106 protein-coding genes, 1 tRNA gene, 1 pseudogene and 1 riboswitch (2 of these 109 running past the window's edge) are annotated in these 115,101 nt (G+C 73.3%); of the genes and pseudogenes, 62 read left to right on the top strand and 46 right to left on the bottom strand.

The genetic code is table 11. The features are described 5' to 3' along the window. The 7 genes from RM445_RS14470 to purM all read left to right on the top strand — a co-directional run. A protein-coding gene (locus RM445_RS14470) for a sensor histidine kinase (protein ID WP_311556763.1) crosses the window boundary here: on the top strand, positions 1 to 479 show its 3' end. 1,183 nt of this gene lie to the left of the window's left edge; 479 of the gene's 1,662 nt are visible here — the last part of the coding sequence; its start codon lies off the left edge, out of view; the stop codon is at positions 477 to 479. Then, complete coding sequence (locus RM445_RS14475) at positions 476 to 925, top strand: response regulator (RefSeq protein ID WP_311556764.1); 450 nt, start codon at positions 476 to 478, stop codon at positions 923 to 925. Before RM445_RS14470 ends, RM445_RS14475 begins: the two co-directional genes overlap by 4 nt. Positions 926 to 989: 64 nt before the next feature. Then, positions 990 to 3,299: a phosphoribosylformylglycinamidine synthase subunit PurL gene (purL, locus tag RM445_RS14480; protein ID WP_311556765.1), complete on the top strand. Its 2,310-nt coding sequence runs from the start codon at positions 990 to 992 to the stop codon at positions 3,297 to 3,299. Next, a complete protein-coding gene (locus RM445_RS14485) occupies positions 3,292 to 3,639 on the top strand; it encodes a sterol carrier family protein (RefSeq protein WP_311556766.1) in 348 nt (115 codons plus the stop codon). The genes purL and RM445_RS14485 overlap by 8 nt, the downstream gene beginning before the upstream one ends. Before the next feature lie 150 nt (positions 3,640 to 3,789). Further along, the gene (locus tag RM445_RS14490; protein WP_311556767.1) at positions 3,790 to 5,607 is read left to right on the top strand and encodes a putative bifunctional diguanylate cyclase/phosphodiesterase; all 1,818 of its coding nucleotides are present in this window, start codon (positions 3,790 to 3,792) and stop codon (positions 5,605 to 5,607) included. 81 nt (positions 5,608 to 5,688) lie between these two features. Next, the gene (gene purF / locus RM445_RS14495; protein ID WP_311556899.1) at positions 5,689 to 7,281 is read left to right on the top strand and encodes an amidophosphoribosyltransferase; all 1,593 of its coding nucleotides are present in this window, start codon (positions 5,689 to 5,691) and stop codon (positions 7,279 to 7,281) included. Further along, positions 7,281 to 8,378, top strand: coding sequence for a phosphoribosylformylglycinamidine cyclo-ligase (gene purM, locus RM445_RS14500; protein WP_311556768.1), 1,098 nt, complete (start codon positions 7,281 to 7,283; stop codon positions 8,376 to 8,378). The genes purF and purM overlap by 1 nt, the downstream gene beginning before the upstream one ends. Here the strand turns inward: purM and RM445_RS14505 are convergent. Both RM445_RS14505 and RM445_RS14510 read right to left on the bottom strand, forming a co-directional pair. Beyond that, positions 8,375 to 9,073, bottom strand: a complete 699-nt coding sequence (locus tag RM445_RS14505; protein ID WP_311556769.1) for an NUDIX hydrolase — start codon at positions 9,071 to 9,073, stop codon at positions 8,375 to 8,377. The genes purM and RM445_RS14505 overlap by 4 nt on opposite strands. 135 nt (positions 9,074 to 9,208) lie before the next feature. After that, entirely contained in the window at positions 9,209 to 9,418 is a 210-nt protein-coding gene (locus tag RM445_RS14510) for a DUF3073 domain-containing protein (RefSeq protein ID WP_311556770.1), read from the bottom strand. 186 nt (positions 9,419 to 9,604) lie between these two features. Between RM445_RS14510 and RM445_RS14515 the strand changes: the two genes are divergently transcribed. After that, a complete protein-coding gene (locus tag RM445_RS14515; protein WP_311556771.1) occupies positions 9,605 to 10,429 on the top strand; it encodes a hypothetical protein in 825 nt (274 codons plus the stop codon). Between the two features lie 4 nt (positions 10,430 to 10,433). On the opposite strand, the gene ygfZ is transcribed toward RM445_RS14515, so the two are convergent. Further along, positions 10,434 to 11,525 (bottom strand): CAF17-like 4Fe-4S cluster assembly/insertion protein YgfZ, encoded by a 1,092-nt coding sequence (gene ygfZ, locus RM445_RS14520; protein ID WP_311556772.1) that lies wholly within the window; start codon positions 11,523 to 11,525, stop codon positions 10,434 to 10,436. Next, a complete protein-coding gene (locus RM445_RS14525; protein ID WP_311556773.1) occupies positions 11,522 to 12,013 on the bottom strand; it encodes a Fur family transcriptional regulator in 492 nt (163 codons plus the stop codon). The genes ygfZ and RM445_RS14525 overlap by 4 nt, the downstream gene beginning before the upstream one ends. 188 nt (positions 12,014 to 12,201) lie before the next feature. Between RM445_RS14525 and RM445_RS14530 the strand changes: the two genes are divergently transcribed. Next, the gene (locus tag RM445_RS14530) at positions 12,202 to 13,200 is read left to right on the top strand and encodes a hypothetical protein (protein ID WP_311556774.1); all 999 of its coding nucleotides are present in this window, start codon (positions 12,202 to 12,204) and stop codon (positions 13,198 to 13,200) included. 16 nt (positions 13,201 to 13,216) lie between these two features. Here RM445_RS14530 and RM445_RS14535 read toward each other — a convergent pair whose 3' ends face one another. The 6 genes from RM445_RS14535 to RM445_RS14555 form a co-directional block, all read right to left on the bottom strand. Continuing rightward, positions 13,217 to 13,846, bottom strand: a complete 630-nt coding sequence (locus RM445_RS14535) for an FABP family protein (RefSeq protein ID WP_311556775.1) — start codon at positions 13,844 to 13,846, stop codon at positions 13,217 to 13,219. Further along, positions 13,843 to 13,980 (bottom strand): hypothetical protein, encoded by a 138-nt coding sequence (locus RM445_RS14540; RefSeq protein ID WP_311556776.1) that lies wholly within the window; start codon positions 13,978 to 13,980, stop codon positions 13,843 to 13,845. Before RM445_RS14540 ends, RM445_RS14535 begins: the two co-directional genes overlap by 4 nt. A 133-nt stretch (positions 13,981 to 14,113) precedes the next feature. After that, positions 14,114 to 14,413 (bottom strand): DUF1416 domain-containing protein, encoded by a 300-nt coding sequence (locus RM445_RS14545; RefSeq protein WP_311556777.1) that lies wholly within the window; start codon positions 14,411 to 14,413, stop codon positions 14,114 to 14,116. Further along, positions 14,413 to 15,279, bottom strand: coding sequence for a sulfurtransferase (locus RM445_RS14550; RefSeq protein WP_311556778.1), 867 nt, complete (start codon positions 15,277 to 15,279; stop codon positions 14,413 to 14,415). Before RM445_RS14550 ends, RM445_RS14545 begins: the two co-directional genes overlap by 1 nt. Positions 15,280 to 15,412: 133 nt before the next feature. Then, the gene (locus RM445_RS32385) at positions 15,413 to 15,487 is read right to left on the bottom strand and encodes a putative leader peptide (RefSeq protein WP_397469307.1); all 75 of its coding nucleotides are present in this window, start codon (positions 15,485 to 15,487) and stop codon (positions 15,413 to 15,415) included. A 54-nt stretch (positions 15,488 to 15,541) separates the two neighbouring features. After that, positions 15,542 to 16,399 carry an LmeA family phospholipid-binding protein gene (locus tag RM445_RS14555; RefSeq protein ID WP_311556779.1) on the bottom strand — a complete coding sequence of 286 codons (858 nt, stop codon included), beginning with the start codon at positions 16,397 to 16,399 and terminating at the stop codon, positions 15,542 to 15,544. Positions 16,400 to 16,642: 243 nt separating this feature from the next. Here RM445_RS14555 and RM445_RS14560 point away from each other — a divergent pair, with 243 nt between their 5' ends. The 10 genes from RM445_RS14560 (at position 16,643) to RM445_RS14605 (ending at position 26,492) form a co-directional block, all read left to right on the top strand. After that, entirely contained in the window at positions 16,643 to 17,440 is a 798-nt protein-coding gene (locus RM445_RS14560) for a winged helix-turn-helix transcriptional regulator (protein WP_397469300.1), read from the top strand. Between the two features lie 78 nt (positions 17,441 to 17,518). Then, positions 17,519 to 18,454 carry a mycothiol synthase gene (gene mshD / locus RM445_RS14565; protein WP_397469309.1) on the top strand — a complete coding sequence of 312 codons (936 nt, stop codon included), beginning with the start codon at positions 17,519 to 17,521 and terminating at the stop codon, positions 18,452 to 18,454. Between the two features lie 182 nt (positions 18,455 to 18,636). Further along, positions 18,637 to 19,752, top strand: a complete 1,116-nt coding sequence (gene pstS / locus RM445_RS14570; RefSeq protein WP_311556782.1) for a phosphate ABC transporter substrate-binding protein PstS — start codon at positions 18,637 to 18,639, stop codon at positions 19,750 to 19,752. 74 nt (positions 19,753 to 19,826) lie between these two features. Beyond that, positions 19,827 to 20,780, top strand: a complete 954-nt coding sequence (gene pstC, locus RM445_RS14575) for a phosphate ABC transporter permease subunit PstC (protein ID WP_311556783.1) — start codon at positions 19,827 to 19,829, stop codon at positions 20,778 to 20,780. Positions 20,781 to 20,812: 32 nt separating this feature from the next. Then, the gene (gene pstA, locus RM445_RS14580) at positions 20,813 to 21,886 is read left to right on the top strand and encodes a phosphate ABC transporter permease PstA (protein ID WP_311556900.1); all 1,074 of its coding nucleotides are present in this window, start codon (positions 20,813 to 20,815) and stop codon (positions 21,884 to 21,886) included. A gap of 20 nt (positions 21,887 to 21,906) precedes the next feature. Continuing rightward, complete coding sequence (gene pstB, locus RM445_RS14585) at positions 21,907 to 22,686, top strand: phosphate ABC transporter ATP-binding protein PstB (RefSeq protein ID WP_311556784.1); 780 nt, start codon at positions 21,907 to 21,909, stop codon at positions 22,684 to 22,686. A gap of 42 nt (positions 22,687 to 22,728) precedes the next feature. After that, the gene (locus RM445_RS14590) at positions 22,729 to 23,145 is read left to right on the top strand and encodes a hypothetical protein (RefSeq protein ID WP_311556785.1); all 417 of its coding nucleotides are present in this window, start codon (positions 22,729 to 22,731) and stop codon (positions 23,143 to 23,145) included. A gap of 27 nt (positions 23,146 to 23,172) precedes the next feature. Continuing rightward, positions 23,173 to 25,155 (top strand): CehA/McbA family metallohydrolase, encoded by a 1,983-nt coding sequence (locus RM445_RS14595; RefSeq protein ID WP_311556786.1) that lies wholly within the window; start codon positions 23,173 to 23,175, stop codon positions 25,153 to 25,155. A gap of 68 nt (positions 25,156 to 25,223) precedes the next feature. Further along, complete coding sequence (locus RM445_RS14600) at positions 25,224 to 25,412, top strand: hypothetical protein (RefSeq protein WP_311556787.1); 189 nt, start codon at positions 25,224 to 25,226, stop codon at positions 25,410 to 25,412. 9 nt (positions 25,413 to 25,421) lie between these two features. Continuing rightward, positions 25,422 to 26,492, top strand: coding sequence for a LacI family DNA-binding transcriptional regulator (locus RM445_RS14605; protein WP_311556788.1), 1,071 nt, complete (start codon positions 25,422 to 25,424; stop codon positions 26,490 to 26,492). Between the two features lie 43 nt (positions 26,493 to 26,535). On the opposite strand, the gene RM445_RS14610 is transcribed toward RM445_RS14605, so the two are convergent. Then, positions 26,536 to 26,793, bottom strand: coding sequence for a hypothetical protein (locus RM445_RS14610; protein ID WP_311556789.1), 258 nt, complete (start codon positions 26,791 to 26,793; stop codon positions 26,536 to 26,538). A gap of 348 nt (positions 26,794 to 27,141) precedes the next feature. Between RM445_RS14610 and RM445_RS14615 the strand changes: the two genes are divergently transcribed. From RM445_RS14615 to RM445_RS14635, 5 genes are all read left to right on the top strand, one after another. Further along, positions 27,142 to 27,882, top strand: coding sequence for a hypothetical protein (locus RM445_RS14615; protein WP_311556790.1), 741 nt, complete (start codon positions 27,142 to 27,144; stop codon positions 27,880 to 27,882). Between the two features lie 141 nt (positions 27,883 to 28,023). Beyond that, positions 28,024 to 28,437: a hypothetical protein gene (locus RM445_RS14620; RefSeq protein WP_311556791.1), complete on the top strand. Its 414-nt coding sequence runs from the start codon at positions 28,024 to 28,026 to the stop codon at positions 28,435 to 28,437. 155 nt (positions 28,438 to 28,592) lie between these two features. Beyond that, positions 28,593 to 30,236, top strand: coding sequence for a PEP-utilizing enzyme (locus RM445_RS14625; RefSeq protein WP_311556792.1), 1,644 nt, complete (start codon positions 28,593 to 28,595; stop codon positions 30,234 to 30,236). Then, the gene (locus tag RM445_RS14630; protein WP_311556901.1) at positions 30,236 to 31,033 is read left to right on the top strand and encodes a PEP/pyruvate-binding domain-containing protein; all 798 of its coding nucleotides are present in this window, start codon (positions 30,236 to 30,238) and stop codon (positions 31,031 to 31,033) included. Before RM445_RS14625 ends, RM445_RS14630 begins: the two co-directional genes overlap by 1 nt. After that, positions 31,026 to 32,417 (top strand): MFS transporter, encoded by a 1,392-nt coding sequence (locus RM445_RS14635; RefSeq protein ID WP_311556793.1) that lies wholly within the window; start codon positions 31,026 to 31,028, stop codon positions 32,415 to 32,417. The genes RM445_RS14630 and RM445_RS14635 overlap by 8 nt, the downstream gene beginning before the upstream one ends. Positions 32,418 to 32,457: 40 nt before the next feature. Here the strand turns inward: RM445_RS14635 and nrfD are convergent, their stop codons facing one another. From nrfD to fdh, 3 genes are all read right to left on the bottom strand, one after another. Next, complete coding sequence (gene nrfD / locus RM445_RS14640) at positions 32,458 to 33,483, bottom strand: NrfD/PsrC family molybdoenzyme membrane anchor subunit (RefSeq protein WP_397469310.1); 1,026 nt, start codon at positions 33,481 to 33,483, stop codon at positions 32,458 to 32,460. A gap of 74 nt (positions 33,484 to 33,557) precedes the next feature. Continuing rightward, positions 33,558 to 34,631, bottom strand: a complete 1,074-nt coding sequence (locus RM445_RS14645; protein ID WP_311556794.1) for a 4Fe-4S dicluster domain-containing protein — start codon at positions 34,629 to 34,631, stop codon at positions 33,558 to 33,560. Next, positions 34,628 to 37,984: a formate dehydrogenase gene (gene fdh / locus RM445_RS14650; RefSeq protein WP_311556795.1), complete on the bottom strand. Its 3,357-nt coding sequence runs from the start codon at positions 37,982 to 37,984 to the stop codon at positions 34,628 to 34,630. Before fdh ends, RM445_RS14645 begins: the two co-directional genes overlap by 4 nt. A 157-nt stretch (positions 37,985 to 38,141) precedes the next feature. Here fdh and mobA point away from each other — a divergent pair, with 157 nt between their 5' ends. Then, positions 38,142 to 38,996 carry a molybdenum cofactor guanylyltransferase gene (gene mobA / locus RM445_RS14655; RefSeq protein ID WP_311556796.1) on the top strand — a complete coding sequence of 285 codons (855 nt, stop codon included), beginning with the start codon at positions 38,142 to 38,144 and terminating at the stop codon, positions 38,994 to 38,996. 21 nt (positions 38,997 to 39,017) lie between these two features. Beyond that, positions 39,018 to 40,814, top strand: coding sequence for an aldehyde ferredoxin oxidoreductase family protein (locus RM445_RS14660; RefSeq protein WP_311556797.1), 1,797 nt, complete (start codon positions 39,018 to 39,020; stop codon positions 40,812 to 40,814). Positions 40,815 to 41,233: 419 nt separating this feature from the next. On the opposite strand, the gene RM445_RS14665 is transcribed toward RM445_RS14660, so the two are convergent. Together RM445_RS14665 and RM445_RS14670 are read right to left on the bottom strand one after the other, a co-directional pair. Next, positions 41,234 to 42,283 (bottom strand): hypothetical protein, encoded by a 1,050-nt coding sequence (locus tag RM445_RS14665; RefSeq protein WP_311556798.1) that lies wholly within the window; start codon positions 42,281 to 42,283, stop codon positions 41,234 to 41,236. A 61-nt stretch (positions 42,284 to 42,344) separates the two neighbouring features. Next, complete coding sequence (locus RM445_RS14670; RefSeq protein ID WP_311556799.1) at positions 42,345 to 43,274, bottom strand: substrate-binding domain-containing protein; 930 nt, start codon at positions 43,272 to 43,274, stop codon at positions 42,345 to 42,347. A gap of 54 nt (positions 43,275 to 43,328) precedes the next feature. Between RM445_RS14670 and RM445_RS14675 the strand changes: the two genes are divergently transcribed. From RM445_RS14675 to RM445_RS14705, 8 genes and pseudogenes are all read left to right on the top strand, one after another. Continuing rightward, positions 43,329 to 44,195, top strand: coding sequence for a substrate-binding domain-containing protein (locus RM445_RS14675; protein ID WP_311556800.1), 867 nt, complete (start codon positions 43,329 to 43,331; stop codon positions 44,193 to 44,195). Positions 44,196 to 44,213: 18 nt separating this feature from the next. Beyond that, positions 44,214 to 44,918 (top strand): ABC transporter permease, encoded by a 705-nt coding sequence (locus RM445_RS14680; RefSeq protein ID WP_311556801.1) that lies wholly within the window; start codon positions 44,214 to 44,216, stop codon positions 44,916 to 44,918. Between the two features lie 47 nt (positions 44,919 to 44,965). After that, positions 44,966 to 45,382, top strand: a pseudogene (locus RM445_RS32740) (ATP-binding cassette domain-containing protein); the annotation flags it as partial. Between the two features lie 270 nt (positions 45,383 to 45,652). Further along, positions 45,653 to 45,937: a TOBE domain-containing protein gene (locus tag RM445_RS32745; protein WP_449619182.1), complete on the top strand. Its 285-nt coding sequence runs from the start codon at positions 45,653 to 45,655 to the stop codon at positions 45,935 to 45,937. 39 nt (positions 45,938 to 45,976) lie between these two features. Then, positions 45,977 to 48,898, top strand: coding sequence for a formate dehydrogenase subunit alpha (fdhF, locus tag RM445_RS14690; protein ID WP_311556803.1), 2,922 nt, complete (start codon positions 45,977 to 45,979; stop codon positions 48,896 to 48,898). Then, the gene (locus tag RM445_RS14695; protein WP_311556804.1) at positions 48,895 to 50,649 is read left to right on the top strand and encodes an NAD(P)H-dependent oxidoreductase subunit E; all 1,755 of its coding nucleotides are present in this window, start codon (positions 48,895 to 48,897) and stop codon (positions 50,647 to 50,649) included. The genes fdhF and RM445_RS14695 overlap by 4 nt, the downstream gene beginning before the upstream one ends. Next, entirely contained in the window at positions 50,646 to 51,881 is a 1,236-nt protein-coding gene (locus tag RM445_RS14700) for a molybdopterin molybdotransferase MoeA (protein WP_311556805.1), read from the top strand. The genes RM445_RS14695 and RM445_RS14700 overlap by 4 nt, the downstream gene beginning before the upstream one ends. Continuing rightward, positions 51,878 to 53,818, top strand: coding sequence for a molybdopterin biosynthesis protein (locus RM445_RS14705; RefSeq protein WP_311556806.1), 1,941 nt, complete (start codon positions 51,878 to 51,880; stop codon positions 53,816 to 53,818). Before RM445_RS14700 ends, RM445_RS14705 begins: the two co-directional genes overlap by 4 nt. Here the strand turns inward: RM445_RS14705 and fdhD are convergent. Then, entirely contained in the window at positions 53,782 to 54,672 is an 891-nt protein-coding gene (gene fdhD / locus RM445_RS14710) for a formate dehydrogenase accessory sulfurtransferase FdhD (protein WP_311556807.1), read from the bottom strand. The genes RM445_RS14705 and fdhD overlap by 37 nt on opposite strands. Before the next feature lie 203 nt (positions 54,673 to 54,875). Here fdhD and RM445_RS14715 point away from each other — a divergent pair, with 203 nt between their 5' ends. The 3 genes from RM445_RS14715 to RM445_RS14725 all read left to right on the top strand — a co-directional run bounded on the left by RM445_RS14715 (position 54,876) and on the right by RM445_RS14725 (position 57,140). After that, a complete protein-coding gene (locus RM445_RS14715) occupies positions 54,876 to 55,394 on the top strand; it encodes a hypothetical protein (RefSeq protein ID WP_311556808.1) in 519 nt (172 codons plus the stop codon). A 30-nt stretch (positions 55,395 to 55,424) separates the two neighbouring features. Further along, positions 55,425 to 55,520, top strand: a tRNA-Sec gene (locus RM445_RS14720). Between the two features lie 87 nt (positions 55,521 to 55,607). After that, on the top strand, positions 55,608 to 57,140 hold the full coding sequence (locus tag RM445_RS14725; RefSeq protein WP_311556809.1) for a cation:proton antiporter: 1,533 nt from the start codon (positions 55,608 to 55,610) through the stop codon (positions 57,138 to 57,140). A gap of 5 nt (positions 57,141 to 57,145) precedes the next feature. Here RM445_RS14725 and RM445_RS14730 read toward each other — a convergent pair whose 3' ends face one another. Beyond that, positions 57,146 to 57,706 (bottom strand): DUF1697 domain-containing protein, encoded by a 561-nt coding sequence (locus RM445_RS14730; RefSeq protein ID WP_311556810.1) that lies wholly within the window; start codon positions 57,704 to 57,706, stop codon positions 57,146 to 57,148. A 171-nt stretch (positions 57,707 to 57,877) separates the two neighbouring features. Here RM445_RS14730 and glgX point away from each other — a divergent pair, with 171 nt between their 5' ends. After that, entirely contained in the window at positions 57,878 to 59,995 is a 2,118-nt protein-coding gene (gene glgX / locus RM445_RS14735) for a glycogen debranching protein GlgX (protein WP_311556904.1), read from the top strand. A gap of 15 nt (positions 59,996 to 60,010) precedes the next feature. Here glgX and RM445_RS14740 read toward each other — a convergent pair whose 3' ends face one another. Continuing rightward, positions 60,011 to 61,579 carry an FAD-dependent monooxygenase gene (locus tag RM445_RS14740; protein WP_311556811.1) on the bottom strand — a complete coding sequence of 523 codons (1,569 nt, stop codon included), beginning with the start codon at positions 61,577 to 61,579 and terminating at the stop codon, positions 60,011 to 60,013. A 44-nt stretch (positions 61,580 to 61,623) separates the two neighbouring features. Next, on the bottom strand, positions 61,624 to 64,476 hold the full coding sequence (locus RM445_RS14745) for an ATP-binding protein (RefSeq protein WP_311556812.1): 2,853 nt from the start codon (positions 64,474 to 64,476) through the stop codon (positions 61,624 to 61,626). 158 nt (positions 64,477 to 64,634) lie between these two features. On the opposite strand from RM445_RS14745, the gene RM445_RS14750 reads away from it, so the two are divergent. Both RM445_RS14750 and RM445_RS14755 read left to right on the top strand, forming a co-directional pair. Then, positions 64,635 to 65,354, top strand: a complete 720-nt coding sequence (locus RM445_RS14750; protein ID WP_311556813.1) for a DUF3159 domain-containing protein — start codon at positions 64,635 to 64,637, stop codon at positions 65,352 to 65,354. 79 nt (positions 65,355 to 65,433) lie between these two features. After that, entirely contained in the window at positions 65,434 to 66,663 is a 1,230-nt protein-coding gene (locus RM445_RS14755) for a hypothetical protein (protein WP_311556814.1), read from the top strand. Positions 66,664 to 66,742: 79 nt separating this feature from the next. Here RM445_RS14755 and thiE read toward each other — a convergent pair whose 3' ends face one another. After that, positions 66,743 to 67,411, bottom strand: coding sequence for a thiamine phosphate synthase (gene thiE, locus RM445_RS14760; protein ID WP_311556815.1), 669 nt, complete (start codon positions 67,409 to 67,411; stop codon positions 66,743 to 66,745). Positions 67,412 to 67,573: 162 nt separating this feature from the next. Then, positions 67,574 to 67,681: riboswitch (TPP riboswitch) on the top strand. Here thiE and thiO point away from each other — a divergent pair. From thiO to thiG, 3 genes are all read left to right on the top strand, one after another. Beyond that, a complete protein-coding gene (thiO, locus tag RM445_RS14765) occupies positions 67,670 to 68,812 on the top strand; it encodes a glycine oxidase ThiO (RefSeq protein ID WP_311556816.1) in 1,143 nt (380 codons plus the stop codon). (Overlaps the previous riboswitch by 12 nt.) A gap of 3 nt (positions 68,813 to 68,815) precedes the next feature. After that, on the top strand, positions 68,816 to 69,016 hold the full coding sequence (thiS, locus tag RM445_RS14770; RefSeq protein WP_311556817.1) for a sulfur carrier protein ThiS: 201 nt from the start codon (positions 68,816 to 68,818) through the stop codon (positions 69,014 to 69,016). Positions 69,017 to 69,036: 20 nt separating this feature from the next. Beyond that, positions 69,037 to 69,876: a thiazole synthase gene (gene thiG / locus RM445_RS14775; RefSeq protein ID WP_311556818.1), complete on the top strand. Its 840-nt coding sequence runs from the start codon at positions 69,037 to 69,039 to the stop codon at positions 69,874 to 69,876. A gap of 122 nt (positions 69,877 to 69,998) precedes the next feature. On the opposite strand, the gene RM445_RS14780 is transcribed toward thiG, so the two are convergent. Beyond that, positions 69,999 to 71,894 carry an MDR family MFS transporter gene (locus RM445_RS14780; protein WP_311556819.1) on the bottom strand — a complete coding sequence of 632 codons (1,896 nt, stop codon included), beginning with the start codon at positions 71,892 to 71,894 and terminating at the stop codon, positions 69,999 to 70,001. Further along, positions 71,891 to 72,370: a MarR family winged helix-turn-helix transcriptional regulator gene (locus tag RM445_RS14785; RefSeq protein ID WP_311556820.1), complete on the bottom strand. Its 480-nt coding sequence runs from the start codon at positions 72,368 to 72,370 to the stop codon at positions 71,891 to 71,893. The genes RM445_RS14780 and RM445_RS14785 overlap by 4 nt, the downstream gene beginning before the upstream one ends. Positions 72,371 to 72,536: 166 nt before the next feature. Between RM445_RS14785 and RM445_RS14790 the strand changes: the two genes are divergently transcribed. Beyond that, complete coding sequence (locus RM445_RS14790; protein ID WP_311556821.1) at positions 72,537 to 73,448, top strand: Gmad2 immunoglobulin-like domain-containing protein; 912 nt, start codon at positions 72,537 to 72,539, stop codon at positions 73,446 to 73,448. Here the strand turns inward: RM445_RS14790 and RM445_RS14795 are convergent. The 7 genes from RM445_RS14795 to RM445_RS14825 all read right to left on the bottom strand — a co-directional run bounded on the left by RM445_RS14795 (position 73,438) and on the right by RM445_RS14825 (position 80,882). Then, complete coding sequence (locus tag RM445_RS14795; protein ID WP_311556822.1) at positions 73,438 to 74,046, bottom strand: hypothetical protein; 609 nt, start codon at positions 74,044 to 74,046, stop codon at positions 73,438 to 73,440. The two genes, RM445_RS14790 and RM445_RS14795, sit on opposite strands and share 11 nt — an antisense overlap. A 36-nt stretch (positions 74,047 to 74,082) precedes the next feature. Beyond that, positions 74,083 to 74,802 (bottom strand): MadR family response regulator transcription factor, encoded by a 720-nt coding sequence (locus RM445_RS14800; protein WP_311556823.1) that lies wholly within the window; start codon positions 74,800 to 74,802, stop codon positions 74,083 to 74,085. Beyond that, entirely contained in the window at positions 74,799 to 76,172 is a 1,374-nt protein-coding gene (locus RM445_RS14805) for a MadS family sensor histidine kinase (RefSeq protein WP_311556824.1), read from the bottom strand. Before RM445_RS14805 ends, RM445_RS14800 begins: the two co-directional genes overlap by 4 nt. Then, positions 76,172 to 77,527, bottom strand: coding sequence for an iron-containing alcohol dehydrogenase (locus RM445_RS14810; RefSeq protein WP_449619180.1), 1,356 nt, complete (start codon positions 77,525 to 77,527; stop codon positions 76,172 to 76,174). The genes RM445_RS14805 and RM445_RS14810 overlap by 1 nt, the downstream gene beginning before the upstream one ends. 196 nt (positions 77,528 to 77,723) lie before the next feature. Beyond that, positions 77,724 to 78,839, bottom strand: a complete 1,116-nt coding sequence (locus tag RM445_RS14815) for an XdhC/CoxI family protein (RefSeq protein WP_311556825.1) — start codon at positions 78,837 to 78,839, stop codon at positions 77,724 to 77,726. Then, entirely contained in the window at positions 78,832 to 79,911 is a 1,080-nt protein-coding gene (locus RM445_RS14820; protein ID WP_311556906.1) for a vWA domain-containing protein, read from the bottom strand. Before RM445_RS14820 ends, RM445_RS14815 begins: the two co-directional genes overlap by 8 nt. Positions 79,912 to 80,003: 92 nt before the next feature. Beyond that, positions 80,004 to 80,882 carry an AAA family ATPase gene (locus tag RM445_RS14825; protein WP_311556826.1) on the bottom strand — a complete coding sequence of 293 codons (879 nt, stop codon included), beginning with the start codon at positions 80,880 to 80,882 and terminating at the stop codon, positions 80,004 to 80,006. Positions 80,883 to 81,291: 409 nt separating this feature from the next. Between RM445_RS14825 and RM445_RS14830 the strand changes: the two genes are divergently transcribed. After that, entirely contained in the window at positions 81,292 to 81,873 is a 582-nt protein-coding gene (locus RM445_RS14830) for a LysM peptidoglycan-binding domain-containing protein (protein ID WP_311556827.1), read from the top strand. A gap of 21 nt (positions 81,874 to 81,894) precedes the next feature. Here RM445_RS14830 and RM445_RS14835 read toward each other — a convergent pair whose 3' ends face one another. The 3 genes from RM445_RS14835 to moaC are packed head-to-tail and all read right to left on the bottom strand — an operon-like array spanning position 81,895 to position 83,290. Further along, positions 81,895 to 82,338, bottom strand: a complete 444-nt coding sequence (locus tag RM445_RS14835; protein WP_311556828.1) for a molybdenum cofactor biosynthesis protein MoaE — start codon at positions 82,336 to 82,338, stop codon at positions 81,895 to 81,897. Beyond that, positions 82,335 to 82,814, bottom strand: coding sequence for a MogA/MoaB family molybdenum cofactor biosynthesis protein (locus RM445_RS14840; protein ID WP_311556829.1), 480 nt, complete (start codon positions 82,812 to 82,814; stop codon positions 82,335 to 82,337). The genes RM445_RS14835 and RM445_RS14840 overlap by 4 nt, the downstream gene beginning before the upstream one ends. Beyond that, positions 82,811 to 83,290, bottom strand: coding sequence for a cyclic pyranopterin monophosphate synthase MoaC (gene moaC, locus RM445_RS14845; protein WP_311556830.1), 480 nt, complete (start codon positions 83,288 to 83,290; stop codon positions 82,811 to 82,813). Before moaC ends, RM445_RS14840 begins: the two co-directional genes overlap by 4 nt. A gap of 396 nt (positions 83,291 to 83,686) precedes the next feature. Here moaC and RM445_RS14850 point away from each other — a divergent pair, with 396 nt between their 5' ends. After that, positions 83,687 to 84,316 carry a LysM peptidoglycan-binding domain-containing protein gene (locus tag RM445_RS14850; protein ID WP_311556831.1) on the top strand — a complete coding sequence of 210 codons (630 nt, stop codon included), beginning with the start codon at positions 83,687 to 83,689 and terminating at the stop codon, positions 84,314 to 84,316. A 22-nt stretch (positions 84,317 to 84,338) separates the two neighbouring features. On the opposite strand, the gene RM445_RS14855 is transcribed toward RM445_RS14850, so the two are convergent. Beyond that, positions 84,339 to 84,926 (bottom strand): nucleotidyltransferase family protein, encoded by a 588-nt coding sequence (locus RM445_RS14855; protein ID WP_311556907.1) that lies wholly within the window; start codon positions 84,924 to 84,926, stop codon positions 84,339 to 84,341. Between the two features lie 11 nt (positions 84,927 to 84,937). Next, positions 84,938 to 85,117 (bottom strand): hypothetical protein, encoded by a 180-nt coding sequence (locus RM445_RS14860; protein ID WP_311556832.1) that lies wholly within the window; start codon positions 85,115 to 85,117, stop codon positions 84,938 to 84,940. 93 nt (positions 85,118 to 85,210) lie between these two features. Between RM445_RS14860 and RM445_RS14865 the strand changes: the two genes are divergently transcribed. Next, positions 85,211 to 87,448 (top strand): helicase-associated domain-containing protein, encoded by a 2,238-nt coding sequence (locus RM445_RS14865; protein WP_311556833.1) that lies wholly within the window; start codon positions 85,211 to 85,213, stop codon positions 87,446 to 87,448. A 28-nt stretch (positions 87,449 to 87,476) separates the two neighbouring features. Here RM445_RS14865 and RM445_RS14870 read toward each other — a convergent pair whose 3' ends face one another. The 4 genes from RM445_RS14870 to RM445_RS14885 form a co-directional block, all read right to left on the bottom strand. Then, entirely contained in the window at positions 87,477 to 88,028 is a 552-nt protein-coding gene (locus RM445_RS14870) for a GTP-binding protein (protein WP_311556908.1), read from the bottom strand. A gap of 88 nt (positions 88,029 to 88,116) precedes the next feature. After that, complete coding sequence (locus RM445_RS14875; protein ID WP_311556834.1) at positions 88,117 to 88,746, bottom strand: DUF742 domain-containing protein; 630 nt, start codon at positions 88,744 to 88,746, stop codon at positions 88,117 to 88,119. A 45-nt stretch (positions 88,747 to 88,791) separates the two neighbouring features. After that, on the bottom strand, positions 88,792 to 89,214 hold the full coding sequence (locus RM445_RS14880) for a roadblock/LC7 domain-containing protein (RefSeq protein WP_311556835.1): 423 nt from the start codon (positions 89,212 to 89,214) through the stop codon (positions 88,792 to 88,794). A gap of 70 nt (positions 89,215 to 89,284) precedes the next feature. After that, a complete protein-coding gene (locus RM445_RS14885; RefSeq protein WP_311556836.1) occupies positions 89,285 to 93,157 on the bottom strand; it encodes a sensor histidine kinase in 3,873 nt (1,290 codons plus the stop codon). Between the two features lie 401 nt (positions 93,158 to 93,558). Here RM445_RS14885 and RM445_RS14890 point away from each other — a divergent pair, with 401 nt between their 5' ends. Together RM445_RS14890 and RM445_RS14895 are read left to right on the top strand one after the other, a co-directional pair. Continuing rightward, positions 93,559 to 95,220 (top strand): DNA repair helicase XPB, encoded by a 1,662-nt coding sequence (locus RM445_RS14890; RefSeq protein WP_311556837.1) that lies wholly within the window; start codon positions 93,559 to 93,561, stop codon positions 95,218 to 95,220. A gap of 82 nt (positions 95,221 to 95,302) precedes the next feature. Next, a complete protein-coding gene (locus tag RM445_RS14895) occupies positions 95,303 to 95,491 on the top strand; it encodes a hypothetical protein (protein ID WP_311556838.1) in 189 nt (62 codons plus the stop codon). 21 nt (positions 95,492 to 95,512) lie between these two features. On the opposite strand, the gene RM445_RS14900 is transcribed toward RM445_RS14895, so the two are convergent. Then, positions 95,513 to 96,124, bottom strand: coding sequence for a TIGR03086 family metal-binding protein (locus tag RM445_RS14900; RefSeq protein ID WP_311556839.1), 612 nt, complete (start codon positions 96,122 to 96,124; stop codon positions 95,513 to 95,515). 62 nt (positions 96,125 to 96,186) lie between these two features. On the opposite strand from RM445_RS14900, the gene RM445_RS14905 reads away from it, so the two are divergent. The 3 genes from RM445_RS14905 (at position 96,187) to RM445_RS14915 (ending at position 99,565) form a co-directional block, all read left to right on the top strand. Beyond that, complete coding sequence (locus RM445_RS14905; RefSeq protein WP_311556840.1) at positions 96,187 to 97,134, top strand: helix-turn-helix transcriptional regulator; 948 nt, start codon at positions 96,187 to 96,189, stop codon at positions 97,132 to 97,134. Between the two features lie 56 nt (positions 97,135 to 97,190). Further along, positions 97,191 to 97,544: a PspC domain-containing protein gene (locus RM445_RS14910; RefSeq protein ID WP_311556841.1), complete on the top strand. Its 354-nt coding sequence runs from the start codon at positions 97,191 to 97,193 to the stop codon at positions 97,542 to 97,544. 344 nt (positions 97,545 to 97,888) lie between these two features. Further along, the gene (locus RM445_RS14915) at positions 97,889 to 99,565 is read left to right on the top strand and encodes a YncE family protein (RefSeq protein ID WP_311556842.1); all 1,677 of its coding nucleotides are present in this window, start codon (positions 97,889 to 97,891) and stop codon (positions 99,563 to 99,565) included. Positions 99,566 to 99,632: 67 nt separating this feature from the next. Here the strand turns inward: RM445_RS14915 and groL are convergent, their stop codons facing one another. Next, a complete protein-coding gene (gene groL / locus RM445_RS14920) occupies positions 99,633 to 101,261 on the bottom strand; it encodes a chaperonin GroEL (RefSeq protein WP_311556843.1) in 1,629 nt (542 codons plus the stop codon). A gap of 225 nt (positions 101,262 to 101,486) precedes the next feature. Further along, positions 101,487 to 101,690, bottom strand: a complete 204-nt coding sequence (locus RM445_RS14925) for a cold-shock protein (RefSeq protein WP_311556844.1) — start codon at positions 101,688 to 101,690, stop codon at positions 101,487 to 101,489. Positions 101,691 to 101,760: 70 nt separating this feature from the next. Here RM445_RS14925 and moeA point away from each other — a divergent pair, with 70 nt between their 5' ends. The 4 genes from moeA (at position 101,761) to RM445_RS14945 (ending at position 107,624) form a co-directional block, all read left to right on the top strand. Continuing rightward, positions 101,761 to 103,002, top strand: a complete 1,242-nt coding sequence (gene moeA, locus RM445_RS14930) for a molybdopterin molybdotransferase MoeA (RefSeq protein ID WP_311556845.1) — start codon at positions 101,761 to 101,763, stop codon at positions 103,000 to 103,002. Between the two features lie 549 nt (positions 103,003 to 103,551). Beyond that, on the top strand, positions 103,552 to 104,259 hold the full coding sequence (locus RM445_RS14935; RefSeq protein WP_397469311.1) for a phosphatidylserine decarboxylase: 708 nt from the start codon (positions 103,552 to 103,554) through the stop codon (positions 104,257 to 104,259). A 4-nt stretch (positions 104,260 to 104,263) separates the two neighbouring features. Continuing rightward, entirely contained in the window at positions 104,264 to 105,223 is a 960-nt protein-coding gene (locus RM445_RS14940) for a CDP-alcohol phosphatidyltransferase family protein (RefSeq protein ID WP_311556847.1), read from the top strand. A 28-nt stretch (positions 105,224 to 105,251) separates the two neighbouring features. Next, positions 105,252 to 107,624 (top strand): AAA family ATPase, encoded by a 2,373-nt coding sequence (locus RM445_RS14945; RefSeq protein ID WP_311556848.1) that lies wholly within the window; start codon positions 105,252 to 105,254, stop codon positions 107,622 to 107,624. 4 nt (positions 107,625 to 107,628) lie between these two features. Here the strand turns inward: RM445_RS14945 and RM445_RS14950 are convergent, their stop codons facing one another. Further along, complete coding sequence (locus tag RM445_RS14950; RefSeq protein ID WP_311556849.1) at positions 107,629 to 108,336, bottom strand: LytR C-terminal domain-containing protein; 708 nt, start codon at positions 108,334 to 108,336, stop codon at positions 107,629 to 107,631. 68 nt (positions 108,337 to 108,404) lie between these two features. After that, positions 108,405 to 108,710: a DUF3263 domain-containing protein gene (locus RM445_RS14955; protein WP_311556850.1), complete on the bottom strand. Its 306-nt coding sequence runs from the start codon at positions 108,708 to 108,710 to the stop codon at positions 108,405 to 108,407. Positions 108,711 to 108,882: 172 nt separating this feature from the next. Here RM445_RS14955 and RM445_RS14960 point away from each other — a divergent pair, with 172 nt between their 5' ends. Beyond that, positions 108,883 to 109,455 carry a peptide deformylase gene (locus RM445_RS14960; RefSeq protein ID WP_311556851.1) on the top strand — a complete coding sequence of 191 codons (573 nt, stop codon included), beginning with the start codon at positions 108,883 to 108,885 and terminating at the stop codon, positions 109,453 to 109,455. Between the two features lie 62 nt (positions 109,456 to 109,517). Beyond that, on the top strand, positions 109,518 to 110,429 hold the full coding sequence (locus RM445_RS14965) for a S1C family serine protease (RefSeq protein ID WP_311556852.1): 912 nt from the start codon (positions 109,518 to 109,520) through the stop codon (positions 110,427 to 110,429). A gap of 10 nt (positions 110,430 to 110,439) precedes the next feature. Here the strand turns inward: RM445_RS14965 and RM445_RS14970 are convergent, their stop codons facing one another. After that, positions 110,440 to 110,733, bottom strand: coding sequence for a hypothetical protein (locus RM445_RS14970; protein ID WP_311556853.1), 294 nt, complete (start codon positions 110,731 to 110,733; stop codon positions 110,440 to 110,442). A gap of 140 nt (positions 110,734 to 110,873) precedes the next feature. Then, a complete protein-coding gene (locus tag RM445_RS14975; RefSeq protein WP_311556854.1) occupies positions 110,874 to 111,314 on the bottom strand; it encodes a nitroreductase family deazaflavin-dependent oxidoreductase in 441 nt (146 codons plus the stop codon). An 82-nt stretch (positions 111,315 to 111,396) separates the two neighbouring features. Here RM445_RS14975 and thiD point away from each other — a divergent pair, with 82 nt between their 5' ends. From thiD to RM445_RS14995, 4 genes are all read left to right on the top strand, one after another. Continuing rightward, positions 111,397 to 112,251, top strand: a complete 855-nt coding sequence (thiD, locus tag RM445_RS14980; RefSeq protein WP_311556855.1) for a bifunctional hydroxymethylpyrimidine kinase/phosphomethylpyrimidine kinase — start codon at positions 111,397 to 111,399, stop codon at positions 112,249 to 112,251. Between the two features lie 90 nt (positions 112,252 to 112,341). Then, positions 112,342 to 113,103, top strand: a complete 762-nt coding sequence (locus RM445_RS14985) for a DeoR/GlpR family DNA-binding transcription regulator (protein WP_311556856.1) — start codon at positions 112,342 to 112,344, stop codon at positions 113,101 to 113,103. A gap of 60 nt (positions 113,104 to 113,163) precedes the next feature. Next, positions 113,164 to 114,732, top strand: coding sequence for a PTS mannitol transporter subunit IICB (locus tag RM445_RS14990; RefSeq protein WP_311556857.1), 1,569 nt, complete (start codon positions 113,164 to 113,166; stop codon positions 114,730 to 114,732). After that, positions 114,725 to 115,101, top strand: the 5' portion of a protein-coding gene (locus RM445_RS14995) for a PTS sugar transporter subunit IIA (protein ID WP_311556858.1). Its footprint extends 76 nt past the window's final position; the window shows 377 of its 453 coding nt (coding positions 1-377); the start codon lies at positions 114,725 to 114,727; its stop codon lies beyond the right edge, outside the window. The genes RM445_RS14990 and RM445_RS14995 overlap by 8 nt, the downstream gene beginning before the upstream one ends.

Below are 115,101 nucleotides of genomic sequence, written 5' to 3' on the forward strand. Positions count from 1 at the left end.
CCGCGGCACAGGTCGAGACCACGCGCTCCGAGCTGGACGGCGAGATCGTCGTCGGCGACCTGCCCCGGGTGCAGGGCGACCCCGCGCTGCTGCGCCAGCTGCTGCTCAACCTGTTCGGCAACGGGCTCAAGTTCCACCGGCCCGACGTCGCGCCGGTGGTGCGCATCGACGCCCACTGCGACGGCGAGCACTGGGAGTTCGCCGTCACGGACAACGGCATCGGCGTCGAGCCCGAGTACGCCGAGAAGATCTTCGTCATCTTCCAGCGGCTGCACGGGCGCGACCTCTACACGGGCACCGGCATCGGGCTGGCGCTGGTCAAGAAGATCGCCGAGTTCCACGGCGGCCGGGTCTGGCTCGACGCCACCCCCCGTGACGAACCCGGCACTGTCATCAGGTTCACTCTCCCGGTGGAGGAGGTCGCCGAACCGGCGATTCCGGCGATTCCGGCGACGAGCGTCAGCGAGGAGAAGTCGTGACCCAGCCCGAAGTTCGCTGCATCAACGTGCTGCTCGTCGAGGACGACCCGGGCGACGTGCTGATGACGCGCGAGGCGTTCGAGGACTACCTGCACAACCGGCTGGACGTCGTCACCGACGGGGCGGCGGGGATGGCGTACCTGCGCAAGGAGCCGCCCTACACCGACGTCCCCCGGCCGGACCTGATTCTGCTCGACCTCAACCTCCCGCGCCGCGACGGCCGGCAGGTGCTGCAGGAGATCAAGGACGACCCCGACCTGCGCCACATCCCGGTGGTGGTGCTGACCACGTCGCAGGCGGAGGAAGACGTGCTGCGCAGCTACCAGCTGCACGCCAACGCCTACGTCACCAAGCCGGTCGACTTCGAGGGCTTCATCGAGGCGATCAAGCAGATCGACCACTTCTTCGTGAGCGTGGTGCAGCTGCCGTCGGGCGGTCAGGCCTGACCGGAACGGGGCCCGCGACGGTACCTGGACCGATCACGTAGGCGGGTACGTAGGCTGACGGGTCGTGACGCCCGCAGCGCCCGACACCACAGTGACTTCTGCCGACACCGTCGAGACCGCCGCCGCGACCCCCGACCATCCCCAGCCCTACCGCGAGCTGGGGCTCAAGGACGACGAGTACCTGCGCATCCGGGAGATCCTCGGCCGCAGGCCCACCGACGCCGAGCTGGCGATGTACTCCGTGATGTGGAGCGAGCACTGCTCCTACAAGTCGTCCAAGGTGCACCTGCGCTACTTCGGTGAGACCACCACGGACGCCATGAAGGCGCGGATGCTCGCCGGCATCGGTGAGAACGCCGGCGTGGTGGAGATCGGCGACGGCTGGGCGGTGACGTTCAAGGTCGAGTCGCACAACCACCCGTCCTACGTGGAGCCCTACCAGGGCGCGGCCACAGGCGTCGGCGGGATCGTGCGCGACATCATGGCCATGGGCGCCCGGCCGATCGCCGTGGCCGACCCGCTGCGCTTCGGCCCCGCGAACGCCCCGGACACCGCCCGGGTGCTGCCCGGTGTCGTCGCCGGCGTGGGCGGCTACGGGAACTGCCTCGGGCTGCCCAACGTCGGCGGCGAGGTCGTGTTCGACCCGACCTACGCCGGCAACCCGCTGGTCAACGCCCTGTGCGTGGGATCGATGCGGGTCGAGGACCTGCACCTGGCCTTCGCGTCCGGCACCGGCAACAAGATCATCCTGTTCGGTGCCCGCACCGGGCTCGACGGCATCGGCGGCGTCTCGGTGCTCGCGAGCGAGACGTTCAGCGACAGCGACGGCCCAGACGCGGGGGTCGGCCGTAAGAAGCTGCCGAGCGTCCAGGTCGGAGACCCGTTCACCGAGAAGGTGCTCATCGAGTGCTGCCTGGAGCTGTTCTCCGCCGGGCTCGTGGTCGGCATCCAGGACCTCGGTGGCGCCGGGCTGTCGTGCGCCACCTCGGAGCTGGCCAGCGCCGGCGACGGCGGCATGCACGTCGAGCTGGACCGCGTCCCGCTGCGGGCCACGGGCATGACCCCCGCCGAGATCCTCTCCAGCGAGTCGCAGGAGCGGATGTGCGCGGTCGTGACGCCGGAGAACGTCGACGCGTTCCTCGCCGTCTGCGCCAAGTGGGACACCCTCGCCACGGTGATCGGTGAGGTCACCGACGGCGACCGGTTGGTGATCACCTGGCACGGGGGGACCGTCGTCGACGTGCCGCCCCGCACGGTCGCCCACGACGGGCCGGTGTACGAGCGACCGGTCGCCCGCTCCGAGACGCAGGACGCGCTGCTCGCCGACGCTTCGGACCGGCTGCCGCGGCCCGCGGCCCCCTCCGAGCTGCGCGCGGAGATCCTGCGGATGGCGGCGTCGCCGAACCTCTGCAGCCGGGCGTGGGTCACCGACCAGTACGACCGCTACGTCCGCGGTAACACCGCGTCCGCCCAGCCCGCCGACGCCGGGATCGTCCGTGTCGACGAGGCGACCGGGCGGGGGATCGCGGTCGCCACCGATTGCAACGCCCGCTTCGTCGCCCTCGACCCCTACACGGGAACGCAGCTCGCGCTGGCCGAGGCGTACCGCAACGTCGCGACGTCCGGTGCGGAGCCGCAGGCCGTGACGAACTGCCTGAACTTCGGCTCGCCCGAAGACCCGCACGTGATGTGGCAGTTCGCCGAAGCCGTCCGCGGGCTCGCCGACGGCTGCGCGCAGCTGGGGATCCCGGTGACGGGCGGCAACGTCAGCTTCTACAACCAGACCGGGTCGACGGCGATCCTGCCGACGCCGGTGGTCGGCGTGCTCGGCGTGCTCGACGACGTGACCCGCCGGGTGCGCAGCGGGTTCGTGCGCGACGGCGACGCGGTGCTCCTGCTCGGCACGACGCGCGACGAGTTCGGTGGCAGCGAATGGGCGAACGTCGTGCACGGGCACCTGGGCGGCCGTCCGCCGTCGGTGGATCTCGCCGCCGAGCAGCGCCTCGCCGCCCTGCTGGCGGCGACGGCGGTCGACGGGCTGCTGACGGGCTCGCACGACCTGTCCGACGGTGGCCTCGCGCAGGCGCTGGTGGAGGCCTGCCTCGTCGGCGGTCGCGGCGCCACCGTGGCGCTGCCGCGGATGCTCGACCCGTTCGTGGCGCTGTTCGCAGAGTCGGCGGGGCGGGTGCTGGTCACCGTGGACCCGGCCGACGTCGACGTGTTCGCCGCACGGGCGAAGGCGGCAGGCGTGCCGGTCGAGCGGCTGGGCACCACCGGCGGTGCTGCGCTGGACATCGCCGACGTGGGTGCCCTGGATCTCGTGCAGCTCCGCGAGGCCTGGGAAGGCACGCTGCCCGCGATCTTCGGTGCCTGAGGAGCAGGGGCTCGGGGCCCTGGAGGCCTGGCTCGACGGCGGTCCCGCTCCCGAGCGGGCCGTGCTGCGCGCCGCGGTCAAGGAGAGCCTCGCGGCGCTCGCCCAGCTCGCCCCCGGGCACAGCGTGGAGATCCGCGTGCCGCCCTTCGGGGCCGTGCAGTGCGTCGCCGGTCCGCGGCACACGCGGGGAACGCCGCCGAACGTCGTCGAGACCGACGCCCGCACCTGGCTCGCGCTCGCGACGGGCCGTCTCGACTGGGCGAAAGCCGTGGCGGACGGCGCGGTGTCCGCCTCCGGTGCGCGAGTCGCGGACGTCGCGCGCTACCTACCCCTCAGCTGAGTCCGGTTCGACGAAAAGTAACCTTGCCGTCACGCTCCCGGGTGAGTCTGTTCCCCTCCTGGTGGCGTCCGGGCAGGGTGGAACGGACAATCGGTCCGGTCGGCGCCAGGTGAGGTCCGGCCGGCGGCGACTGGAGGAGGTGGCGGCGTGATGGCTGCCCCCAGCCTGCCGGATCGCCCCGGATCGGCGGCCGCGTCGCTGCACCAGAGGGGCACGGACGGCGCGGAGACCGACGACCGGTTCGGACCCGACAGCGACGTCCCGGACGTGCCGGGAGCCGACGCCGCCGCAGTGGCGGACCTCGCCGGGCGCTGGGCGAGGCTCGCCGTCGACGCACACCCTGGCCTGCACCAGGGGCTCGCCGGCCTACTCCACCGGCTCGCCGCTGCCTGCCGCGACGAGCAGTTCTGGGCGCTGCGTTCCCGGACGGTCGGTCGTGAGCTCCTGCGCAGCGGCCTGTCCGGCGAGTGGTCCGGCCCACGGCATCCCGCCGAGGACGTGCTGCCCGCCACGCTCGCGCTGCTGCGCGAGCGCCTGGCCGCCGCGTTCGCCCTCTGCGTCGACTCCCGGCGACGGCTTCCCGCCGTCCTCGACGAGATGGCCGCGGGGTACGCCGGTGCGCTCCGTGACCGCGTCCACCGCGAGCAGGAGGAAGACCTGCGCAGGCGGGTGGCCCAGGTCGCCGCGCAGGACGCGCTGACGCTGCTGCCCAACCGCGCGGCCGGCGAGCAGCTGTTGCGCCGCGCCTTCACCTCCTCCACCGCGACCCACCTCGGCCTGTGCGCCCTGGACCTCGACGGCTTCACCGACCTGAACGGCGCGCTCGGCCACCACCTCGGCGACCGGCTGCTGGTGGAGGTCGCCACGCGGCTGCACCACGTCGCGACCCCGCACCTGGTGACGCGCACCGGTGGCGACGAGTTCGCCGTGCTCGTGGAGTGCTCCGATCCGCGGGTCGCCGAAGGTCTGGCGGCACGCATCCAGGAAGTGATGGCGCTGCCGTTCCGGGTGCGCGGGCGGACCGTGGCGCTGTCGGCGAGCATCGGTGTCGCCGTGACGAACCCGGCGACGGCCAGGCCCGCGGACCTGCTGCGGGCCGCGAGCGTCGCGTTGTCGTGGGCGAAGGCCCAGGGCCTCGGGCAGGTCGCGGTGTTCGACCCGGACCGCGACGCGGGCGAGTCGGCACGGGCGACGCTGCTCGCCGAGCTGCGCGCCGGGGTGGACCGGGGTGAGTTCGTGCTGCACTACCAGCCGCTCGTGCGCCTGGCCGACGGTCGCGTGCGCGGCGCCGAGGCTCTCGTGCGCTGGCAGCATCCCGAGCAGGGGCTGCTCGGGCCCGGCCGCTTCATCGAGGCGGCGGAACGCAGCGGAGCGATCGTGCCGCTGGGCCGCTGGGTGCTCGTCGAGGCCTGCCGACAGGCAGCGCAGTGGTGGCGCGAGCTGGGGCCACGGGCGCCGTACGTCAGCGTGAACGTCTCCCCGGTGCAGCTGGCTCAGGCCGACTGGGTGGCAGAGGTCACCGAGGTGATGGAACTCACGTCGCTCCCGCCCTGGCAGTTGCAGCTGGAGATCACGGAGCAGGCCGTGCTGGAGGACGAGGCCGCGGCCACGGCTGCGCTGTCGGCCCTGCGTGCGACCGGCGTCCGCCTGACGCTCGACGACTTCGGCACCGGTTACTCGGGCCTGGCCTGGTTGAGGCAACTCCCCGTGCACGCCCTGAAGATCGACGGCTCCTTCATCGACGGTCTCCGTCACCGGCACGCCGATCCCGTCGACCGGTCGATCGTCGAGGCACTGATCCGGATGGCTCATGCCCTCGACCTCGAGGTCACGGCCGAATGGGTGGAGACCTCGCAGCAGATGGAGCAACTGACCGCACTGGGCTGCGACCTGGGGCAAGGCCACTGGCTGGGTCGGGCCGGTGCGGCCGCGTGGGTGGCGGACCTCTGGCGGCGTAACATCGGGTGAACGGGGCGCGGACCGCGCCGTCTGTCGATCCCAGGAGAGTGTGCGTTGAGTTCCACTCGGAACGAGCACCCCACCTATCCCCTGAGCTCGCACGAGGATCTCGTCGACGAGATCGAGGACGACTCCGGTCCGCACGAGGAGTGCGGTGTCTTCGGTGTGTGGGCGCCCGGCGAGGACGTCGCCAAGCTCACCTACTACGGGCTCTACGCGCTGCAGCACCGCGGCCAGGAGGCCGCAGGCATCGCCGTCTCCGACGGACGGCGCACCGTGGTGTTCAAGGACCTCGGCCTGGTGAGCCAGGTCTTCGACGAGCAGGTCCTCTCGTCGTTGCGCGGGCACCTGGCCATCGGCCACGTCCGCTACTCCACCACCGGCTCCACCACGTGGGAGAACGCGCAGCCCACGTTCCGGACCACCGCCACCGGCAGCGGGCTCGTACTCGGCCACAACGGCAACCTGGTCAATACCGCGGAGCTGCGGGAAGAGGTCTCGGCCCTGAGCGGCCGGCAGGACACGCGGCGCGGCGAGGTGCAGGCGAGCACCGACTCGGACCTGGTCTGCGAGCTGCTCGCCGCCACCGCCGCGGACATCGGGGTCGAGGAGGCCGCGATGCGGCTGCTGCCCCGGCTGCGTGGAGCGTTCTCCCTGGCCTTCGCCGACGAGCAGACCCTCTACGCCGCGCGCGACCGGCACGGTGTCCGCCCGCTCGTGCTCGGGCGCCTCGAGCGCGGCTGGGTCGTCGCGAGCGAGACGGCGGCCCTCGACATCGTCGGCGCGTCGATGGTGCGCGAGGTCGAGCCCGGCGAGCTGCTGGCGATCGACGCCGACGGCATCCGCAGTTCCCGCTTCGCCGCTCCCGAGCCCAAGGGGTGCGCCTTCGAGTACGTCTACCTCGCCCGCCCGGACACCTCGATCTCCGGCCGCTCCGTGCACGCCACGCGCGTCGAGATCGGCAGGCGGCTGTCCCAGGAGGCGCCGATCGAGGCGGACCTGGTGATCCCCACCCCGGAGTCGGGCACTCCGGCGGCCATCGGCTACGCGCAGGGCTCCGGCATCCCGTACGGACAGGGCCTGGTGAAGAACGCCTACGTCGGGCGCACCTTCATCCAGCCCAGCCAGACCATCCGCCAGCTCGGCATCCGCCTCAAGCTGAACCCGCTGCGCGACGTCATCCGGGGTAAGCGCCTGATCGTCGTCGACGACTCAATCGTCCGCGGCAACACCCAGCGCGCCCTGGTGCGGATGCTGCGCGAGGCCGGCGCGCTGGAGGTGCACGTGCGGATCGCCTCGCCGCCCGTGCGCTGGCCGTGCTTCTACGGCATCGACTTCGCCACCCGTGCCGAGCTGGTGGCCAGCGGCCTCGACGTCGAGGGCGTGCGCCGCTCCATCGGCGCCGACACCCTCTCCTACATCTCCCTCGACGGGCTGATCGCCGCGAGCGAGCAGCCCCGCACCCGGCTGTGCACGGCCTGCTTCGACGGCGACTACCCGATCCCGCTGCCGGAGGAGGCGCGGCTCGGCAAGCACCTGCTGGAAGACCTCGTGCGCGCTCCCGGGCACACGCCGTCGGTCGACGTCTCCGGCGCCGCGTCGGGCGATCCCGGCCCCGTCTCCGTCCCGTCCGACCCCGTCGCCGCCAGCTGGGGCGCCGCGGGCGCACTGGACCGGCCCTGATGGGCTCACCGCCTGGCACCGGCCCCGCGAGCTACGCCGGCGCCGGTGTCGACGTCGACGCGGGTGAGCGCGCCGTCGAGGCCCTGCGTCCGTACGCGGAGAAGGCCAGCCGTCCGGAGGTGCTCGGCGGCATCGGCGGGTTCGCCGGCCTGTTCGCCCCGCGGCTGGGTCGCTACCGCGAGCCGGTGCTCGCCGCGTCGACGGACGGCGTCGGCACCAAGGTCGCCGTCGCGCAGGCCGTCGACAAGCACGACACGATCGGCCTCGACCTGGTGGCCATGGTCGTCGACGACCTGGTGGTCTGCGGAGCCGAGCCGCTGTTCCTGCAGGACTACATCGCCGTCGGCAAGGTGGTGCCCGAGCAGATCGCGACGATCGTCTCGGGGATCGCGGAGGGGTGCCGGCAGGCGGGCTGCGCGCTGCTGGGCGGGGAGACCGCCGAGCACCCCGGCCTGATGGCGGAGGGCAGCTACGACCTGTCGGCCACGGGTATCGGGATCGTCGACGCCGATCACGTCCTGCGGCCCGAGCGGGTCCGCCCCGGCGACGTGCTGGTCGCGATGTCGGCGTCCGGTCTGCACTCGAACGGCTACTCGCTGGCCCGGCACGTGCTGCTCGACATCGGGCGGATGCCGCTGCACGGCCACGTCGAGGAGTTCGGTCACACCCTCGGCGAGGAGCTGCTGACCCCCACCCGGATCTACGCCCGCGACTGCCTGGCGGTCGCCGCCGAGACGGGGGTGCGCACGTTCGCGCACATCACCGGCGGCGGGCTGGCCCGCAACCTCGAGCGGGTGCTGCCGCCCGGCCTGGAGGCCGTGGTCGAGCGGGGCAGCTGGACACCCGCGGCGGTGTTCGGCCTGATCGCCGCCCGCGGCCGGGTCGAGCGCGCGGAGATGGAGAAGACGTTCAACATGGGCGTCGGGATGGTGGCCGTGCTGCCGCCGGACGACGTCGACCGCGCGCTGGCGATGCTCACGGCCCGGCACGTGCCGTCGTGGGTGCTCGGCTCGGTGCGCCGGGCGGCGGAACCCGTGCCCGCGACGGCGCCGCCCGGGGCGCGCGTCCATATGATGGGCGACCACCCGCGCTTCTAGTTCTCCCCGCGGAGCATGGGCGGGTGTAGCGCCGTCGCCGGGCCGCGGCGGTACAGCTGCGCCGGCCGCCCGCGGACGCCGGTGACGCGGGTGTCGGTCGGCTCGAGGAAGCCGGGCGTCGAGGTGACCTTGCGCTGGAAGTTGCGCGGGTCCAGGGTCCGCCGCCAGACCGCCTCGTAGACGCGCCGCAGCTGCGTGACCGTGAACTCCGGCGGGCAGAACGAGGCCGCGAGCGTCGTGTACTCCAGCTTCGACTGCGCCCGCTCCACCCCGTCGGCGAGGATCCGGCCGTGGTCGAACGCCAGCAGGGCGTCCGCAGCGGCGCCGTCGACCAGCTTCGCGATCGGGTGCCAGGCCGTGCCCGCGGCGTCCGCCCCGGCGATCGGTTCCGGCGGACGCGGCACGATCGCGATGTGGCCGACCGTCAGGACCCGTCCGCGCGGGTCGCGGTCCGGAGCGGCGTAGCTCGCGAGCTGCTCGAGATGGTGGCCGCCGAACTCGAGACCGGTCTCCTCGCCGAGGCGGCGGGTGGCGGTCTCGAGCAGGTCTTCGTTCGGGAGGACGAAACCTCCCGGCAGCCCCCACCTTCCGGCGAACGGCGGCGCGTCACGACGCACGAGCAACGCGCACAGCTCGGCGTCGCGCACCGTGAGGACCACGAGGTCGACGGCCACGGCGAAGAGGTTTCCACGCATCTTTAGTCACCTCGACCTGCGCTGAAGCCGGTTCCGACGATACATCTCGGAGAACGACCGGGAAGCCGTGGCGCAGGCCCGTAGGACAAGATGCGTGACGGAGATCACGTACCGGCGGGGCCGGGGACGGTGCCTCTAGCGCCGGGAAACGTCGGCGTCTTCGTCGTCGTCGATGTACGCGGCGTACGGGTCGTCGTAGTCGTCGGCCTCGGGCTCCTTGCCCGGCGCCGTCACGGTCCCACTACCGATCTCACGCTGCAGGGCGTCGAGATCCATCGTGGGGGAGCTGTACTTGAGCTCTCGGGCCACCTTTGTCTGCTTGGCCTTAGCCCTGCCGCGCCCCATGGCTCGTCCCCCTTACAACAGGGAAGGGGCGGCCGGATGTCTCGGCGGCCCCATTCTTCTTGAGTGATGTCCTGGTGACCACCGTACCTTGCTGACGGGTGGGCGTGCGACGTGGCACCGGTGGTCCGCGGTGTCGGACCTATGGTGGGGCTCACGGCCGGGCCCGGAACTGGCAGCATCCCCCCCATGCCGGCCCCGTTCCTGTCCTACCTGCGGGTGTACGAGCCGCTGCGCGCCTTCGACGGCGCCTCCGGTGCGCGGGTCCGGGCCGCCCTCGCGCGTGGGCCCCTCACGCCCGAACGGGCCGCCGGCCACGAGCGCGAGCTGTGTCTGCGGGCCCAACTGGCCGCCCGGCTGCTCCCGCGGCGCTCCGTGGACGGCTGCGAGGTGCTCGTGCTGGGCGGTGCCTCGGGGGAACCGCTGGTCTGCCCGCTGGACACCCGGGAACGCGCCGCTGCCGCAGTGCTGGCGTTCCTGGATGCCGAGGCACCGGTACTGCGGGCGAGCGCGCTGCCGGTGCCCGAGGCCGTGGCCAGGCGGCAGGCCGAGGCCGCGGTGGCCGAGCTGGGGCAGGCCGCGGCGCACGTGGTGTCGGCGAGCTGGACGGTGCCGCTGCCGTGGTTCGCACTGGTCGACCCCGAGGAGCGGCAGCTGCGCCTCGACGGCAGGCGCCGGGTGTGGTGGCGGGTCCCGATGGGGCGGGCGCGGGCCCGGGCGGCGCAGGCCGAGCGGATCGTCCGCGGCGGACTGGGCGACGGCGAGCCCGCGGACGTGCTCGCCGAGACCGGGGCCTGGCTCACGCAGTTCGACCGGGCGTCGGTGGTGGAGCTGGACTACGGGGGCGTCGTGGACCTCGTCGACGACGAGGCCCTGCGCAACGACGACTCCGCGGACCAGGTCCGCGACGCCCTGCAGGCCCTGCGCGAGGGCGACACGGCGGCGGCGCAGGCGAGCTACGACCGCCTACGGGAGTTCTGGGCGGACGTGGCGGGCAAGCAGCGGACCTGCTGAAGGTCTAGCGCCGCAGCCCGCCGCGCAGTTGCGCGGCCCGCCCCGGCGGAGGGGTGCCGTCGTCGGGAGGCATCGAATCGGGGTCGATCCGGGCCGGGGCGGCGCGGTCGTCGATCCCCGCCACCAGCTCGGCGTCCACCGGCACCGACCGCTTCACCAGCGCGAGAGCCACCGGCCCCAGCTCGTGGTGCTGCACCACACTGCCGACGCGGCCGACGGCGCGCCCGTCGCGCAGCACCGGATCGCCCGGCGCCGGCAGCTCCTCGTCGCCCGCGTCGAGGTGCAGCAGCACCATCCGCCGCGGCGGCCTGCCCAGGTTCGCCACGCGCGCGACCGTCTCCTGGCCCCGGTAGCAGCCCTTGGTCAGGTGGACGGCCGACGGGATCCAGCCGACCTCGTGCGGGATCGTGCGGTCGTCCGTGTCGAGGTGCAGGCGCGCTTGCAGCGCCTCCACCCGGAGTGCCTCGAACGCCATCGTCCCGGCCGGGTGGGCGCCCGCTGCGCCGAGCCGGGCGATCCAGGCGTCCTTCTCGGCGCGAGGGACGATGAGGTCCGCGGCGTCCGGCCCGGGCCACGGCATCCGGCGCACCAGCCCGCCACCCGGCAGGGGCCCGCTCGCGTAGTCGCCGTCCACCACCGGCGCACCCACGGCAGCCAGCACGTCCGGCGTGTCCGGACCGACGACGCTCAGCACGGCGAACTCGTCCGCGAGATGCGGTTCGACCTTCGACCAGAACCGCATCTTCTCGAGATAGTCCAGCAGCACCGGTGCGTCGCCGGGTTCGGTGTCGAGCCACACCGTGGAGTCGACGTGCGCGACCACGACGTGGTGCAGCACCCGCCCGTTCAGGTCGAGGACCAGCGCCTCGGTCCCCGATCCCTCGGGCAGCTCGCTGACGTGCTGGGTGAGCAGGAGGTGCAGCCAGCTCAGCCGGTCGTCGCCCGGCACCGCGATCACCTCGCGGTGCGAGCGGTCGACGACCGCGGCACTCCGGGTCATCGCGCGCTGTTCGGCGAGGAAGTCGCCGCGGTGCGCCGGGACGGCGGCGTCGGGGTCCGGGCGTGCGTCGGTGTCGGTCACCGGGGTGTCGGTCACCGGTCGCCCCCGTCCTGGCAGTCGCGGCAGTGTCCGGACAGCGCGACGTGCGTGACGTCCAGCGTGAAGCCGGTCTCGGCGGCGAGCCGCTCGCCGAGGCCGGTCATGACGTCCGTCGGGACCTCCGTGACCGCACCGCAACCGTGGCACACCAGGTGCACGTGCTCGTGCTCGTGCACCGAGTAGTTCGGTGCGCCGTGCCCGAGGTGGGTGTGGCGGACCACGCCCAGCCGTTCGAGCAGGTCCAGGCTGCGGTACACCGTGGTGATGTTCACCGCGGGCGCTTCGCGCTGCACCTGGGCGCAGACCTGCTCGGGGGTCGCGTGGCCGAGGGCCCGGACGGCGTCGAGCACCAGCTGTCGTTGCGGCGTCATCCGCAGGCCGCGTTCGTGCAGCGTGCGCCGCAGCGCCGCTGAGTGAGGGCCGGTGTGCGGGCCGGTGTGCAGGGTGCCGTCCGACCCCGCGACGGGCATCGGGGAGGTCTCCACACCACCGATGGTAGGCGCCGCAGCGCCGGGGGTGAGCGCTCGACCGTTCGGCGCGACCCTCGGCGACGATCGCCCGGCGGATGGCTCCCGACGGGATGCTCCTTTAGAGTGACGAGCGCCGCCGAGCGCGACGATCATCGCCTCTGCAGCGACGTGGAACGGTATGGGATCTTTCGGGAGGGCGAGCGATGACGGCTGACGGGAGCGACCGGTCCTTCGGCGCCCCACGGTTCGACGTCGTGCTCCGTGGTTACGACCGGCGCCAGGTCGACGAGCACATCTCGCGGCTGCAGCGCCTCATGGGCCGGATGCGCAACGACCTCGACGCCTCCCGTGGCCAGCCGGTACCGCCGATCGGACCGCCCACGCCGGCGGGAGGGCGCCTGCGCCCCACCCCGCGCCCGCGCCCGGACGGCCTGCCGGCCACCGGCGCGAACGACGTCGTCGGCTCGTTCACCGACCGCATGCACGCGATCCTGCAGGCGGCGGAGGAGGAAGCCGCGGAGATCCGGGGCAAGGCGCGCGCCGCGGTCCGGGCCGAGGAGGAGCGTGTGGGCGGCGTCCGGGCCTCCGTCAGGGCCGAGGAGGAGGCGGCGCGCCGCAACCTCGCGGACCTGGTGCGCCAGCGCGACGCGGTGCTGGCCGAGCTCACCCGCGTGCGTGGCCAGCTGGAGGCCCTGCTGTCCGGCCCGACGACGCGGATCACGCTGCCCATCCAGGAGAGCAGGCCGGACCGGCGCGAGGCGGGCGCAGGCCAGCCGCTGCCCGGGATGCCCGGGCACGCCACCGGGGCCCCGATGCCGCCCAGGGCGAACGGTGTGGGACCGGGTCAGCGGCCGTCCGGCGAGTCGCCCGGAAGGCCGGACGAGGCGGCGGTCGAACGCACCGCCGTCATGACGCCGGCAGACCGGACCGCGTTGATGGCGCGGCTGGCCGAGGAGCCCGACGACGCAGGGCTCAAGGACGCAGGGCTCAAAGACCCCGGGCCGAAGGACGCAGGGCCCGACGATCCCGCGCCCGAGGCGGAGTCCGCGCCGGTGGAGGCGACACAGATGGTGTCGTTGCACGGGCACGCCCCCGCCGACGACAGCGGCGCGGACACCACGCCGGAGCCGGCCGAGGACGACGACGCGAACCGCGCCGAGGCGACGCAGGTCGCCCCGGCGTCGCCCGCCCGGTCCGGCTGAGGGAGCGCCGGAGCGCTCAGCCCGCGATCCGGCCCAGCTGCGCGGACGCGAAGGGTGCCATCCCGTGCTCGACGTGCTCGCGTTCGTCGACGTACGCCAGATCGCCGCGGACCACGCCGTAGAGCCGCGTCGAGCGTTCGACCGTCGGGGCGGTCTCGGTGCGCACCAGCGCCCAGGTCTCCATCTCCCACGACGTGAGGTTGCGGCTGCGACCGTAGAACGGCGTCACGAGCCCCGTGCTGTGCGCGATCAGCACCTCGAGGGTGCCGTCGGCCTGCGGCCGCCAGAAGCCGGTCTCGCGCGGGCCGGGTCCGGTCACCGCGCCGTCGTCGTCGAGCAGCCACGTCCGCGACTCGTACGACACGAACGATTCTCCGTCGTGGGCGAACACGACCTGCTGGCCGAAGGCGAAGGGCGTGTCCGTGCCGGGCGCCACCATCTCGCCTGCTCCGCGCCAGACGCCGATGAGCGGCAGCAGACCGATGCACAGCGGGTGCAGGTCGGGGCCCTCGCGCAGGTTGGCGGTGTCGTCCGGGACCGGCAGGTCGTCGAACCGGGGACGGTTGCGCCGGGGCGAGTCCGGCGCCGCGTTCTCCGGCACCGGGACGGTGCTGCCGGTCTCGAAGGCGTGCTCGGGCCCGGTCACGGGGTCACCTCCGGCTGCTCGGTCGGGACGGCCGGTGCCGGCGCCGTGGTGAAGAGCCTGCGGACCAGCCAGAGCGTGTAGACGGCCGTGGCGCCGCTGACGCCGACCAGTAGTCCGGTGAACAACCAGTGCACGACGGGCAGGGTAGCCCGCGGCCCGGCGCCGCCCGCGCAGCGTGCCCGCCCCCGCAACGAGCGAACGCGGCGTCGGGTAAGTCAGACTCACCCAACGCCGCGTTCGCTCAGTTCCAGCCCTGCGGGGCGGCCGTCAGGCGACCGCCAGCTCCGTGGCGTGCAGGCCGGGGCCCTCCGCCTTCACCACGGCCTCGCCGTTGCCCGAGCGCGACAGCGCCCGCAGCGTCCAGGTGCCGGGTGCGGCGAAGAACCGGAAGTCGCCCTGGGCCGAGGCGACGACCTCGGCCGTGAACTCGCCGGTGCCGTCGAGCAGCCGGACGAAGGCGCCGCCGACCGGATGGCCCTCCGCCACCACGCGGCCGGTGAGCACGGTCTCCTTGGTCAGGTCGGTACCGGGCGGCAGCGCGACCGCCTGGTCAGGAGCGCCGCACATCAGCTCTGGCCCTTCTGGCTCTGTGTACCGTTCTGGCTGCCCAGCTCGATCGGCACGCCGATCAGCGAGCCGTACTCGGTCCAGCTGCCGTCGTAGTTCTTGACGTCGCTGTGTCCGAGCAGCTCGCGCAGCACCACCCACGTGTGGCTGGAGCGCTCGCCGATGCGGCAGTAGGCGATGGTCGGCTGCGAGCCGTCGAGGCCGGCCTCGGCGTAGAGCTCGCGCAGGTCGTCGTCCGACTTGAACGTGCCGTCTTCGTTCGCGGCCTTGCTCCACGGCACGTTGATCGCCGTGGGGATGTGGCCGGGGCGCTGGCTCTGCTCCTGCGGCAGGTGCGCGGGGGCGAGGATCTTGCCGGAGAACTCGTCGGGCGAACGCACGTCGACGAGGTTCTTGGCGCCGATGGAGTCGACGACCTCGTCGCGGAACGCGCGGATCGACAGGTCGGGGTCCTTCGCGGTGTAGGTGGCCGACGGGCGGCTCACCTCGTCCGTGTCCAGGGTGCGCCCGTCGAGCTCCCACTTCTTGCGGCCGCCGTCGAGCAGCTTGACTGATCCGTGGCCGTAGAGCTTGAACTCCCAGTACGCGTAGGCCGCGAACCAGTTGTTGTTGCCGCCGTAGAGCACCACGAGGTCGTCGTTGGAGACGCCCTTGGTCGACAGCAGCTTCTCGAACTGCTCCTTGTCGACGATGTCGCGGCGGACCGGGTCCTGCAGCTCGTTCGTCCAGTTGATCTTGACGGCACCGGGGATGTGACCCCCGTCGTAGGCGGTGGTGTCTTCGTCGACCTCGACGAAGACGATCCCGTCGGTGCCCAGGTTCTTCTCCGCCCAGTCGGCGGTGACCAGGACGTCCTGGCGGCTCATGCGGTAGCTCCCTGCGTATGTGGTGCGGGTGATGGGAACGGCGGACGTGGACGGGCACGGCGCGCGGCGGACACGGAGGTGTCGCGGGGCGGGCGGGCCTATGAGGCCGCCCGAGGAGTGCGCAGGCCCGAACTCAGCAGGTCCGACACAGGCAGCTGCCGACGCGGCACAGATCCACGGCGCGTCGTCGGGTCAGCGGCCAGAACACGGCCCCGAGGGTAGCCGAGCGGACCGGCTCGCGGGAGATGCTGCGGCGTGCGGCCTAGCTCGTCGGCGCGCCCGCGCCGAGCACCAGCCGGCCGGTGAGCCCGCTGATCTCCAGGCCGCCGCTCGTGGCCCGCAACGTGGTGGGCGTGACCTGCAGCGGTAGAGATCCCGGGTCGAGGGTCAGCGTGAAGATCCGGCTCAGCGTCCGTTGCAGAGCCACCGGGAGCGGGTCGGCGTCGGAGTCGCCGAGGCGGACGTCACGCGGTGTGATCTGCGCCCTGCCGTCGGCGAGCTGCAGCTCGGCGATGACCGCCACCTGCTGCTCCTGCCCGAGGACGTCGACGGTGCCGCCCAGGCGGACCGCGTTGGCGGGGTCGAGCTTCAGCAACGCGGGGTCCGCCCCGTCCTCGTCGACCGCCCTCTCCAGCCCGTCGGCGTCGATCCTGTCGATGTAGACCTTGTCAACCGCGATGCCGCTGCTGTTGCTGATGAGCCGCTCGACGTCCGGTGCGCCGATCCGCGCGGTGCCCTCGACCTCGCGAACCGTCACGGTGCGCGGGCCCTCGAGCATCTGCGAGAGCGGCGCCGCGACGTCGCGCAGCTGGCTGCGGACCTGCACGTCGCGCAGCGGTCCGATGGCCATGTGGTCCGCGACGACGTCGATGCTGCGGTACTTCCCCGAGATCGCCTGGGTGAGGAACGGGAAGTTGTTGATCCGCACGGACGGGTCGTCGGCGAGGGCCAGCTGCGTGCGCATCTCCCGTGCCACCACGGACTCCGTGATCGCCGCCGCGCCGTAGTCGATGCCGACGGCGGCGGCGACCAGGACGATGAGAGCGGCGACGCTGCGCTTGATCCGCAGAGCCTTGCGCGAGCTCCCTCGCGGACGTGACGCGACGGATCGCTCGGACATGGGAAAAGCCTACGGCACGCACGGTGACGACCTTGTGGCACGTCCTGGCGGTGTCGTGTTACGCGCAAGCGCTGAATCACCCGAGTGAGTTGCGCCGCGCAAGCGCTGCAAATCGACGGTCCGCTGGTTATTCTGCTGAAACGCGTCAGGTGGTTGAAGCCACGTGACGCCGATGTGAACGGTGAGTCGACGTCGCCCGCCGTCCAATCGGTTGATCGGGGTGCCCTGCCGGCCCCGGCCCGCATGGAAAGAGGACACGACGTGGAGCTCCTGCTGCTTACTGCGGACCCCGATCCCGGGTCGGTCCTACCGGCGCTGACGCTGCTCCCGCACGGGGTACGCACCGCGGCTCCGGAGGTCGCCGCGCTGCTCGACGCCGGCCCGCACGACGCCGTTCTCGTCGACGCCCGCACGGATCTGGTGGCCGCCCGCAGCCTCTGTCGCCTGCTGGGCAGCACCGGAACGGACATCCCGGTCATCGCGGTGCTCACCGAGGGCGGCCTGGTGGCCGTGTCCGGTGAGTGGGTGGTGGACGAGATCCTGCTCCCGTCCGCAGGCCCGGCCGAGGTCGACGCCCGCCTGCGGCTGCTGCGTGCGCGTCCCGGCGGCGACGCCGCGAGCGCGGGCGGTGCGCTGGTGCTCGGCGAGCTCGTGATCGACGAGGCCACCTACGCCGCGCGGCTGCGCGGCCGCCTGCTCGAGCTGACCTACAAGGAGTTCGAGCTGCTCAAGTACCTCGCCCAGCACGCCGGCCGGGTGTTCACCCGTGCGCAACTGCTGCAGGAGGTCTGGGGCTACGACTTCTTCGGTGGCACGCGCACTGTCGACGTCCACGTGCGGAGGCTGCGGGCCAAGCTCGGCACCGAGCACGAGCAGATGATCGGCACGGTGCGTAACGTCGGCTACAAGTTCGTGCGCCCGTCCCGTGCAGGCCTGGGCGTCCCGGCCGGTGCGTTGGCGGAGGACACGGACGACGCCGACCCCGACGACCGGTTGTCGGCCCGGCGCAACGGCCGCCCGGTGCACGCCCGGCTCGCCTGATCGTCGTCCACCTCCGACACCGGATCGTGGACCGGTCCCGGCGGTAGGGTCGGCCGCGTGCCGACGACCTCTCCCGAGCTGACCTGGGTCACCACCGCCGCACCGGCCGTCGTCGCCGAGGTGGAGGCGCTCGCCGCCACGGCGGCCGAGGTCGACGGCACCGCCCCGCTGTCGGAACAGGTGCTGCGGCACCTGCACCACTTCGGTGCCGAGCACCTCATGGCACGCGACGCGGTCGGCGCTCTCGTCGGCTACGCCCAGCTCGACCCGACCGCAACCACTCCCGACGGCGCGCCCGACCCCGTCGCCGAGCTGGTGGTGCACCCCGATCACCGCAGGCGGGGGATCGGCTCGGCGCTGCTCGCCGCACTCCTCGACCGCGAACCGGCGGCGCGGGTGTGGGCGCACGGCGCGCTGCCCGCGGCCGCCGCCCTCGCCGAGCGGGCGGGGCTCACCGCGGAGCGCGAGCTGTGGAGGATGCGCCTCGACATCAGCTCACATCATCACGGGGGCCTCGAGGCCCCGCTGCCCGACCCGCAGGTGCCCGACGGCGTCCGCATCCGGCCGTTCGAGGTGGGAGCCGACGAGGCCGAGCTGCTGCGCGTCAACAACGCGGCGTTCTCCTGGCACCCGGAGCAGGGCGGCTGGACGCTCGACGACGTCGCCGCGCGCGAGGCCGAGCCATGGTTCGACCCGGCCGGCGTGCTGCTGGCCGTCGACGCCGCGGCCCGGGAGCACGTCTTGGGCTTCCACTGGACCAAGGTCCACGCCACCGGCACGGGCGAGGCGGACGCCACCGGCCCGGTCGGCGAGGTCTACGTGCTCGGGGTCGACCCCGCCGCGCAGGGACGGCACCTCGGCTCGACCCTGACTCTCGCCGGCCTCGCCCACCTGCGCGACCGCGGGCTCGGCACCGTCGTCCTCTACGTCGAGGCCGACAACACCGCCGCCGTCCGGGTCTACCGCCGGCTCGGGTTCGAGCGGTTCAGCGGGGACGTGTCGTACCGGCGCTGAGGCGCCACGCTGCGTCGGCCATCACGAGCCCGACGTGCAGTCGATCACTACACGGCCGTGTTCATCCTCCGTTCATCCCGACGGGGATCTGCGTCCACCGGGCCCACCTACCTTCCAGGTCAAGCGGTCGTCCCCGGCACCGCGCGACAGCGAAGTCCGGTGCTCACGGAGGAATTCTCAGCGTGAAGACCCAGCGGCATGCCGCCCGTGCCCGAGTTGCCGCGGCAGGCGTCGTCGCCGGCGTGCTCCTCGCCGGCTGTGGTGCGGCCAACGAGTCCGCCCCCGCCGGCGGCTCTACCCCGAGCGCGGGTGGCACCGCCCTGAGCGGCACCATCTCCGGCGCCGGCGCGAGCTCGCAGCAGGCGGCCATGCAGGCCTGGATCGCCGGCTTCACGGGCGCGAACCCCGACGCGACCGTCAACTACGACCCGGCCGGTTCCGGCGCGGGCCGTACCCAGTTCCTGTCCGGCGGCGTCGCCTTCGCCGGCAGTGACGCCTACCTGAAGGCGGACGAGCTCACGAAGGCGCAGCAGCGCTGCGCCGGCGACGTCGTCGAGGTCCCGGCCTACGTCTCGCCGATCGCCGTGGTCTACAACCTGCAGGGCGTCACCGACCTGCAGCTGTCGCCCGGCACGACCGCCGGCATCTTCAGCGGCAAGATCACGAACTGGAACGCCCCGGAGATCGCGGCGGACAACCCCGGCAAGACGCTGCCCGACCAGGCCATCACCCCGGTGCACCGCTCGGACGAGTCGGGCACCACCCAGAACTTCACCGACTACCTGAACAAGGCGTCGGGCGGAGCCTGGACCGAGGCCGCCAGCGGAACCTGGCCGATCCAGGGCGGCGAGGCCGCTCAGGGCACCTCCGGTGTCATCGGCGCCGTGCAGGGTGGCAACGGCACGATCGGCTACGCCGACGAGAGCCAGGCCGGCAGCCTCGGCAAGGCTCTGATCAAGGTCGGTGACGCCTTCACGGGCCCGACCCCCGAGGCCGCGGCGAACGTCCTCGCCGAGTCCAAGCGCGTCGAGGGTCGCGGCAACAGCAGCTTCGCGTTCGACCTCGCCCGCGACACCACCGCGGCGGGGACCTACCCGATCGTGCTGGTCTCCTACCAGATCGCCTGCTCGAAGTACGCCGACGCGGCCCAGGCGGATCTGGTGAAGGGCTTCCTCACCTACACCACCAGCGCGGACGGTCAGCAGGCCGCGGCGCAGGCGGCGGGCTCCGCGCCGCTGAGCGACGAGCTCCGCACGCAGATCACCCCGGCCGTCACCGGCATCACCGCCGGGGCCTGACCTCCCGCCCGGACGGCCACTCCGCCTGATCACGGCGGGCGGCCGTCCGGGTCCGTCGCTCTCAGAGGACCACCATGACCAGCACGACCGAACCCGCGACCGTCCAACGGCCGGCCAAACCCGTCCTGCAGGTGGGCGACCGCGTCTTCGTCAACCTGGCCCGGGGCGCAGGCATCCTCATCCTCATCGTCCTGGCCGGCGTCGCGGTGTTCCTGATCGCGGAAGCCTTTCCTGCGATCGTCGCGCCCGCGTCGGAGCTGCCCGAGGGCCACGGTCTCGTCGCCTACATCGCCCCGCTCGTCTTCGGCACCGTCCTGTCGGCGGCCATCGCCCTGATCGTGGCGACGCCGCTGGCGGTGGCGGTGGCGCTGTTCATCACGCACTTCGCCCCGCCCCGGGTCGCCCAGACCCTCGGCTACCTCGTCGACCTGCTCGCCGCGGTGCCCAGCATCGTGTACGGGCTGTGGGGCGCCTCCGTGCTCGGCCCGGCCTCGGTCGGTCTGAGCACCTGGCTCAACAGCTGGTTCGGCTGGCTGCCCTTCTTCGCCGGTCCCGTCTCGGCGACCGGTCGCACCATGCTGGTCGCGGGCCTGGTGCTGGCGGTGATGATCCTGCCGATCATCACCGCGGTGTCGCGTGAGGTCTTCCGGCAGACGCCGAAGCTGCACGAGGAGGCGGCACTCGCACTCGGTGCCACGCGCTGGGAGATGATCCGGATGGCGGTGCTGCCGTTCGGCCGCTCCGGTGTGATCAGCGGCGCGATGCTCGGCCTCGGTCGCGCGCTGGGCGAGACCATGGCCGTCGCCATCGTCCTGTCGGTGTCCGGCGCCGTGACGGTCAACCTGATCAGCTCGAGCAATCCCTCCACGATCGCGGCCAACATCGCCCTGCAGTTCCCGGAGTCCTCAGGGCTGGCGGTGAACGTGCTGATCGCGTCGGGCCTCGTGCTGTTCGTGATCACGCTGCTGGTCAACGCCCTCGCCCGCTACATCGTCAACCGTCGCCGCGAGTTCTCGGGAGCCAACTGATGAGTACCGGGACCGAACCCGAGACCCGGCAGATGTCGGCCGAGCAACGAGCTCTCGAGGCCTCGCTGCCGTCGGTTGCGAAGAAGGTCGGGGAGCTGCCGTCGTGGGCGCCCTGGGGGATCCTCGCCGCGGCCGTCGTCGTGGTCGGCGGCGGGCTGCTCCTGGCCGGCCGCGGCATCGGCCTGGCGGTCGTCGCCACCGCCGTGGTCTACGCCCTCGCGGTGTACCTGATCTCACGGACGGTCGAAGGACCGCGCAAGGCCACGGACCGCCTGGTGACCGTGCTGGTCACCACGGCGTTCCTGATCGCGATGGTCCCACTGGTGTCCGTCATCGCTACGGTGCTGACCAACGGCGTCGCCAGGTTCGACGCCCAGTTCTTCACCAACTCGATGCGTGGCGTCGTCGGTGAAGGCGGTGGCGGCTACCACGCCATCCTCGGCACCCTGATCATCACGGCGCTGGCCGCCCTGATGTCGATCCCGGTCGGGCTGCTCACCGCCGTCTACCTCGTGGAGTACGGCCGGGGGAAGCTGTCCCGCGCCATCACGTTCTTCGTCGACGTCATGACCGGCATCCCGTCGATCGTCGCCGGTCTCTTCGCCTTCGCGCTCTTCGCGCTGTTCTTCGGGCCGGGCGTCCGCCTGGGCTTCATGGGTTCGCTCGCGCTGTGCGTGCTCATGATCCCGGTGGTGGTCCGCTCCACCGAGGAGATGCTGAAGATCGTTCCGAACGAGCTGCGCGAGGCGGCGTACGCGCTGGGCGTGCCGAAGTGGCGCACGATCCTCAAGGTCGTCGTCCCGACCTCGGTCGCCGGCATCGCCTCGGGAGTGACTCTCGCGATCGCGCGGGTCATCGGTGAGACCGCACCGCTGCTCATCGCGGTGGGCATCACGACGGGGGTCAACCTGAACCCGTTCGACGGCCGGATGGCGACGTTGCCGGTGTTCTCCTACTACTCCTACGTCGCGCCCGGTGTGCCGCGCGAGCCGTTCATCGACCGCGCGTGGACCGCCGCCCTCGTACTGATCATCCTCGTGATGGTGCTCAACCTCGCGGCCCGGCTGATCGCCCGCCTGTTCGCCCCCAAGACCGCCGGCCGCTGACCGGACAGAGGACGCATCCCATGAGCAAGAGCATCGAGGTCGAGAACCTCAACATCTACTACGGCTCGTTCCTGGCCGTGGAAGACGTCACCATGACGATCCGGCCGCAGACGGTCACCGCGCTGATCGGCCCGTCGGGCTGTGGCAAGTCGACGTTCCTGCGCTCGATCAACCGCATGCACGAGGTCATCCCGGGCGCGCGCGTCGAGGGCAAGCTGGCGCTCGACGGCCGCGACCTCTACGGCCCCGGGGTGGACCCGGTCGGCGTCCGCCGGCAGGTCGGGATGGTGTTCCAGCGGCCGAACCCGTTCCCCACGATGTCGATCTACGACAACGTCATCGCGGGCATGCGGCTGAACAACAAGCGGGCGAAGAAGAACGTCCTCGACGAGCTGGTCGAGAAGTCGCTGCGGGGCGCGAACCTCTGGAAGGAGGTCAAGGACCGGCTCGAGAAGCCCGGTTCCGGCCTCTCCGGCGGCCAGCAGCAGCGCCTGTGCATCGCCCGCGCGATCGCCGTGCAGCCCGACGTGCTGCTGATGGACGAGCCCTGCTCGGCGCTGGACCCGATCTCCACGCTCGCGATCGAAGACCTGATCAACGAGCTGAAGACCGACTACACGATCGTCATCGTCACCCACAACATGCAGCAGGCCGCGCGGGTGAGCGACTACACCGGGTTCTTCAACATCGAGGGCACCGGCAAGCCCGGCAAGCTCGTCGAGATGGACGAGACCCGGACGATGTTCTCCCAGCCGAGCCAGAAGGCGACCGAGGACTACGTGTCGGGCCGCTTCGGATAATCCTCCCGCGCGGTCCCGGCCCGGCTCGGCGATCATGGCTGGGTGGCATGGCTGGTCGTCCACCTGGCAGCGGTCGCGGTGCTGGCCGGGGTCGGCTGGGTGGTGCAGCTCGTCGTGTACCCGGCGTTCCGGCTCGTCGGGGCGGACGAGTGGGTGCGCTACCACGGCACGCACACGCAGGCGATCTCCTGGGTCGTGGCGCTGCCCTGGTTCGTGCAGGGGGTGTCGACGGCAGCGCTGCTGATCGCGCCGGCCGCAGGCGGTCGGCCCGCGGCGGTGGTCCTCGCCGTCCTCGCCCTGGTCACGGTGGTGGCGACCGTCCTGACGGCGGTGCCCGCGCACGGCCGCCTGGCTGCGTCGCGCAACGCCGCCGACGTCGCTGTGCTCCTCCGGGCCAACCTCGTGCGCACGCTGGCGTGGACGGGGTCGACCGTGTTCGCGGCTGCGCTGCTGGTCTGAGCTGCGAGCAGTGCGACCCTGTCCGCCGTGTGCTGCCACGACGACGACGCGCTGGACCTTCCTCCCGCAGTGATCGAGATGCTCGCGCGCTACCGGCGGATGCGCGCCGAGCAGGGCGTCGGTTGGGGCGAAGAGGCGTTCCCGGACATGTTCCGGTGGGCGCGGTTCTCCCGCCTCGGCCCGGCGTTCGCCGAGTTCTCCGCGTCCGGCGACTGGGCGGGGGCGGTACGGGCCGCCGTGGGCGACGAGGTCCCGCCGGGGCTCGCGTTGGTGACGGTCGGCGCGGACGGCGCGCTCACCGCACGCACCGGTCCGCGCCGGCCGGTCGTCCGCGGCGCGACGGTGCAGGTCGACGTCGTCGTCGACTCCGCGGCCGACTGCGACCTGGTGGTCATCGTCGACGGCGTGGAGGTGCCGGTTCCGGCAGGCGGGGCCGGCCTGCGGACGGTCGACGCCACCGGTCCGGTGCTGGTCACCTGCGGAACGGCCCGGTGCACGGTCGACGCCGTGGTCCCGACCGCCGCGGCCACGCTCCGGCTCGTCAGCCCGCACGGCGCCCGCTGGTCGGTGACCGACGCGACCGACGGTGCCTGGTTCGCCGAGGGCGTCCCCGCCAAGTGGGACTCCGACGACCGCCCGTTCTTCCACACCGACCCGGGCGCGGTGGAGATGCGGGTGCCGGCCGGTCCGCTGCACGTCGTCGCCGCACGCGGGATCGAGTTCGCGCGGCAGGAGTTCGACGTCGAGCCGGCGGCCGGGGACGCCGTGACCGTCGAGTACGACCCCGTGCGGCGCTTCGACCCGGCCGCCGACGGCTGGTACGGCGCCGACCTGCACGTCCACCTCAACTACAGCGGCGACCACGTGCTGGAGCCCGCCGACGCCGTCCGGATGCAGCGCGGCGAGGGGCTTGCGCTCATGCATCTCACCGCCGGGAACCTGGGCGGTGCGCTCGTCTACGACCTGGAGCTGTTGGAGGCGACGGCGGGCGCGGACCTGCAGGCCGGCGACGCGCTCGTCCGCTCGGGGCTGGAGTTCCGCAACCCGCTGCTCGGGCACGTGCACGGCCTGGGCCTGACCGGGGTCCCCGAGCTGCGCTACACCGGCGAGGAGGGCACCGACCACCCCTGGGACTGGCCGCCGAACAGCGCGGCCTGCGGACAGATGCGCGATCTCGGGGCGGTCACCACCTACGCGCACCCGGTGTTCGCCCCGGGAGACGACCCGGACGACCTGTTCCGCCCCTTCCGCATGGTCGAGGCCCGCGAGCTGGTGGCCGACGCCGCGCTCGGCCTGGTCGACGCCGTCGAGCTCGTCTCCTGCTTCGACGACCGCGGAGCCCTGGTGCTCTACCACCACCTGCTGTCGTGCGGGCTGCGGCTGGCGGCGACCGCGGGCACCGACACCTTCCTGTCGTTCGCCCGCGGCCCCGCCCCGGCGTCGAACCCGCCGGGCTGGGGCCGGATGTACGCACAGCTTTGGGACGCGCCGCTGAGCACCGCGGCGTTCACCGACGCGGTCCGCGCCGGGCGCACCGTCGTCACCAACGGGCCGTGGCTGACCCTGGACGTCGACGGCCACGGCCCGGGTGCCGTGCTGGACCGCCGGCCGGGGGAGCGGGTCGCGGTGCGGGCCCGGGTGGAGGGGAGCGGGGTCGAGCAGCTGGTGCTCTACGGGCCGGACGGCGTGCTCGCCTCCGGCACCGGCGAGCTGGAGCACGAACTGACGGTCGACGACGGGCTCTGGCTCGCCGCCGCGGCGCACGGCGGCTCCGATCCGCACACCGTCGGCGCGCCGGTGTTCGCCCACACGACCCCGGTGTACGTCGACGTCGACGGCCGGCGCGTCGCCCGGGCGGCGTCGGCGCGCTGGTGCCTGGGGCTGCTCGACGGACTCCAGGGGCTGGCGGCCGAGCAGGGCCGGTTCGATCCCGGGGAGAAGGAGCGCCAGTTCGGCGACCTGGTGGCAGTGCTGGACCGCGCCCGGAGCTTCTATCAAGAAGTCTCTTGACCGCTATAGAAGCAGGGCGTACTTTACCGCTATAGCCAGCCGTACGACCTGCTTCCGAGGAGATCGACATGAACGCCCTGCCCGCCCTGACAACCATCGTCGTCGACGCCATGCGCAGCCAGTTCGCCATGAACGAACCGCCGGTGCCCGACTGGAAACCGCGGCCGGCGATGCCGTCCCGGGCCCGGCTCGCGCTCGCCGGACTGCTGGAGCGTGCTGCCCATGCCGTGGCTCCGGCCGGGTACCGCCCGGCCTAGGCTCGGTGTGTGGCGAGGGTGACGCTGAAGACGGTGGCCGAGCGCGTCGGGGTCAGTCCGATGACGGTCTCCAACGCGTTCTCCCGCCCGGACCAGCTCTCGGCCGCGTTGCGCGAGAAGATCCTCGCCACCGCGGCCGAGCTGGGCTACGTCGGTCCCGATCCCGCCGCCCGCACGCTCGCGCGGGGGTCGACCGGGACCGTCGGGATCCTCTTCCACGGCACGCCCCGCTACGCCCTGTCCGACGATTTCGGCGCGCTCTTCCTCGCGGTCATCGCGGAGGAGCTGGGCCGCGGCGGACTGGCTCTCACCCTGCTGCCCAACCTGGGCACGCGGGACGTCCTGCCGGTCCGTGACGTCGCCATGGACGGCGCGATCATCTACTCCTGCAGCCCGGCCGACGAGAGCGTCGAGTGGCTGCGCCGCCGTCAGCTGCCGCTCGTGCTGGTCGACCAGCCTCAGGATGACCACTTTCCCAGCGTGAACGTCGACGACCGCGCCGGTGCCCGAGCGGCGGCCATGCATCTCGTCGAGCTGGGACACCGACGGATCGCGCTGCTCGCCGCCGGTCCGGAGGCGTTGGCGAACCCGACGGACTGGTACGTCCCGCGCGAGCGCCTGCGTGGCTGGCACGATGTGCTGGACCCGGCCGGAATCACGCCGGCGCTGCGGTACGTCGAGAAGTCGGCAGGGGAGGCGGCGTACACCGCGGCCCGCGAGCTGCTTGCCGGACCGGACCGGCCCACGGCGGTGCTCGCCTTCTCCGACGCCATCGCCGCGGACGTGCTGCGCGCCGCCGACGACCTCGGCCTGCGGGTTCCCCGCGACGTGTCGGTGGTCGGGTTCGACGACTCACCGGTCGCCCGACGCCTCGTCCCGGCCCTGTCCACCGTGCGCCAGGACGTGGTCGAGAAGGGCACCACGGCGGCGGCGGAGCTGGTGGCGGCGGTGCGGGCACGCCGCGCGGGTGACGACCCGCCGGTCCGGCACCACCTGCTGCGGACCGAGCTGGTGCTCCGCGAGTCGACGGCGCCGCCCGCGGAGGTCAATCACGGAACGAACGGCACGTTCGTCGGATAGGTTCCGACGAACGTGCCGCTCGTCCGTGTAGATACTTCCTGGGTCAGCGACGCGCGCGGCTCCGGAAGGAAGCTCCGACGCCTGCGAGGTGCAGGGCGACGGCCACGAAACCGGCGAGCTCGAAGAACGTGACGTCGAGCGGGCCCAGGGACAGGCCGGACAGGTGCAGCAGCAGTGCGATCACGAACAGCACGGCGGCGACGATTGCGGTGATGACGGCCTCCTCAGAACGTTGGGTGCTGTAGTGATTCCCGGCTCCGGTCTCGCTGGGGCGTCGGATCGGCAACGCGATGACGACCATCTCGCTCGATCGGGTGCACCCGCATCGGCGACCCCGCTACTGCGCCGGTGGGATGGGTCGATGCTCGCGGCCATCCGTGGCGCCGTTCCGCCGGACGAAGACGACCGCGGTCGCTGACGGGTAGTTCCCGGCTTCACTCGTCCGTGCGCTAGCCCGATCGTTGGATGACAAGACGACCGAATGGTCGTGCGTGCAGCCCGCCATGTGCACTTTCCGTGTCGACCTCATGGCCGATGGTGATCATGGCATCTGTCGTCCGGCATCGGACCTTCACAGGGCGGCGTCGGATTGATCACGCGATCAGTGCATCAGGCAACTTTCTCGGTGAAACGGGGGAAGACCGGTTTCATGGACGGGGACGAGGAGCGGTCGAGCGGGGTCACCCTGTGCGACGACAGGCCGGAGACCGAGGCGGAGGCGTCGGGGGACGCCGCCCCGGTTGACGTCGAGGAGGAGTTGTCGGCCGAACCGGCGGAGGACGCGCCGGTCGACGACGTGTCGGAAGCGGTGACGCCTGCCGAGGATCTCGTCGACGACGTACCCGCGCCGGCAGGGGTCGTTCTGCCCGTCGAGGCGCCGGACGCCCTCGCCGAGGCGGCGCCGTTCGCCGTTGATGACGGCGACTATGTGCCCGTCGGCGGCGCCGCAGCCGGCGGTGCCGCGATGGCGGTGTTCGAGTTCGACCCGCCCGAGGTGGCGAGGGTGATCACCCTGCCCCGGGCCGAGCCGGCACTCCCGCGGCGCGGCTCGTACCTGCGGCGCGGTGTCGCCGCGATCGTCGGCGTCGGCTTCGTCGCCCTCGCCGTCACGGCCTTCTCCTGGATCGCACCCTCACCCGAGGCCGCGAACCGACGCTTCGTCGACGCCGCGCAGTCCGAGGGGCACCTGGTCACCTCGAACGAGCAGCAGTCGCTGCTGGTCACGGCGGCACGCAAGATCTGCGACCGCAGATACGCCGGACACATCTCGGACGAAGACCGCCGCGCCACCGCCCTCACCAGTGCCGAGATCGGCGCCGTCGGCGCGGCCTTCGGCGCCGACACCCGCGACTTCACCTCGCTCGCGCTCAAGACGTACTGCTCGCGGTAGAGCCCTACCGCAAACGCTCGACATCACCGGTGGTTGCGCCGAACGGCGGCGTACCACCCGGACGAGTGGTGCTCCGAAGGTCGGAACCCGGGTAGATCAATAACTCGGACGGCCGGAGGAGTGGTACCACCCCGCTCCCGCATGGCACCGGGGGGAGCGATGGGCGGGTACACGAGATCGGACAGAGCGGGCCAGGGCAGGCACCGGGCGAAAGCGCCACTGGGGCCACGACTGCGGCGGGCCACCGTCGTGCTCGTCGCCTCCATGGGGGCGATGCTCGGACTGTCGGCCGCCGGCGTGGCGGAACCCCCCGCGGCGGCGGTGGACCAGCGGTTCCTCGTCGACGTCCGCGAGCGGGGCCACGTCGTCGCGGTGGGTACGGACGAGGAGCTGCTGGTGTCGGCGGCACGCAAACTCTGCAAGCGGCGCGACACCCAGACCTACGAGAAGCGCCGGACGGCGACGCTGAACAGCGACGAGCTCGAGGCCGTGCAGCGCTCCTTCGGCGGCGATTCGCAGGCCTTCATCAAGCTGGCGACGAGGTCCTACTGCTGACTGGTGCGATTCCTTCGCGAACTCCAGCCGACCAGGGGATGGACCGCCGGTAAACGCATGGTTAACGCTGTCGTCGTCGAGGGCGAGTCCTCCATCGGCCGGTGATGACACCCGGCCGAGGGCGACGCACCGGTCGGCGGGCGGAGGGAGCCCCTGTGGACGACGAGACGTTCAATCCACCCAACGACGGCACCTGGGAGCTGGACACCACGCACATGTCCAGACCGATCAGCTGGTTCGCCAGGTCGGCGCTGGTCTCGGGCATGCCGCGCGGGTTCGCGCAGGGACTGGCGCGCTACGGGCTGCTGCTGGGTCGCTACGAGGTGGCCGTGATCGGCGGGTTCATGTACGCCCAGCCCGTCCCGTTCGGAGCGGACGGTACGGCGAGCCCCGAGCAGATGCAGGCGCGGATCGCGACGTCGGCACGAGCGTTCACCGAGCGGTTCTGGCGGGAGGACCTCGACCACTGGGACGAGGTGGTCAAGCCCGGCGCCGTGGCGGCGCATCAGGACCTGCAGGCCGTCGATCCCGCCTCTCTGTCGGACGGCGAGCTGGCCGAGCACGTCGTCCGGTGCCGCGATCACCTCGAGGCGATGTTCGAGCTGCACCATCGCTACAGCGCACCCTCCCTGATGGCGACCGGCGACTTCCTCGCCGCCGCGATGGCATGGACCGGCGCCACAGCGGGCGAGCTCATGGGCCTGCTGCGCGGCACCTCGGCCATCTCCACCGGTTTCGCCACCACCGAGCTGGACGCACTGGCCGACGCCGTCGCCGCGTCCGACTCGGCGCGGACGGCCCTGGCGTCATCGGGCGACGCCGAGGCCGTGCTCTCCGCGCTCACCGTCGACCCCGATGCCGGTCCTGCGGCGCAGGCGTACCTCGACGCCGTCCGCAACCGGTCGATCGGCTACGACGTCGGCGAGCCGTCGGCGGGCGAGCTGCCCGCGATGCTGGTCGGCGCGATCCGTGCCGCCGTGGCGAGTCGGAAGTCGGGAACCGGCAACGCCGAGGGGGACGTAGCGCTCACCCGGATCCGCGCACGCGTGCCCGCCGAGCATCTCGCGGACTTCGACGACCGCCTCCACGAGGCGCGGCTGGCCAACCGGCTCCGGGACGAGCGGGCCACTTACTCCGACGGTTGGGCCGTCGGCCTCGCCCGCCGCGCCCTGCTCGAGGCCGGCCGCCGGCTCGCCGCCCGGGGTGACCTCGCCGACCCGGTACAGGCGGTCGATGCCGACGCCGCGGAACTCGCGGCGCTGCTCCGAGGCGAGCCGGGCCCGAGTGCAGACACGGTGGCGAGGCGATCCTGGCTCCGGACCTCCCGGACCGTCGACGACGCCCCGCCGCTCCTCGGCCCGCCGCCGGTACCGCCGCCGCCGCTGGAAGCGCTCCCGGAGCCCGCCCGCCGTGCCACGCTCGCCGTCAATGCGGCGTTGATGAACCTGTTCGGCGTCCCGGACACCTCCAACTCCGCAACCGTGATCCACGGCCTCGCGGTCAACACGGGCGTCTACGAGGGGCCGGCCCGGCTCGTCGCCGACTCGGCGGACTTCGACCGCGTGCAGCGGGGCGACGTCCTCGTGACCCGGATGACCTCGCCGTACTTCACGGTCGTCCTGCCGCTGCTCGGTGCGATCGTCACCGACCGGGGCGGGCAGCTCAGCCACGCCGCCATCGTGGCACGTGAGTACGGGATCCCCGGAATCGTCGGCACCCGCGACGCCACGCGCCTGATCCCGGACGGTGCCCGCGTGCGGGTCGACGGGAAGACCGGCGAGGTGCGGTTGCTCGGGTGATGCTTCCGTTGGCCGACGTCACGGACCCGATGGCGTTCGGCGGCAAGGCGGTGGCGCTCGGGTCGGCCATCCGGGCCGGGCTTCCCGTGCCGGACGGCGTCGCGTTGTCCGTCGACACCGTCGAGGCTGTCGTCCGAGCGGATCCGGACGTCGTTCCGGCACTGCACAGGGTCTGCTCGGCGGGCGGTCCGCGCGCCGTCCGGTCCAGCGCGGTCGGCGAGGACTCCGCCGGCGCCAGCTTCGCCGGCGCGCATTGCACGGTGCTCGGGGTGTGTGACCCCGAGGCCGTCGTCGCGGCCGTGCGCCGCGTGCACGCATCTGCCGACGCACCGCAAGCCCGTGCCTACCGGGCGCAGCTCGGGCTCGGGCCGGCCCGGATGGGTGTCGTGGTCCAGGAACTCGTGCCCGCCGACGTCGCCGGCGTGCTGTTCACCCGCAACCCGGTCACCGGTGCGGCGGAGAGGGTGATCGAGGCGAGCTGGGGGCTGGGCGAGGCGGTCGTGGCCGGTCTCGTCGTCCCCGACCGGTACCGGCTCGATGTTCGGGGCCGGGTGCTGGAACGGGTGACGGGGGAGAAGGACGTGGCTGTGCGGGCCGGCCCCGGCGGTGCGCGCGAGATCGCGGTCGACGACGCGGAGGTGCACGCGCCCTGCCTGGACGACGCCCAGCTCGCGAAACTGCACGCCCTCGCGGAAGCCTGTGACGCCGTCTACGGCACGGGTGACCACGACATCGAGTTCGCCTTCCACGCCGGCGCGGTGTTCCTGCTCCAGCGGCGGCCGATCACCGGTGGGTGAACACGGCCCGGGACGTGGGCTCGGGGCAGCCCTCCTCGCCTCGTCCTTGATGCCGCTCAACTCCACGATGATCGCTGTCGCACTGCCCGAGATCGCCCGTGAGTTCAGCCGGTCTCCGGGCACCGTGGCGCAGGCCGTGGTCGCGAGCTACCTCGTGGCCGCGATCGTGCTGCAGAGCCCCGGTGGCAAGCTGGGCGACCGGCTCGGACACCGGCGGGTTCTGGCGCTCGGGCAGGTCCTGGTGGCGGCCGGTGCCGTGCTCGGGATGTTCGCCCCGGCGCTCGGCGTCCTGGCGACTGCCCGGGTGCTGATGGCTGCGGGCGGGGCCGCGATCGTGCCGGCGACGGTGGCGCTGTTGCGGATCGAGCTCCCGGAGCATCGGCGGGGGCGGGCGTTCGGGTTGTTCGGGGCCGTCATGTCGTTGGCGGCAGGGATCGGGCCCGTGGTCGGCGGCGAGCTCGTGCGTGCTTTCGGCTGGGCGAGTGTGTTCGCGGTCAACCTGCCCGTCATCGCCGTGTCGGTCCTGCTCGCGGCCATCGCCGGGCACGGGCGAGATCGCGCGGAACCGCGAGCCGCCCAGCGGTTCGACGTGGTCGGGTCCGTGCTGCTCGCGGCGGCGCTGACCGCGCTGGTCCTGGGTCTGGAATCGGCCGGCGCAACGGGTGCCGTGCTGCTGGTCGCCAGCGCCGTGCTGGTCGTGCCCTTCGTGTGGTGGGAACGGCGCGCTGCGGATCCGGTCGTGACGTTCGCCCTGTTCACCTCCGTGTCGTTCACCGCCGGGTCGTTGCTGGTCGCCCTGCAGAACCTGGTGATGTACACGCTGCTGTTCGAGCTGCCTCAGGTGCTCGCCGCGCTGCTCGCGACCGACGCCGCAGCCACGGGCCGGCTGCTGGTGTCGATGATGGCCGCGATGATCGTGGCCTCCTTCCTGGCGGGGCGGCTCACCGACCGGGTCGGGCCGCGGCCGCTCGCCGTCGCCGGCACCCTGACCTGCCTCGCCGCGGTGGCCGTGTTGGCGGCGGGCGACCTGTCGTCGGTGCGCGAGCTGCCGCTTCCGCTGGCGCTCCTGGGGCTCGGGGTCGGATTGGCCACTCCGGCTGCCCAGACGGCATCTCTCGCCGCTGTGCCACGCCGGTACAGCGGAGCGGCTGCGGGCATCGGGTCGACGATGCGCTATCTCGGTGGCGTCGTCGGCGTCGCGCTCCTCGGGCGTCTGGTCGACCTCGGCGGTGACCGGTCCGCGATCCTCGCCGAGCACCGCACCGTCCTGGCCGTCTTCGCCGTGGCGCTGCTGGGTGCTGTGGCGTGTGCGGTCGTCCTGCCCCGTCGGACGGCGTCCCGCGGCTCGGCCCGGGTGCCGGACGACGGAGCCACCGCTCCATGACGCGAACCTCGCTCCACCATCGCGGCGCCCGCGGCGACAGTCAGGAGGTGCGGGCGTTCAGGCGTTCGCGCTGGGGGACCACCACGTACTTCGGGTCCTTCGTCGTCTCGACCCCGGCCTCGTACACCCGGAACCGCTGGCAGGCGCTCCCGGCCAGCAGCGCGAGCCCGGACGCCGCCGCGCCGGCCCGGCTGCGGCCGGCCAGAAGGACCGTGCCCGCGAGCCCGGCGATCGTCAGCCACTCGGCGCCCCGCCCGAAGCGCGCGACGTGCCCGTGCTCGTATGCCTCGCGGATCAGGCCCATCTTGTGCTCCATCACCCGCGACGCGACGAGCTCCTGCGCCGCGCCGACGGCTGCGAACGCCCGCGCGGGACCGTTCTCCTCGACGGGGGCGAAGACCATGCCGAAGCCGCCGCCGCTGGCCGCCGCGGATCCGGTGAACACGAACGGCAGCTCGTCGCGGACCTCGTTCCACCCCGGAACGGCCGTGTGCGACAGGAGCACCGCGGTGTACGAGGCGACGCCGGGCGCGATGGCCGCCGCCGACAGCCCGAGCGGCCGGGCGAGCCGGTTCAGCAGGCGTGCGGGCCAGGTGTTCCGCCACCGCCGCGGCACGAGTTCGTTCACCGCGGCGGCTCCGACCCCGGGCCCGAACGCGGTGAGGACCCACGTGCCGACGCTCATCGGCGACGTCGGCTTGACGACCCGGAGCATGTGGTGGAACCGCTCGGGGCGCCCGAGGTCGCTGACCAGGAACCACAGGCTCGCCAGCAGCCCGGCGAACGAGCCGAGCCAGCTGACGCGGCGCAGTGCTGGCCGGCCGGTCAGGTCTGCGCCCGCCGCGACCACGGCCGTGCCGGCGGCCAGACCGCCGGTGAACAGGTAGGCCGGGATCTCGTGCTTCCACACCGGCGGCTTGAGCACCGGACGGCCGTAATAGGAGCGGAACTCGGCGTCCGGCACCATCGTCTGCTCGCCGCGGCCGCGCTTCCCGGATCGGCGGCGCCGGTCCTGGTGCCCGGCGGTCTCGGCGACGGGACGCCCGCCCTGGATCCCCTGGAACATCGGCGCCTCGTGCGCCTGGGCCCCCTCGCCTGCCTCCTCGTGCGCACGTAACGGGTCGTGCCCGTTGCGATCGTTCACGGCCTACCTCCGACCGCCGTGGACACGAACGCCCCGATCCCGGCCAGCGCGAAGGCCGCGGCCGCCTGGCCCACCTTCTTCCACATGGCCTTCGCATCGCGGGTGACCACGACCGGGTCGGGTGGCAGGCCGTACACCTCGGGCTCGTCGAGCAGCAGGAAGAAGGCGCCGTCGCCGCCGACCCCGTCGTCCGGGTCGCGCCCGTAGAGCCGGGCCTCGGTGACGCCGAGGTCCTGCAGTTGCGCCAGCCGCTGGTCGGCCCGCTCGCGCAGCTCGTCCAGCTTGCCGAACTGGATCGACTGCGTCGGGCAGGCCTGCGCGCAGGCAGGCTCCATGCCGTCGTGCAGCCGGTCGTAGCAGAGCGTGCACTTCTGGGCGCGGCCGTCGTGCGGGCGCCGGTCGATCACGCCGTACGGGCACGCGGACACGCAGTACCCGCACCCGTTGCAGATGTCCTGCTGGACGACGACCGTGCTGAACTCCGTGCGGAACAGCGCGCCGGTCGGGCAGACGTCGAGGCAGGCGGCGTGCGTGCAGTGCTTGCACACGTCCGAGGCCATCAGCCAGCGGAACGACGTGCGCCCTTCCTCGCCGTGCCCGTCGCCGGGGCGGGTGAACGCGGGCATGCCCAGGTTCTCCACCGGTGAGACCCGGGTGGCGGTCTCCTGCGCCGTCGGCAGGGCCTGCGTGCCCAGCTCGCCACCGCCGCGCGGAGCGTGCCGGAGCATCGGCTCGACGGCCTCCGCCGACAACCCCGACCCCGACGCCCCGGTGGGCAGCCCGGCCAGCCCCGGGTCCTGCCGCCCCGTCGACCGAGGTTGTTCGATGAACGCGACGTGCCGCCACGAGTTCGCACCGAGCGAACCGGTGTTGTCGAACGACATTCCCAGCAGGTCCAGCCCGTCTTCCGGGACGGCGTTCCACGTCTTGCACGCCACCTCGCAGGCCTTGCAGCCGATGCAGACCGAGGTGTCGGTGAAGAACCCGACGCGGTCGGGATGGTCGACGGTGTAGCCCGCGTCGCCTGCCGGGTCGGCCAGTGGCCCCGACAAGCTGTTGCGACCCTTCACGACTGCTCCCCGCTGTAGGACCCCTTGGGGTGCGACTCCTCGAGATGCGCGGGGTGCGGCGAGCCCTCGGCGGTGGAGATCACGGTGCCCGTCTCGATCGTGATCCCGGCGCGAGTGCGCAGCTCGCTGATCATCGCCGTCAGCTGCGGGCCGCGCGGCCGGGGGCCCGGCCGGACGTCACACGTGGCGACCTTGCTCTCCTGGATGAAGACGTTCGGGTCGGCGACCACGCCGAACAGGTCGTTCACGACGTCGCCGGTGACGACGCCGTTGCCGCCCCAGTGATACGGCATCCACACCTGGTGCACCACGTTCCCGTCGATGCGCAGCGGCGCCATCCGGTCGGTCACCATGACCCGGGCCTGCACGGCCGTCCGGCTGGTCACGACGTGGCACTCGCCCAGGTGGGTCAGCCCGCGCATGCGGGCCAGCTCGGGCGAGACCTCGACGAACAGCTCGGGCTGCAGCTCCGACAGGTACGGCAGCTGCCGGCTCATCCCGCCCGCCGTGTGGTGCTCGGTGAGCCGCGCGGTGGTGAGCACGAACGGGAACGCGTTCGAGCTGCCGGGGTCGAGCGGGTTCGGGTTCGGGTTCGACGGGTTGTCGAGCCGTCCGTAGACCTTGCCGGTCGGGTTGTTCTGCTGGCCGTAGAGGGGGTTCCGCACCGGCGACTCGAAGGCCTCGTAGTGCGTGGGCAGCGGGCCGTCCATCACGCCGTTCGGTGCGAACAGCCACGCCTTGCCGTCGGCCTGCATGATGAACGCGTCGTCGCCGCGCAGGCCCTTCACCCCGGTCGACCCCTCCTCGGGGACGTGGCCGGGTGCCGTCGTCGGCGGGAAGTCCGGCACGTCGTGGCCGGTCCACTCGCCCTTCTCGGCGTCCCACCAGACCAGCTGCTTGCGCTCGCTCCACGGCCTGCCCTCGGGGTCGGCCGAGCAGCGGTTGTAGAGCACCCGACGGTTCGCGGGCCAGGTCCAGCCCCACTCGGCGTCGTAGGGGCCCTGCTCCCAGTGCGGCTTGCGGCGCGCGGCCTGGTTCACCCCGTCCGCGTACACACCCGCGTAGATCCAGCAGCCGCACGCCGTGGAGCCGTCGTCCTTGAGCTCGAGGAACCCGTTGACGGGCCTGCCGGTGGCGACGTCGTAGCCGTTGATGCGCCGGAGCACGTCTTCGGCCGACGGCTCCGCCCAGGCGCCGCTCTCCCCGGCCGGGGCCTCCTCGACCCGATAGCTCCAGTCGACCTTCTGTACGGGCTCGTCGCGCGGGTCCGTCGACGCCGCGAGCCGCTCCTTGACCATCCGGCCCAGGTGGTAGAAGAACCAGAGGTCCGAGCGCTGGTCGCCGGTCGGCTCGACGGCCTTGTCGCGCCACTGGACCATGCGCTGGGTCTGGGTGAACGTGCCCTCCTTCTCGACGTGCGAGGCGGCGGGGAAGAAGAACACCTCCGTGCGGCACGTCTCGGGGCTGATCTCGCCCGTCTCGATCTCGGGAGAGTCCTTCCAGAACGTGGCGCTCTCGATCATGGCGAGGTCGCGGACGACCACCCAGTCGAGGTTCGCCATGCCCAGGCGCTGCAGCTTCCCGTGTGCCGAGCCGACTGCAGGGTTCTGCCCGAGCAGGAAGTAGCCGAAGATCTTGCCGCCGTCGACCATGTCCATGACCTGGCGATACGTGCCGTGGTCGCCGGTGATCCTCGGCAGGAGGTCGAACCCGAAGTCGTTCTCCGCCATCGCGTGCTCGCCGAAGTACTCCTTGAGCAGCGAGACCATGTAGGCGTCGGCCTCGGACCAGTAGCCCTTCTGCGTGCGGCTGCGCACGGTGTCGAGGTAGCTCGCGAGGTCGTCGTTCTTCTTGGCGCTCGGCATCGGCAGGTAGCCGGGCAGCAGGTTGAACAGCGTCGGGATGTCCGTGGAGCCCTGGATGCTGGCGTGCCCGCGCAGGGCGAACACCCCGCCACCCGGACGGCCGATGTTGCCCAGCAGCAGCTGGATGATCGCGCCGGCGCGGATGTACTGGGCGCCGACGCTGTGCTGCGTCCAGCCGACGCTGTAGACCAGCGCCCCCGTGCGCTCGCGACCCGACGCGCCGACCCACGCCTCGCAGACCGCGCGGAACTGCTCGGGCGGCGTGCCGCAGACCCGCTCGACCATCTCCGGGGTGTAGCGCGCGAAGTGCCGCTTGAGGATCTGGTAGACGCAGCGCGGGTCCTGCAAGGTCAGGTCCTGCGGTAGGCCGTCGGTGGCCTCGACCAGCGGTGCGCCCGCCGCGCCGGTCTGCAGCGGGCGGGTCAGCTCCTGGTGCTCGGCGGAGTCGCCCGAGTCGGGATCGACCTGGTCCGCACCCTGGTACTGCCAGCTGCTGCGGTCGTAGGCCCCGGTGTCCGCGTCGTAGCCGCTGAACAGCCCGTCGAGGTCCTCGGTGTCGCGGAACTCCTCGGAGATCAGGACCGCGGCGTTCGTGTACGCCGTGACGTACTCCCGGAAGTCGAGCTCGTTGGTCAGGATGTAGTTGATCACCCCGCCGAGGAACGCGATGTCAGTGCCCGCTCGGATCGGGACGTAGGCGTCGGCGACCGCGCTGGTGCGAGTGAACCGCGGGTCGACATGGATCACCTGCGCGCCGCGGGCCTTGGCCTCCATCACCCACTGGAACCCGACGGGATGGGCCTCGGCCATGTTCGAGCCCATGATCACGATGCAGTCGGAGTTGACCAGGTCCTGCTGGTAGTCCGTGGCGCCGCCGCGGCCGAAGCTGGTTCCCAGACCGGGAACGGTGGAGCTGTGTCAAATACGGGCCTGGTTCTCGATCTGGATGGCGCCCAACGCGGTGAACAGCTTCTTGATGAGGTAGTTCTCCTCGTTGTCGAGCGCCGCCCCGCCGAGGCTGGCCAGACCCATCGTGCGCCGCACCCGCGCGCCGTTCGCGTCGTGCTCCTCCCAGCCGCGCTCCCGGGCGTCGAGCACCCGGTCGGCGACCATCTCCATCGCCTCGTGCAGGTCGAGGTCCGTCCACTCCGTGGCGTACGGCGCGCGGTACCGGACCTTCGTCTCCCGATGCGGACCGGTGACCAGGCCCAGGCTCGCCGAGCCCTTGGGGCACAGCCGGCCGCGGGAGATCGGGGACGCGGGGTTGCCCTCCACCTGGACGACCTTCTCGTCCTTGACGTAGACCCGCTGGGAGCAGCCGACGGCGCAGTACGGGCAGACGGACTGGGCCATCCGGTCGGCCGTCGCGGTGCGCGGCTCCAGGGTCTTCGAGTGCGGAGACTGCGCGGCCGTGCCTCGGCCGAGCGGGTCGTCGCCCGTCAGCTGCCGATAGACCGGCCACGACTCCAGCCACGTACGCACGCCCATGCCGAACTCCTTACCCCGACGAGCTTGATCCGATGCGGGGCGGCCGCTCCTCGCGCAGCGAGGATTGGACGCGTCGTGGCCGGATCGGTGACAGCCTATGTCGGGCTGCCGACATTCGCGTGGTCCACGATCCCTGCGCGCCCCCTAGCATCGGGCCGTGGTCGAGCTCGCAGAAGCCGCCGGTGTCGTCCTCGCCGGCGGCCGGTCCTCCCGGATGGGCCGGCCCAAGGGCGCCCTGGAGTGGCACGGGTCGACACTGCTGCACCGCACGGCCGCCCTGCTCGCACGCACCGTCGGCGGCCCTGTGCTGGTCGTCGCCGCGCCCGACCAGGAGCTGCCCGAGCTTCCGCCCAAGGTCGAGGTGGTGGCCGACCCGGTCGAGGGGCTGGGGCCGATGCAGGGGCTGGCGACGGGACTGTCCGCGCTCCACGAGCGCGCCCCGGTCGCCTTCGTGTGCTCGACCGACATGCCGTTCCTGCACCCGGCGCTGGTCCGCAGGGTGTTGCGCGGATTCGCGGACCCCGAGGTGGACGTCGTGTTGCCGGTGGCGCGCGGCTACCGGCAGCCGTTGGCCGCCGGCTACCGGACGGAGCTGGCCGGGCTGATCGAGCGCTTGCTGGGTGAGGGGGACCTGAGGCCGGGGATGCTGTTCCGGCACTGCCGGGTCGCCCAGCTCGACGACGCCGCGCTGCTGACCGACGAGCTGGCGCGGCACGACCCGGAGCTGAACTCGCTGGTCAACGTCAACGAGCCCGACGACTACGCGGCCGCCGTGGCCCGTCCGGAGCCCGAGATCGTGGTCGAGCGGTTCGGGGCACTCGCGAGCGGCGGTCAGCGCGGCCCGCGCCGGGTCCGCGCGGCGTCCCTCGGTGCGGCCGCCACGGCCGTCGGGATCACGCTCGACCGGCACATCGTCGCGGCGGTCAACGGCGACCAGATGACCCGCGACGCCCGGCTCCCGCTCGTCGCCGGCGACACGGTCGCTTTCCTGTCCGCCGACGCAGGCGGGTGAGACAGGCCTACTCTCGTAACTGTGCCGGCCGGTGGGTACTTCGGACGGGCCCTGGTGGTGGACGTCGGGGACCGCGCTGCGGCGAGCGCGCCGCTCCCTCTCGGCGACGACGTCCTGCGTGCCTACCTCGGTGGGGTCGGCCTGGGTACCTGGCTGCTGCACCGGCTGGCTCCGCCCGGCGTCGACCCGCTCGCAGCGGAGGCGCCGCTCGCGTTCGTGTTCTCCCCGCTGGTCGGTACTCCGCTGACGACCAGCGCGAAGTTCGCCGTCGTGGCCAAGTCGCCGCTCACCGGCCTGCTCACCGACGCGCTGGCCTCCAGCCGGTTCGCGATCGCGGGCAAGCTGACCGGGAACGACGCGATCGTCGTGCGGGGCCGGGCGGCCGAACTCTCGGTGCTCCTGGTCGACGGTGACGGCGCCCGTCTCGAACCCGCGCCGGAGCTGGCCGGGCTGCCTGCCGCGCAGGCCGAGTTGGCGGCGCGGGAGCGGTTCGGGCGCGGCTGGCAGACCGCCGCCATCGGGCCGGCGGGGGAGCGGCAGGTCCTCTACGCCACGGTCAGCCACGACGGCCGCCACGCCGGCCGCGGGGGGCTGGGCGCGGTCCTGGGGGCCAAGAACATCAAAGCCGTCCTCGTCCGGTCGGCCACCCGGGTCGACGTCCACGACCAGGTGGCCGTGCTGGCCGCGGCGAAGGACCTGCGGACGCGGAGCTTCGGGCCGGCCACCGCGAAGTACCGCGAGCTGGGCACCCTGGCCAACCTGCTCGCGTTCAACGCCGTCTCCACGCTCCCGACCCGCAACTTCACCGCGGCCACCTTCGACGGCGCCCCCCGGCTGGCCGCCGAGGAGCTGCACGAGCTGCGCGGGGTCGCCCGCAACTCGTGCGCGTCCTGCTCGATCGGCTGCGAGCACATCTACTCCCGCAAAGGCGGCGGGAGCCAGCGCATGGAGTACGAGAACGTGTTCGCGCTCGGGCCGCTGTGCGGGGTGTCCGATCCGGACGACGTGTTCGCGGCCAGCGCCCGGTGCGACGAGCTGGGCCTGGACACGATCTCGGCGGGCGGCACGATCGCCTGGGCAATGGAGTGCGTCGAGCGCGGGCTGATCGACGCGCCGTGGCTGCGGTTCGGCGACGGGGCCGCGCTCCTGCGCGCGCTCGACCTCATCGGCGCCCGCAGCGGCCTCGGCGAGCTGCTGGCCCAGGGGTCGAGGCGGGCGGCCGAGATCGTCGGAAACGGCTCGATCGCCTTCGCGCCGCAGGTCAAGGGTCTGGAGCTGCCCGGGTACGAGCCGCGCACGCTGCAGTCGATGGCGCTGGGACTGGCCGTCAACTCCCGGGGCGCCGACCACAACCGCTCCGGCGCCTACGAGGCCGACCTCTCCGGTGAGCACGACCGACTCGACGGTGGCCCGGCCCACGTCGCGGCGGCCGTCGGCACCGAGGACCGGGCCGCGGTGATGGACTCGATGATCCTCTGCAAGTTCCTCCGCGGTGTCTTCGAGGACCCGTTCACCGAGTGGGCCGCGCTCATGGCATCGGTCACCGGCTGGGACCTCGACGCGGCCGAGCTGCGCACCACGGCCCGGCGCATCGTGCTGGCCAAGCGGGTGTTCAACCTGCGCGAGGGCGCCACGGCCGCGGACGACACGCTGCCGCGCCGCATGCTGGAGACGCCGCTGGAGCTGGGTTCCGGGCGCACCGCAGCGCTGAGCGAAGACCGGTTGCGGGCCATGGTCGGCGGCTACTACGCCGCCCGCGGCTGGGACGTCGAGGGCGTTCCGACACCGGAAGACCTCGCCGGGCTCGGGCTCGGCTAGAGCACTCCGCTCGGCCGACCCGGACGTCGAGCCACCCAGGCCGTGTCAGAAGGGCGGCGGCTCGTGGTCGGCGGGCGGAGGTCGGGCCTCGGTCCGTGCCGGTGGATAGGGCTGCAGCAGGACCGGCCTCGTACCAGCTTCCACTCGCTCCAGGTGGCTTGTCCGGACGCGGCAGAGGCTCGCGGACCTGGATGTGCCGGGCCAGTGCCGCGGCGGGGAACCGGTCGTCGGAACGCTCGTCGAGCCCGGCGAGCACCGCATGGCGGCCGGCGTACCGGGTGGCGATGTCGGTCACGACTGCGGCCCAGCCGGAAACCTGACCTTCAGGGGAGTGGCATTCGGCGGCGAGCCGGTCCATCTGCGCGGCGGAGACATCCAGCTCGACGATCCCGCCGTGGCAGCGGCCCTCACCCACCGACTCAGCTCCTGCGAGGAGGCCGGGCGGGCGGTGGCGGGTCACCCCGGCCAGCAACAGATGGCCGTCGTCGTCGGTGACGGCGAACCGCCACTCTGCGCCTCGGAGCTGCCGGTCCACGACGGCACGGGCGACCGGCGCGAGGACGGGGCCGAGCCCGGGGATCTCCCCGGGCCGCTCGTCGAGCCCGATCAGCGTGGTCAACCCGACCCGGACCTCGATGCCGACTCGTGCCGACTCGTACCGGAACGTCCGTGCTCGCCTCCGGCGTACCGCCAGCCATGACCGGTTCAGTCGCGACCGGTCCGATCGTGACCGGTTCGGTCGTGTCGGTGTCCGCGTTGGTGTCGCCGCCCATGGTGTCGCCAAGTCGGTCTTCCGGGCGGGGCTGGCGGAGGAGCGCGGCGATGATCTGGTCCTTGGACCGGCCATGGAACCGTCCGTCCAGAAGCCCGAGGAACAGGTCCGCGGCGATCTGCCCGACCCGACCGGGGTGCCCGGCTCGCTTGGCCGATTCCGCCAGCCGGTCGACTCGGGCGCACGCCACCGCCGCCTCGTCGGCGGGCAGCCCGGACCCGGTGACTGAGACCGTGCCGTCGTCGGCGAGCATCGCGGTCACCGTCCGTGCGCGCACTGCCCTCGTGTAGCGGCGGCGGGCCCAGCCGGGGTCGAGGTGCTGGGCGAACACCACGGCCTTGCCGCGGTCGATCCGCCCAGCCGACAGGGCGGCGAAGACGTCCGGCAGCCGGCGCACGACGACGTCGGCCAGCCCGAGCTCCCGGTCGGCCGTGCGGTGGGCCCAGGTCAGCGCGGCGGCGATCTCTCCGGGCGCCCAATCGGCCACCATGCCGGTCGACATTGCAGGATCGTCGCCGCCGCTCGGGTCGGTCAGCCCGACGTCGACCATCGTCGCCCACAGCCGTGCCTGCTCGTGCGCGCACTCCACTAAGCGGTCGCTTGGCACCAGACGTGGGTCCAGCGCGTTCAGGGCCGCGGAGAGCGCAGGGCCGGGCGACACTGTCGCCAACCCCTCGAGCACGCCCGCTTCCACCATGGATCGAACATACATTCGAGCCCCGACAGTTCCGGGCATTCCGGGTCTCCCGAACCCGTTCTCACGCGAGGTCAGGCCGGGCATCCAGATCGACCACCTCGCCCGACCTCGCCGTGTCGTACCCACCCAGTGCCTCGACCGCGGCCTGCACCTTCGAACTGCGCACCGCGGTGACGAGCGGGGCGGCCGGGTCGAGCGCGTCGCCGGGAAGGACCAGGTCGTAGTCCTCCCAGGCGACCGGCACGAAGCGCAGGTCCAGTGCGGCGGCCGCGGAGCGGACGCCCAGCCCGGCGTCGACGATCCCCCCAGCGACGGCCAGCGCGACCTCCAGGTGGGAGCCGAACTCGGGCCCGCGGAGGGCGTCGGGGTCGAGGCCGGCGTCGAGGAGCAGGCGGTCGAGAAGGGCTCGGGTACCCGTGCCCGGGGCCCGCCGCGCCACCCTCCGCCCGGCCAGCTCGGGGATCGACGTCGGCCCCGAGCGGTCGGGCGGGATCAGCAGCCCCTGCTCGCGTCGCCACAGGTGCACCAGGTGGGGGCGGCGGCCACGTAGCAGGGCGCGGGCGAACGGCGCGTTGTACAGCCCGCTGTGGTGCAGCAGGTGGACGGCCGCGGCGTCTGCGCGACCCTGTGCGACCGCGCGCAGGCCGGCGGCGCTGCCGGCGGCGGGCACCGGCACCACGCTTCGGCCGAGCCCGCGGACCACCAGGTCGAGAGCAGGGTCGTCGCTCCCCGCCAACCGCAGGACGACCTGACCGTGCAGGAAGCGGCGCGCGGCGAACAGGGCGTCGGCGGCGACGAGGGCGCGGCGCCGGTCGGCGAGCTCGATCAGCCCGGCCTCGGCCAGCGCCCGTTGCGCGCGGCTGGCCGTCGACGGGGTGGTCGACCACTGCCTGCCGAGCTCGCGGATCCCGGGCAGCTCGTCGCCCGGGACGAGGTCGCCGGCGACGATCCGGCGCGCGAGCTCCTCGCCGATCTCCCGGTATCGGGTCATGTCGCGACACCCTAGGGTTGTCGGGAACTGCACTGTGGCAGAAAGAGACACTCCATGCGTCGCACGATCCCGGCTCTGGTCCTCGCGGCGGTGCTGCTGCTCGTGGGGTGCGGCAGCACCGCGGCCCTGACGCCGTCGGCCGCGGGACCGTCGGCGGAGAAGTCGCTGATCCTGGCCACGACCACCAGCACCCAGGACTCGGGGCTGCTCGACGAGCTGCTTCCGCAGTTCACCCGGGACAGCGGGTGGCAGGTCAAGACGCTCGCCGTGGGCAGCGGCCAGGCCATCGAACTCGGGCGCCGGGGCGAGGCCGACGTGCTGCTCGTGCACTCGCCGGCCGCGGAGCAGGCGTTCGTGGCCGAGGGCACGGCCGGGCAGCGGCGGCTGGTGATGCACAACGACTTCGTGCTCGTCGGACCGGGATCAGACCCGGCCGGGATCCGCGGCCTCGACAGCGTCGGAGCGGTCGCGAAGATCGCCGCTGCGCGGGCGCTGTTCGTCTCCCGTGGCGACGACTCGGGCACCCACGCCCGGGAGAAGGACCTCTGGAAGAAGGCCGGGATCACCCCGGAGGGGAGCTGGTACCAGGCCACGGGGCAGGGCATGGGGGCGACGCTGCGGGTGGCGAGCGAGAAGGCGGGCTACACGCTCTCGGACCGGGCCACCTACCTGGCCCAGCGCGACACGCTCGCGCTCGACGTGCTCAGCGAGGGCGACCCGGGCCTGCTGAACGTCTACCACGTGATCGAGATGACGACGAAGGCCGGCGAGCGGGTGCAGCCCGGCGGGGCACAGGCGTTCGCCGACTGGATCGTCTCACCGACGGTGCAGCAGCAGGTCGGCGAGTTCGGTCGGGCGACGTTCGGGCAGCCGCTGTTCACGCCGGACGCGGGCAAGGACGAGGCCGGCCTCGGTGCCTGAGCACAGGCCGGGGGAGCGGTGGACGTGCTGCTGGACGGTTTGCTCCAGGCAGTCCGGATGCTGCTCACCGGCGACGAGGACACGTGGTCGATCACCGCGCTGACGCTGCGGGTCTCGCTCACCGCCACCACCGTGGCGTTGCTGCTCGGGGTGCCGCTGGGCACGGCGCTGGCTCTCGGCCGCTTCCCCGGCCGGCGGATGCTGCTGGCCGCGGCCAACACCGGGATGGGTCTGCCGCCGGTGGTGGTCGGGTTGTTCGTCACCGTGCTGCTGTGGCGTAGCGGGCCGCTCGGCGCGTTCGGGTTGCTGTACAGCTCGACCGCCATGGTCGTCGCCCAGGCGCTGATCGCCACTCCGATCGTGTCCGCGCTGACGGCCGCGGCGCTCCAGCAGGTCGACCCGGACTTCCTGCTGCAGATGCGCGCGCTGGGTGCGACCCGGGCACGGGCGCTACGGGCGCTGCTCGCCGAGGCCCGGTTGCCGCTGCTCGCGGCCGCCCTGGCCGGGTTCGGCGCGGTCGTGAGCGAGGTGGGCGCCGCGCAGATGGTCGGCGGGAACATCGCGGGCCAGACCAGGGTGCTTACCACCGCCGCCGTACTCGCGACCAGCCGGGGCCAGTTCGCCCTGGCCATCGCCTTCGGCCTCGTGCTGCTGGCCATCGCCTTCGCGGTCAACCTCTTCGTGACCCTCGCCCAGCAACGTGACTCCCGACCGTCGTCATGAGCATCGGCTGTCGGAGCCTGCGCGTCACCGACCGTGGCGGTGAGCTGCTCGCGGTGGACTTCCTGGAGGTCGCCGACGGCGAGACGCTGGCCGTGCTCGGTCCGAACGGTGCCGGCAAGTCGACGCTGCTCCGGGCGCTCGCCCACCTCGAGCCGCGAGCTGCGCGAGCCGAGGTGCTCCTCGACGGCGAGCCGGCTGCGCCCGCCCAGCTGCGCACCGCGGTCGCGGCCGTGCTGCAGCGCCCCGTCCTGCAACGGACCTCCGTGCTCGACAACGCGGCCGCCGGCCTGCGGCTGCGGGGAACGCCCCGGGCCCGGGCCCGCCGGCTCGCCCGCCCCTGGCTCGATGCGCTCGGGATCGCGCACCTCGCCGACCGGCACGCCCGCACCCTGTCTGGCGGCGAGGCCCAGCGCGTGGCCATCGCCCGGGCTCTCGCCGTGGAGTCGCGGGTCCTGCTGCTCGACGAACCGTTCGCCGGCCTGGACGCCACCACCCGTGCCGACCTGATCGCCGACCTGCGGACCGCCCTCGACCGGTCGACTGCGGCCGTCGTGCTCGTCACCCACGACCGGGACGAGGCCGCCGCGCTCGCGCACCGCACGGCTCTGCTGCTGCGGGGGCGCATCCGCCAGCTCGGCACCACAGCTGACGTCCTCGACTCACCGGCCGACCCCGAGTGCGCCCGGCTGCTCGGCTACACCACCCACCTCCCGCCCGAGCTCACCGGCCACGACGTGCTCCTCGTCGCCCGACCCGAACGCTGCCGGCTCCTGGCAGTGACCGATCCGGCCACAACGCGCCGGATCAAGTGGGGGGTCGCGCCGGCAGGGACAGAAGTGGTCGTCCCGGGCACGCTGCGCCGGGTCGTCCCCCTGGGGGGAACCACACGGGTCGACGTCGACACCGCCGCGGGGTCCGTCGCCGTCCTGACGACGGCCGAGGTGACGACCGCACCGGGGGGTCCGGTGTGCGTCGCGGTCGACGCCCGGGACGCACGGGAATGCCCGCCTCCGGGCTAGGGTGGGTGTTCCGCAGGTCACAGGTGATCGGGGGTCGTCATGACCGCGACAGAAGAACGCCCAGTCGCCGTCCGCACGGTGAGCGTGACGATCGACGGACAGCAGGTCACCGTCGGAGAGGGCACCACGATCTTCGACGCCGCCAGGCAGGTCGGCGTGGACATCCCGGTGCTGTGCCACAACGAGCGCTACGACCCCGTCGGGGTCTGCCGGATGTGCGTGGTCGACACCGGCGGGCGGGTCTTCGCCGCGGCCTGCGTGCGCCCGTGCGAGGACGGCATGGAGGTCAAGACGGCCACCGAGGAGGTCGAGCGCAGCCGCGCGGTTCTCACCGAGCTGCTGATGACCGATCAGCCGCCGCGCGCCGACGACCCCAAGGACACCAAGACCCGCGACAACCTGCTGCTCGAGCTGGCCGACGGCTTCGGCGTCGCCCGCGAGACCACCGAGCTGCCGTGCGGGTCGGGCCGCGGCACCGACTCGTCCAACCCCGTCATCGACGTCGACCACGACGCCTGCATCCTGTGCGACCGCTGCGTCCGGGCCTGCGACGACATCCAGGGCAACGACGTCATCGGCCGCTCCGGCAAGGGCTACTCGACCCGGATCGCCTTCGACCTGAACGACCCGATGGGTGCCAGCTCGTGCGTCACGTGCGGCGAGTGCGTGCAGGCCTGCCCGACCGGGGCACTGACCAACAAGCCGATCCGCGGCATCCCGATCCGCCCGCGCGAGGAGCTCGACGCCGTCGACAGCGTCTGCCCGTACTGCGGGGTCGGCTGTGCGCTGACCTACTACGTCGACCGCGAACGGGGCGCGATCTCCTTCGCCGAGGGGCGCGACCAGCCGGGCTCGCAGAGCAGGCTGTGCGTGAAGGGCCGCTACGGCTGGGACTACGCGGCGTCACCGCAGCGGCTGACCGTGCCGCTGATCCGCATCGACGCGGCCTACCCGAAGGGGCCCCTCTCTGCGGACGTCCGCGGCGACAGCCACAACGACCGGGGCCGCGTGAACGGCGGCGAGCGCAGTGGTGGGGGACGCAAGCCGGGCGACAAGCGCGGCGGCCGGCGCAAGCCCGGCGGGCTGGTCGACTACGACGAGGTCATGCCCCACTTCCGGGAGGCCACCTGGGACGAGGCCCTGGACCTGGTCGCCCGCCGGCTCCGGGAGGTCCACACCGCGGGCGGGCCGGGCGCCATCGCCGGCTTCGGATCGGCCAAGTGCTCCAACGAAGAGGCGTACCTCTTCCAGAAGCTCATCCGCACCGGCTTCGGCACGAACAACGTCGACCACTGCACCCGGCTGTGCCACGCCTCGTCGGTCGCGGCGCTGTTCGAGGGCGTCGGTTCGGGGGCGGTGTCCACCACGTACGGGGACGTGGCCAACGCCGACTGCGTGATCATCACCGGCTCGAACCCGACCGCCAACCACCCGGTGGCCAGCTCGTTCTTCAAGCAGGCCCGCCGCCGCGGCACCAAGGTCATCTACGTCGACCCGCGGGCGTCCACGGTGTCCGAGCATGCCGACATCTTCGTGCAGCTCAAGCCGGGCACGGACGTGGCGTTCTACAACGCGGTGATGCACGAGGTCATCCGGCTCGGACTGGTCGACCGGGAGTTCATCGCGAACCGCACGTCGAACTACGACGAGCTGGCCCGCACCGTCGCCGACTACCCACCGGAACGCGCTGCGCAGATCACCGGCGTGGACGCCGACACCATCCGCGAGGTCGCCCGGACCTGGGGCGAGGCCGGCGCCGCGGTCGTCTACTGGGGGATGGGGATCTCCCAGCACACCACCGGCACCGACAACGCCCGGTGCCTGATCGCGCTGTGCTCGATCACCGGCAACGTCGGGCGCCCGGGCACCGGGCTGCACCCGCTGCGCGGGCAGAACAACGTGCAGGGCGCCTCGGACGCCGGGTTGGTCCCGATGTTCTACCCCGGCTACCAGGGCGTGGACGTCGACAAGATCCGGCTGCGGTTCGAGGAGGCCTGGGGCACCCCGGCCCTCGACCCGAAGCGCGGGCTGACCGTCACCGAGATCATCAAGTCGGTGCTGGAGCCCGACGGCGTCCGGGGCATGTACATGCTCGGCGAGAACCCGTTCCTGTCCGACCCGAACATCAACAAGGTGCGCAAGGCGCTCTCCGCGCTGGACTTCCTGGTGGTCCAGGACATCTTCCTGACCGAGACCGCCGAGTTCGCCGACGTGATCCTGCCGGCCACCTCCTACTTGGAGAAGAACGGCACGTACACCAACACCGACCGCCGGGTGCAGCTCGGCCGCAAGGTGATGGACCCGCCCGGGCAGGCCCGCCCGGACTGGGAGATCGTCCAGGACATCGCCCGGCGGATCGGGCTCGACTGGAGCTACGGCGACCCCAGCGAGGTCTTCGACGAGATGGTCGCGCTGGTGCCGTCGTACAAGAACCTGCGGTACGACAACCTCGGGCTGTCCGGCAAGCTCTATCCGAACGCCGACCCGGAGCACACCGACGGCACGATCGTCATGTTCGACGAGCGGTTCAACACCGACGACGGCCTGGCCCACCTGGTGCCGGCGCAGTGGCTGCCGCCCAAGGAACTGCCCGACGCGGAGTACCCGCTGGTGCTCAACACCGGGCGGCTCCTGGAGCACTGGCACACCGGCTCGATGACCCGCCGCTCGTTCGCGCTGGACGCGATCTCCCCCGTCGCAGAGGTGTACATGCATCCGAAGGACGCCGCCGACCGCGGCCTGGCGCACGGCGAGATGGCCCGCGTACGGTCGCGGCGCGGCACGATCGAGCTGCTGGTGCGCGTCTCGCACCGTGAGCAGCTGGGCAACTGCTTCATCCCGTTCCACTTCCGGGAGGCCGCGGCCAACCTGCTGACCATCGACGAGATCGACCCGTTCGGGAAGATCCCCGAGTTCAAGTTCTGCGCCGTGCAGGTGGAGCCGCCGGGGGTCCGGGCATGACCGAACTGACCGACCGGGCGGCCGAGGTACGGGCCCGCCGGGTACCGGGTGTGGAGGGGCGGGCCGGGAAGTTCCCCGGGCCGTCGCTCATCCCGGCGCTCAACGCGATCCAGGCCCGGCTGGGGTGGCTGCCGCGGGCGGAGCTGGAAGAGCTCGCGCGCGACACCCGCCGCCCGCGGTACGAGATCGAGGGCCTGATCTCGTTCTACCCGCACTTCCGCACCGAGCCGCCGGCGAAGGTCGCGCTGCACGTCTGCCACGACCTGCCGTGCTTCCTCCGCGATGGCGAGGCCCGCCTGGCCGAGATGCGCGAGCGCTACGGGAACGACGCGGAGGTCGAGCTGGTCGAGGTGTCGTGTCTCGGGCGCTGCGACGTCGCGCCGGCAGTCGCGGTGAACGAGCGGCCCGCGTCGATCGAGGAGGCCGACGCGCTCGTGGCCGGCGCGCGGTCCGGCGACATAGGCGTTGCGCCGGCGAACGAGCGCACCGAACCCTGGCCCAACGACCCCTACCCGGCCGGCTCGGGGGTCGCCGAGCGCTACGCCACCCTGCGTGCCCTGCTGGCCGGCGAGCTCGACGCGGACACGATCGTGCAGACGCTGAAGGACTCGACGTTGCGGGGAATGGGCGGGGCCGGGTTCCCGACCGGGCAGAAGTGGGAGCTGGTCCGCCGCGTTCAGCCGGGCGACGTGAAGTACGCGATCTGCAACGCCGACGAGTCGGAGCCGGGCACCTTCAAGGACCGGCAGATCCTCGCCACTCAGCCGCACCTGGTGCTGGAGGGACTGCTGCTGGGCATGGCCGTCGTGGGCGCCGAGCAGGGTTGGGTCTTCATCCGCCACGAGTACGGCCCCGAGGAGCACGTCCTGCGCGCCGAGCTGGACGCCCTGCGTGCCGCCGGCGTGATCGGACCGGACGCCTGCGGCAGCAGGCGACGGTTGGACGTGGAGGTGTTCGTCTCCCCGGGCGGCTACATCCTCGGCGAGGAGACCGCGCTGCTGGAGTGCATGGAGGGCCACCGCGGGGAGCCGCGCAACAAGCCGCCGTTCCCCGGCAACTACGGACTGCACGGCAGGCCGACGCTGATCAACTCGGTGGAGACCTTCGCCGACGTGCCGGTGATCGTCCAGCGCGGCGCGCAGTGGTGGTCGGACCAGGGTGCGGGCGACTCGGTCGGCTGGAAGTTCTTCGCCGTGTCCGGGCACGTCGAGCGGCCGGACGTCTACTGCGTGCCGATGGGCACCACCGTGCGCGAGCTGATCGAGCTGGCCGGCGGGGTGAGCGGTGGCCGGGAGGTCGGGGCGGTGCAGCCGGGCGGGGCGTCGTCGAACTTCATCGGGCCGGACAAGCTGGACATGCCGCTGGACTTCGGTGCCGCGGCGGAGAACGGCACGATGCTCGGGTCGGGGGCGATGGTCGTGCTGGCCGAGGGCACCGACCTGCTGGCCGCGTCGACCAACGTGCTGCGGTTCTTCCGCAACGAGTCGTGCGGCAAGTGCGTGCCGTGCCGACTGGGCTCGACCAAGGCGCACGCGATCCTGCGCGACGTGGTCGAATCCGGCTCGGAGCTGGACGACGACCGGCGGGCGCACATCGTGCGGCTGGAGGAGGCCATGCGCAAGACCTCCATCTGCGGGCTGGGCCAGGTCGCGCTGGGTCCCGTGCTGAGCGTCCTCGGGCTCAACAAGGGCGGTGCCGCGGCGCGGGAGCAGCCCCGCCCGGGCGGCGCCGACGGCCAGCCGGACCGGTGAATCGAGAGTTCTTCACCGCGAGGACGGTCGGGGAGGCGCTGGCCGGGTTCCGTCCGGAGCGGCGCACCGCCGTGGAGGACGTCGGGCTGGCCGAGGCGCTGCACCGGGTGCCGGCCACCGACGTCCGCGCGCCGACGGCGATGCCCGGCTTCGCCCGCTCGACGGTCGACGGCTACGCGGTCCGGGCCGCCGACACGTACGGCGCCTCCGAGGGCCTGCCCTCCTACCTCGACCTGGCCGGAGCGGTGCGGATGGGCGCCGCGCCCACGGTCGCCGTGTCGCACGGGAAATGCGTGGCGATCCCGACCGGCGCGGTGCTGCCGGAGGGGGCGGACGCGGTGGTGATGGTCGAGTTCACCGCGGAGACCATGCCCGGCACGGTCGAGGTGACCCGGCCGGTCGCACCGGGGGCCGGGCTGGTCCGGGCCGACGAGGACGCCGCCGCGGGTGACGTCTTGGTGAGCGCAGGCCGCCCGCTGCGTGCCCCGCAGCTCGGGTTCCTGGCCGCGGCCGGTGTGACGGCGCTGGCGGTGCACGCCCGCCCGCGGGTCGCGATCGTGTCCACCGGCGACGAGGTGGTGCCGCCGGAGACGGCCGTGCTCGCCGCCGGTCAGGTCCGCGACGCGACCACATCCGCGCTGGCCGGGCTGGTCCGCGACGCCGGCGGGGAGCCCGTGGCCGTCGGGATCGTCCCGGACGACCGCGACGCCCTCGAGTCGACGCTGAGAGCCGCGCTCGCGGACGCCGACCTGGTGGTCGTCTCCGCCGGGTCGTCGGTCGGCGCCCGCGACGAGACCGCCGGGGCGGTTGCCGCGCTGGGGGAGATCTGGTGCCACGGGCTGGCCGTGAAGCCCGGCAAGCCGACGCTGCTGGCCGAGTGCTCCGCCACGTCCGAAGGCAGCACAGTGCCGCTGATCGGGCTTCCCGGCAACCCGCTGTCCGCGCTGGTGGTGTTCCGGCTGGTCGGGGTGCCGCTGGTGTGGCGGTTGGCGGGGGCCGAGCGCGTCCCTCCGGAACCTGTCGTGCACGCCCGGCTGGGCCGCGACCTGGCCTCGGCGACCGGACGGCTGGACGTCGTGCAGGTCGCCGTGTGCGACGGCGTCGCGGAGCCGTTGTTCGGGCCCTCCGCGCTGCTGTCGGTGCTGGCCCGGGCGGACGGTTACGTGGTCGTCCCGGAGGCGGCGACCGGGCTCGACGGCGGCACCGATGTGGAGGTCATCCTGTACCGATGAGGACACCGCCGAGCCCGTTCGTGTCCGACATCCCCGCCGAGGAGGCGCGGCAGGCGTGGCACGAGGCGTGCGCGGCCGCCGGGTGCCCGCCGCGCGTCGACGCCGTGCCGCTGCCGGTCGGCGACGCGGTCGGCCGGGTCACGGCGGAGTCGGTGTGGGCGCAGCGGTCGTCGCCGGCGTTCGACTCCGCGGCCATGGACGGCATCGCCGTGCGGGCGGCCGCGACGGTCGGTGCCGCGGAGACCACGCCGGTGCTGCTGGACGACTTCGCGGTGGTCGACACCGGCGACCCGCTGCCGAGCGGCTACGACGCCGTCGTCATGCGCGAGCACGTGCACCACACCCCGGACGGGCGCGCCGAGCTCCGGGCCGCCGTCCCGCCCTACCAGCACGTCCGCTCGATCGGCGAGGACATCAGCGCCACCGAACTGCTGCTCCCCGCGGGCCACCGACTCCGCCCGGTCGACGTCGCCGCGTGTGCCGCCGCGGGCGTGGTCGAGCTGGTCGTGCGCCGCAGGCCGCGCGTGGTGGTCATCCCGACCGGCGACGAGATCCGCCCGGTCGGCACCGAGCTTGCCCCCGGCGAGATCGCCGACACCAACTCCGTGATGCTGGCGGCGCAGGCCGCCGAGATCGGCTGCGAGACCCGGACCACCGGCATCGTCGCCGACGACCCCGAGCTGATCACCGCCGCGGTCCGCGAGGCCACCGTCGACGCCGACCTGGTGATCCTCATCGCGGGGTCGAGCGCCGGACGCGACGACTACACCGCACGCGTCGTCGCGTCCGCCGGCTCGCTGGCCGTCCACGGCGTCGCCGTGCGTCCCGGGCACCCGGTGGTGCTGGGCACGGTGGCCGGCGACCCGGCCACCCCGATCCCCGCCACCCCGATTCTGGGCGCCCCCGGCTACCCGGTCTCGGCCGCGCTGACCTTCGACATCTTCGCCGCGCCGATGCTCGCCGCGCTCGAGGGCGCGGCCCCCCGGGAGCGGCCGACGACCACAGCCCGGCTGGCGCGCAAGCTGGCGTCGGCCATCGGCTCCGACGACTGGGTCCGGGTGCGGCTGGGTCGCGTCGGCGCGGACGTCGTGGCGACACCCCTCCCGCGCGCGGCCGGTGTGCTGACCTCGCTGGTCCGGGCCGACGGCCTCCTGGTCGTGCCGGCCGGGGTGGAGGGACATCACGCGGGCGAGCGGGTCCGGGTCGAGCTGCTGCGCGGGCTCGCCGACATCGATCGCACGATCGTCGCGATCGGCTCGCACGACCTGGTGCTCGACATGGCCGCCTCGGCGCTGCGCGCGACCGACCCCCTGCGCACGCTGGCGTCGTCGAACGTCGGGTCGCTGGGCGGGCTGGTCGCGCTGCGCGACGGGCTGTGCCACCTGGCCGGCTCGCACCTGCTCGATCCGGCCACCGGCGAGTACACGCTGCCGTACCTGGACCGGATCTTCGGCGCAGGCATCGAGCTGGCCGTGGTCCGGCTGGTGCACCGCGACCAGGGTCTTCTGGTCGCCCCCGGCAACCCGTTGGGGCTGACCGGCATCGCCGACCTCACCCGCCCCGGCCTGCGCTACGTCAACCGCCAGCGCGGGGCCGGTACCCGGGTGCTGCTCGACCACGAGCTGGGTCGGCTCGGTGTCGACCCGACCGCCGTCGTCGGCTACTCCCGCGAGGAGCACACCCACCTCGGGGTGGCCGCCGCCGTCGCCGCCGGTCGCGCCGACACGGGCCTGGGCATCCAGGCCGCCGCCCGGGCGTTCGGGCTGGACTTCGTGCCGGTCGCCCGCGAGCCCTACGACCTCGTGCTCCGCCCCGAGTCGCTGGCGGACCCCAGGATGGCGCCCCTGTGGGCGTTGCTGGAGCAGCCCGACTTCCGTGCCGACGTGGAGAAGCTCGGTGGCTACTCGTGCGCCGAGACCGGCCGACGGATCCGCTGATCCTCGAGCGGAGTGTCGTCTGCGGTGCCGTCCACAATGCGGTCGGGCCCGGCGTAGACGTTCATCGTCGTGCCCCGCAGGAAGCCGACCAGCGTCGTCCCGGACTCGACGGCCAGCTCGACGGCCAGCGACGACGGCGCCGAGACGGCGGCGAGCACCGGGACCCCGGCCATCACCGCCTTCTGCACCAGCTCGAAGGATGCACGCCCCGAGACCATGAGCACGCAGCCCGACGCCGGCACGCGCCCCTGCAGCAATGCCCAGCCGAGGACCTTGTCGACGGCGTTGTGCCGGCCGACGTCCTCGCGGACCACCAGCGCCGTGCCGTCCGGGGTGAAGAGCCCGGCGGCGTGCAGACCGCCGGTGGATTCGAAGATCCGCTGGGCTTCGCGCAACGCGTCGGGCAGGGCGTAGAGCGTGGCGGCGTCGACCCGGACGGGGTCACCCGCGGGGGAGAAGCGGGTGCGCAACCGGACGGCGTCCAGGCTCGCCTTCCCGCAGACGCCGCACGACGAGGTGGTGTAGAAGTTGCGCTCCACGCCGGTCTCCGGAGGCGCGACGCCGGGGGCGAGCGCGACGTCCAGGACGTTGTAGGTGTTCGTGCCCGTGTCGTCCACCGAGTCGCAGTAGCGGGCGGCCGCGAGCTCGTCCGCCGCGGTGATCACACCCTCGGTGAGCAGGAACCCGTGGGCGAGTTCGACGTCGTGCCCGGGGGTGCGCATCGTGACCGCGAGCGGGCGGCCGTCGACCCGCAGCTCCAGGGGTTCCTCGACGGCCAGCGCGTCCGGTCGGCGTGTCGGCGTCCGCCCCGCTGCCAGCCGTACCACCGGACGGCGCACCGTCAGCCTGCCCACCGGCCTCACGGTACACACGCCGACGCCCACCGGCCGGTCGGCGCACGACATCCTGATCGGGTGAACCCCACGGCCGTGTCCGCGATGTAATGCACACCGCGTACGGCGAGTCGAACCCACGGCCTCGACCGGCGTACAACTTCATCCCCACGGGCCAGCTCCCCGGCCCGGCTCCCCGACAGTCCCCCACCGGAGGTCCCCCGATGACCCCCCTCCGTTCCCGCCTGCCCGTGTTCGCCGCGGTCTCCGCGGCGCTCGTCGTCGGCCTGACCGCCTGCAGTGGCGGCGGCACCGACGGCTACGGACCCGCCCCCGCGCCCGCGGACACGGCGGCGGCCACGCCGCAGGTCGGCACGATCCTCAGCGCCAACAGCACGGCACAGCTCGGCACGGTCGTCGTCGACGGCCAAGGGTTCACGCTGTACCGGTTCGACAAGGACAGCGCGAAGCCGCCGACGTCGAATTGTGCCGACGACTGCGCCCAGAAGTGGCCGCCCGTGCTCGCCACGCCCGGCACCCCGCTCACCGTCGAGGGCGTCGCGCAGGAGGCGGTCGGCACGATCAACCGCTCGGACGGGACGATCCAGCTGACGCTGAACGGCTGGCCCGTCTACCGCTACAGCGGCGACCCGCAGCCGGGCGCGACCGCCGGCCAGGGTGTCGGAGGCGGCGAGTGGGCCGCGGTCACCCCGGAAGGTTCGAAGGCGGCCGCCAACAGCTGACACGGGGCCGAAGGGCAGAATGGCGGCCAGGGAGGCGTCTGGGTGTCTGGTGGCCCCCGCGGTCTTCAAAACCGACGTGGCCGAGGATCTCGGTCAGGCGGGTTCGATTCCCGTCCGCCTCCGCCAACCCGTGTCTCGTGATCGGGATGAATCGGACACATCCGGCATGGTTGCCGCTAAGGTAAAGGGAGGGTCAAGAACGGAGGCCCCCCGATGCACGTCGCGGAGACCCTCGTCGCCCTCGGTGGCGCCTTCCTCGTCTGCGGCCTGCTCGCCCGTGCCGGCGTCCGGATCGGGCTGCCCACCATTCCGCTGTTCATGCTCGCCGGCATCGTGTTCGGCCCGCACACCCCCGGCCTCGCGCTGGTCGACGACCCGGCGGATCTCGAGCTCGTCGCCCGCCTCGGCCTGGTGTTCCTGCTGTTCTACCTCGGCCTGGAGTTCTCGCTCGGCCAGCTCCTCGCGGGCGGCCTGCGCCTGCTCACCGCGTCCGGGATCTACCTGGCGCTGAACGTCGGCGGCGGTCTGGCACTGGGCTTCGCCCTGGGCTGGGGTGTCCGCGAGGCGCTGGTGGTGGCCGGAGTCGTCGGGATCTCGTCGTCGGCGATCGTCACCAAGCTGCTGGTCGACCTGGGGCGCCTGGGCAACCGGGAGACGCGGGTGATCCTCGGGATCATCGTGATCGAGGACGTGTTCCTCGCCCTCTACCTGGCGTTGCTGCAGCCGGTGCTGGGGAACTCCGACGGCGCGCTCGACGCCGTCCTGGGCATCGTGTCGGCATTCGGCTTCCTGCTCGCGCTGGCGATGGTGGCGCGCTACGGAGCGCACATCGTGGGCAAGCTCGTCGACACGCGCGACGAGGAGATCGTCGTGGTCGTGTTCGTCGGGCTGGCGATCCTCACGGCGGGCGTGGCCGAGCAACTCGGCGTCTCGGATGCGATCGGCGCGTTCATGGTCGGGCTCATCCTCGGCGCGACCTCGCGGGCGGACCGCCTGCGGACGATGACGCACCCGCTGCGCAACGCCTTCGCCGCGATCTTCTTCTTCACCTTCGGGCTGAGCATCGAGCCGGGCGACGTGCTCGGGGTGGCGCCGCAGATCGCCGTCGCCGTGCTCGTCACTGTCGTCCTCTGCCTCGTGGCGGGCGGAGTCGCGGCGCGGTTGCACCGCTACGGCCGGGTCGCCGCCGCCAACATCGGGTTGACCGTCCTCAGCCGCGGCGAGTTCTCGCTGATTCTGGCGTCGCTCGCGCTCGCGAGCGGGCTCGACGCCCGGCTGGGTTCCTTCACCGCGGGCTACGTGCTGGTCCTCGCCGTCGTCGGGCCGCTCGCGGTCTCGATGTCGGAGCGGCTCGCCCGCCACGTGCCGCGGCGCTGGTTCCCCGGTCCGCCGGCGCCTCCACCGGAGCGCGACGGTGCCCGTCGGCCGGCGGACGAGCTCGAGATGGACGTCGGCGCGGCGTCGCTGGAGCGGCTCGGCGCGGACCTGCTGCACGTCCGGGTCTCGGAGGGCTCGCAGCTGCACGGCGTGCACGTCGCGGAGCTGCGGCTGCCACGGCAGTCGACCCTCGGCATGGTCGTCCGCCGGGGTACCGCGACCCCGCCGGCCCCGGACACCCGGCTGGTGGAGGGCGACGTGCTGGTCGTCTTCGCGCCGCCGGAGCATCGGTTGGCGACGGAACGGCGGCTCCGCGCCGTCCACCGCAGCGGCCGCCTCGCCCGCTGGCGCGGCGACCACGGGTTCTAGAGGGACTAGGAGCCCTCGCACATCGTGAGCAGCTTCGTGACCGTCGCCCAGTTGCGCGCGGTGCCCTCGGCCGGGCCGCGGGGGCGGCTGAGCGCCTTGGCCAGCTCGCTGCGGCCGAAGCCGTCGGGGGTGTGCAGGTACACCGTCCGTCCGACGATCTGCACCTCGTCACGCCCGATCTTCTCGCCGAGCTTGTCCCGGACCTGCGCGAGGTGCTCCTGGGCCGCACCGCCCGCCGGCGCGGTCAGGAAGATCGCGTGCAGCCGCTTGGGGTCCGGCTCGTCGGGATACGGATTGTCGGCGACGGTGCGGGCCAGCTCCGCGCTCGTCAGCACGACCACGCGGCAGGTGACCCCGAGCTCGTCCGCGATCGCCTTCTCGAGGTCGTCGGCGAGGGCGGTGTCCTTCGCCGACCCGGAGGCGGTGAACACCACGTTGCCGCTCTGGATGTAGGTGACGACGTCGGTGTGCCCGAGCCCCTCGACGACCGTGCGCAGCGCCGGCATCGCGACGCGCTTGTGCGGGCCGAGGTTGATCCCTCGCAACAGGGCGACGTGGGTGGGCACCGGCGCATTGTCGCGCCGATAGGCTGCCGCACGGCGCGCGGTGCCGCTGGCCGGCAGCCGCACACCACCTGGGCCGGGTGCACCCGTCCGAGTTGTCCTGGTCGGGCCGGGACAGTAACAACGTTGCACAACGGCGCGCGACCCCGCGGGCCCTGATGGCGGGAGAACGTTCTGGAGATCTGGCCCGGAGCGCCCTACCCGCTCGGCGCGTCCTACGACGGTGGCGGCACGAACTTCGCGATCTTCTCGGAGGCTGCCCAGCGCGTCGAGCTGTGCCTGTTCGACGACGAGGGCAACGAGACCCGCCTCGACCTGCCCGAGCGCGAAGCCCTGGTCTGGCACGGCTACGTGCCGCGGATCGTTCCCGGGCAGCGCTACGGCTTCCGCGTGCACGGCCCGTACGACCCCGCCCGCGGGCACCGGTGCAACCCGGCCAAGCTGCTGCTCGACCCGTACGCCAAGGCGATCGACGGGCGGATCGACTGGAACGAGGCGCTGTACTCCTACCGGTTCAGCGACCACAACGCGTTCAATGACGACGACTCGGCGCCCTACGCGCAGCGCTCGGTGGTCATCAACCCGTTCTTCGACTGGGCCAACGACCGGCCGCTGCGCATTCCGTACCACGAGACCGTCATCTACGAGGCGCACGTCCGCGCCATGACGATGCGCCATCCCGGCATCCCGGCGGACATCCGTGGCACCTACATGGGCCTGGTGCACCCGGTGATGATCGACCATTTCAAGAATCTGGGCGTCACCGCCGTCGAACTGATGCCGGTGCACCAGTTCGCGCACGACCACGTGCTGGCCGACCGCGGACTGAGGAACTACTGGGGCTACAACACCATCGGCTTCTTCGCCCCGCACAACGACTACGCCTCGTTCGGCACCCAGGGCCAGCAGGTCCAGGAATTCAAGTCGATGGTCAAGCAGTTCCACCGCGCCGGCATCGAGGTCATTCTCGACGTCGTCTACAACCACACGGCCGAGGGCAACCACCAGGGCCCGACGCTGTCGTTCCGCGGCATCGACAACGCCGGCTACTACCGGCTCGTGCCGCACGACCCGTACTTCTACTACGACACCACCGGCACCGGGAACAGCTTCAACGTGCGCCAGCACGAGTCGCTGCGGCTGATCATGGACTCGCTGCGGTACTGGGTCCTCGAGATGCACGTCGACGGGTTCCGGTTCGACCTGGCTGCGGCGCTGGCACGGGAGTTCCACTCGGTGGACCGGCTGGCCGCGTTCTTCGACCTGGTCAACCAGGACCCGGTGGTGAGCCAGGTCAAGCTCATCGCCGAGCCGTGGGACGTCGGCGAGGGCGGCTACCAGGTGGGCGGGTTCCCGGCCCTCTGGACGGAGTGGAACGGCAAGTACCGCGACACCGTCCGCGACTTCTGGCGCGGCGAGCCGGCCGGGCTGGGTGAGTTCGCCTCGCGCTTCACCGGCAGCAGCGACCTGTACGAGAAGGACAACCGGCGGCCGATCGCGTCGATCAACTTCGTGACGGCGCACGACGGGTTCACGCTGCACGACCTCGTCTCGTACAACGACAAGCACAACCACGCCAACGGCGAGGACAACCGTGACGGGGAGAGCCACAACCGCTCGTGGAACCACGGCGTCGAGGGCCCCAGTGAAGACGGGGACGTCCACGCGCTGCGCGAACGGCAGAAGCGCAACTTCATCGCGACCCTGCTGCTCAGCCAGGGCGTGCCGATGCTGTCGCACGGCGACGAGCTGAGCCGCACCCAGAACGGCAACAACAACGTCTACTGCCAGGACAACGAGACGAGCTGGATCGACTGGAAGGCCGCGCGCGAGTACTCGGTGCTCACCGAGTTCACCGGCGAGGTCGCGAAACTGCGCGCGCGGCATCCGGTGTTCCGCAGGCGCCGGTTCTTCCAGGGCCGCCCGATCCAGGGCAGCAACATCGACGACATCGTGTGGCTGCGGCCTGACGGCGAGCCGATGACCGGGCACGACTGGAACTCCGGCTACGCGCGCACGCTCGCCGTCTTCCTGAACGGGGAGGGCATCCCGGAACGCGACCCGCTCGGGGCGCGGGTCGTCGACGACTCGTTCCTGCTCCTGTTCAACGCCCACCACCAGTCGGTGACCTTCACGTTGCCCGGCGAGGCCTATGGCCGCATGTGGCAGGTCGTCGTCGACACCGCGGACCCGCTCCTGGCGCGCGCGGCGCGCAAGGAGCGCGAGGCCAAGCCGGGCGGGCGGCTGCGGATCCTGTCGCGGTCCCTGCTGGTGATGCAGCGCCGGTACTGAACCTCGGGCTGGTGGTCAGCCGGCGAGTGCGGCCGCGACGGTGCGGTGGCCGAGCGCGGTGGCCACCGCGGCCGTCAGGGCTGCCGCACGGTCTGCGCAGGCGCCGTCGTGCCGCCAGGCGACGCGCCCGTCGGGCCGCACCAGCACCGCGGACCCGGCGCGGAGCCCGTAGCGCGGGCCGAGACCGCGGCCGTGCACGTCGCGCCCCTCGACGAGCACCCGCAACGGCACGCCCGTGACCACGGTGGCGGCCCGGGCCCACGGCTCGCCGTCCGCTCCGGTGAGCAGCGTGAGGCTGCCGTCGAACAGATCGAGGATCGACCGCTGCCTGCCGTCGTGCCGGACCCAGGCGTGCGGCGCGCGCTCGCCGGGCCGGGCGGCGAGGTCGATCCGCAGGTCCGGGGCTGTGGCGCTGCCGGCGATCACCGCGGAGCGGTGCGTGTGGCCGAGGCTGCTCGCCAGTCCGTCGGTCGGCCGGTCTTCCACGTCCAGCGAGCGCGCCGCGGCCTCCAGCCCGACGGGGCCGCGCTCGGCGTCGTGGCTCGCGAGCAGTTCCTCCCCGGCCAGGCCGCGCGCCGCCCACGCGAGCTTCCAACCCAGCTCGTGGCCGTCGTGCACGGCGGTGTTCAGGCCGATCCCACCCACCGGTGTCGTCCGGTGCGCGGCGTCGCCGACGAGGAACGCGGGACCGGCGCGGAAGCTCGTGGCGACCTCGGCGGCCAGCGTGAACCGCTGCACGTCGAGGACCTCCGGGGTCAGGTCGGAGCGCCCGGTCGCCGCCCGCAGCGTCGGCGTCCAGTCGTCGGGGATCGCCGCCGGGGCGCCGTCGAAGGCGAGGCGCACGTAGGTCCAGCGGCCCACACCCATCGGGGCCAGCGCCGCGGGATGTGGCTCGTCGACGAAGGTGAGCACCCGGGGCAGGCCGGACAGCAGCGGCGCGTCCGGCCGGAACAGCACCTGGACGGCGTGGGCCCACGTGCCGAGGTGCCGGGTACCGATACCGAGTGCGGTGCGGACGGTGCTGCGCGTGCCGTCCGCACCGACGACGTACCGGGCGTGCACCCGTGCCCCGGTGCCGAGGTCGTGCCCGGAGTGGAGTCGGTGCCCGAGGTGGAGGTGGGCACAGACGCCGTCGGGCCGGACGCGCAGGTCGACGAGCGGGGTCGAGAAGCGGATCTCCCCGCCCGCTGCGCGCACGGCGTCGACGAGGACCGGTTCGAGCAGGTCCTGCGGGCAGGCCAGCGGCAACGCCGGGCTGACGTCGAGGATCTCGCGCAGCGACGGGTAGCCGCCTACCCGGCCGCTCGAGCGCGGCGGCTCGGCCAGCGTGGTCCCCGACGCGGCTTCGGGGACGACGTGGAGGCGGCGTGCGCGGACGTCGCGGGCGACTCCCCAGGTGCGCAGGATCTCCATCGTGCGCACGTTGACGCCGGTGGCGCGGGGCAGGCCGGAGGTGCCGGGGCGTCGGTCGACGACGAGGACGCGGGCACCGTGGCGGGCCGCGGACAGGGCGGTGGCGAGGCCGCCGGGACCGGCGCCGACGACCAGGACGTCGGCCACGGTGAGGGCAGAGGCGGTGGACATGCAGGAAGAGTCGCCGAGCAGGGGCCGTCGGAGATCCGTGTCGCCTACCGAGGTTCGTGGGCCCAGGTACGCAACCGGATCCGTGACGGGAGGCCGGTCTTGGCCAGCAGGCTCGCGACGTGGGTGTCGACCGTGCGCGGCGACAGGAACAGCCGCTCGGCGACCTGGGCGTTGGTCAGGCCCTCCGCGACCAGACCGAGCACCTCGGCCTCGCGCGCCGTGATCCCGCGGGCGCGCAGCCGGGGCGGCACGGATCCGCCCGCACGACCGCGCGGGGCCGGAGCCCCGGCACGGCGGAGCAGGTCACGGCAGATGCGGGCGAGCGCGACGTCGCCGGCCTGCTCGTGGACGGCGAGGTCGGCGCGGAGCAGGGGCACCGGGTCGCCCCAGCCGTCGGTGACGGCGCAGTCGAGCACCACCGTGTGCAGCAATCGCCGCCACCAGGGCAGCCCCGCGAGCGCCTCCTCGCCGTCGGCGAACGACAAGACGGCCTCCGCGCGCCGCCCGGCGCGGCCGTGCGCGACGGCGTCGGCCCAGGCGAAGGCGCCGCGGTTGCCCGGCACCTGGACGACGGCGTGGGTGCGCTTGGCCCAGCCGCTCTCCTGGTCGAGCGCGGCGTGAACCAGGGCCGTGGCGCCCACGTAGGGCAGCGGTGGCACGACCGCGGTGCGTTCCATCAGCTCGCGCGCACCGATCTCCAGCTCGTCGGCCGCGCGGGGGAGGTCGTGCTCCACGAGGGCGACGACGATGCGCAGTACCTGGTCCAGGCGTGGGCCGCTGCCGCCCTGTGCGGCGATGCCGTCGGCGCGCCTGCGCGCCGCGGACGGCGTGGTGGTGCCGGCGACGAGCTGAGCGGCGGCGTCGAGCATCTCGAGTATCGCCTCGACACTGAAGGCACGCTGGGGGAGCCGGAGCACGCGCGTGAGGTCGAGGGCGGCGCGGGCGACCGGCAGCGCCGCGGACGGCCCGTCGACCCACCAGATGTAGTCGGCGCGGACGTAGTCGATCGCGGCGACCTGCCCGAGCATCCCGGCGTCCAGCGCCAGCTCCCTGGCCTCCGACAGCAGCGTGGTGTCGTGGTTGCGGAGCAGACGCATCATCGCGAGCTGGAACAGCGCGGTGGCGCGCCAGGGGACGAGGCCGTGCTCGCCCGCGACCTGGGCGGCCCGCTGCGCGAGGGCCTCGGTGACGTCGAGGTCGGTGCCCCACGCCAGGCGTCCCGCGACGCCGAGCGCCTCGCAGAGCGCGGCGACGGCCTGCTGTTCGGCGGCACTGTGGTCGCCCGCCCCGCGGGCCTCGTCGGCGACCTCCTCGGCCCGGGCGATCGCGGCCGCGGCCAACTCGCCGGCGTCGGTGGCCCGGCCCGCACCGAACGCGGCGTCGGCGCGCAGGACCAGCGAGCGGGGATCCCCGGGCCGCCCCGCGCGCGCGACGAAGGCCTCCGCGCCGGCCCACGCACCGGCCGTGATCGCGGTGCGGGCGAGCTGCAGGCACAGGTCGGCGTGGGCGTCGCCGCGCACCGTGTCGAGCTCGGCCGACCCCAGCGCGAGCGCGTCGGCAGCTCGGCCGACGAGGGTCAGCACCGTGACCCGCTCGGCGGTGACTGCGGGGGCGAGCCGGCTACCGCTCGCGGCGTCGGCCGCGGTGGCCAGCAGGTGCTCGGCACTGCGCAACGCGCCGCGGCCCGCGTCCCGGCGGGCCAGCTGCAGCAGCAGCGTCACTGCCGCGTCCGTCTCGCCCGACTCGACGTACAGCTCGGCGGCCCGCAGTTCGTCGTCCGGGCCGGCGCGGTCGGCGAGCACCCGGGCCACCCGCCCGGCCAGTGCCGCCCGCTCCGGCGGCAGCAGGACCGCGAGCACGGCGTCGCGGGTGAGTGCGTGCGGCCAGCGCAGTGTCGGCCCGTCGGCCACCAGGAGCGCCTGCCCGACCGCGGCGCGCAGGGCACGGAGCACCTCCTGTTCCGAGGCCCCCGTGGTGGGTGCGAGCAGCCGCCAGTCGAGCTCGGGACCGCACACGGCCGCGGCGTGCAGGATCTCCTGGGCTGCTTCGGGCAATGCCGCGAGCCGGCCGGCGACCAGCGCCGCCAGCGTGGGCGGGACCGCCGATCCGGGGGCGGCGAGGAGTTCCTCGACCGCGAACGGCAGCCCGTCGGACCGGAGCATCAGCTGCTCGGCCTCCTCGTCGGTGACCGGCCGGCCGTCGCGGCACGCCGCGGCGAGCGCCGCCACGTCTCGACCGCCCAGCCGGGCGAGGTGCAGGGTGATCGTCCCGGGCGCGGCCGCGAGACGGCGGGCGGCGTGCGCCGGGGCGTCGTCGCGTGCGGAGCAGGCCAGCAGGACGGGGGAGCCCGCGGCGGCGCTCGCGAGGTGCTCGACGAGCGCGAGGGTGTCGTCGTCGGCCCAGTGCAGGTCCTCGAGGCGCAGTACGCAGCCGGGCGCGTCGCCGAGCGCGAGGCGCAGCAGCCGCAGCAGACCCTCGGCGAGGACGACCACGGGATCCACGCTGATCTGCGGGTCGATCCCGGCGTCGGGCTCGGCCCAGCTGGGCAGCAGCCGGGCGAGCGCGGCGCGGTAGGGGCGCAACGTGGGGTCGTGGGCGCGCGCGGGGTCGTCGAGGAGACCGATCACGGCTCCGGCGACGGCCCGGAAGGTCCCGCCACCCTGCACCGCCCGCCCGGACAGCACGGGCAGCCCGCGCTCGGCGGCGCGCGCGGCGACGTCGTCGAGCAGGCGCGTCTTCCCGATCCCGGCCTCGCCGGCGACGAGCAGCGCGCCGCCGCGACCGGCGGCGACCGCGTCGACGAGCCCCCGCGCGGTCGCGAGCTCGGCGGCCCGACCGACGAGGACCGGGCTACGCGGTACGCGCCCGCGGACGGTCGTGCCGGCGGCGGCGTCCACGACTTCAGTACAGCGCCTCCCGAACACGCTTGGAAGTGCGGCTACCACCACGACCTGCGTGCGCACGGACGCAGAACTCGAGTTGGCGGCAGGGGACGTGGCGGTGGTCATCACGTCCGGTGCCTGCATCCGTCGTAGGCATAGGGCACCCTTGGTTCATGTCCTCGCGGCGCCCCGACCCGGCGCCCCCGGGTGCCGGGCCGTCTCTGGGGGAGATCCTCGGCGGCCGCGGCGGCGCCCTCGACGCCTCGGCCGCGCCCGCGGCGTTCGTGGCGGGGTTCGGGATCGCGCAGGCGGCGGGCAGCCCGTCGGCCCTGCTGTGGGGCGGTGGCGCCGCGCTCGGGGTCGGGGTCGTCGTGTGTGCGATCCGGCTCGCCCGCGGCAGGCGGCCCGCCGCGGGGCTGGCCGGGCTGCTCGGGGTGGCGGTCGCGGTGCTCGTCGCCCTCTACACCGGGCGGGCGGTCGACTTCTTCCTGCTGCAGATCGTCTCCAACGCCGCGAGCGCCCTGGCCTGGTCGGTGTCGATCGCCGTGCGCTGGCCGCTGCTCGGCCTGGTCGTCGGGGCCGCGCTGGGCCAGCGGACGCGCTGGCGCCGCGATCCGGACCTGCTGCGCGGCTACCGGCGCGCGAGCTGGGTCTGGGTGGGGCAGTACCTGCTGCGGCTCGCCGTCTTCATCCCGCTCTACCTCGCCGGCGCCGTCTACGCGCTCGGGATCGCCCGGGTCGCACTGACGTGGCCGCTGGTGATGGCGTGCATCGCGCTGTCGTGGCCGGTGCTGCGGCGCGCGCTCCCGCCGGGGCATCCCGGGCTGCTCCACCCCCGGGCCGCCTCGACCGGTGAGGGACCGCCGTACAGTGGGTCCGGTCACGAAGCGTGATCATCTGGATCGGGCCGGGAGGTACGGACGTTCCAGGAAGGAAGAGCTGAAGACCTCACCCAGGAACGTGCAAGGAGCCATGCCCCAGCAGCCACCGCCGCAGAACCCGCAGCCGGACAGGCCGACACCGCCGCCCACGCCCACGCCCACTTCCGAGTCCACGGGAGCGAACCCGCAGTCGACTGGGCGCTCGACCCCACCCGGCGGTACGTCGGGACCCTGGGGATACGGGCCGCAGAACGGTTACACCGCGGGCCCGCCGCCGGCGAACGGCCGGGCGACCGCACCCGGCGGCTACGGACCTGCGGCGGCTCCGGGCGCAGCGGCACGCGGCTCCGGCTACCCGCCTCCGGCCCCGGGCTACGGCCCGGGTGCGCCGCCGCCGGGCTATCCGGCGGGCTATCAGCCCGGCGCGCCGCGGCCGACCCAGGCGTTCGCCCCTCCGGCAGCCACGCCCGCCGGCAGCACGGCTGCGACGGCGACAGCCGCCACCAAGGCCGAGCAGAAGCAGCGCGACCTCACCGTCAACAAGGTCATCGCCGGTGCCGGCGCCGCGGCCACCAGCGCCGTGCTGGGATCGTTCTTCGGGGCGATGGGCACGGTCACCGGCGCGGCGCTGGGATCGGTGTTCAGCGCCATCGTGACCTCGGCGATGCAGCACTCGCTGGACAAGACGCGCGACACGGTGAAGGCCCGCATCAAGATCCCCGGCGGGGGCACGGTGAAGGTGGAGAGCACGACCGAGGTGCCCGCTCCGAGTGCCGCCGGCGACAGTCCTTCGACCCGGGTGTTCGTCACGCCCGGTGACCAGCCGACCCAGGTCATCTCGGCCGTACCCGCAATCGACGCCGGGCCGCCGAAGTCGCGGCGGCGCCTGCTGCTGATGGCCGGTTTCACCGTCGTGGTGTTCGCGATCGGCATGCTGGCGATCACCGGCATCGAGCTGGTCAAGGGCTCACCGCTGAACACGAGCAGCTCGACCTCGCAGCGCTCGGGGACGTCGCTCGGTTCGGTGCTCGGCGACTCGCGGGGTGCGGGCACGGAGACCTCGTCGGAGAAGGCGACGACGTCGGAGACCGAGTCCGCGGATCCGACGACGGAGGCGACCAGCACGGAGGAGCCGACGGAGGAAGACGGCAGCGGCGGGTTGGGCACGGGCTTCGGCGCCGACGAGGACGCGCCGACGACGACGCGCGCCACCCGCGTGACGCCGACCCCCACCCCGGAACCGCAGGGTGGTGCGGACACCGGGAGCGACCAGGGGAGCCAGGGCGACGGCGGGGCAGCCGCGCCCGACGACCAGCAGTAACCAGTCACGCGGAACGTGAGCGAGGGTGGCTTCCCGTACGTCGGAAGCCACCCTCGCCGCGTCTGGGTCGACGGAGACGTCAGGTGCGCAGCCGGGCGGCCAGCGCCGCGGCCGCTACGCGCGGGTCGTCCGCCTCGGTGATCGCCCGCACGACGACCACCCGCTCGGCCCCCGCCGCCAGCACCTCGCCGAGCCGGTCGCCGTCGATCCCGCCGATCGCGAACCACGGCCGCGCAGGCGCCCGGCCCGCCACGGTGCGCACCAGGTCCAGTCCCGGGGCGGGCCGGCCCGGCTTCGTCGGGGTCGGCCAGCAGGGGCCGGCGCAGAAGTAGTCGACGCCCGGTTCGTCGGCGGCAGCGGCGGTCTCGGCGGCGCTGTGCGCGGAGCGCCCGATGATCACCTCGTCGCCGACCACCTTCCGCGCCCACTCCACCGGCAGGTCGTCCTGGCCGAGGTGCAGCACGTCCGCGCCCGAGGCCAGCGCGACGTCGGCGCGGTCGTTCACGGCGAGCAGCGCGCCGTGCCGGGCGCAGGCCTGCGCCAACACCTCCAGCGCCGCCAGCTCGTCGCGCGCCTCCAATGGCCCGTCGGGGCCCTTCTCGCGGAGCTGGATGATGTCGACGCCGCCGGCGAGCGCCGCGTCGGCGAACTCGGCGAGATCGCCGCGTCGGCGGCGGGCGTCGGTGCAGAGGTAGAGCCGCGCGTCGGCGAGGCGGGAACGCAGGGAGTCGGCGTCGAGTCCGGGCACGACGGTCGAGGCTAGTCGCCGGGCCGCTCGGCCGGTCGTGCGCCGCGTCACGGAGTCAGCATGGTGGCTTTGCTGCGGTCGGAGTGCAGCAAAGCCACCATGCTGCAATCCCCCCGCCCCGCGCGCAGGGCCCGCGGACGCCCACTGGCGTAGGGTGCTCTACAGGTGACGCACGGGAGCCCCGACCGGGGGCTGAGAGGGGATCAGCCGATCCCGACCGTCGAACCTGATCCGGGTCATGCCGGCGCAGGGAGCGCGATGAGAGAGCAGAACGCAGAGTTGCTGGTGCTGGGCGCCGGCGTCATCGGCCTGAGCTGTGCCTGGCGGGCCGCGCAGCAGGGTCTGCGCGTCACGGTCCTCGACCCGGCGCCCGCGTCCGGGGCCTCGTGGGTCGCCGGCGGCATGCTCGCCCCCGTCACCGAGGCCTGGCCCGGCGAGGAGGAGCTGCTGGCGCTCGGCGTCGAGTCGGTCGGCCGCTGGCCCGCCTTCGCCGCGGAGCTCACCGAAGCCGCCGGACGCCCCGCCGGGCTGCGCACGGACGGTACTGTCGTCGCCGCCACCGGCTCGGGTGACCGCGCCGAGCTGGACGCCGTGGCGGCGCACCTCGCCCGGCTGGGGCGCCCGGTCGAGCGGCTGACCGGGCGGGAGCTCCGCAGACTGGAGCCCGGGCTCGGGCCGGAGGTGCGCGGCGGGTTGTCCGTGCCCGACGATCTCGCCGTCGACAACCGGCTCCTGCTCGCGGCGCTGCGGGCGGCCGGCGAGCGGGCAGGGGTGGTGTTCGCCGCGACCGGTGCGGCCGGCGTGCTCGACGACGGCGCGCGCGTGGTCGGCGTGCGGGGGACGGACGGCACCGAGTGGGCGGCGCCCACGGTCCTCGTGGCTGCGGGCGCCCACTCGGCCGAGCTGCATCCGGCGCTGCACGGGCTGGTCCGGCCGGTGAAGGGTGAGATCCTGCGGCTGGCGCTGCGGCCCGGTGCCTTCCCGATGCCGCGGCGCACGGTCCGCGCGCTGGTCGACGGGCGGCCCGTCTACCTCGTGCCCCGCGCCGACGAGCTCGTGGTCGGCGCCACCCAGACCGAGGTCGGCTTCGACACCACGGTCACCGTCGGCGGGATCCGCGACCTGCTGCGCGACGCCGAGCGCATCCTCCCCGGGATCGCCGAGTACGCCCTCGTCGAGTCGGCGGCCGGGCTCCGACCGGGCAGCCCGGACAACCTGCCGCTGATCGGCAGGCTCGGGCCCGAGGGTCTGCTGGTCGCCACCGGCCACCACCGCAACGGGATGCTGCTCGCCCCGGTCACCGCGGACGCCGTCGCGGCCCTGCTGCGTGGCGAGCCCGTGCCCGGCCCGGTCGGTGTCGCCGACCCCGCCCGCTTCGTACCGGCAGCTCCGAGGAGGTAGCGCGTGGTCGTCTGGATCAACGGGGAACGGCGCGAGTTCGCGCCGGACGCGCGGGTGCTCGATGCGCTCGGCGCACTGGGCCTGCCACAGAAGGGGGTGGCCGTGGCGGTGGACGGCGAGGTCGTGCCGAAGGCGCAGTGGGCGGGCACGGCGCTCGTCGACGGCGCGCGCGTGGAGGTCCTGACCGCGGTGCAGGGAGGTTAGCCAGAATGAGATCAGGTGCGATGACGATCACCGAGCAGACAGGCCAGGGCAGGGTCCAGGACACTGTGCACGGCGTTCCTGTGCAGGAAGAGGTGGGGGCCGAGCCGGACGTGCTGGTCGTAGCCGGTCGCCCGATCGCCTCGCGGCTCATCATGGGCACCGGTGGCGCGGCGAACCTGGAGATCCTCGAGCGGGCCCTGATCGCGTCCGGCACGGCGCTGACGACCGTGGCGATGCGCCGCGTGGACGCCGCGACCGGCACAGGCGTGCTCGAGCTGCTGAACCGCCTCGAGATCGAGGTGCTGCCGAACACCGCGGGCTGCCGGACGGCGGCCGAGGCGGTGCTCACGGCCCGGCTCGCCCGTGAGGCGCTGGAGACCGACCTGGTCAAGCTCGAGGTGGTCGCGGACGAACGCACGCTGCTGCCCGACCCGATCGAGTTGCTGGACGCGGCGGAGCAACTCGTCGACGACGGGTTCACCGTGCTGCCCTACACGAACGACGACCCGGTGCTGGCCCGGAAGCTGGAGCAGGTGGGGTGCGCGGCCGTGATGCCCCTGGGCGCGCCGATCGGCACCGGGCTGGGCATCCGCAACCCGCACAACATCGCCATGATCGTCGAGCAGGCGGGCGTCCCTGTGGTGCTCGACGCCGGGATCGGCACCGCGTCCGAGGCGGCTCAGGCGATGGAGCTGGGCTGCGACGCCGTTCTGCTGGCCACGGCGGTGACCCGCGCGGGCGACCCGGAGCTCATGGCGCGGGCGATGCGGCTCGCGGTGGAGGCGGGGCGGGCAGCCCGGGGCGCGGGCCGGATCCCGAAGCGGTACTGGGCGCAGGCGTCGTCGCCCGACCTGGACTGAACGCAGGCATACGTACGAGCGGCCCGCTCGTCGCAACCTATCCGACGAACGGGCCGCTCGTTCTTCCACCGCGCTGACGGCCGCCCTGCACACCCCCCGGGCGCTACGGCCGTCGTTACCGGTCACCCCCGGGAGGCGACCCCGTCGGTCACCCGCCGCGCGAGCAGACCGTCGATCTGCTGCTGGCCGAACCCGGCCGCGCGCAGCCGGTCCACCGACGAGGCCAGCCGGCCGCGGGCATCGGCCAGGTCGTTCGCGGCGCGCTCGACCTCGTCGAGGGCGATGAGCGCCTCCTGCGACCGGGGCTGTGCGGTGTCATGCACCCCGGCGCCGTCGGCCCCGGAGTCGGCGGGCGCGGCGTGGCGCGGGTGGTGGCCGTCGTCGGTAGGCGCCTCGATCTCCGTCGAGGCCGTGGCGACGGGGGTGGCGACGGGGGTGGCGACGGGGGTGGCCACGGGGGCGGCTTCGGGCGTCCGCCCGACCGTCGTCCGCAGCGGGACCTCCTTGATGAACACCACGGCCACCAGCGTGAGGATCGAGCCGATCGCGGCGATCAGGAACACCCGCCCGATGGCGTCACCGTAGGCCGCGCGCACCGCGACCGCCGCGGCGCCGTCGAGCTGCCCCAGGTCCGACGTGCCGGACGACGCTCCCGACGCCGGCACGCCCAGCAGCGAGCTCACCCGGTGGCTGAGCACGATCCCCAGCACCGTCACACCGATCGTGCCGCCCATCGACCGCAGGAACGCCACGAGCGAGCTGGCCGAGCCGACCTCGGTGACGTCGACCGTGTTCTGCACGGCCAGAACAAGGTTCTGCATCGACATGCCGACGCCCAGGCCGAGCACGCCCAGGTAGACGCCCAGGAGCGGGATCGACGTGGTGTGGTCCATGGTCGAGAGCAGGAAGAGCCCCGTCGTGGTCAGGATCGCCCCGGCCACCAGGAAGCCCTTCCACCGCCCGTACCGGCTGATCAGCTGGCCCGACACCGTCGAGGCGATCATCAGACCGCCGACCAGCGGCAGCGTCAGCAGACCCGCCTCGGTCGGCGCGTAGCCGCGGGCGACCTGGTAGTACTGCCCGAGGAACACCGAGCCGCCGAACATCACCAGGCCGAGCACGATGCTGCCGAGCACCGAGAGGACGACGGTGCGGTTGCGGAACAGCTCCATCGGCACCACCGGCTCCGGCACGCGCAGCTCCACGGTCACGGCCGCGACCAGCGCCGCGATCCCGAGACCGGCCAGCGTCAGCGAGGTCGCCGAGCCCCACGCGAACTGCGCGCCGGCGAGCGAGATCCAGATCAGCAGGGTGGACACGCCACCGGCGATCAGCGCGGCGCCGAGGTAGTCGAGCTTCACCTCGCGCTTGACGGTCGGGATGTGCAGCGTGCGCTGCAGCACCACCAGCGCGATCACGCCGATCGGGACACCCACGTAGAAGCACCAGCGCCAGCCCAGCCACGACGTGTCGACGAGCAGGCCGCCGATCAACGGGCCGGAGACGGTCGCGGTGGCGAGCACGGCGCCGAGGTAGCCGGAGTAGCGGCCGCGTTCGCGCGGCGGGATCAGCGCGGCGATGACGACCTGGGCGAGCGCCTGCAGACCACCTGCGCCGATGCCCTGCACGGCCCGCCAGCCGATGAGCCAGCCCATCGACTGCGCCAGCCCGGCCATCGCCGAGCTCACCACGAAGATCACGATCGCGATCTGGACGAGCAGCTTCTTGTCGAACAGGTCGGAGAGCTTGCCCCAGATCGGGGTGGACGCCGTGGTGGTCAGCAGGGTCGCCGTGACCACCCACGTGTACTGGGTCTGCGACCCGTGCAGCTCGCCGATGATCGTCGGCAGCGCGTTCGACACGATCGTGGCGGAGAGGATCGAGACGAACATGGCGAGCAGGAGGCCGCTGAGCGCCTCCAGCACCTCGCGCTTGCTCCGCGGTGCCTCCTCGACTCCGGCCGAGGCCGGCGCCGGGGCGGAGACCCGGGCCGGGCGGTCGGCGGTGGTGGCGATCATGACAGTGCCTTCTCGTGGGTGGGGTTCAGGGTCGAGCGGTGGTCGAGCTCGTCGGCGAGGGCCCGGACCAGGCGGGTCGCGCTGCGGACGTCGTCGTCCGCGTACGGGTCGAGGGCGTCGTGCAGCCACCGGCGCCGGGTGTCGGCCGCCTCGGTGAGCAGTTCGCGCCCGGCCGGGGTGAGCCGGACGAGGCCGGCGCGGCGGTCCGCGGGATCGGGGCGGCGGACGACGTACCCCCGCGCCTCCAGCTCGCCGACCTGCCGGCTGACGACCGACTGGCAGACACCGCGGCGGGCGGCGAGCTCGCCGAGGCGCAGCTCGCCGTCCCCGAGGAGGAGCGCCAGCTCGAGAACGGGGACGGTGCTGGCCACCGGGTGCCGCAGCGCGTGCCGGTAGGCACGCACGAGGGCGACGACGGCGTCGCCGAGCGCGTCCGCGGTGTCCTCCGCGGTAGTGCGCTCCTCAACTAGATGCATAGTGCAACCATACTCCTTGAAGCTTGCTGTGTACAAGCAACTTGTTTCCCCCTGCAGTGATTCCCCACACCTCGTCGGGGGGCATGACCGGATCGCCCGGCCGGGTGCGGCGCGTCCGTCGCCGACCTCCGCCGGGTCGGGCACCCTGCACGGGGAGGTGGTCGCGATGGCAGCGCTGCGCGGGACCAGACGGGGAGTCCGGGTCGGGACGGCACTCGGTTGTGCACTCGGAGCCGTGCTGCTGGCCGGCTGCACCGCGTCGACGGTCGGGACCGGAGCTCCGGCTGTTCCGCCCGACGCTCCGTCGGCTCCGTCCGCGACGGCGACCGCGACCCCGCCCACGGCGCCGGAGGAGGCAGTGGTGGGGCGGGCGGTACCGCTCTACTACGTCACCGACACTCCGGCCGGTGCTCGGCTCGCCCGCGAGTTCCGCCGGACGCCTGCCGACATCGACGCCGGAACCGCCGCGCTCACGGCCCTGTTCGCCGCCCCGACGGGCACGGTGCCGGAGCACCGCAACACCTGGCCCGCCGGCACCGCGCTCGCGGCACCGGTCACGCACACCGACGGCGTCGTCACCGTCGACCTCACCACCGAGGCCACCGACGCGGTGCCGGCCGATCCCATCGTCGCCGTCCAGCAGCTCGTCTACACCGTCACCGGTGCGTTGGGCACGGCGGATCCGGTGCAGGTGCTCGTCGGCGGCAAGCAGGTTCCGCGTCTGTGGCGCGACGGCGTCGACACCTCGCGCCCCGTTGGGCGGGCCGATCCCCTGGGCGTACGGGTCCTGGTCGGGATCGACGACCCGACGGAGGGGGCGACCGTGCGCTCCCCGGTGCGGGTGGCGGGGGAGGCGGCGGTGTTCGAGGCGACCGTGCTGTGGGAGGTCCGCCGCGACGGCGCGGTCGTGCGGTCCGGCGTGACGTCGACGGCGGAGGGCCAGCGGTTCGCCCCCTACGCGTTCTCCGTCGAGCTGCCGCCGGGGGACTACGAGATCCGCGTGGCCGAGGACGACCCGTCGGGCGGCGCAGGACGCCCGGTCATGACCGACGCCCGCCGGGTGGTCGTCACCTCCTGACCGACCGCGGACGCAGTCCGAGCGCGTCGAGCTCGAGGGCGGCGAGCCCGGCCACCGCCGCCGGGTCACCGTGGCGCCACGCCGCTCCGGGCTCGGGTGTCACCCGGAGCAGCTGCCGGGTCGAGCGGCGGGTCAGTGCCTGCAGGGCGAGCAGGTCGGGGTCGGCCGAGCGCGCGGTCCGCGCGGAGGCGGCGGCGCGCATCCACCGCACCCGCAGCGTCAGCCACACCGCGACGACCGGGATCACCCCGAGCAGCACGACGGCAGCCGCGACGGCCATCGCCACGCTGGCGGTGGTGGCCGCGATCTCCCGCCCGGACGACGCCAACGAGTCGCCCGCCGTGCCGCCGCTGCCGAGCGCGCGGGCCAGGTCGTCGCCGACGAAGGGCACGCCCGACGCGGTGGTGGCGGCGTTGTCGAAGGCGCCGCGGATCGCGTCGCCCGCCCCGGTCAGCCGCCGCGCCGGGGTCTGGAGCTGGAGTATGAGGTCCCGTGCGACCTGCGCGGACTGCACGACGAAGACGACCCAGGCGATCACCGCGACGTCGGCGACCAGCTGCGTCAGTGCACGGCCGGGGCGCTCGGCGTAGATCCGCATGCGGCCGGAGCCTAGGGCGCCCGGCAGACGCCGCTCCTACAGCAGGCCCAGCTTCGTGGCCGCGTACACCGCTTCCGCGCGGCGCGACACCATCAGCTTGCGCATGAGGTTGCCGACGTGGAACTTCACCGTGGTCTCGGAGATGAAGAGCTCCGCCCCGATCGCCTTGTTGGACAGCCCCCGCGCGAGCAGCCGCAGCACGTCCAGCTCGCGGTCGGTCAGCCCCTCACGCTCGGGCACCCCGCCCGAGAGCGACCGCACCATCGCCGACGCGCTGTGCGCGTCGAACGCGCTCTCCCCGCGCGAGACGGCCCGCACGGCCCGCACCAGCTCGGTCGTGTCGACGTCCTTGACGACGTATCCGCGGGCACCGGCCTGCACCGCCTCCACCACCAGGCGGTCTTCGGCGAACGTCGTGAGCACCAGCACCCCGATGCCCGGGTGGGTCGCGCACAACCGCCGGCACACGTCGAGGCCGTCGGTCTGCGGGCCTGCGGTGAGCTTGAGGTCGAGCAGGACGACGTGTGGGCGTGCCGCGGCGACGGCGGCCACCGCCTCGGCGGGAGAGCCGGCCTCGGCGACCACGTGCAGGTCGGCCTCCCGCTCCAGCACCGCGCGCAGGCCCTGCCGCATGATCGCGTGGTCGTCGACGAGCACGATCCGGGTCGGCACCGGCCGTGGCCGCTGCCCGACCGCAGGACCCTTCGACGCAGCCTTGACCGGTCCGCCCGCCGTCCTGGCCGTCGTCGCTCTCATCGCCCCACCCCCGTCGTCAGCGCGCCCCGCGCCGGGATGTCCACCTGCACCTGCAACCCGCCCAGCCGTGCCCGACGGAAGGTCAACGTCCCGCCGAGCTCGCGCGCCCGGGCCGCCATGTTGACCAGCCCGCGGTGCTCGCCCGACCGGCACGAGACGCTCGCCGCCCGCAGGTTGCGGCGCACCTCCTCGGGGCTCCCGGTACCGTCGTCGGAGATCGTCAGCCGGACCCGGCCGCCGCCGTAGGCCAGCCGCACGACGGCCCGGCTCGCGTCGGCGTGCACCGCGGTGTTGAACAGCGCCTCGCCGGCGATCCGGAACAGCGACTGCTCGCACTCCGCGGGGAGCGGCACCGGCTCGCCGCCGATGCGCACCTCGACCCGCAGCTCGTCCGGCATGTGCACGCCCGAGAGCCTGCGCAGCATCGACGGCAGGTCTTCGTCGGCCTCGCCCTCGCCGTGGTGCAGCGCGTAGATCGCGGATCGCAGCTGTTCGACGGCCCGGCGCGTGAGGTCCTTGGCGGTGTCGAGGTGGCCGCGCAGCCGGGGGTCGGCGACCTCCGTGCGGGCCAGCTCGATGTGCATGCCCGCGGACAGCGCGTACTGGGTGACGCTGTCGTGCAGCTCGCGGGCGATCCGGTGACGTTCGGAGTCGAGCACCTCGCGCTGGCGGGCCGCACCCAGCTCGGCCTGGGTGGCCTGCAGCTCGGTGTGGCGCTTGGCCAGGTCGTCGGCCTGACGGGTGCTCCGGGCGAGCAGCCGCGCGGAGTGGTCCAGCAGGGCGCAGTTCTGCAGTGCCGCGGCGGTCTGGCCCGCCAGGATGCCGAGCACCGAGCGGTCGGTCTCGTCGACCTCCCGGCTCGGCGGGGTCCAGGCGACGAACCCGCCGACCACCCGTCCGTCGAGCTTCACCGGAACGTGCACGTGCCGCCGGTGCGCCTCGGCGTCGTGGCCGCCGTCGTCGTCCGCGGCGCCGTGGACGACGGCCAGCAGGTGCTCGCGGACCCCGTCGGGCACTTTCCGGACGTCGGTCCACTCCGCGCCGTCCGGTCCGCGCACCAGGTGGCGGGGGCGGGCTTCGGTGAGCTCGCCGTCGACGAGGGCGAACAGCACCCAGTCGGCGGACAGGTGCTCGGCCGCAGCCTCGACGACGGCCCGGACCAGCGCCTCGGATCCCTCGGTGGTGCGCATCAGCGCCGCTGAGATCCGCTCCAGCGCCGAGATCACCCGGCGCAGCCGCTCCGCGTAGGTGCGGTGCTCGGGGAAGTAGTGCGGCTTCCCCGAGCGCAGGCCGGTGAGGGCGTCGAGGTCCGGTGGACGCGACGACCGCACCCGGCGCGGCGGCCATGACGCGGCCTTGGGGGTGGTCACTACATCGCCGTCCGGAACAGCGCGGCGACCTCGGCCACCGACGCCGGGCGCGGGTTCGTGGTCAGGCAGGCGTCGCTGAGCGTGAGGTGCGCCAGCCGGGGGATGTCGGCATCGGTCACGCCCAGGTCGCCGAGTCCCTTCGGCACCCCGACCTCGTCGCCGAGCCGGCGCACCTCCTCCGCGACCCGTTCGACGGCCTCCTCCGCGGGGGCGCCCGCGACGTCGCTCAGCCCCATGGCCTGCGCGATCGGGACGAACCGCTCGGGCACCGCGGCGCCGTTGAACCGGATGACGTGCGGGAGCAGCACGCCGTTGACCACGCCGTGCGGCAGGTCGAGCATCCCGCCGGCCTGGTGGCTCATCGCGTGCGTGGCGCCCAGGATCGCGTTGGTGAAGGCCAGCCCTGCCTCCAGCGCCGCCTGCGCCATCGCGCAGCGGGCGGCGGCGTCGTTCGGCCGCATCATCGTGCGCACCAGATTGGCGTGCACGAGCGAGATCGCCTGCAGCGCGTGGTGGTCGGTCAGCGGGCCGTGGGCGAGCGAGACGAAGGCCTCGATGCCGTGCGTCAGCGCGTCCAGGCCGGTGGCCGCGTTGAGGTCGTCCGGCATCGTCGTCAGCAGCCGGGGGTCGATCACCGACACGTCCGGGACGAGGGCCCGGCCCATGATGGTCATCTTCGTGTGCCGGTCCGTGTCGGTGACGATGCAGAACTGGGAGACGTCCGCGCCCGTGCCCGAGGTCGACGGGAGCATGATCATGGGCGGGATGGGGTGCTCGATGCGGTCGATGCCCTCGTAGTCGTGGATCCGCCCGCCGTTGGCCGCGAGCAGCGCGACGCCCTTCGCCGCGTCCATCACCGACCCGCCGCCGATGCCGAGGACGACGTCGCAGCCGGCCTCGACGTACCGGGCGAACCCGGCCTCGATCTCGTGGTCCTTCGGGTTCGGCGTGACGTCGAACCACAGCTCCGGGGCGAGCCCCGTCGCGCGCAGGTGCGTCAGCAGGTCGCTCGGCCACCCCGCCTCGAGCAGTCCGGGATCGGTGACGACGAACGGGCGGCGCGCGCCCAGGCGGACGGCCGCGTGGGCGGCCTCCTGCACGGAGTCGGGCCCGAACACGATCTCCGGGGCGTGGAACTTCGAGAGACGCAGCGGTGGCGCCTCGGCCGCGCGGGGCTCGGGGGCGTCGCGCGCACCCAGCAGCAGGACGGAGTCGCCCACCCGGCGGACCGCGGCGAAGGTCGCGTTCGCCCGATCCGACTCGCGTACGTCGCCGACGAGGACCACAGTGCCCTCCCGTACCGCGTCGTCCGAGGGCGTCCGGTGCTGGCCTTCGTTCCGGACGGTGTCCTGCACGCTACAACAACACGGGCGCCCCGGAGCCGTTCGCGGACGGCCCGGACGGCTGGGGCCACGGCCCGTCGGGCACGGCACGGTCGGAGGTCGCATCCGTCCTCCCCTCACCGGGTCGGACGGTAGTCGGCGGTGCCCGCGGCGGGGCCCCTCGCGGGGACGGGAGGACCCTGTCCGAACGGGTGGGTCCGACCGCCGCTCAGCCCGTGTGGATCGGCCCTTCCCGGTCCGCGAGCCGCACGCCCGCACCGCCCCAGTGCGTCGCGATCAGTTCCGCGGCGATCGACACCGCCGTCTCCTCGGGGGTCCGCGCCCCGAGGTCGAGCCCGATCGGGCTGCTCATCCGGGCCAGCTCCGCCGCGGTGATGCCGCGTTCGAGCAGGCGCGCACGCCGGTCGTCGTGGGTGCGCCGGGACCCCATCGCACCGATGTAGGCCACCGCGGGCAGACGCAGCGCGACCTCCAGCAACGGGACGTCGAACTTGGGGTCGTGGGTCAGCACGCACAGCGCCGTGCGCCCGTCGATCCGCCCGGCCTCCGCCTCCGCGGCGAGATACCGGTGCGGCCACTCGACGACGACCTCGTGTGCGCCGGGGAACCGCGACGCGGTGGCGAAGATCGGGCGTGCGTCGCAGACCGTGACCCGGAAGCCGAGGAAGGAACCGATCTTGGCCACGGCGGCGGCGAAGTCGATCGCGCCGAACACGATCATCCGCGGCGGCGGGGCGAACGACTCGACGAAGACGTCGAGGCCTTCACCCCGGCGCTGCCCGTCGACGCCGTAGTGCAGCGTCGCGTTGCGGCCCGCGTCGAGCAGCCCTCGGACGTCGTCGCGGAGCGCGTCGTCAAGACGCGCCGAGCCGGTGGTGCCGTCGACCCGGTCCGGCCACACCACGAGCCGACCGCCGAGACGCTCCGGCGGCCCGGAGACGACCGTGGCGACCGCGACGGGCTGCTCCTTCGCGATCGCCTCGGCCACGTCGCCGAGCTGGGGGAAGGTCTCCCGGTCCACCTTCTCGACGAACAGGTCGATGATGCCGCCGCAGGTCAGGCCCACGGCGAAGGCGTCGTCGTCGGAGACGCCGTAGCGCTGCAGCACCGGGCGCCCGTCGTCGCGGACCTGCTGCCCGAGCTCGTAGACCGCGCCTTCGACGCAACCGCCCGACACGCTGCCGACGGCCTCGCCGTCCGGGCCGACGAGCATCGACGCGCCGGGCTGGCGAGGGGCCGAACGGTAGGTGCCGACCACGGTGGCCAGTGCCGCGGGCCGGTCGTCGGACCACCAGCGGGCGAGCTTCTCCACGACGTCACGCACGTGCCATCACCTCGAGCAGATTCTCCAAGGTGGCCAGGCTGTGCCCGGCCAGCAGTTCGTCCAGATGCGGCAGGGCGGCGACGATCCCGCCCTGCACGGGGGCGTAGCCGGCCTTGCCGACGTGCGGGTTCACCCAGATGAGCCGGTGGGTCAACCGGCGGAGCCGGGCCAGCTGAGTGCCGAGCAGGGCGGTGTCGCCGCGCTCCCAGCCGTCGGAGAAGACCACGACCACGGCCCGGCGCGCAGCACCCCGACGCCCCCAGCGGTCGACGAACGCCGCCAGCACCTCGCCCAGCCGGGTGCCGCCCGACCAGTCCGGGATGGCCCGCCCCGCCGCGGCCAGCGCGTGCTCCGGGTCGCGCAGCCGCAGCTCGCGCGTCACCCGGGTGAGGCGGGTGCCGAGGGTGAACACCTCCGTCGACGCGGGTGCCTGGCGCACGACGACGTGCGCGAAGCGCAGCAGCGCGTCGGCGTAGGGCTCCATCGAGCCGGACACGTCGATCAGCAGCACGACCTTCCGCGGCCGCCGGGACCGGTCCCGGCGGGCCAGCACGCACAGCTCGCCGTCGGTGCGCAGTGCCGCGCGCAGCGTGCGCCGTGGGTCGGCGCCACCGCGCCGCGCGGGGGTCCGGCGCCGCGACGGCCGGGTCGGCGGGGTGGGGCGCAGCAGCCCGAGCAGCGCACGCAGGTGCGCGCGCTCGGTGAGCGAGAGCTCGCCGAGGTCGTGGTGGCGCAGCACCTCGTTGCCCGAGGCGCTGGCCCGCACCTCCGGACCGCTGTCGCGGCCGTCGGAGTCGCCGCTCGCCTCGCCGGCGAGCAACGTGGACAGCCGGGGCCGGGGCCGGGCGGCGGTCGGCACCCGGCGCACCCGCGGGTCGCCGTCGAACCAGTCGACGAACGCCCGCTCGTAGCGCGGCAGGTCGTCGGGGTCGGCGCACAGGGTGTGCAGGCCGGCTCCGTACACCTGGCCACGCCCGGTGCCCAGGGCGTCGACGGCGGTCAGGAACGCCGTGACCCGCTCGGTCGTGATCGGCAGTCCGGCGTGGCGCAGCACGGCCGTGAAGCCGACCAGACCCCGGACGGGGTCGGGAGCGCCGCTGTCAGGAAGGCCACCTTCATGGCGCCTGCCGTCCTGAAGGTGGCCTTCCTGACGCTCCGGGAGCGTCACGACGCCAGGAGGGTCTCGAGCCGGGCGCGGACGCGGTCGGCGTCTTCGCGGTACTTGAGCACGGCCCCCAGCGTCGCCGCGGCGGAGTCGATGTCGAGGTGGCGGGCGCCGACGAGCTGCAGGGCCCGTGCCCAGTCGAGCGACTCCGCCACGCCGGGGGGCTTGAGCAGGTCCGCCGCGCGCAACCGGTGGGCGGCCGCGGCGACCTCGGCGGCCAGCCGCTCGGGCAGCCCGGGGATCCGCGCGTGCAGGATCTCGATCTCCCGGGCGACGTCCGGGTGGTCCAGCCACAGGTAGAGGCACCGGCGCTTGAGCGCGTCGTGCACCTCCCGGGTGCGGTTCGAGGTGAGGACGACGACCGGCGGGACGACGGCGCGCACCTCGCCCAGCTCGGGGATCGACACGGCGTGCTCGGTGAGCACCTCGAGCAGGAACGCCTCGAACTCGTCGTCCGCGCGGTCGATCTCGTCGACGAGCAGCACTGCGCCCGGGCTCTGCAGCGCCCGCAGGATCGGCCGGGCCAGCAGGAAGCGCCGGTCGTAGAGGGAGGCCTCGACGTCGTCCGTGCTGCCGGCGCCACCCGTGGCCTCGAGCGCGCGCAGGTGCAGGAGCTGCCGTGGGAAGTCCCAGTCGTAGAGGGCCTGGGAGGCGTCGATGCCCTCGTGGCACTGCAGCCGGATCAGCTCGACGTCCAGGACCGTGGCGAGCGCCTGCGCGAGCGCCGTCTTCCCCGTGCCGGGCTCGCCCTCGCAGAACAGCGGACGGTGCATCTTCAGCGCGAGGAACGCCGCGGTCGCCACGTCGTCGTCGGCGAGGTAGCCGGTGGACGCCAGGGCGGCGACGAGCGCGGTGGGGGAGCCGGTGCGATCGTCCACGAACCCAGCATGACCGTCCGAGGCCGTCGATGCCAGTGCGGGTGGATGACGCTGGGTAGTCGAGCAACGACAGTGTGCACTCGTGATCTGTGACGAATTCGCGAACATTTCCGGATCGGCAGTATTCGATTGCACGTGATCGTTGCGTGATCGCACGGCGGATGACCTGCGAAAACGTCAACACCATTCGGGTAATTGAACCGTTACGTGACGACACTCACCCATAAGGCCGTTTGACGATATGCGGGTGGCGATCCGTAGCGTTCTCCTCGGTCGTTCCTCCCCGAACGTCCGAGAACAGACGACCCCGACGCGCTGAACCCGACTGACCCCGATCCCCACGATCTGCTGCGTGAATCCCCGGATCACGGACGGATAAACGACGGTCTGTGCACAAGGAGAACTGAAGATGAGCTCCCGATCCCACACTTCCACGGGCCGAAGTCTGCTGCGGCTGGCCGTCGTGGGCGCCGTGGCCACCGGTGTTCCGCTCGCGCTGGCCGGCACGGCCAGTGCCGCCCCCGAGTCCGCGTGGGACAAGCTCGCCCAGTGCGAGAGCGGCGGCAACTGGAAGATCAACAGCGGTAACGGCTACTACGGCGGCATCCAGTTCAACGCCACCACCTGGCGCGCCTTCGGCGGCTCGGGTATGCCGCACCAGGCGAGCAAGTCCGAGCAGATCGCCGTCGCCGAGCGCACCCTCGCCGCTCAGGGCTGGAACGCCTGGCCGGCCTGCTCCCGCAAGATGGGCCTGCACGGCATCGCCGCGGAGCCCGGCAAGAAGGCCGCCCCGTCGGCGAAGAAGGCCTCGGCCCCCGCCAAGTCGTCGGCGAAGTCGTCCGGGAAGTCCGGCGGCAGCTACGTCGTCAAGCGCGGCGACACCCTCAGCAAGATCGCCAAGGCGCACGGCACCACCGTGGCGGCGCTGGTCTCCGCCAACGGTCTGTCGAACGCGCACGTGCTCAAGGTCGGCAGGGGCCTGAAGGTCTGAGCCCGGCCCGGCCCGGCCGGGTCAGGTCGAGTTGACCCACTCGTCCGTGCCGTCGGTGAACTGCTGGTGCTTCCACACCGGCAGCGCCCGCTTGATCTCGTCGACGAGTTCCGCGCAGGTCGAGAAGGCCGCCTGACGGTGGTCGGCGGACACGGCGCAGGCGAGCGCGATCTCGCCGATGTCGAGGACGCCCACCCGGTGGCTCACCGCCAGTGCCCGCACGCCGGGCGCGCGGGCGGCGACCTCGGCGGCCACCTTGGCGACCACGGCGGCGGCCGTGGGATGGGCGGTGTACTCCAGACCGCGCACGGCACGGCCACCGTCGTGGTCGCGCACCACGCCCGCGAAGGTCACGACGGCGCCGGCGGCCGGGTCGTCGACCAGTTCGGCGTGTTCGGCCACGTCGAGCGGATCGGTTCCCACGGCGGCACGGCGTACGACCGCACCGGTCGGGTGCTCCGTCATCGGTGGTCGCCTCCTCGGAGCTGGTCGACGGCGTGGTCGAGCACGCCGTCGAGCACCGTCAGCCCGTCGCGGACGCCGCCGGTCGACCCGGGCAGGTTGACCACCAGCGTGCGGCCCACGACGCCCGACAGGCCCCGTGAGAGCACTGCCGTGGGCACGGTCGGCGCCCCGGCGGCGCGGATCGCGTCGGCGAGCCCGGGCACCTCGTAGTCGAGCAGGGCCCGGGTGACCTCCGGCGTGGCGTCGGTGGGCGAGATGCCGGTACCCCCGGTGGTGATCACCACGTCGGTGCCGTCGGCGACCGCGGCGCGCAGCGCCTCGCCCACCGGTTCGCCGTCGGGGACCACAGCGGCGTCCGGGCAGTCGTAGCCCCGCTCGCGCAGCCACGCGACGATCACGGGGCCGCCGCGGTCGGCGTAGACACCGGCGGAGGCCCGGTTGGACGCCGTGATCACGCGGGCCGTGTGACCGCTCATGCGCGGTCCACCGGTCGGACCCACGTGCCGGTCTTGCCGCCCTCCTTGCGCTCGACGCGCACGGCGTCCAGCTCGGCGGCGGGGTCGACCGCCTTGACCATGTCGTGCAGGGTCAGCCCGGCGACGGCGACGGCGGTCAGCGCCTCCATCTCCACCCCGGTCCGGTCCGTGGTGCGGACCGTGGCGCGGATGCGCACCTCCGCGTCGCCGGGTTCCAGGTCGACCGTGACGCCCGAGAGGGCGACCGGGTGACACAGCGGGACCAGGTCCGGAGTGCGCTTGGCGCCCATGATCCCAGCGATGCGGGCGGTGGCCAGCGCGTCGCCCTTCGGCAGCCCGTCGCGCTTCAAGAGCGCGACGACCTCCGGCGTGGTGCGCAGCACGCCCGTGGCCACGGCGGTGCGCGCGGTGGCCTCCTTCTCCGAGACGTCCACCATCCGCGCAGCACCCGCTCGGTCGACGTGGGTCAGCTCCACGCGACCGACCCTACGGCGTCGTGTTCAACCATCGCCGGTCGGCCAGAATGAGTGACCTTCGTCACACTCACGCAACGGAGTGACACCCGATCCGGTTGTCGGTGACGGGGCGTGAGCAGCGCCGATGGTGATGTCGAGGGGTCGCCGGGGCCGTCACCCGGTCTCGGCCCGGTCTCGTCCAGGTTTCGCTCCGGCCCGTGATCGTCGTAGCGTGCCCGCGATCGAAAGGACTCCCCGCCTGACGATCCCGGAACCGCAGCGCTCCCCGTCCTGTCCGGTGGTTCCGGCTCCCCGATCCCGACACGAGCTCGGACAGGAACGGACCCGGTGCGCCACAGCGGCGCCCCATCGCCCACTCCCCGGGCGAGTCCGCGAGCGTCGTGCTGGAGGCTTGCCATGGCGCGCTACCGCGGTCGTCACCGTGCACCGAGCACCACCGGTCGGAACCTCGCGCGCACGGCCATCGCCGGCGCTGTCATCGGCGCTCCGCTGGCCGCCGCTCCCGTCGCCTCGGCCGACACCGGCGCCGGCACCGCCTGGGACAAGCTCGCCCAGTGCGAGAGCACGGGCAACTGGTCGATCAACACCGGTAACGGCTTCAGCGGCGGTCTGCAGTTCACCCCCAGCACATGGCGCGCTTTCGGCGGCACGGGTGCGGCGCACCACGCGAGCCGCGAGGAGCAGATCGTCGTGGCCGAGCGGGTCCTCGCCAAGCAGGGCTGGGGCGCCTGGCCCGCCTGCTCCCGCAAGCTCGGGCTCCGCGGCACGCCCGAGCCGATCGCCAAGAAGGCGAAGAAGGCCCCCGAGGCCACGCAATCCATCGCCGAGAAGGTCACGTCGACCACCGCCAAGAAGGCCGCGCCGACCGGGGGCGGCAGCACGGTCGCGGTGAAGCCGGGCGACACCCTCGCGAAGATCGCGGCGGCCAACGGCGCCGGCGGCTGGAAGCAGCTGCACGCCCTCAACCCGGATCTCGACAACCCGAACGTCCTCACGGTCGGCCAGATCATCAAGCTGGCCCGGTAGCCGACGGCCGGCCCGCTCCGGCTCAGGAGCGACGCCTGCGTTCGCGGAAGGCCGCCAGCTGCTCCGGGGTGTCGACGTCGTCCGGATCGGCGAGGTCGCCGCACTCCACCAGCACGACGTCCTGTCGACCGGCCAGGTAGCCGCGCGCCCCCGCGTCGCCCACCGCCGCCTTCCGCACGCCCGGCCAGTGCGCGCGCCCGAGCAGCACCGGGTGGCCCGGCCGGCCTCCGTACGCCGCGCGCGCCAGCACGTCGCGGCCGGCGACGGCCGCCAGTCGGACGACGGCGGCCGCCGGCACCCCGGGCAGGTCGACGAGGTGCACGACCACAGCGTCAGTGCCGAAGCCGGAGCCGGAGCCGTCCAGCGCCGCGAGCCCGGCGCGCAGCGACGCGCCCATTCCCTCGTGCCAGTCCGGTGCCTCGACCGCCGACACCCCGGCCGGCAGCAGCGCGCGGACGTCGTCGGCCCGGGCCCCGAGCACGACGACGACCGGCGTCGCGCCACCCTCGGCGAGCGTGCGCAACGCGCGGACGATCAGCGGCTCGCCGGCGAGCTCGACGAGCGCCTTCGGCCGGCCCATCCGGCGCCCTGCGCCGGCGGCCAGCAGCAGCCCCGCAGCGGCTACCGGTTCACCTCGGTGTGGGGGTGGATGTAAGGCACGTCCTGCAGCGGGAACTCCAGCTCCCCGAAGGGGGAGAGGTTGCCCTGGACGTCCGAGGTCAGTTCCGTGACCGGGTGCTCGCCGGGCGGCAGCTGCGGCCACGCCGGGTCGCGGCGGTCTTCAGGAATGGGCTTGGCCACGGTCTCCTCCGGATGTCGAACTGCGTGTGGCAGCAGTATCCCGTATGCCGACCTCGCGTGGGGGTTCCGGACCGGCGACTACCGTGGAGGCCGATGCTCACCCCGCTGGTCGACTGGCTGCGTGCCCAGGACGACGACACGCTGGCCGACCTCCTCCGGCTCCGGTCGGACCTCGCCGTGCCCCCGCCCGCCGACCTGACCGTGCTGGCCACCCGGGCCGGCATCCGTGCCTCGGTGCACCGGGCGTGCGACGACCTCGACACCGTCGCCCTGCACGTCGTCGAGGCCCTCGTCGTGGCGGATGCGGACTCCGAGCCGGTGCCGGTCGCGGAGATCGCCCGGCTGCTCGGTCCGGACCTGCCCCGCGCGGCCCTCGACGTGGCGCTGGCGACCCTGCGGGCCCGGGCGCTGATCTGGGACTGCGGCGGCGGCGTCGCGCTCGTGCCGGCCGTCCGCGACGTCGTGTCCCGCTTCCCCGGCGGGCTCGGCAGGCCCGCGGCCGGAGTGGCCGCCTCGTCGGACCTGCCGCACCTGCTCGCCGCCGTCGACCCCGACGAGCGGCGCGTGCTCGAGACGCTGGCGGTCGGACCACCGGTCGGGCGCAGCCGGGGCGGTGCGGACCCGGCGAGCCCCGTCTCCCGCCTGCTGACCCGCGGCTTGCTCGTGCGCGTCGACGCCGACACCGTCGAGCTGCCCCGCCAGGTCGGGCTCGCGCTGCGGGGCGACCGACCGCTGGGCGGCCTGACGCTCGACCCGTCGGACCTCGCGACGACCGACCGCGGCGTCGACACCGTCGACGGTACGGCTGCAGGAGCCGCGCTGCGCGCGTTGCGCCAGGCCGAGCAGCTCGTGGCCTTCTGGGGTACCTCCCCGCCGCCGGCACTGCGGTCCGGCGGCCTCGGTGTGCGGGAACTGCGGCGCGTGGCCCGCGAGGTCGACGCCGACGAGACCACCGCCGCGCTTCTCGCCGAGATCGTGGTGGCGGCCGACCTGGTCGGGGAGAGCGACGGTGTCGCGCCCGAGTGGGTTCCGACGACCGGGGCCGACGTCTGGGCCGCCGGGGGACCCGAGCAGAAGTGGGCCGTGCTGGCCCGCGCCTGGCTCGATCTGCCGCGCGTACCGGGGCTCATCGGCGCCCGCGACGACGCCGGACGACCGATCGCCGCCCTGTCCGACGGTCCACGCCGCCCGACGGCGCCCCGCGACCGCCGCCGGGTGCTCGCCGGGCTCGCCGAACTCCCGGCAGGAACGGCTGTGGGTGGGCCCGACGCGCTGGCCGGCCTGCTGGCCTGGCGGGCGCCCAGGCAAGGCGGGCGGCTGCGCGACGAGGTCGTGCGCTGGACGCTGACCGAGGCGACGGTGCTGGGTGTCGTCGCGCTGGACGCGCTGTCGACGCCCGGGCGCACGCTGCTCGCAGACCCGGCCCGTGCTGCCGCGGCGCTGCGGGTCGCCCTGCCCGATCCGGTCGACCACGTCCTCCTGCAGGCCGATCTGACGGCGGTCGCGCCCGGTCCGCTCGAGCCCGAGCTGGAGCGGGAACTGGACCTCGTGGGGGAGGTCGAGTCGGCGGGCGGGGCGACCGTCTACCGGTTCACCGAGACCACCGTCCGGCGGGCGCTGGACGCCGGGCGCACCGCTGCGGAGCTGCACGACCTGTTCGCGACCCGGTCGGCCACGCCCGTCCCGCAGGGTCTGACCTACCTCGTCGACGACGTCGCGCGCCGGCACGGGCGGCTCCGCGGCGGCGCGGCGGCCTCGTTCCTGCGCAGCGACGACGAGGTGCTGATCGCCGAGGTGCTCGCCGCACCGGCCGCAGGCTCGCTGGAGCTGCGCCGGATCGCGCCGACCGTCGCGGTCTCACCGCTCCCGCTCGCGGAACTGATGGACGGGCTGCGCGAGGCCGGGTTCACCCCTACGGCCGAGGACCAGGGTGGAGCGGTGCTCGACCTGACCGACCGGGGCCGGCGCATCTCGCCCCGCCGCCGCTCTGGGCCGCCACGCGCGGTGGAACCGGATCCCGAGCAGCTGCGCGGGCTTGTGTCGCGGATGCGCGCCGGCGACGCGCTCGCGGGCCTGCGCCGCAGCACGGAGGGCGGCCGCGCATGGAGCCGCGGGCCCGGCGGCGCGACCGTCGAGACCCTCCGCGCCGCCGCCCGCGAGCGGCGCAGCGTGTGGATCGGCTTCGTCGACGGCCACGGGGTGGCGGGGGAGCAGGTGCTGGAGCCGACGAGCGTCGGCGGCGGGGTCGTCGAGGGCCGCGACACCGTGGACGGCGGCCTGCGCCGCGTCCCGCTGCACCGGATCACCTCGATCGCGCTCGTCGAGGAGTGACGCGCCGCCCCGGGGGAGGGCGGCCGGGCTACAGGGCCCGGGCCGACATCCGGTGCCGCATCGCGTGCTCGACCAGCGCGATGAGGGTCTGCTTCACCGACTCGCGGTCGCGGGCGTCACAGCTGACCATCGGGATCGACGGGTCGATCGACATCGCCTCGCGGACGTCGTCGGGCCGGTGCATCAGCTTGCCGTCGAAGCAGTTGATGCCGACGACGTAGGGCAGGCCGCGGTCCTCGAAGAAGTCGATCGCGGCGAACGAGTCGGCGAGCCGGCGGGTGTCGACCAGGACGACCGCGCCGATGGCGCCGCGCACCAGGTCGTCCCACATGAACCAGAAACGGTGCTGGCCGGGTGTGCCGAAGAGATAGAGGATCAGGTCGGCGTCGAGCGTCACGCGGCCGAAGTCCATGGCCACCGTGGTGGTGACCTTGTTCGGGGTGGCCGACAGGTCGTCGTGCCCCACGCTGGCCTCGGTCATCACGGCCTCGGTGGTCAGCGGCATGATCTCCGAGACCGACCCGACGAACGTGGTCTTGCCGACCCCGAAGCCCCCGGCCACCACGATCTTGGCCGAGATCGTCGCCGCAGTGGCGACCCGCTGCGGTCCGGTGGTGGCCCCGCGAGCGCCCGCGGGACCGGGACGCCCCGGACCCGCAGACAGGTAACTAGAGCCGACGGAGTCCACTCAACACCCTTTCCATCAGTGCGAGGTCCGGCGCGCTGCCGGCACTGCTCGCGGTCTGGTGCACAGTCACCACACCGAGTCCGGCCATGTCTCCGAGCACGACCCGCGCCACCCCGAGAGGCAGCGACAGCAACGCGGCCACCTCGGCGACGGAACGGGTCTGTTCGCAGAGCTCCGCGACGGCCCGGTGCTCCACCTGCAGCGTCGCCGCCTGCGCCCGCCCCCGCGGGCTGGTGGACACCAACGTCTCGATCGCGAGGTCGAGCCCGGACTTCGTCCGGCCCCGCGTCCAGGTGTACGGCCGGACCGCCGCCGCGCTGCCCGCAGCATCGTAGGCGTCGGGCCCGGCGTCGGGCGGACCGGCCACCGGCGTCGCCGCCCCCGGACCGGGGTCGCCGTAGCGGTCGAACCCCGCCGCCGGGGCCGGGGCCGGGGCTGCAGGCGCAGCCGGGCGTACCGCATCGCGCGGATCGGCCTCGGCCGCACCGCCCCCTCGGCGGCGCCCGAACAACCTGCGGCGGACCGGGCGCCCGGAATCGAGACCGAAACCGTTCATCACGTCGGCGAACGTCGGCTCCGGCCGACGGTCACCGTCGGGACCGGTGGTCATCGAACCTCACCTGCCTTGATCCGGCGCGGGACGGCGGTCACGTGGTCAGGGACCGAAGGAGCCCTGCAGCTCCGACCGCAGCTCGGGGGTGAGCAGCTGCCCGACCCGGTCGACCAGCAGTGTCATCTCGTAGCCGATCAGGCCGATGTCGCAGCTCGGCGAGGCCAGGACGGCCAGGCACGAGCCGTCGCTGATCGACATGAGCAGGACGATGCCCCGGTCCATCTCGACGACCGTCTGCACCACGCCACCGGCGTCGAAGCAGCGCGCCGCACCCTGGGTGAGGCTCACCAGCCCGGACGCGACGGCGGCGAGCTGATCAGCGCGGTCGCGGGGCAAGCGGTCCGAGCTCGTCAGCAGAAGACCGTCCGCCGACACGACGATGGCGTGCGCCACCCCCGGTACACGCTCGGCGAAGTTCGAGACCAGCCAGCCGAACCGGCTCGGCTGGGTCTGCGGTGCCGTCACGCCCCCTCCTTGCTGCACCGGGCCGGGCTACTGCCCGCCGGTGCGGTGTGGACCGGGCCCGCGGGGCCGGTCATCGGCTTTCCTCGTCGTGCACGCCGCTCCCGGAGGTGGCGGCGTTCTCTCCGGACGACACCGGCTGGGGACCGGGGCGCCCTGGGTCGCGGCGGAGCCGGATCTCCCGGCCCTGCCGCACTCCTTGCTGGTAACTGGCGAGCCGACCGCGGACGCTTTCGGCGCTGCGCGTCGGCGACGCCGGCGCGGCCAGTACTGCAGATCCTGCACTGCCCGGAACGAGCCGGGCACGCGGGCGTCGTTTCGGCAGACCTGCCGCGGTCAACTCGTCCGGTCGCTCGGCCGCGGCGCCGCTCGCCGCGCGCCATCCCTCGTCCGCCGAGCTGGCGAAGGCTTGGCCGGGCGGCTCCGTCGACGGTGCAGGCATGGCGAACTCCGGGCCGTCGAGCAACCCCGGCCGTCCGGCCGGGACCGGCGCGTTCGCCGGCACCAGCTCGTCGCCGGGCCGTTCACCCAGCTCCCAGTCGACGGGCATCGGGCGGTCGGAGGCGAACCAGGCCGACGCGATCTCTGCGAAGATCGGCGTGGTCTCGGTGACGTCGACCGGCCCGCGGCGCATCTCGGAGAGCGGCCGCCGCGACCGCGGCAGCCCTTCCGGCTCGGAGATCGAGGGCACGCTCGCGGCGAACAGTCCGCCGCTGGACGCGTCCGCAGCGGCGGGCGCCGCGTCCAACCCGTCGTACTGCTCGTCCGCCCCGTCGTACCGCGGGTCGTACCGGGCGTCGCCGTCGTACTGGGCGTTGCCGTCGTACTGGGCGTTGCCGTCGTACTGGGCGTTGCCGAACTCCTCGTCGCTCCGGACGGGGCCGGCCGGTGCGGAGTCGGACTCCGCGACGACGGGCAACGGTGTGGTGTGCGGTCCGTTCTGCGACGTCGCGGCCGGCACGTCCGCAGGCGGCGTGGTGGGGAGGGTGCCGTTCGGCACACCGTTCTGCCGGGCTCCGTCGCGATGCGTCTCGAACGGCGTGCCGGGCACCGTCAGGTCCCGGTAGGTCCCGTTCGGACCGGCGGCGGGCACCGGTCGGGGAGTCGGCCGGGGCCGGACGCCACGGCCTGCAACCGCCCCGTCGTCGGCGCGCGGCGCGGCGGGCTCGTCCGCGGCGTCGGCCGCCTCGTCGCCCGTCCGGGCCGCGACCTCGCCGGCCTCGTCCTCGTCGCTCCGGCCGTCGGCAGGCTGGGTCTCGTCGTCGGCTGCCTGGTGCTCCGCCGACGACGCGGTGGAACTTCCGGCCGGGGCCTGCGCCGGTTCGCCGGCGTCCGGCTCCACCTCGGCCTGAGCAGCGGGTTCATCGCCGCGACTCGCGTCGGCGGAATCCTCGTCGGCGCGAGCTCCGACGGCGGCGTCCGCCGGGGTGCGCCGCGTGAACGCCTCCGCGCGAGCACGCTGCAGATCCGTGAGGTGCCCGGTCGACGACGGGGCCTCGGTCCGGTCGTCCGCGTCGGTACGCCCGTCGATCTCAGTTCCGGCGTCGCGACCGTCGGCGGCCGGGGTGATCGGGACCGCCTCGGTCGGAACGGCGTCGGTGTCGTGTGGGTCGAAGGCGCCGTCGGCCGTGTCGGCACGCGCCTCTGTCGCCTCCGTCGCCTCGGTCTCGTCGTCCGGACCCCGCCGTGTGGAGCCTGCCGGCAGTGCGTCCGGGCTCGCCGAGGAATCCGCGGTGACCGGCTGCTCGGTGGTCATCGGGTCGGCGGCGTCGGGGCCGTCCGTCGCCGCCTCCGGCTGCGCGGCGACATTGCGGTTCAGCGCCGAACCGGGAGTCCGGGTCGGAAGGCCGTTCAGGCCGGTGGGCCGCTCGACCGGCCGACCGTCGGCGGGCATCGCCAGCGTGGCGTGCGGCATGGGCCGGTTCGGCAGGCTCGCACGCTGCGGCGGGACGCCGTTCGGGGTGAACTGGGCTGCGCCGACGGGGGAGGAACGCCGCATCGGGCCGGGCTCGACGTCGCCGCTGACCATCACGAGGTGCGCCGGCAGCGTCACCGACGCCGTCAGCCCGCCGCCGGGGCCGCCCATGGGCGCGCCGCCGAGATGCACCGTGATGCCGTGCCGCGCCCCGAGGCGCCCCACCACGAACAGACCCATCCGCCGCGAGGCGGAGACGTCGACGGCTGACGGCGTGCCCAGCCGCCGGTTCGCGTCGGCGAGCTCGTGGTCCGCCATCCCCACGCCCGAGTCGGCGATCTCCACCACGATCGAGCCGTCCTGCGCGCGAAGGCTGGACATGACGACCTGGGAATCGGGCGGGGAGAAGTTCGTGGCGTTGTCGAGCAGCTCGGCCAGCAGGTGGATGACGTCGCTGGTGGCGCGCCCGACGACCGTGGCCTGGGGCGGTGCCTGGACGACGATCCGCTGGTACTGCTCGATCTCCGACACCGCGGCGCGCTGCACGTCGACCAGCGGCACGGGAGCCACGTTCCGCTTGGCGAGGTCCGTGCCGGCGAGCACGAGGAGGTTCTCGCTGTTGCGCCGCATACGGGTGGCGAGGTGGTCGAGCTGGAAGAGGTTGGACAGCTGGTCCGGGTCCTGCTCGTTGCTCTCCAGCTGCTCGATCAGCTGAAGCTGCCGCTCGACGAGCGCCTGGCTGCGCCGCGACAGGTTGACGAACATGCTGCTGACGTTGCTCTGCAGCGCCGCCTGGTCCGCGGCGAGCCGCAGGGCCTGCCCGTGCACGGTGTCGAACGCGCGCGCCACCTGCCCGACCTCGTCGCGGGTGTGCAGCGGAACGGGTTCGACGTTGACGTCGGGCGCGCCGCCCGACCGCATGGCCTCCACCGCCTGCGGCAGCCGGCGCTGCGCGACGTCGAGCGCCGAGGTCCGCAGCACCCGCAGCGAGCGGGTCAGTGCCCGCACCACCAGCACGACGATCGTCGCGGCGAGCAGCAGGCCGAGCATGAGGATCACGGAGTTGACGCCGGCGAGGTTGCTCGACCGGTCTTCGGCCGTCGCGCCGGCGGCGGCCAGCGCCGTCCGCACCTCGGTGCCCGCCTGGGTGACCACGCCGTTCGCCTGCTCGACCGCGTCGTCCCACACCTGGGGGGTGACCGGGATCGGTCCCGGCACCGGGGCGTTGAGGATCGCGGTCTTGACGGCGTCGCGCTGCGCGTTCGCCGGAGCGGTGACGAAGTTCAGGGGAGTCTGGGACGGCGGCAGTGACACCTGGTACTCGGTCAGCGCGGAGACGAAGGCGTTGTCCGTGACGCCCACCGCGGCCCGGTCCTCGGGAGTCACCGCGCCGGTCCGCAGCGCGGCGCCGAGGACGGTGTGCTGCAGGGCGAGCGCCTCGGATGCCGCGGTGGCCGCCGTCAACGCGTCGCTGAGCCCGGCGACCCCGGGGGTGCGGACCTGTCGCAGCAGCGCACGGTCCAGGACGTCGGCGCGGGCGATGACGGCGGTGTAGCGCTGGACGACCTGCGCGGCGAGCAGCGGGGCCGACCCCGTGACGTCCGCGCGCAGCACCGAGAGCTGGGCGAAGCCGCCGTCGGCCTGCTCGACGGCCGAGCGGGTGGCCGCGTCGAGGCCGTTCGCGGCGGCGATCCCGGAGCGGGCGTCGTCGATCGCCCGGTCCGCGCCGCCGATGGCGTCCGTGAGCGAGCCGCGGTTCCCCAGACGCCGCTCGGCGACGAAGACGACGGCACGGTCGCGTTCGGTGCGCAGGGCGGTGGCCGCGTCGGCCACCTCGCCGCGCACCTCGAGGAGACGGTTCGCCGATCCCAGCTCCGACGCCGACTGGGCCTGGTCCGCGACGCGCAGGACCCCGAGCACGATCGCGAGCAGCGCGGGCACCAGCCCGACGGCCACCAGCTTCCAGACCAGCGGCCAGTTGCGCGGGCTCAGTCGGTCCGACCAGGAGTCTCTGGTTTCGGTGCTGGTCACGCCCACGTCCCCCGACTCTTGTTCGACACGGCGGTTGCCGATGACGTCCGGCCGCACTGTGACACGCGGGGCCGACGGTTTGCGATCGTCGCGAGCCGAGGTGTGCTCTGTCCGCGGTGGATGACGGGCACGGAGAAGGAAGGTGCGTGCAGGGGGAGCGTCGGACTCATCGAGGGACCGTCGGACCTTCTCATCGGGACGGGTCGGTCGGCCGGCCGACCCGGCGCGGGACCAGTCCGGGTCTCGACACGCCCGCTCGGGGAGGGCGATGGCCGGGGGAGCCCGGTATGATCGACGCGGCATGCGTGCGTTCTCGGTGCTGGAGTGTAGCCCTTTCGACGGAGCGCTCCCCGCGGCGTGCACACCCCGGCCGGTGAAGAGGCCGTAGGAAGGAATGCGTCGTGCCCGACGGGCCCCTGATCGTCCAGTCCGACAAGACCCTGCTGCTCGAGGTCGACCATCCGGCCGCTGCGGAGGCCCGCTCGGCGATCGCTCCGTTCGCCGAGCTCGAGCGTGCTCCCGAGCACGTCCACACCTATCGCGTCACCCCGCTCGCGCTCTGGAACGCCCGCGCCGCCGGGCACGACGCGGAGCAGGTCGTCGACGCGCTCGTCCGCTTCTCGCGCTACGCCGTCCCGCAGCCGCTCCTGGTCGACGTCGTCGACACGATGGGCCGCTACGGCCGCCTGCAGCTGGCCCAGTCGCCGGTGCACGGCCTCGTGCTCGTCGCGCTGGACCGGGCGGTGCTCACGGAGGTGCTGCGGCACAAGCGCATCGCCCCGATGCTCGGGGCGCGGATCGACGACGACACCGTGATCGTGCACCCGTCCGAGCGCGGCCACCTCAAGCAGGCCCTGCTCAAGATCGGCTGGCCCGCCGACGACCTCGCGGGCTACGTCGACGGCGAGGCGCACGACATCGACCTGCGCGAGGACGGCTGGACGCTGCGCGACTACCAGCGCCAGGCCGTCGACGGTTTCTTCGACGGCGGCTCGGGCGTCGTCGTGCTGCCCTGTGGGGCGGGCAAGACGCTCGTCGGCGCGGCCGCCATGGCGAAGGCGAAGGCGACCACGCTGATCCTCGTGACGAACACCGTCGCGGGACGGCAGTGGAAACGCGAACTGATCGCGCGGACGACCCTGACCGAAGACGAGATCGGCGAGTACTCCGGAGAACGCAAGGAGATCCGGCCGGTCACGATCGCGACCTATCAGGTGATGACGCGCAAGTCGAAGGGCGAGTACCGGCATCTCGACCTGTTCGACTCCCGTGACTGGGGCCTGATCGTGTACGACGAGGTGCACCTGCTCCCGGCTCCGGTCTTCCGGATGACCGCGGACCTGCAGTCGCGCAGGCGGCTGGGCCTCACCGCGACCCTGGTGCGGGAGGACGGCCGCGAGGGCGACGTCTTCTCGTTGATCGGGCCCAAGCGCTACGACGCGCCGTGGCGCGACATCGAGCAGCAGGGCTGGATCGCGCCTGCGGAGTGCGTCGAGGTCCGGGTGACGCTGACCGAGGCGGAGCGGATGGGCTACGCGGTCGCGGACGCCGAGGAGCGCTACCGCGTGGCCTCGACGGCCCGGACCAAGATGAACGTGGTCAAGGCGGTGCTGGACCGGCACCCGGGCGAGCCCGCGCTGGTCATCGGCGCCTATCTCGAACAGCTCGAGGAGCTGGGCGAGGCGCTCGACTGCCCCGTGATCCAGGGGTCGACGCGCAACCGCGAGCGGGAGCGGCTGTTCGACGCGTTCCGGCGCGGCGAGGTGCCGCGCCTGGTGGTCAGCAAGGTCGCGAACTTCTCCATCGACCTGCCCGAGGCGAGCATCGCCGTGCAGGTGTCGGGGACGTTCGGGTCACGGCAGGAAGAGGCGCAGCGACTGGGTCGACTGCTGCGGCCCAAGGGCGACGGCCGGCAGGCGTGGTTCTACTCCGTCGTCTCCCGCGACACCGTCGACACCGAATACGCTGCGCACCGGCAACGCTTTCTCGCCGAGCAGGGATACGCTTATCGGATCGTGGATGCCGACGATCTGCTCGGCCCGGCCGTACCCGATGTGGGGTAAATAGCGCAATACCGGGTACTCAGGAGTGCTACGAAGTCGACTATCGCCGAAGATGGGTTGAGGTCCGACGGAGGGTGCCGACGTGTGGGGTTGGATCGCCTGGATCGTCGTCGCGTTGGCAGTGTGGGTGGCTGTCGCGGCGTTCGTCGGCGTGCTCCTCGGGCGTGCGGTCCGTCGGCGCGACCGGCAGGTGCCCGAGGACGAGCCTGTCCGGGTGTTTCCCCCGTCGCGTCCGTCCGTGGAGAACCCCGTGCACGAGCAGCGCCCCTGATCCTGACAGCGCCCGAAGCGTTCATGCGCGGGCGTGACCGCACCAATTGGCCAGCTGCTCGGTGGGCCCGGCCCCCGGTCGCGGGGCTACTGGTGCGGCGAACGGGATGGGCCCTCCGCGGGGCTCGGCCGGCATCACCCGCTTCGTCTCCGTCAGTGCCGCCTCGGCGGTGACCGGATCGGCTTCCGGGGACTGCCCGGTGGCGACGGCGAGGTCCCAGCCGTGGACGAGTGCCTCGCGGATGTACCCCCACATCGCAGCCCGGCCGGGAACACGACCCCAGGGGACCGTGACGAGCTCGTCGAGAACGGCGTCGTCGGCCCAGACCGCGGCCATCTTGTCCTCGGCGGCGGCCAGCGCATCGGTCCAGCCGTCGTCCGCGACGCCCTCGACGACCCGCGGCGTCGTGTGCGGGTCGCCGCCCTCGCCGATCACCCGGACGCGGTCGACGGTGGCGACGAGGTGGCCGAGCATGCCGCGGACGTCCCACTCCGCACACGGGGTCGGGTCGGCGAGCCGGTCGGCGGGAACGCCGTCGGCGAGGGTTCGCGCCCAGGCCAACGCGGTGCGGTAGTGGGGGCGGGGGTCGGTGTTCGTGGTCATGGTCATGGTCATGGTCATGGTCATGGTCATGGTCGCGACTCTGCCGTGCATACCTGACATCCTCTGTCAGGTATCCCTGTCATTCTCAAGAGGTGCGCGCCGACCGCCTCTTGTCCCTCGTCCTGCTGCTCCGGCACCGCGGCCGGATGACGGCGACGCAACTGGCCCGCGAGCTGGAGGTCTCGTCGCGAACCGTGATGCGCGACGTCGAGGCGCTGTCCGCAGCGGGTGTCCCCGTCTACGCGGAGCGCGGTCGTGACGGCGGGTTCGCCCTGCTGCCCGGCTTCACCACCGATCTCACCGGCCTGACCCACGACGAGGCACTCGCGCTGCTCACCGCGCAGTCCCGGGCCACCCCCGAGGCGCTGGGCCTCGGGCCCGCGTTCGCAGCAGCCGTACGCAAGGTCATCGCGGCGATGCCCGACTCGGCCCGTCGCACGGCCGTCGACGCCGCCGACCGGGTGCTGGCCGGGCAGGCCGGGTGGCTGAGCGAGCCGGAGGCGGACGCTCATCTGGCGGCGGTCCGTCGTGCTGTCTTCGCGGGACGGCGCCTGCGGTTGCGGTACGCCGCGCGGGACGAGCCGGCCCGCTGGCGCACGGTGGACCCGGTCGGTCTCGTCGAGGCCGGCGGCCGCTGGTACCTCCTGGCCACCCGCGGCGGCGCGGAGCGCACCTACCGGCTCTCCCGGGTGGAGGCGGTGGAGGAGGTGGACGAACCGGCGCACCGCGGGCCGGACGTGGATCTGGAGGAGGTCTGGCTCCGCCGTCGTGCCGCGTTCACGGCCGTGCTGCCCCGGGTTGCGGCGACCGTCCGGGTGCGGACCACGCGTCGTCCTGAGCTCGCCGCCGCGTGTGTCGAGATCACCGGCGAGCGGCCCGACGGCCCGGACCACCTGCGCGTCGAGGTCGCGTTCGGCGACCTCCACCACGCCGAGCGCGTGGTGTGGATGCTCGGCGACGCCGCCGAGGCGCTGGCCCCGGCGGCGCTGCGGGCCCGGGTCGCGGCCCGGGCTGCGGCGGTGGCGGCGTTCTACGCGTGACCGGGCCCTGAGGTGGACCGGGGGCGGTTCCGGGGTCGGGATCGGGGAACGTCCCGATGCCGCGGCCGGTGCACGGCGGCAGGCTCGACGACATGGACCAGTACACCGACATCCCCGCCGGCACCACCCCCGCCGGCCCCACCCCCGCCACGAGCGGCGCGGCCGCCCCCATCGACGCCCCGCGCGCCGCCCTGCCTCCCGCTGCGGCCCCGCGCTTCACGCTCCGACGCAGCCGGACCGACCGCATGCTCGGCGGCGTCTGCGGCGGCCTGGCCGAGAGCCTCGGCGCCGACGCCGCGCTCCTGCGGGTGCTGCTCGTCGCCCTCACGCTGATCACCGGCGGTGCCGCGGCGATCGTCTACGCCGCCGCCTGGGCGCTCGCTCCGCAGGACGAGCACCCGGCGTACTGATCGGAAGCGCGCTCTTCCTGCGACGGCGTTCGAACGGAGCGTGGGTCGGGTCGGCGGCCGACTGGTGACCCGTTCAGTGGTCGACGGACAGCCCGATCACCGGCGGATTGTGAAAGTAGGGTTCTCCCCCCTCCTCAGCGGGGGAGGGCCCCAGCCGGGGGTAGGGCCTGCTCGATGTCAGACCCGCAACTTCTTCGCGCATGCTCGTGCACGTTCGGTAGCAGTTGCGAGGTACCCGGGCCGTCGAGCTGAGGAATCGCCGTGACACGTGTTGCGCTGACACCCGAATCACCGATGGCGATCGTGCGTCCGCGCGCGCTGCGCCTTTTCCGCCCTGCCGTCTGATGAGGCGCGATCGAGACGGGCGCAGATTCCTGCGCCCGTCGTTTCATCTCTACCTGCTCGTCTCCACCCTCGTGATCTTCTTCGCGCAGATCCCACTGGGGGTGTTCGCCGCGCAGTCGCCGTTGGACACCACGGCCCACGTGCTGCTGCCGGCAGCGGCGACCTCGCTGCTCCACGACCTGATCTACCGCCGGATGGTGCACGGCCCCGTCGAGTACTTCTGCACGATGGTGTTCTTCGGCATGGGCGCCGAGGCGGTGTGGGAGGTGGCCGAGTGCGCGGGGGACGCCGCGTTCGGACTGAGCTGGCAGGTCGACAACGCCGACACCATGAACGACATCATGTGCGGTATCGCCGGGGCGATTCTCGGTGCGGCGATCCGGCTGTACCTCTGGAAGCGGGTCCGCCCCGGCCACCTGCGCAGCTCGTTGCACCGGCGCCGCCGTCCTGCGCGTCCGACCGCAGCGCGTGCCGGACGGGTGCGACCGTTGTCGCCCGTGCGGGCGTTATCGGTGCAGCGGGCGGTCCGACCGGACCCGGGCCGCCGTTCGAGGGTCGGGCGGAAGATCGGACTGGTCGGCGCCGCCGTCGTCGTCGCGCTCGCGACCCCGGGCTACGCCGGCTACCTGGTGTGGGCCGCGTCGGCGGCGACGTCGGCCGCCACTGCGGCGCCGGCGCCGCCGGCACCGTCGATCGTGGCGGCCGGGCTGCTCCCGGCTGCCGCGGCCGACCCGGAACCCGGCCCGGTGGAGTCGATCGCGACGAGCGTGCCGGTCCCGTTCCTCGGCGCCGTCATCCCGGTGGGCCCGACCCCAGGCTTCGTCGTGGTCGCTCCCCAGGGTCGCCAGGCCTACGTCGCCAACCGCGCCGCCGGCGTGGTCACGGTCGTCGACACCGCGGTCGACCGGGTGACCGCGACCATTCCCGTGCGGCTCGGCCCGCCGCAGTACCTCGCGTTCTCACCGGACGGGCGCACGGTCTACGTCAGCATCTGGAACGAGGCACGGACGGTCGCCGCGATCGGCGTGCTGGACACCATGACGAACTCGATCGTGACGGCCATCCCGATGCGCAGCCGGCCGTTCCTGGCCGCTGTCTCTCCGGACGGCCGGCGGCTCTACGTGCCCAACCACGACTCCGGCACGATCGCGGTCGTCGACACCGCGACCCGTGCGGTGACCGCCGAGATCAGGGTGGCGCCCGACCCGCACTGGGTGGAGTTCTCCCCGGACGGCCGGCAGGCGTACACGGCCGACCACGAGTCGAACCTGGTGTCGGTCATCGACACCGCGACCGACACCGTGGTGGCGGAGGTGCCGGTCCAGCGCAGCCCGCACAGCGTGGCGGTGCACCCGACCCGGCCCCTGGTCGCAGGGGTCAACTACGACTCCGACTCCCTGTCGATGATCGATACCGACTCCGAGCGGGTGGTGGCCGCGGTGCCGGTGGGCGCCGGGCCGCAGGACGTCACCTGGGCACCCGACGGGAGGTTCGCCTATGTGGCGAACGTCGACGCGGACACGGTCTCGGTCATCGACGCCGCGACGATGACCGTCACCGCGACCGTCCCGACCGGCGACGCGCCCACCTCGGTCGCGGTGCTCCCGGACGGCCGTCGCGCCTACGTGACCAACCTGCACGACGGCACGCTCACGGTGCTGAACCTCGCCGTGTGAAACGCCGCAGGGGCGGCACCCGAGACCGGGTGCCGCCCCTGCGGAAAGGACGTGCTGCGGAATGGACTCAGAAGTCCATGCCGCCCATGCCGCCGGACGGGTCGCCGGCCGGAGCAGCGTGCTTCTCCGGCTTGTCGGCGATGACCGCCTCGGTGGTGAGGAACAGCGCCGCGATGGACGCGGCGTTCTGCAGCGCCGAGCGGGTGACCTTGGCCGGGTCGATGATGCCGGCCTTGATCAGGTCCTTGTACTCGCCCGTGGCGGCGTCCAGACCCTCGCCCGCGGCGAGGTTGCGGACCTTCTCCGCCACGACGCCACCCTCGAGGCCGGCGTTGACCGCGATCTGCTTGAGCGGGGCCTCCAGCGCGACCTTGACGATGTTCGCGCCGGTGGCCTCGTCGCCGTCCAGACCGAGACCCTCGAACAGGCCGGCACCGGCCTGCAGCAGGGCGACGCCGCCACCGGCGACGATGCCCTCCTCGACGGCCGCCTTCGCGTTGCGAACGGCGTCCTCGATGCGGTGCTTGCGCTCCTTGAGCTCGACCTCGGTCGCCGCACCGGCCTTGATGACCGCAACACCGCCGGCCAGCTTGGCCAGGCGCTCCTGCAGCTTCTCGCGGTCGTAGTCGGAGTCCGTCCGGTCGATCTCGGCGCGGATCTGGGAGACCCGGCCGGCGATCTGGTCGGCGTCGCCCGCACCGTCGACGATAGTGGTCTCGTCCTTGGTGACGACGACCTTGCGGGCGCGGCCCAGCAGGGCCAGGTCCGCGTTCTCCAGCTTGAGGCCGACCTTCTCGGAGATGACCTCGCCGCCGGTGAGGATGGCCATGTCGGCCAGCATCGCCTCGCGACGGTCACCGAAGCCCGGAGCCTTGACCGCGACGGACTTGAAGGTGCCGCGGATCTTGTTGACGACCAGGGTGGCCAGGGCCTCGCCCTCGACGTCCTCGGCGATCACGGCGAGCGGCTTGCCGCCCTGCATGACCTTCTCCAGCAGCGGGAGCAGGTCCTTGACGGTGGCGATCTTGGAGGAGACCAGGAGGATGTAGGGGTCCTCGAGCTCGGCCTCCATGCGCTCGGCGTCGGTCACGAAGTAGGGCGAGATGTAGCCCTTGTCGAAGCGCATGCCCTCGGTGAGCTCCAGCTCCAGCCCGAAGGTGTTGCTCTCCTCGACCGTGATGACGCCTTCCTTGCCGACCTTGTCCATCGCCTCGGCGATCAGCTCGCCGATGGCCGGGTCGGCCGCGGAGATCGAGGCGGTGGCAGCGATCTGCTCCTTGGTCTCGACCTCCTTGGCGGTCTTGAGCAGCTGCTGCGAGACGGCCTCGACGGCCTTCTCGATGCCGCGCTTGAGGGCCATCGGGTTCGCACCCGCGGCCACGTTGCGCAGACCCTCGCGGACGAGCGCCTGAGCGAGCACGGTGGCGGTGGTGGTGCCGTCGCCCGCGACGTCGTCGGTCTTCTTGGCAACTTCCTTGACGAGCTCGGCCCCGATCTTCTCGTAGGGGTCCTCGAGCTCGATCTCCTTGGCGATCGACACACCATCGTTGGTGATGGTGGGCGCGCCCCACTTCTTCTCCAGGACGACGTTGCGGCCACGCGGGCCGAGCGTCACCTTGACGGCGTCGGCGAGGGTGTTCATGCCGCGCTCGAGCCCGCGGCGCGCCTCCTCGTCGAAAGCGATCATCTTCGCCATGGGGGTGTTGTCCTCCGATTGGGATGACACAAAAGTCGTGTTGTCGGGCGGCGCCCGCGACGGACGGCCGGCAACCCTGCGCCGGCCTCACCGGCCCGACATCTGGCACTCGACGGTACCGAGTGCCAGTGCCCTGTTTAGCACTCGAGGGGGTCGAGTGCAACGAGGGGGTGCCCGAAACGGCGACGGGGCCGGCTCGAGGAGCCGGCCCCGTGCGGGAGCTTTCTAGATTCGCCGCACGGCGTCGGCCTGGCTGCGGCCGTCGCGCCCTGCGGTGGTCTCGAACTCCACGCGGTCGCCCTCCTCCAGGCTCCGGAACCCGTCCATCTGGATTGCGCTGTAGTGGACGAAGACGTCGGCCCCGCCGTCGGTGGCGATGAAGCCGAAACCCTTCTCCGCGTTGAACCACTTGACCGTGCCCTGAGCCACGGCACCTCCATGCATGTGTTGCGGTCGGACGGGTCCGACGCTACCCGAGGAGGTCCGGCAGGATGGCCCGGTGCCGACCCCGCCGTTCGCGCCTGCCGCGCGTGCCGTCCGGTCCGTCGAGGACCACCGCACGGCCGTGGCGGAGCTGCTGAGCCCGCTGCCCGTCGAGTGGGTCCCGGTGGATCGCGCACGCGGCCGCGTGCTGGGCGAGGCGCTCCTGGCGGGGGTCGCGCTGCCGCCGTTCGACAACTCCGCGATGGACGGCTACGCCGTGCGCGCCGCGGACGTCGCGGGAGCGACGGACGACGCCCCGGTGATCCTTCCCGTGGCCGCCGACATCCCGGCCGGACGCACGGACGTCCCCGCGCTGGAGCCCGGGACCGCCCACCGGATCATGACCGGCGCCCCGCTGCCTGCGGGGGCCGATGCGATCGTGCAGGTCGAGTACACCGACGGCGGCGACGACCGGGTGCGCGTGTTCCGCGCGTCCGCGGCGGGCACCTCGATCCGTCGGACGGCCGAGGACGTCGTGGCCGGAGCGGTCGTCCTGTCCGCGGGCACGGTGCTGAGGGCGCCGCAGATCGGCGTGGCCGCGGCCGTCGGCGCGGCGACGGTGCCCGTGCGCCGCCGTCCGACCGTGCTGGTGCTCTCCACCGGCTCCGAACTGGTCGCCCCGGGGACCCCGCTGCGGCCGGGACAGATCTACGAGTCGAACGGCCCCATGCTCGCCGCCGCGGTGGAGGACACCGGGGGCGTCGCCGAGCTGCTGCGCTTCGTGCCCGACGACGTCGCGCACCTGCACCGGGTGCTCGACGAGCGTCTGACGGCCGGAACCGTCGATCTCCTGCTGACCTCGGGTGGGATCAGCGCAGGCGCCTACGAGGTGGTCAAGGAGAGCCTCGCCGACCGGGGCGTCGAGTTCGTCAAGGTCGCGATGCAGCCGGGCGGGCCCCAGGGGCTGGGGCGGGTTGACGGCGTCGGCGTCGTCGCGCTGCCCGGCAACCCGGTGAGCTCGCAGGTGTCGTTCGAGGTCTTCGTCCGCCCGCTGCTGCGCGTCGCCATGGGGCATCCCCACCCGGAGCGTCCCCGCGTGACCGCCGCGTTGGCGACGGCGCTGACCTCGACACCCGGCCGTAGGCAGTTCCGCCGCGGGGTTCTGGACGCCGTCGCGGGCACCGTCCGAGAGGTCGGCGGGCCGCCGTCGCACCTGCTCGCGGCACTGGCCCGGGCCGACTGCTTCTTCGTGGTGCCCGAGGAGGTCACGACGCTCGCGGCCGGTGCGCCGGTCGAGGTGTGGCTGCTCGACGACTGATGTGACACAGCTCACACTCAAGTTCTGCAACGATCTGAGTGTGGCGAGCGTCTAACACTGTGCGTTCGGCCGATCGGGCACATCGCAGGGATCCTCTGCCGGTGACCTGGACGATTCGTCGCAGGCTCGGGGATACTTGTCGAGCAGGCCGGGTAACCGGCCCGCACGCGAAGGACCTACCGCCCGTCGCTGGGGAGCGGACGAGCGGTTCCTGGCCGGGGTCGCTGTCTCGGGGGATGGCGGCCCCGGCCCTTCGCGTTTCCGGGCCCTTCGCGTTTCCGGGCCCTGACCCCGGGGCGGGTCCCGCAGCCGCCGGAGGCCACTGGCGTACCGTAGGCCGCCGCACGCGCGGCTCGGCCGGGCCGCCCCAGCTCTGAGCGTGTCGGTAACCACGAGGAGCCACCGATGCCCCCGCCCGTCGCCGTCAGCCGCGACGTCCCCGCGCCCGACCTGCCCGCCTCCGGACACCCGGCGACCGCGCCCGACAGCCACGTCCCGTCGACGTCGCTCGCGCACGTCGCGGCGCTGGTCCGGGAGACGGTACCGCCGATGCACCCCGGCGGCCGGCCGATCGTCGCCGCGGTCGCCGCGGCCGCGGGCCTCGCCCGGCTCGTCACCGGCCGCGGCGCACTGGTTGGTGGGCTGGTCACCGCCGCGACCGCCGCCTTCTTCCGCAACCCGCACCGCGTCCCGCCGTCACGGACGGGTGTCGTGCTGTCGGCGGCGGACGGCACGGTCGCGCTCGTCTCCGAGGTGGTGCCCCCGCCCGAGCTGGACCTGCCACGCGTGCCGGCGCCGCGCGTCAGCGTCTTCCTGTCGGTGCTCGACGTGCACGTCCAACGCATCCCGGCCGACGGCCGGGTCGTCGACGTGCAGTACCGGCAGGGCCGGTTCCTGTCGGCGGACCTCGACAAGGCGAGCGAGGACAACGAGCGCAACGCCCTGCTGCTGGAGACCGTCGACGGCGCCCGCGTCGGCGTGGTGCAGATCGCCGGGCTGCTGGCCCGTCGGATCCGCTGCGACGTCGCGCCCGGCGACGAGGTGGCCGCGGGGGAGACCTACGGCCTGATCCGATTCGGCTCCCGGGTCGACACCTACCTGCCGGCCGGGTCGACGGTCACCGTCGAGGTCGGGCAGCGCACGATCGGCGGTGAGACGGTGCTTGCCGAACTTCCGGGCATCCCCGAACTTCCGGGCATCCCCGAACTTCCGGGCAGCGCCGCGCCCCAGGGCCCGTCGGCCTCCGGCCCGGGCTGACACCGTGCCCTCCTCCCGCGCCGGGGTCCGTCTGCTGCCCAACGCCGTCACCGTCCTCGCCCTGTGCTCGGGGCTCTCGGCGGTCAACTTCGCCCTGGCGGGCCGGTACGACCTGTGCGTCGCGGCGATCGCGGCCGCGGCGGTGTTCGACGCCCTCGACGGCGGGCTCGCCCGGCTGCTCGACGCCAGCAGCAAGATCGGCGCCGAGCTCGACTCGCTGTCCGACCTGGTGGCGTTCGGGGTCTCCCCGGCGCTGCTGTTCTACATCTGGCGGCTCGACGGCAACCGGCTCGGCTGGGTCGTCGCGCTGGTGTTCGCGGTGTGCATGGCGCTGCGGCTGGCTCGGTTCAACACGCTGATGGACGCCGAGCAGCGCTGGCCGTTCGCCAAGGAGTTCTTCGTCGGCGTGCCCGCCCCGGCCGCCGCGCTGGTCGGCGGTCTGCCGCTGCTGCTGTGGTTGCAGTTCGGCGACGGCTGGTGGTCGGCGCCGATGACGGTCGGGTTGTGGGCGCTGTTCGCGGCGATGCTGATGGTCAGCAGGTTGCCGAGCATCTCGCTGAAGACCGCGCGGGTCCCCCCGCGCTACGTCGCTCCCGCGCTCGTGCTGGTCGGGCTGGGGTTCGCGTTGCTCGTCGCGGAGCCCTTCCTGGCGATGAGCGCGGTGGCGGTCGGCTACCTGCTGCTCCTGCCGTACACGATCTACCGCTTCGAGTGGCTTAAGCGGCACCCCGAGGCGTGGGACAAGCCGACCCGGGAGCGGCGGGCCGTGGCACGTGCGGCGCGCTCGGCGCGGCGGCTGGGCCTGCGGTCGCCGCTGCGGCGGCGGGTCGCGGGCGGCGCGCGCAACGTGGCGCGCGCGGTCTTCCGGCCGGACGACCCGCCCCGCCCGGCCCCTCGGCCGCCCGTCAACGGCACGGCACAGGGTGGCCACGGGCGCGGCCGGATGGGGTTGCGCCGACGCTGACCCGTGCGCCGACGGATAGCGTGACCGGGTGCTCGACCCCACCGTTCCCCTCGTCGTCAGGGTCACCCCGTCCGCCGCCGACGCGCGCCGCGGCGTGGTCCGGCTGCACCCCGAGGTGCTCGACGCGCTCGGCCTGCAGTCGTGGGACGCGGTGACGCTGACCGGCGCCCGCGTCACGACCGCGCTCGCCGCGCCCGCCGCACCCGGTGTCGCACCGGGTCAGGCGACGGTCGACGACGTCCTGCTCTCCAACGCCGGCCTCACCGACGGGGCGACCGTCGTCGTGGCACCGGCCCGCGTCGCGGCCGCCCGGCGCGTCCTGCTCACGGGGTCCCGCCTGGCCCGGGCGGCCTTGACGCCGGAGACGGCGCGCCTCGCGCTGCTCGGCAAGGTCGTCACGGGCGGCGACGCGGTCTCCCTCCTGCCACAGGACGTCGAGCCCGTCGCGGGACTGGATGTCGCGGCCGCACGCCGGCGGCTGGCCGGTGCGGTGGGCGGGGCGTGGACCACGGAGCTGCTGACCGTGGCCGGCACGGATCCGGGCGGTGCGGTCGCGGTGGTGCCGTCGACGGTGGTCGGGTGGCAGGGCGACGGGGCGTGGGGATCGGCGGCCGACGGGTCCGGTTCCGGGCAGCCGAGCCCGGTGGGTGCGCTGAGTGGCCCTGCAGCGGCCGGTGGATCTCTGCAGCATGGTGGCTTTGCTGCGGTGGGAGTGCAGCAAAGCCACCATGCTGCAATCCCGACGCCCCCCGGCACCGTGGCGGCCGACGCCACCGCGCCCGGCGAGCGCGCGCTCGACCTCGACGAGCTCGTCGGCCAGACCGAGGTCGCCCGGCGCCTCGTCGAATGGCTCGAGCTGACCTTCCGCCGCCCCGAGCTGCTCACCAGCCTCGGCGGCTCAGCCCGGCTCGGGGTGCTCGTCGTCGGCCCCGAGGGCGTGGGCAAGGCGACCCTCGTGCGCAGCGCCGCGGCCGCCGTCGGCGCCCGTTGCGTCGAGCTCGCGGCTCCCGGGGCCGCCGCCCTCGAACCGGCCGCCGCCTCCGCGCGCGTGCACGACGTGCTCGCGGAAGCCCGCACCGCCGCGCGTCCGGACGCGCCCGTCGTCCTGCTGATCACCGACGTCGACGCCCTGCTGCCCGCCGCCGACCCGCCCCCACTGGCCACCCTCGTCCTCGACGTCCTGCGGGCCACCGTCGCGACCCCGCACCTCGCGCTGGTGGCCACCACCTCGGCGCCCGAGTCGGTCGACCCCCGCCTGCGGGCTCCCGACCTTGCCGACCGCGAGCTCGGCCTGCCGCTGCCGGACCTGCGGGCGCGTACCGAGCTGCTGCGCAGGCTGCTGGTCGACGTCCCGACCGCCGACGACATCGACCTCCGGGCGGTCGCCGAGCGCACGCCCGGGTTCGTCGCCGCGGACCTCGTCGCGGTCCGCCGGGAGGCTGCCGTCGCCGCGGCGTTGCGCCACGGGGCCCGCCCGGCGGCCTCCGCGGGCACCGACACCGTCGAGGTGCCGCCCCGGGTCGGCCAGCAGGACCTGCTCGACGCCGTAGGCGCGGTGCGGCCGATCTCCATGTCGTCGTCGGCCACCCTGCAGACAGGCGGGATCACCCTCGACCAGGTCGGCGACATGGTCGAGGTCAAGCAGGCGCTCACGGAGGCGGTGCTCTGGCCGCTGCGCTATCCCGACTCGTTCGCGCGGCTCGGCGTCGACCCGCCGCGCGGGGTGCTCGTCTACGGTCCGCCCGGCTGCGGCAAGACGTTCCTGCTGCGCGCGCTGGCCGGTACCGGGCAGCTCAACGTGCTCGCGGTGAAGGGAGCGGAGCTGCTCGACAAGTACGTGGGCGAGTCGGAGCGGGCTGTCCGTGAACTCTTCCGGCGCGCCGGCGACGCCTCGCCGGCGCTCGTCTTCCTCGACGAGGTCGACGCCCTCGCACCGCGCCGCGGGCAGTCGTCGGACTCGGGTGTCGCGGACCGGGTGGTCGCCGCGCTGCTCACCGAGCTGGACGGGGCGCAGCCGCTGCGCGACGTCGTCGTGGTCGGCGCGACGAACCGGCCCGAGCTCATCGACCCTGCGCTGCTGCGCCCCGGCCGGCTCGAGCGGCTGATCTACGTGCCCCCGCCGGACGGCGCCGCGCGCGCCGACATCCTGCGCGCCGCCGCGGCCCACACCCCGCTGGCGCCCGACGTCGATCTCGACGCGCTCGGTGCCGAGCTCGAGGGCTACTCCGCGGCCGACTGCGCGGCGGTGCTGCGGGAGGCCGCGCTGACCGCGATGCGCGAGTCGTTGGAGGCGACGGAGGTGACCGCCGCGCACCTCGCCGCGGCCCGCGCGGCGGTGGCGCCCTCGCTGGACCCGGCGCAGCTTCTGGCGCTGGAGGCCTACGCCGCCCGCAGGCCGTGACGAGTCACGACTTGCCGGGCGACTGGTACTCCTTCGTCACGATGACGATGACACCCGGGGTGGCCGACTGGATGCCGGAGAACCGCGGTTCGACCCGCAGGCCGAAGGCGCGGCCGATCTCCTGAGCGGCGGCCTGCTCGCCCGTTCCGGGGCGGTAGTAGACGGTGCTCGTCGGGATGACCGCGCCGGGGTAGCCGCCGATCTCGGCGACGGTCCAGCCGGCCTCGCGGAAGTCGCCGGCGGCGCGCGCGGCCAGACCCTGGATCTTGCTGTTGTTGTAGATGCGCAGCGGTTCGCGCGCCGCGCCGGAGCCGCCGGCCTCCAGGGCGGGGGCGGGGGCCGGGGCCGGGGCCGCCACAGCAGGCGGCGGAGCTGCGGGCTGGGCGGGAGCAGGTTCGGGTGCGGCCGGGGGCGCGGCGCCGACGGCCGTGCCGTCGCCCGTCTCGCCCGTGACGAACGGGGTGGCGTTCGGCGCCGCCGTGCCTGCGTCCGGGGCCGGGCTCGCGATCGCGGGTGCGGGCGGAGCCGCGGCCTGACCCGTGGGGTCGAGCACCGCCGACGACGACGTGGGCGCCTGCGCGACGGTGCTGGTGCTCCCGCTCTGGGTCGTCGTGATCAACCCGGCGAGCGCGGCGATCACGCCGACGCCGAGCAGCGCGATGCCGCCCAGGCGCAGGGGTGAGCGCGAGCCGGGTGAGGGGGATGCGGCCACGACGACCTCCGGATGCGGGAAGTGGCCCGGTCAGCGACCGGTGGGAGCCGGCCACGCCGGCCGGATGGTCACCACGGCTCGACGCCGAAGCGACGGGCCGCACGGGTGCGTTGCCGGCTGGTGCGCAACCGCCGCAGCCGCTTGATCAGCAGCGGGTCCGCCGCCAGCGCCTCGGGCTTGTCGATCAGTGCGTTGAGTACCTGGTAGTACCGCGTGGGCGACATGTCGAACAGCTCGCGGACGGCTTGTTCCTTCGCCCCCGCGTACTTCCACCACTGCCCCTCGAACGCCAGGATCTCGCGCTCGCGACGGTCGAGCTCGCGGGCCGGCCGGTGGACGGCGGGCAGGCCCCGGGGTTCGGTGGCGGACTCCATTACGCTCCTCGTGCTACCGCGTACTACTGGTACGACGACGCGAATGACACTGGTGTCATTCGCGGTGCATTGAACCACGGGGGACCGACAGGAACGGGGACGACGCGCCACCGGGTCCCGTCAGGCGGGGTTCGTGGGGGGAGCATGCACCCGGGCACCGACACTGTTGCGCGTGGCCGTCCGTCCCATCCGCATCGTCGGTGATCCCGTCCTGCACACCCCGACACAGCCGGTGACCCGGTTCGACGACGCGTTGCGCGAGCTGGTCGCCGACATGTTCGACACGATGGACGCCGCCGACGGCGTCGGCCTGGCGGCGAACCAGGTCGGGGTGCCGCTGCGGCTGTTCGTCTACGACTGTCCGGACGAGGAGCTGCGGGAGCGCCGTCGGGGCGTCGTGGTCAACCCCGTCCTGGAGACCTCCGGCCGGCCCGAGACCATGCCGGACCCGGACGAGGACGAAGAGGGCTGCCTCTCGGTACCGGACGAGCAGTTCCCGACCGGTCGCGCCGAGTGGGCCCGCGTCTCGGGCACGGACGCCGACGGGAACCCGGTGATCGTGGAGGGTCGCGGCTTCTTCGCCCGCTGCCTGCAGCACGAGACGGACCACCTCGACGGCCTGCTCTACCTCGACCGGTTGATCGGCCGGCACCGCCGTGCCGGGCGTCGCGCGGTGCGCCACCGGGGCTGGGGCCAGCCCGGCCACACGTGGAATCCGGCCCTGCAGCGCGCCGGCGAGGTCTGACGGAGGTCTGCGTTCGCTGTGGGCGATCCCGCATCGTCCTGCAACGGTGTAAGCAGGACGGTGTGGACGAGCTCGACGCCTACTCCCGGACGGTCAGCGCGGTGGCGGCCGAGGTCACGCCGCGGGTGGCGGCCGTCCGTATCGGCCGGGGCAGCGGCTCAGCCGTCGTCGTGTCCGCGGACGGGGTGTTGGTGACCAACGCGCACGTGGTCGCCGACGCCCGTCACGGCCGCGCCGACTTCCTCGACGGCGTCCAGGCGCCGGTGCGGGTGGTGGGCGTGGATCCGCTCTCCGACCTCGCGGTCCTACGTGCGGAACATCCCGCCGACCTGCCCCCGCCCGTGCGACTCGGCGACGCGGACCGCCTCGTGGTGGGCCAGTTGGTGGTGGCGGTCGGCAATCCGCTGGGCCTGGCGGGTTCGGTGACGGCCGGGGTGGTCAGCGCGCTCGGTCGGTCGCTGCCCACCCGCAGCGGCCGCGCAGGCCGGGTCGTGGAGGACGTGATCCAGACCGATGCGGCGCTCAACCCGGGGAATTCCGGCGGCGCGCTCGCCGACTCCGCGGGCCGCGTCGTCGGCATCAACACCGCCGTCGCCGGCGTGGGGCTGGGGCTCGCGGTGCCCGTCAACGCCACCACGCGGCGGATCGTCGAGGCGCTCCTGCGCGACGGCCGGGTCCGCCGGGCCTACCTGGGCGTGGTCGGCACCCCCGCGCCGGTGCCCGCGGACGTGGCCGAACGGCACTCGCGTCACAGCGGCGTCCGGCTCGCCGAGGTGGTGCCGGGCAGCCCGGCCGCGGAGGCCGGGCTGCGCGCCGGTGACCTCGTGCTCGACGTCGGCCGCCACCCGGTGCAGAACGCGCAGGGCATCCAGAAGCAGCTCTTCGGCGACGCGGTCGGCGTCCCGCTGCCGGTGACGGTGCTGCGGAACGGGGCGATGGTGGACGTGGTGGCGGTGCCGACGGAGCTCAGTTAGATCAGGGCGTCTAGATCAGGGCGTCGAGGTCGACCTCGATCGCGAAGGGCTCAAGGGTCCGGAAGGCGCGGGTGACCGCCCCTCGGTCGGCGTACGCGCCGTCTGTGCCGAGCCGACACTCCACGACCTCGTCCCGCCCGGCGTCGTGGCGGACGACGACAAGATCGGGACGCCGTGAGAACCCGGGTGCGTCGGCCGGCGCGAGTTCGAGGTCGACGTCGACGGCGGTGATGCCCTCGAAGCCCTGCGGCAGTTGCGGACGAAGCTGCGACCACAGCCCCGTGAGTGCCTGCGCGTGCGGCACACCCGGGGGTGGGAGTGAGCAGTACCCGGCCCTCGAAGAGTTCCGTGTAACCCGGTTCGACCTCACCGAGCGCGAGGTACTCGGTCACGGTCAACAGCCGCGGGTACCCCTCGATCGCCTTCCCGCCGACCCACACGTCCTCAGCCCTCCCGCGGCTCCAGCACGAACACCGGGATCTGGCGGTCGGTCTTCGCCTGGTACTCCGCGTACGGCGGGTAGGCCGCCACCGAGCGCTCCCACCACTGCGCCCGTTCGTCGCCCTCGACCTGGCGGGCGTCGTACTCCTTCGTCACCGTCCCGTCCTGCAGCTCGACGTGCGGGTGGGCGACCAGGTTGTGGTACCAGGTCGGGTGCTCCGGCGCCCCGCCCTTCGACGCGACCAGGGCGTACCGGCCGTCGTGCTCCACCCGCATCAGCGGCGTGTAGCGCAGCTTCCCGGACTTCACGCCGCGGATCGTGACCAGGACGATCGGCCGGTCGAAGACCTGGACGCCCTCCGTCGTGCCCGTCTCGAGGATCTTCTCGGTCTGCTCGCGCACCCAGCCCTCGGGGCTGAGCGCGTATTCGCCAGTCAAAGCCATGCGGGCATTCCAACATCACTGGTCGGAGCCCGCTCGCCCGGCTACCGTCCGCGTCGGACCCGGACCCCAACAGGAGGACTGCATGGTTGAGCGCACGGTCGGCACGACCCCGCCGCGGGTCATGACGATCGCGGGCACGGACTCGGGCGGCGGTGCCGGAGTCGCGGCGGACCTGCGGGCCCTCGCGGCCTGCGGGGTGCACGGCTGCGTCGCGGTCACCGCGGTGACCGTGCAGAACTCGGTCGGCGTCACCGGCGTGCACACGCTGCCGCCCGAGATCGTCGCCGCGCAGATCGAGACCGTCGCCACCGACATCGGCCTCGACGCGGTCAAGACCGGGATGCTGGCGACGACGCCGATCATCCAGGCGATCGCCGAGGCGTGCGACCGGACCGGGATCGGCGGCGACGGCCCCACCCCGCTGGTCGTCGACCCGGTCGCGGCGTCCATGCACGGCGATCCGCTGCTCGCCGACAGCGCCCTCGACGCCTACCGCACCGTGCTGTTCCCGCGGGCCACCGTCGTGACGCCGAACCTGGACGAGGTGCGCCTCCTGGTGGGCATCGACGTCCACGACCGGGCCGCGCAGTACGAGGCGGCCAAGATGCTGCACGCCCTCGGGCCCCGGCACGTGCTGGTCAAGGGCGGGCACCTGGCGGAGGACACCGACATCTGCGTCGACCTGTACTACGACGGGCACACCTTCGTCGAGCTGCCCGGGCCGCGGTTCGCCACCGGCGACACCCACGGCAGCGGCGACAACATGGCCTCGGCCATCGCGTCGGCCCTCGCCCGCGGCCTGCCGGTGAGCGAGGCCGTCGTGCTGGCGAAGCGCTTCGTGATTGAGGCCGTCCGGAACTCCTACCCCCTGGGCGCGGGACACGGCCCGGTATCGCCCCTCTGGGTGATGCATCCCTGGTGGCGCGATCCCGGGTGACGGTGTGGACTCTGTTATCTACCTGTGGTTGACATCACGCAAGCCGTTGATTAAACACAGCGATACACAGAGGAACGGCGGTGAAACCACATGTACGCAGAGGAGCGCCAGCGGCACATCGCCGTCGCCGCCCGCGCTGCCGGACGGGTGGACGTCGCCGAGCTGTCCGTCGAGCTCGAGGTCACGACCGAGACGATCCGCCGCGACCTGTCCGTGCTCGAACGGCACGGCATCCTGCGCCGCGTGCACGGTGGCGCGATCCCCGTCGAGCGCCTCGGGTTCGAGCCCGCGCTGCCGACCCGCAACACCGCGATGACGACCGAGAAGGACCGCATCGCCAAAGCCGCGCTCGCCGAGTTGCCGGACGAGGGCGCGATCCTGCTCGACGCGGGGACCACCACGGCGCGCCTCGCCGAACTGCTGCCTCCGGACCGCTCGCTGACCGTGCTCACGAACAGCCTGCCGATCGCCCTCGCGCTGGTCTCGCGGCCGTATCTCACCGTGATGCTGGTCGGTGGCCGGGTGCGGGGGACGACGGTCGCCGCGGTCGACGCGTGGGCGACCGACGCGCTGGCGCAGTCGTACGTCGACGTCGCCTTCATCGGGACGAACGGCGTCTCGGTCCGCCGTGGCCTCACGACGCCCGATCTCGCGGAAGCCTCCGTGAAGCGGGCGATGATCACGGCCGCGCGTCGGGTGGTACTCCTCGCCGACCACACGAAGGCAAGCGTCGATCACCTCGTGCGATTCGGTGAACTCGCCGACGTCGACACCTTCGTCACCGACAGCGGTCTCGACGAGCGCACCGCCGCCGAGATCGCCTCCTACGGACCCCGAGTGGTCCGCGCATGACCCGGCCCCGTGCCGCTAGCAGTGCCCAACGGTGGGACCTGAGATGAGGGAGCTGAAGCGATGGCAGCAGTGACGGACGCGGGCTCGGCGTCCGACCTGAAGCATTTGCAGGGCGGGGGTTTCCGGGCGCGCGTTCAGCGCTTCGGTGGCCACCTCGCCGGAATGATCATGCCTAACATCGGTGCGTTCATCGCCTGGGGTCTGATCACCGCACTGTTCATCCCGACAGGATGGACGCCCAACGAGACGATCGGGCAGCTCGTCAGCCCGATGATCACCTACCTGTTGCCGCTGCTCATCGGCTACACCGGCGGGCACATGGTGCACGGCAGGCGCGGTGCGGTGATCGGTGCGGTGGCGACGATCGGTGTGATCGTCGGTGCCGAGGTCCCGATGTTCCTCGGTGCGATGATCATGGGGCCGCTGGCCGCCTACCTGCTCAAGCTGATCGACAACGCGCTGCACGGCAAGGTCAAGGCCGGCTTCGAGATGCTCGTGGCGAACTTCAGCCTCGGCATCCTCGGCGGCATCATGGCGATCATCGGCCTGCTCGGGGTGGGCCCGATCGTCACGTCGCTGACGCGCATCGCCGGTGTCGGCGTGAACGCCCTGGTCACCAGCGGCCTGCTGCCGCTCGCCTCGATCATCGTCGAGCCGGCGAAGGTGCTCTTCCTCAACAACGCGATCAACCAGGGCATCCTGACGCCGCTGGGCCTCGTGCAGGCGTCGGAGACCGGCAAGTCGATCCTGTTCATGGTGGAGTCGAACCCCGGCCCCGGCCTGGGCGTGCTCGTCGCGTACCTGCTGTTCGGACCGAAGCGGCTGCGGCCGTCGGTGCCCGGCGCGATCCTGGTGCACTTCTTCGGCGGCATCCACGAGATCTACTTCCCGTACATCCTCATGAAGCCGCGCCTGATCCTGGCGACGATCTGCGGTGGCGCCGCGGGCATCGCCACGGCGCTGGTCACCGGCGCCGGTCTGGTGGCGTCGCCGTCGCCGGGCAGCATCATCGCCTACACGCTGGTGACCCCGCGGGGAGGCTTCCTCGGCGTATACGCCTCGATCCTGGTGGCCACGCTCGTGTCGCTCGCCGTCGCCTCGGCCCTGCTCGGCTTCGGCCGGAAGGCCGGCGACGACGAGGACGTGCCGGGTGCCGAGACCTCGGACGCCCCGGCGACCGACCCCGGTGCCGACGCCGACGGGCTCGCGCCCACCACGCCGGCCGCTGCCGGCGACACCGCCCCCTCCGCCGTCCCGGTCGCAGCGGGTGCCGCTGCTGCGGGCGCGGCCGGTGCTGCGGGTGCGGCCTCCACGGACACCAGGCCGAGCGTCAACGGCAAGGACGTGCGCAAGCTCATCGTGGCCTGCGACGCAGGAATGGGCAGCAGCGTCATGCTGGCCAGCCAGATGCGCAAGAAGCTCAAGCCCTACAACGTCGAGGTCGAGCACTCGCCGGTCAACAGCATCCCGGGCGACGCACAGGTCGTGCTGACCCAGGGCGAGCTGGCCGATCGCGCCCGGAACATCGCGCCGAACGCCGTCGTCGTGCCGTTCAAGCAGTTCATGGGCGACCCGGCCTTCACCCGCATCGAGAACGCCATCAAGGACGGGGGAGAGATCCGTGGCTGACCAGAACGGTGTTCTCGGCCGCGAAGGGGTCCGCCTGGGCCTCAAGGCCACCGACAAGTGGGACGCCGTGCGCCAGTCGGGCGCACTGCTCGACGAGCTCGGTGCCGTCGAGTCGGGCTACCCCGAGGCGATGATCGAGCGCGAGCGCACGGTCTCGACCTTCATCGGCGAGGGCGTCGCGATCCCGCACGGCACGGACGAGGCCCGTTCACTCGTCCGCAAGACCACGCTCGGCTTCCTCCAGTTCCCGGACGGCATCGACTGGGACGGCAACGACGTCCGCGTGTGTGTCGCCATCGCCGCCAAGGGCAACGAGCACATGGCCGTGCTGTCGGGCCTCGCGCAGATCCTGATGGAGCCCGAGCAGGC

Origin of the sequence: Pseudonocardia charpentierae (assembly GCF_031845345.1) — a bacterium.
Classification (GTDB): domain Bacteria; phylum Actinomycetota; class Actinomycetes; order Mycobacteriales; family Pseudonocardiaceae; genus Pseudonocardia; species Pseudonocardia charpentierae.

Coding starts and splice junctions, on each gene's coding strand:
- RM445_RS14490 (WP_311556767.1), top strand. CDS start 3,790: ATGGCTGCCCCCAGCCTGCCGGATCGCCCCGGATCGGCGGCCGCGTCG.
- purM (WP_311556768.1), top strand. CDS start 7,281: ATGGGCTCACCGCCTGGCACCGGCCCCGCGAGCTACGCCGGCGCCGGT.
- RM445_RS14505 (WP_311556769.1), bottom strand. CDS start 9,073: ATGCGTGGAAACCTCTTCGCCGTGGCCGTCGACCTCGTGGTCCTCACG.
- RM445_RS14510 (WP_311556770.1), bottom strand. CDS start 9,418: ATGGGGCGCGGCAGGGCTAAGGCCAAGCAGACAAAGGTGGCCCGAGAG.
- RM445_RS14515 (WP_311556771.1), top strand. CDS start 9,605: ATGCCGGCCCCGTTCCTGTCCTACCTGCGGGTGTACGAGCCGCTGCGC.
- RM445_RS14530 (WP_311556774.1), top strand. CDS start 12,202: ATGACGGCTGACGGGAGCGACCGGTCCTTCGGCGCCCCACGGTTCGAC.
- RM445_RS14545 (WP_311556777.1), bottom strand. CDS start 14,413: ATGTGCGGCGCTCCTGACCAGGCGGTCGCGCTGCCGCCCGGTACCGAC.
- RM445_RS14550 (WP_311556778.1), bottom strand. CDS start 15,279: ATGAGCCGCCAGGACGTCCTGGTCACCGCCGACTGGGCGGAGAAGAAC.
- RM445_RS14555 (WP_311556779.1), bottom strand. CDS start 16,399: ATGTCCGAGCGATCCGTCGCGTCACGTCCGCGAGGGAGCTCGCGCAAG.
- RM445_RS14560 (WP_397469300.1), top strand. CDS start 16,643: ATGGAAAGAGGACACGACGTGGAGCTCCTGCTGCTTACTGCGGACCCC.
- pstC (WP_311556783.1), top strand. CDS start 19,827: ATGACCAGCACGACCGAACCCGCGACCGTCCAACGGCCGGCCAAACCC.
- pstA (WP_311556900.1), top strand. CDS start 20,813: ATGTCGGCCGAGCAACGAGCTCTCGAGGCCTCGCTGCCGTCGGTTGCG.
- pstB (WP_311556784.1), top strand. CDS start 21,907: ATGAGCAAGAGCATCGAGGTCGAGAACCTCAACATCTACTACGGCTCG.
- RM445_RS14600 (WP_311556787.1), top strand. CDS start 25,224: ATGAACGCCCTGCCCGCCCTGACAACCATCGTCGTCGACGCCATGCGC.
- RM445_RS14610 (WP_311556789.1), bottom strand. CDS start 26,793: ATGGTCGTCATCGCGTTGCCGATCCGACGCCCCAGCGAGACCGGAGCC.
- RM445_RS14615 (WP_311556790.1), top strand. CDS start 27,142: ATGGACGGGGACGAGGAGCGGTCGAGCGGGGTCACCCTGTGCGACGAC.
- RM445_RS14620 (WP_311556791.1), top strand. CDS start 28,024: ATGGCACCGGGGGGAGCGATGGGCGGGTACACGAGATCGGACAGAGCG.
- RM445_RS14630 (WP_311556901.1), top strand. CDS start 30,236: ATGCTTCCGTTGGCCGACGTCACGGACCCGATGGCGTTCGGCGGCAAG.
- nrfD (WP_397469310.1), bottom strand. CDS start 33,483: ATGTTCCAGGGGATCCAGGGCGGGCGTCCCGTCGCCGAGACCGCCGGG.
- RM445_RS14665 (WP_311556798.1), bottom strand. CDS start 42,283: ATGGTGGAAGCGGGCGTGCTCGAGGGGTTGGCGACAGTGTCGCCCGGC.
- RM445_RS14670 (WP_311556799.1), bottom strand. CDS start 43,274: ATGACCCGATACCGGGAGATCGGCGAGGAGCTCGCGCGCCGGATCGTC.
- RM445_RS14675 (WP_311556800.1), top strand. CDS start 43,329: ATGCGTCGCACGATCCCGGCTCTGGTCCTCGCGGCGGTGCTGCTGCTC.
- fdhF (WP_311556803.1), top strand. CDS start 45,977: ATGACCGCGACAGAAGAACGCCCAGTCGCCGTCCGCACGGTGAGCGTG.
- RM445_RS14695 (WP_311556804.1), top strand. CDS start 48,895: ATGACCGAACTGACCGACCGGGCGGCCGAGGTACGGGCCCGCCGGGTA.
- RM445_RS14705 (WP_311556806.1), top strand. CDS start 51,878: ATGAGGACACCGCCGAGCCCGTTCGTGTCCGACATCCCCGCCGAGGAG.
- RM445_RS14715 (WP_311556808.1), top strand. CDS start 54,876: ATGACCCCCCTCCGTTCCCGCCTGCCCGTGTTCGCCGCGGTCTCCGCG.
- RM445_RS14725 (WP_311556809.1), top strand. CDS start 55,608: ATGCACGTCGCGGAGACCCTCGTCGCCCTCGGTGGCGCCTTCCTCGTC.
- RM445_RS14740 (WP_311556811.1), bottom strand. CDS start 61,579: ATGTCCACCGCCTCTGCCCTCACCGTGGCCGACGTCCTGGTCGTCGGC.
- RM445_RS14750 (WP_311556813.1), top strand. CDS start 64,635: ATGTCCTCGCGGCGCCCCGACCCGGCGCCCCCGGGTGCCGGGCCGTCT.
- RM445_RS14755 (WP_311556814.1), top strand. CDS start 65,434: ATGCCCCAGCAGCCACCGCCGCAGAACCCGCAGCCGGACAGGCCGACA.
- thiO (WP_311556816.1), top strand. CDS start 67,670: ATGAGAGAGCAGAACGCAGAGTTGCTGGTGCTGGGCGCCGGCGTCATC.
- thiG (WP_311556818.1), top strand. CDS start 69,037: ATGACGATCACCGAGCAGACAGGCCAGGGCAGGGTCCAGGACACTGTG.
- RM445_RS14780 (WP_311556819.1), bottom strand. CDS start 71,894: ATGATCGCCACCACCGCCGACCGCCCGGCCCGGGTCTCCGCCCCGGCG.
- RM445_RS14785 (WP_311556820.1), bottom strand. CDS start 72,370: ATGCATCTAGTTGAGGAGCGCACTACCGCGGAGGACACCGCGGACGCG.
- RM445_RS14790 (WP_311556821.1), top strand. CDS start 72,537: ATGGCAGCGCTGCGCGGGACCAGACGGGGAGTCCGGGTCGGGACGGCA.
- RM445_RS14795 (WP_311556822.1), bottom strand. CDS start 74,046: ATGCGGATCTACGCCGAGCGCCCCGGCCGTGCACTGACGCAGCTGGTC.
- RM445_RS14800 (WP_311556823.1), bottom strand. CDS start 74,802: ATGAGAGCGACGACGGCCAGGACGGCGGGCGGACCGGTCAAGGCTGCG.
- RM445_RS14830 (WP_311556827.1), top strand. CDS start 81,292: ATGAGCTCCCGATCCCACACTTCCACGGGCCGAAGTCTGCTGCGGCTG.
- RM445_RS14835 (WP_311556828.1), bottom strand. CDS start 82,338: ATGACGGAGCACCCGACCGGTGCGGTCGTACGCCGTGCCGCCGTGGGA.
- RM445_RS14840 (WP_311556829.1), bottom strand. CDS start 82,814: ATGAGCGGTCACACGGCCCGCGTGATCACGGCGTCCAACCGGGCCTCC.
- RM445_RS14850 (WP_311556831.1), top strand. CDS start 83,687: ATGGCGCGCTACCGCGGTCGTCACCGTGCACCGAGCACCACCGGTCGG.
- RM445_RS14865 (WP_311556833.1), top strand. CDS start 85,211: ATGCTCACCCCGCTGGTCGACTGGCTGCGTGCCCAGGACGACGACACG.
- RM445_RS14875 (WP_311556834.1), bottom strand. CDS start 88,746: ATGACCACCGGTCCCGACGGTGACCGTCGGCCGGAGCCGACGTTCGCC.
- RM445_RS14900 (WP_311556839.1), bottom strand. CDS start 96,124: ATGACCATGACCATGACCATGACCATGACCATGACCACGAACACCGAC.
- RM445_RS14910 (WP_311556841.1), top strand. CDS start 97,191: ATGCCGCGGCCGGTGCACGGCGGCAGGCTCGACGACATGGACCAGTAC.
- RM445_RS14915 (WP_311556842.1), top strand. CDS start 97,889: ATGAGGCGCGATCGAGACGGGCGCAGATTCCTGCGCCCGTCGTTTCAT.
- groL (WP_311556843.1), bottom strand. CDS start 101,261: ATGGCGAAGATGATCGCTTTCGACGAGGAGGCGCGCCGCGGGCTCGAG.
- RM445_RS14935 (WP_397469311.1), top strand. CDS start 103,552: ATGCACCCCGGCGGCCGGCCGATCGTCGCCGCGGTCGCCGCGGCCGCG.
- RM445_RS14955 (WP_311556850.1), bottom strand. CDS start 108,710: ATGGAGTCCGCCACCGAACCCCGGGGCCTGCCCGCCGTCCACCGGCCG.
- RM445_RS14975 (WP_311556854.1), bottom strand. CDS start 111,314: ATGGCTTTGACTGGCGAATACGCGCTCAGCCCCGAGGGCTGGGTGCGC.
- thiD (WP_311556855.1), top strand. CDS start 111,397: ATGGTTGAGCGCACGGTCGGCACGACCCCGCCGCGGGTCATGACGATC.
- RM445_RS14985 (WP_311556856.1), top strand. CDS start 112,342: ATGTACGCAGAGGAGCGCCAGCGGCACATCGCCGTCGCCGCCCGCGCT.
- RM445_RS14990 (WP_311556857.1), top strand. CDS start 113,164: ATGGCAGCAGTGACGGACGCGGGCTCGGCGTCCGACCTGAAGCATTTG.